A 115,343-nucleotide genomic window follows, 5' to 3' on the forward strand; every position below is an offset into this window, starting at 1 on the left:
ATGACGCTGGCACCTTCCCGGGCGAATTCTCTTGCCATTTCGAATCCGATTCCGCCGGCAGCCCCTGTCACCAAGGCGACTTGTTTTCTCATGTCAAACACCTTCCCATTAAGAATTGAGTACAGACTGGCTTACAGCGAAATCAGCTTCTGTTTTTTCATAAACCTCTTCAATTGTGACACCATCCTGAAGCTCCGTCAGTGTCATGCGGCCGTTCACAAAATCAAATACAGCCAAATCCGTAATCAGCCTGTGCACGACTTTCTGGCCTGTCAGCGGAAGGGAGCATGTTTTTTTCACCTTTGATTCACCATGCTTATTGACGTGCTCCATGATGACAACGATTCGTTTCGCCCCGTTGACGAGATCCATGGCGCCGCCCATCCCTTTTACCATTTTGCCCGGGATCATCCAATTGGCCAAATCCCCCTGCTCCGAAACCTCCATTCCGCCGAGAATAGCCAAATCGATATGCCCGCCTCTTATCATCGCGAATGACTCAGCGCTGTCAAAATAAGAGGCGCCCGTCACTTCAGTGATCGTTTCCTTTCCCGCATTGATCAAATCCGCGTCTTCCGTTCCTTCCAGAGGATAGGGGCCAATTCCGAGCAAGCCGTTTTCCGACTGAAGCATGACGTGAACGCCGTCGGGTATCTCATTTGCGACAAGCGTCGGCATTCCAATCCCGAGATTCACATTCATGCCGTCCTTGATTTCTTGTACAGCCCGTTTGACCATTCGTTTTCTCGCTTCCTTCACTTGGCCTCACCCTTTCCCGATGCTTGCTGAACTGTTCGTTTTTCAATCCGTTTTTCTTGGCTCGCGCCAAGCACGACATGCTGTACGTAAATTCCCGGCGTATGGATGTGATCTGGATCGAGCTCTCCTGCTTCCACGATTTCTTCCGCCTCGGCAATCGTGATCTTGCCTGCCATGGCGGCAATGGGATTGAAATTTCTCGCCGTTTTCCTAAAAACCAAATTGCCCATGGTGTCCGCTTTCCACGCTTTGACGATCGCCACATCGCCGGTAATGCCTCGCTCCAGCACATAAGTCCGGCCGCCGAATGTTTTATGTTCTTTTCCCTCGGCTATGGAGGTGCCGACGCCTGTCGCCGTATAAAATCCCGGTATGCCTGCACCGCCTGCACGAATTCTCTCAGCGAGCGTTCCTTGGGGAACAAGCTCGACCTCAAGCTCTCCGCTTAAAAACTGCCGCTCAAAAATTTTATTTTCACCGACATAGGAAGCGATCATTTTCTTGATTTGCTTGTTAGCCAGAAGCAAACCAAGCCCCCAGTCATCGACTCCACAGTTATTGCTGACAACGGTTAAATCCTTTACTCCCTGATCTCTTATAGACAAAATGAGCTGTTCAGGGATGCCGCACAGCCCAAACCCTCCCGCGATCAGCGTATCCCCATCATGAATCAGTTTCGCAGCTTCCTTGCTTGATGACAGCACTTTTCCCATATTGATGCCCCTTTCGTTTTCTTCTACACTAGACCAGTCAGGCTGTAAATCGCGATTACAGCAAATACGGCAGCAGTTTTAATGAGCGTGATCGCAAAAATATCGCGATAGGATTGCCGGTGGGTCAAACCCGTCACGGCCAGAAGCGTGATAACGGCGCCATTATGCGGCAGTGTATCCATCCCGCCTGATGCCATTGAAATGACCCGATGCATCACCTCTGGCGGAATATTGTAAGCCTGAATCGCCTGTAAGTATTGTTCTGACATCGCGCTTAACGCAATGCCCATTCCTCCTGAAGCCGAGCCGGTGATTCCCGCCAGCGCAGTTGTCGTAACGGCGCCATTTACAAGCGGATCGGTAAAAGTATGTGAAATTCCGCTGCTCAGCTTATGAAACCCCGGCAGCGCGGCGATAATGCCGCCGAACCCGTACTCGGCACCCGTATTCATAGATGCCAGCAAGGCGCCGCCAATTCCTTCATTCAGCCCTTCCTTCAATTGGGCAAACACACTTCTCCAATCAAATAAAATCGTTGTGATGATGCCAATCACTAAAGCAATCTCCACCGACCATATAGCAGCTGCTGAAGAAATATCAAGCCTGCCGAACTCCTTTAATCCTATGGAAGAAAAATCAAATCCATTCGGATACCACTTTGGCAAGTAAATGGTGAAATATTTATTCACTGCACCGACGAGAATAAGCGGGACAAAGGCAAGCGCGTGCCGAATCGGGCTTTTGTCCGGTTCAGCCGCGGACTCAATCGATTCAGGAGCAGGAGCATTCTGCGAATCAAAACCGCCATAGCCTTCGCCAGATGCCTGCGCTTTCTTCCGCCTTGATTCCAAATAGAGCATCCCAGCTGCCAGCACAATCACTGCGCCCATCAAGCCCAGCCAAGGGGCGGCATAAATGTCTGTTTTGAAAAACGACGTCGGGATGACATTTTGGATTTGCGGCGTTCCCGGAAGTGCGTCCATCGTAAACGTAAAAGCCCCTAAAGCAATCGTTCCCGGGATGAGGCGTTTTGGTATGTTTGCTTCTTGGAACATGTTTTTCGCAAAAGGATATACGGCAAATACGACAACAAACAGGCTGACGCCGCTGTACGTCAAGACAGCGCCCATCAGCACAATGGCAAGTATCGCTCTTTTTGCCCCGACAAGCCGGACAATTGTTTTCGCGATTGATGCCGCAAGCCCGGCCATTTCAACGACCTTTCCAAAAATGGCACCGAGCAAAAACACTGGGAAATACAATTTAATAAAACCCGCCATCTTCTCCATAAAAATTGATGAAAAAAAAGGAAGCACATGGCTTGGATCTGTCAGCAGCACCGCGAATAACGCGCAAATCGGCGCAAACAATATGACAGAAAATCCCCGATACGCCGTAAACATCAGCAAACCTAACGCCAATAGAATGATGATCAGTTCCACACACACATCCCCCGTTTCCGCGAACTAGAAAGCGTTTACATAAACCTGTCCGCATCGGCTGTTTCCGTCCCCTTTCCATATGTACGAGAAGCGTGGGCCAACTATTCCGATTAAAAAAGGAAAGCTCCTTTTTTCGGAGCTTTCCTCTGCCATTCATTTCATTCCTACTAGGATATCAACATCAACCGTAATATCGGCTGATTTCATCTCTTTCAGCACGCTGACTCGATCTTTCGGTGCCGACCAGGCAAGCGGCGTCATCTTGAGAAGCCAGTGGATCGCCTGCTGGTCAAGCGTTTTAACATAGCGCAGCCTGACAGGACGGCTGTATGCTGCATTTGCTGTAAAACGCTCAACAGCTGCCGCATTGGAATACGTGCGCCTTGGTGAATCAGCATATAAAAATTGCCTTAATTCTATTAAATAGTCGCTTCGCGGCACTACTTTTACGAGCATGCCATCATTCTTCAGCAGTCTATGAAACTCTGCATAATTGGACGGGGAAAAAATAGACAGCACAACATCAAATTGGCGATCATGAAAAGGAGCACGCGCCACATCGGCAACCGCCCACATCTGATCTTTGAATGCCTTAGAAGCTTTTAAGATCCCATCTTTCGAAAGATCGATGCCGGTTCCTACCGCTGCTTTCCCTGCATAATCAAACCCGCAAAGCGCATTCAAATGAGAACCCTCACCGCAACCGCTGTCCAGGATGGTAAATGCCTCATGACCAGATTTGGGATGACTGATGAGTTCTGCAATCGCATCATGGAGCGGCTCAAAAAAACCACATTCTCCAATCAGCCTACTCCTCGCTTCAAAAAGCTCAGCACCGTAACTGGTTTTGACCGGCTTCGTCAGAAAGTTCACGTAGCCGTGCCGAGATAGATCAAATGTATGTCCTCGTTCTGTACAAATCAAGCATTTCCCTGATGCCGCATCCATAGAAGAATCGCAGAGCGGGCATCGAAACATGCTGAAATCAACTGTTCGCTTCATGATAAAAAACACCCCATTCATTCATTTTTAGATAAATGAAAAAGGCATAGACAAATAAACCTAGGCCTATCTCAAAAATTGGCCAGGTCTGGCAGTTTGTCTACACCTGTCATTATCTATAACGAATGAATTGGATAATCATGAAAAAAACTCCCTTTCTGCTGTATGGGTTTCCCCGTTTCCATCATACAGCAAATATCCAGGAGCTGGAACCTTATAGTGAAGAAAAATCAGTAATGACATGCTGGTATCCCGCCAACATCATATCAGCATAGCAATCCAGCATGTTTTTCCTTTATTTTCTCATTTTAGAATATAAATTTTATTATTGTGAAAATAGTTAAAAAGGTTGATTTTCAAAAAGTGAAAGGATAAAATACTGCTATCATCTTAGAAAAAGACATTCTTGTATATGATCAGTAATATGGTCTGATTGTTTCTACCTAGTAACCGTAAAAAACTAGACTACAAGAAAGTTTGAATAAATTTGAACGAGTTGAAAAGGACAAGTTCTTTTCTGTTTGCTCTTATTTTTCACACTTTCTGCACTTCCAGAATTTGTGAAGGATAAGAGCTTTTTTTGTTTCCATAATAACCCTCATAGGAGTTGCTATCATGTACTTTTTACTAAACCTTGTCGGTCTCATTGTGATTATGGCAGTTGTATTCCTATGTTCTCCGCAGAAAAAGAAAATCAAGTGGCGCCCGATCATGACGTTAATTGTTCTGGAATTGCTGATTACTTGGTTTATGCTGGGAACAAAAGTCGGAAGCTGGGCCATCGGTAAAATCGGTGATTTCTTCACTTGGCTGATTGCTTGCGCCAGTGACGGTATCGCGTTTGCCTTTCCGTCAGTGATGGCGAATGAAACAGTAGACTTTTTCTTTAGTGCGCTTCTTCCAATTATCTTTATCGTCACATTCTTTGATATTTTAACGTATTTCGGCATTTTGCCTTGGCTGATTGATAAAATCGGATGGGTGATTTCAAAGGCTTCCCGCTTGCCGAAATTAGAAAGCTTTTTCTCTATTCAAATGATGTTTCTTGGAAATACCGAAGCACTTGCGGTTATCCGCCAGCAGCTAACGGTTTTAAGCAACAACCGCCTGCTCACATTCGGCTTAATGAGCATGAGCAGCATCAGCGGCTCCATTATCGGATCTTATCTTTCAATGGTGCCTGCGACATACGTGTTTACAGCCATTCCTTTGAACTGCTTAAACGCGCTGATTATCGCAAACCTGCTGAATCCTGTTCACGTGCCGGAGGATGAAGATATCATCTATACACCGCCTAAAGAAGAGAAGAAAGACTTTTTCTCTACGATTTCTAACAGTATGCTTGTCGGCATGAACATGGTGATCGTTATTTTGGCAATGGTGATCGGATATGTCGCATTAACGTCAGCAGTTAATGGCATTCTTGGCGTTTTCGTACACGGCCTGACCATCCAGACGATTTTTGCTTATCTGTTCAGTCCGTTCGCATTCCTGCTTGGATTGCCAGTGCACGATGCGATGTATGTTGCTCAGCTGATGGGCATGAAATTAGCAACGAACGAGTTTGTTGCGATGCTTGACTTGAAAAACAATCTCAAATCCCTCCCGCCTCACACCGTTGCGGTGGCGACAACATTCCTGACGTCCTTTGCAAACTTCAGTACGGTCGGCATGATTTACGGCACGTACAATTCGATCCTTGACGGAGAAAAGTCAACGGTCATCGGGAGAAACGTGTGGAAGCTGCTCGTCAGCGGAATTGCGGTATCTTTATTAAGTGCTGCGATTGTCGGCCTGTTTGTGTGGTAGAAACATTGAGCCATATCCCTTTACGGATATGGCTCTTTTCATTATTGATAAATAGAGGCTGGCACCTGCACATCCCGGATTCCCGCTGCATAAGGCCCCAAGTCATACTGGCCAAAGACGATGGCGATCCCGTTTGCCGTAAAGTAAAACATTGTGTCTTTGTTTAGGGTTATATCCTCTTTCTTAACATCAGGGAAAAACAGCTCATCGTGTTTTTTGATATAGCTATATAGATAATCTCTCGTTTTGCTGACTTTTGTTTTGGTGTTCAAAATCTGATCCAGCGTCACCCGCTTTTGTGCTTTCAAGTCATAGTTGAAGGACTGGACAGACGTTAAACCGTGGGCGCCGCCTGAATAGATATAATTGAGTGTTTGAATGCTGAGCTTGCCTGCCGCATTGTATTTGACGCTGAAGGATGTTTGATATTCCGTTTTAAAGCCTTGCTGTTCGCCTGCTTTTTTGTTTTTCAGGTATTCCTGATACGATTGTTCAATGTAGGCTTCCAGCTCTTGATTGATTTTCTTTTCAAACACGGCATTCCCGATGTGATGCACTTGTGGATACGTTAACTCCTTGATCTTTTTGTACGTATGAGTGCTGACAGTCGGTGTTTTCGTTTGAACTGCTTTTAGAGATGGGGCCGCATATGCAACTACGGAAAAAAGCAAGACTGCAATCCCCGCTGCTTTCAGCATGTTATTCCATTTCATACGATCTCCTCCTTTGATGTCGTTGTTTAACATTCCCTTATTTAAGCAATACACACTTTTATAGACTGATTAAATTGAAAGAAGTTTCTAGGTCTAACAGCATGATTTTTCCAATAAAAAAAGAGACACAGGATGTCTCTTTTTTTACTGTTTGCGCCCAGAAATCGCTTCATGAACGGCCTGTGCCAAATCTGTATTTCCGAACATCTCTAATACCGCAATGACAGTCTGGTCCGGAATGTGCTCTGCTTCGTGTTTTGGCACGACCAGATCGTCCATGGTTTTTTTCAAGCTTTCATTCAGCTTTTGCTGCGGATACGCTTTGGCGTACAGCTCCATCGGATCAAGATCATGGTTCACGCACCATTGGGCAAACACCAAAATCATCATATTTTCATCGCGTTCGTAAGCTTCAGCTAGCTGTTTTTCGTTCATTTGCCATGCTCCTTATGAAAAGTATCTTCCTTAAAGATACAGGAGCCGGTCAAATTCGTCTATCCCAATGGCGATGAGCAGCAATCGCATCGATAAATGCCTTGCTGAAAGCGGTGTAGTCAGGTTCTTCTTCAGCCGTTACGATGCCTGGTCCCTCTGTTGTCCCGACAGAGGATTGAAGAAGGTCAATTCCTTCATTTGCCGCACCGATCGCCTTGTAGTGATTGTAAGCTTCTCTGATAAACGCCATCGCTTGTTTGTTGTCTTTTAACTCCAGCCCTCCTGCGGCATAGACGGCATCATACAGAACAGAATCAACCGTCAGGAACGTGCCGCTGGCCTCAAGCTGCTGTCCGCTGCCGCTTGTCATATACCCCAGATTTTGACTGATGATATCCACTGTGATTCCTTCTTGCTTTAAGGCTTCCAGCACTGTTTGCAGCTCTTTTTCATGAAATCCGTTTCCGGCGAGTACAGCGACTTTTCTTGTTGACGCAGTTTTCACTGTACGGGCTTGGCTTAACGCAGGCGAAGTAAGAATTTCTTTAGATGCTTTACGCTTCGCGGGCGCCGCCACGCCTACTCCTTTGGCGATTTCTTCTGCTAAATCTGCATCGACATTGCTGAAGACATCAACGACCTGCCGCTGTACGTCTTTGCTTTTGACCTTCCCGACCTCGAAGCAGAAAGCAGAAATGATGTGCTGTTTCTCCACAGGAGACATGCTGTTCCAGAAAAGCTTCGCCTGTGAGTAATAATCGTTGAAGCTGTCGCTTCGCTGGCGGATTTTTTTGCCCTCGACTTTTTCCTGATAGTGGACGTAGCCGCCTTCTTCAGCTGTCGCTGGCGACGGATCATTGTTTTGCAAAGAGTTTTTATGATAAGCGACAGGTCCCTTATTGATCGTCATCCGGTGATAGCCGTCGTATTGATTGTTATGGAATGGACATACAGGCCGGTTAATCGGAAGCTCATGGAAGTTCGGACCGCCAAGACGGATGAGCTGTGTGTCTGTATAAGAGAAAAGCCGTCCCTGCAGGAGCGGGTCATTTGTAAAGTCGATGCCCGGCACGACATTTCCCGGGTGGAATGCGACTTGTTCTGTTTCCGCAAACACATTATCCTGGTTGCGGTTCAGCGTCATTTTCCCAATGATCTTCACCGGCACAAGCTCTTCCGGCCACAGCTTAGTCGGATCAAGAATATCAAAATCAAACTTGAATTCATCTTCCTCATCAATCATCTGCACGCCGAGCTCGTATTCAACCTTGCCGCCGTTTTCAATTGTTTCCCACAGGTCACGGCGATGGAAATCCGGATCTTTCCCTGCAATTTTCTGCGCTTCATCCCATACGAGAGAATGCACGCCGAGCACCGGCTTCCAGTGAAATTTCACGAAACGTGCCTTTCCTTGTTCATTGACAAAACGGAACGTGTGCACGCCGAAGCCCTCCATCATTCTGTAGCTGCGGGGGATGCCTCTATCAGACATCGTCCACATCACCATGTGGGCAGACTCAGGGTTATTGGCGACAAAATCCCAAAACGTATCATGGGCAGTCGCGGCCTGAGGCATTTCATTGTGTGGCTCAGGCTTAAACGCGTGAACCAAATCCGGAAATTTGATTGCGTCCTGAATGAAAAACACCGGAATGTTATTTCCCACAAGGTCATAGTTTCCTTCTTCAGTATAAAATTTTGTCGCAAAGCCTCTGGCATCCCGCACCGTGTCTGCGGAGCCTTTAGAACCCGCAACCGTAGAGAAACGGACAAATACCGGTGTCTTCACCGAAGGGTCCTGAAGAAATTTGGCCCGTGTGTACTCGGTCATTGGTTCGTAAACCTGAAAAAAGCCATGCACGCCAAATCCACGCGCATGCACAACGCGCTCCGGAATCCTCTCATGGTCAAAGTGCGTCATTTTCTCCCGAAAGTGAAAATCCTCCATCAGCGTCGGGCCGCGAACCCCGGCTTTTAACGAATGCTCATCCTCTGACACCCGCAAGCCTTGGTTTGTCGTCATTTTCTTCCCGCTGTTATCGGTCCTGTACTGCTCAAGCTGCTCGTCCTTTGAGTGTTCATTTACACGTTTGTTTTGGTCATCACTCATGTCTGTTCCCCCTTTTTAAAACGAAACATTCTACAGCACATTTACCCGTGGCGTTCTTCATATAAACTGCTAATCCGCTCATTAGGATTTTTGGTCTACATATAAATATGCGGTCATACACATTTGAAATAAGCCTTCTTTACAGAAAGAAAGTATGGAAGCGCTTACCAAAAAAGCTGTTGAATAGGGGAGGTCATATCATGCTTGCCATACTCGGTTTTGTGATGATGATTGTCTTTATGTACCTTATTATGTCTAACCGGCTTTCCGCTCTTATTGCTTTGATTGTCGTTCCTATTGTGTTCGCCCTGATCAGCGGATTTGGCAAAGATCTCGGCGAGATGATGATTCAGGGCGTTACAGACCTCGCCCCTACCGGTATCATGCTGTTATTCGCCATCCTGTATTTCGGCATTATGATTGACTCAGGTCTGTTTGATCCTCTCATTGCCAAAATCTTATCGTTTGTCAAAGGAGATCCGTTAAAAATCGCCGTAGGCACAGCGGTTCTGACCATGACCATTTCGCTGGACGGAGATGGGACAACAACCTATATGATTACCATTGCAGCGATGCTGCCTCTTTACAAACGGCTCGGCATGAACCGTTTGGTGTTAGCGGGAATAGCGATGCTCGGTTCGGGGGTTATGAATATTATCCCGTGGGGCGGGCCGACTGCGAGGGTTTTGGCTTCCTTAAAATTGGACACGTCAGAGGTCTTCACGCCCCTGATTCCCGCTATGATCGCCGGCATTCTCTGGGTGATCGCCGTTGCTTATATCCTCGGAAAGAAAGAGCGGAAGCGGCTCGGCGTCATTTCGATTGATCACGCACCGTCTTCCGATCCGGAGGCCGCACCGCTCAAGCGCCCCGCTCTTCAATGGTTTAACCTGCTGCTGACTGTCGCTCTGATGGCCGCACTGATCACCAGCCTGCTGCCGCTCCCTGTTCTTTTTATGACTGCGTTTGCCGTCGGCTTGATGGTCAACTATCCAAATGTCAAAGAGCAGCAGAAACGAATCTCGGCGCATGCGGGTAATGCGTTAAACGTTGTCTCAATGGTGTTTGCTGCGGGCATATTCACAGGCATTCTCTCCGGCACAAAAATGGTCGATGCCATGGCGCATTCTCTCGTTTCACTCATCCCTGATGCCATGGGCCCGCACCTGCCGTTGATCACTGCGATCGTCAGCATGCCATTCACCTTTTTCATGTCGAATGACGCCTTTTACTTCGGTGTCCTTCCCATCATCGCCGAAGCCGCTTCCGCTTACGGAATAGACGCCGCTGAAATCGGAAGGGCCTCCTTGCTGGGGCAGCCTGTGCATCTGCTCAGCCCGCTTGTGCCTTCCACCTATCTATTGGTTGGAATGGCAGGCGTCAGCTTTGGCGACCATCAAAAATTCACTATTAAATGGGCCGTGGGAACAACGATTGTGATGACGATTGCCGCACTTTTGATTGGGATTATTTCTTTCTAAATGTATGAGCTTGATCGTAGCATTGAGTGAGTACGTGATTTACAGAGGGGAGAAGATCAAATAGGATATTATGAGTGAATAGAAGATTCATGCCAACAACTCCTCATTACAATCATAAGAGCCTGCTATATTGCAGCAGGCTCTTTCACATTTGGCATTATTTTTTTGTATAGCGCACCCAGTCATAATGAGCGTATAGCGGATTTACACCATTGTAGGAGCCAAGCCATTCATCGACACCCGTGCCATTCCACAAGTTCATCATGATCTTTCCAGGTGTTGTCGGAATTTGGTTTGTTGCAGTATGTTTTACTTGCCCATCGACATACCATTTAATAGAGTTTGGCTGCCAATCGAATGCATACGTATGATAGGCATTGGCTGCATCAAACCCGAGATCAACAATCTTCTCATGGTTTCCTGCACCATTTGTATAATAGTTAAATTGAACCTTTGTTGTATCTTTTCCTAAAAATTCGATATCAATCTCATCCCAAGGAGTTCCATCTGTTGGACCTGTGTAAGTGAAGAACGATGAAACGATCCCTGTGTTTTTAGCTGGTTTCATTCTGACTTCATAAAGTCCATAGCCATATGTTTGAACAGAACGGTTTTCCCCGCAGTCAAACTTGTTATAAGATGGGCTTGTTAGCGCTAAACGCATTTCACCCAATGACGTCACTGATACGTTATTAGCCCGCCACGTGCAGTTGAACATATTTCCATTCGAATAACCATCAGCTTTTTGCCAAAAACCGGAGTTATAGCCGTTAAAAGGGTCAAAAAACGATCCACCTGTTTGAGCTGAGGCAGTAGAAGTGACTGCAAACAAACTCATAAACAATCCAGTGACAAGAAGCAGCAACACTCGTTTCAGATAAGGCATATTTGCATTCCCCTTTCATTGAAAGCGTTTTCTATGTTGATCTTACATGATTCTTTTAAAAGGGAACATCGGTCAAAATAATGATAATATCGAATCTTACTGACTTGAATCCTGTAACTATCATCATCTTTCCTCTGAAAAAAATAAAAACCTAAATTACCATCAGCACAGACAGAGATGATCCGCACTCATTGTAATTTAGGTTTTGCCTGCTTTATCAGTAACAATCCTACCATTTTCATATGTGAATGTAAGAAAAAGTGAACACAAGGAAACAAAAATGTCAGCGCTCTCATTATGCTTGTTTAACTACCCTTTCTATGTGAATGGTTAAATACAGCAGCTCGTCACTTGTGAGCTTGTGCTCATACTCCCGCTCAATGTAGGTTTGGATTTTCTTCGTGCATTCATACGCGCGATGATACTTTTCTTTCACTGTATCCAGCAAAAAATCGTCCTGGCTTTCCATGTGAGTGCCGTTAAATAGACGCTGCGCGAAAAACTTTAAGTGGGTGACGAACCGATAATAGTGAAGCGATTCTTCGTTGAATTCAATCTTAAAATGGTATTTTACAATACTCAAAATCTCTTGCATGACTTTTGTAATGTTGATAATATTGGGCATCTCTTCATTCAGCTCGGCATTTACAATATGCAGAGCAATAAAGCCTGCTTCATCCTCTGGCAGAGACACACCAGTCTTGTTTTTTACCATAACCAACGCTTCTTTGCCGATCGCAAATTCGTCTTTGTAGAGCCGTTTTGTTTCCCACAGCAAGGCGTTTTTGATATCAAGCCCTTTCTGGTTGCGCTGGATGGCAAAGTTAATATGGTCGGTCAGCGACACATAGATGCTGTCGTTGAGCTTTTTGCCGAGCTGTAATTTTGCGTAGCTGATAATCTCTTCGGATACTTCCATACACTCGATCGGTATATCATACAAAAGGGTTTTGAACTTTTCTGATACATCCTTGTTATCGAGCGTGAACACTTTCTCAATGCGGGCTTCATCGACATCATCGCCGGACTTTTTCTGAAACGCGAGCCCCCTGCCCATGACGACCAATTCTTTCCCCTGTTCATTGACCACGCTGATCACATTATTGTTGATCACCTTCGCAATTTTCATGGCATGTCCCTCCAAATCTACTAAGAACAGACTATATCTTGATTGTACATTCTTTTTGTACTAGGTCAATATCATCAGGGAAAGACGGAAGCTGGTCAGTACAATTCACTCCGTACCTGCTGCCCGGGCTGTTTTTGAAGCAGCGCCTCCAGATGGCGTTCAAATGATGCCTTGTCAGCTTTCTGCTTTTTGACAATGCTGTTCATGATTTTAATGCTTTCAGCACTGTATTGTGTATATTGTTTTTTCAGCTGATCCAGCTGCTGTCTTGTCTTCTTCGCGTTTTTCGGTGTGACTTGGTTGATGAGTTTGATCATACTGTCTGCGGTCTCAAAAAAACCGGCTCTATTTTCTGTCAGCTGCTGAATTTCGATGCGGCTCATATCTTGATTACGCGTTTTTTGAAGCAAGGCAACCGCCTCGCTGTTTTGTTTTTTGAGCGATTTGTTCTCAAGCTTAATCGATTCGAGATTCTCCTTCGCAATGTCTGCTTCTTCTTCAGTCATGCTGATTCGCACGAAGTATTCTGGATTGCCGATTCCATAATCAAATGCTTCGCTCACTTGTATCATGGAACTGAACACAATGGCCAGCTGCCTGTCGCTTGCGAGGGCTTGGAAATCCTGCTTTTTCTTACTGCTCATCGGTTTGGCTGCGGTTTGTTTTACTGTCTTTTGATCACAGTCTGCGAACATCTGAGCCTCACCTTCACTTTCGCATGCGCTCATCACAAGAACTGTGACCAGCAGGCTTATACACAAGCCTATTCGCCTCATGCTCTGTCTCCTCTCTGCTGAATCCCTTCTGGAAAATACCATAAAATATAGTTAAATGGTACCAGATGCACCTAACCCCAGCAATAAATCAAAAGTATGATTTGAAGCGAAAAAACATAAATATTTTGTAAAAATTGACGTGCATTCCATTCTTTTCAGGCCCATTTCTCGTACAATAGAAGTATCGTTACCGGAGAGGGGCTCTGATGATGAAACGTTTTACGAAACAAGAAAACAGCTGGGTGTTATATGACTGGGCAAATTCAGCTTACTCAATTGTCGTGACCACCGCGGTATTTCCGTTATTTTATAAATCAGCAGCTGCGGAAAGCGGTGTCAGCGCCGCTCAATCGACTGCCTATCTGGGCTATACCATTGCGATTTCAACGTTTATTCTTGCGATGCTCGGCCCTATTTTAGGCACAATCGCCGACTATGAAGGGTGCAAGAAAAAGTTCTTCGGTTTCTTTGTGTCAGCCGGTGTCGCCAGCACCGCGATGCTCGCCTTTATCCCTAGTGAACATTGGCTGCTATTGTTGCTGTTTTATACGATATCGGCTATCGGTTTTTCCGGCGCCAATGTGTTTTATGATGCCTTTCTCGTTGACGTCACGACTGAGAAGCGGATGAATCTCGTCTCGGCACGGGGTTTTGGCTTAGGATACATTGGAAGCACGATTCCATTTATCATCAGCATTGCTGTCATCCTGCTCGCACAAGCAGAGACGATTCCGATGTCCGTATCTGCTGCAAGCCAGCTGTCCTTTTTCATAACGGCTGCCTGGTGGGGGCTGTTCACCATCCCAATGATTAAACATGTCCATCAACGCTATTACATCAAAAGAGAACCTCATATTGTCATCAACAGCTTTAAGCGGCTCGGCCAGACGATGAAACGGATCAGGCAATACCGGGCACTTTTCCTCTTTTTGCTCGCTTATTTCTTTTATATCGACGGAGTCGGCACGATTATTACGATGTCGACATCCTATGGATCAGACTTAGGGATCGGTTCCTCAAGCCTCCTGATCATCCTATTTGTCACCCAGGTGGTCGCTGCACCGTTTTCGATTGTATACGGAAAACTGGCAGAACGCTTCACGGGGAAGACCATGCTGTACGTCGGGATCGTCATTTATATGATCGTCTGCGTGTATGCCTATTTTATGAAGACAACGATTGATTTCTGGATACTGGCTATGCTTGTCGCCACCTCGCAGGGCGGTATTCAAGCCCTAAGCCGTTCCTATTTCGCCAAGCTTGTGCCAAAGCGCCACGCTAATGAATTCTTCGGTTTTTACAACATTTTTGGAAAATTCGCCTCAATTATGGGGCCGCTGCTCATTGCCGTTACCGCCCAGCTGACCGGGAAATCCTCGACTGCCGTGTTCAGCCTAATCATTTTGTTTGTGATTGGTATTGTGATTCTTGCCTTTGTTCCTGAGGAAACCAGCACAGATGTCAGCCAGCAGCAAAATGACCTGCCCCTTTAACTGGGAGCAGGTCATTCATCATTTATTCGCTTTATTCACCTTCAGATGTTTCCCTTTGACGGTTGTGTTCTTCATCACTTTGAGAACATGAGGGCCTTTACCATTTAAAATCTCAACGTATGAGGCGTTATCCATAATCGTGATGATGCCAATGTCATCAGCTGACACACCGTCAATTTTGGCAATCGTTCCTACAAAATCAACGGCTCTGATTTTCTTTTTCTTTCCGCCGTTAAAATACAGCTTCATAATGTCTTTATTCAGCTCTTCGCTTTTGTCTTTTTTGCTTTCCGGACGGTCATTCAGTTTAGCTAGAAATTCAGGTTTTTTCCTTGCTACTTCCTCTTGAGAAGGTGCTTCTATTTTTTGAATTTCAAATCCGATATATTCTTCAATGTCGGCTAAAAACCGTTTTTCGAAGGCCGCGACAAACGAAATGGCCTTTCCTTTGTTCCCTGCGCGTCCCGTTCGGCCTGTGCGGTGCACGTAGCTTTCCTTTTCAAGCGGCAGATCATAGTTGATGACAAGGGAGATATTTTCAATATCAATCCCGCGCGCGGCGACATCCGTCGCCACTAAGTAACGGTACTCGCCACGTTTAAATTCATTCATGACGTCGAATCGGTCTTCCTGAATCATTCCGCCGTGAATTTTATCGCATGGATATCCTAAGTCATCCAATTCATCGGTCAGCTGATTGACGTGCTCCTTCGTTCGGCAGAAAATGATGCAGCTGTCGGGATTCTCCGTCATCAGCACATCTTTCAGCAATGAAAACTTATTCTCTTCTCTTACTTGAATCACCGCATGTTCAATATTTCTTGTGGTTAGGCCGGCCGCTTTGACCTCGATATGCTCGGGGTTTTGCATATATTGACGGCTCAGCTTCTCGATATCCTGCGGAAGCGTCGCTGAAAACAGCATCGTCGTGCGCTCAGTCGGCAGATGCTTGATAATCGCCTCCACCTGCTCAATGAAGCCCATATTCAGCATCTCATCCGCTTCATCAATGACCAAATAAGAGAGACGATCCAACGGAAGCGTGCCTTTTTCGATATGATCCAGAACACGTCCCGGCGTGCCGACAACAATGTGGCTTTTTTGTTTAAGCTCAGCTTTTTGTTTATCAAAGGAGGATTTTCCAAATACGGCTGTCGCTTTGATCCGTTTAAATCGTCCGATGTTCGTGATATCTTCCTTTACTTGCACCGCGAGCTCACGGGTTGGAGTTAAAATAAGCGCCTGCGGCTTGTTTTCATCCCAATCCGCCAGCTCACAGAGAGGAATTCCGAACGAAGCCGTTTTCCCGCTTCCCGTCTGTGATTTGACGACAAGATCCTTTCGTTCAAGGGCAGCGGGGATCACGCTCTGCTGCACCTTGGTCGGTTCTCTATATCCCAGTCCTTCCAGTGCTCGTAAAATGTCATGACTGATTTGATAGTTTTTAAAATGACTCATGTATAAACTCCTGTCTCTTGCAGATGTTCTCATTATACTCTAATTGACGAAGGCGTATGTGTTTTGTCGAAAAAATGACGTGTTAAAAGCCATCGATTCCCTGGCGTTTTAGCTCTTGAACAGCCAATCGCGCCAGTGCGTCGGCCCCCGTGCGGTTCGGGTGCAGCGTATCTCCATCCATATAAAGCCCGAGTGTTCTTTCCGGACCGATCGATGTAAAGTATGCCGAGCTGAGGACATTTAAGTCAATGAGGTGTGTTTTTTCCTCTTCGGCCAAAGCTAAAATAGAAGCCCTGTACCATCTATTTACAGACGAATGGATGCCCTCAGAAGTAAAATCGGTCGCCCGGCCCTGGGGTGTTGATAGGATGACGTCCGCTCCTTTCGCTTTCACCTGACGAATCATATCACGCATCATCTCTTTAAATTCCGCTTCAGATTCATTATGCTTCGGATTTGTGTCATTAATGCCAAGCTGCAAGATAAAATAATCCCCCGGCTTGATGTACTTCAGGATCGCCTCAAGCTGTCCATCATTTCTGAACCCTCTCGCGATCTGCCCGCCAGACGCCATGTTTCTCACTTGAAAGGTATGTTTATCGATATAGTGAGGCAGCATCTGCCCCCAGCCCGCCTGCTTGCTGCTGTTGAGCGGATAATAATTGCACACCGTCGAGTCGCCTCCGATATAAATGGTTCGGTTCGTCACCGGCTGATCAGACAATTTCTTTATTTTCAAGGCGCTAAGCGTAAAAGCGGTGCCAGCTTTCCCCTCTGTCACCAGCAGATTCAGCTGCCCGTCGGTGACGGGAATTTGGAACGTATCCTCCGCGCCATCCCCTGTCATATTAATGACCTGAAACACGCCCTCCGCCGCCACACTGGCCCTTGCCGTATTGCCAAGCGTCACCTTCACCTCATAAAGGCCATTCGGGAGATCCACATTAAACGTGTTATTGCTTTTCGTCCCATACGCTAAAAACTGAACCGCATCACTCTTCACACCAGTCCCGGATGCCGCCACATCCCTCATATTCTCCGGTGTTTGAAAACCGTAGCCCTTTGACCGGTCATACCGATCAGACGCCCTGACACCAATATAACCAGGCTCCATCGAACCGCTTCCAAAGTCAAACTGATACACCTTCGGCTCCGCCGCCTTCACATTCTCAATCCCGCCAAAACACAGCATCAGCATCATCACAAAAACCGCTGCCATCCATTTTTTCATCAAGACTCCCCCTCTATGAAAACGCATACATTAATGCATACTCGGTGATTGTTTCTTTATGATGACTGAAGGGAGAAAAAAATGGCGTTGAGGAATAAAAATGAGGGGAGAGTCTCAAGAAGGGGAAAATTAGTGTGACTTCTTGTCACACTTGATCACATCCCAACCTCCGCAATAGAAGCTTATTTGGTTTTCTTCGTCATACACATAATAACGGAGTCTTTCCCATTGATCGTCAGTCGGTACAATCTCCAATGCAACAGAATCGATGGATTCAAGATCATCCAGCTTTGATGCACTAACGTCTTCAAACCGTAAATGAATGTCACAGGTTTGAGCTGATAGTTTTAATTCAAACACAGGAATATGTATATAACGATCATCTTCTTTCATATAGAACGAAAACTCGTTTAATGTAAATGGACCTGTATCCGCATCAGAAAGATGCTTTTTCAATTTCTCGTATTGTGTGATATTCAAACATGGATTCCTCCTCTTTTTAGTTACCGCCAACCATATAAATGTCAACAGCATCATATTCAAACCACATGATCCGTTCGCCTGAGTCTGTTAGGCATTGGAGCTTCCCATCGGAAAAATAGCTTTTATCCGGTTGAGGATCAGTGATCAGAAAAACATCGTCATTAATAGAAGCTAACAGAAAGAGAAAGCCTGCAATGTCCCGGTCTGCTTTCTGTAATACAGATTGAAAATGAAATTCTCGTTTCGCCAGCTTCGTCACCTTGTAAGCATAACCTTCAAAGTACTTGGATAGGTCTTCTATAAATGAACCAGTCGTTATCACCTGTATCATAATTCGCTCATAGGCAAGCCCTTGCCATACACGATAAAACGACTCTGCATCTTCAAGTTCACACGACATAACAATTTGGTCAGGCTTTAGATCGACCATATCTAAATTTCCGATACTGCTTATAGAGGTTATTTCCATAAAATCTTCCCCTTATCAGTTGGATAGCGCAACGCAAATCTCTTGTCTGACTTGTTCATACAAGAGAATGTGCTGATACAGATCTTTATCGTTTTTGATCATACCCGGAAGTATGTCAGGATAAAGCTCAAAAAAGCTTTTCTCCAACGTACGCCGCTGATGCCGGGGCATCCTTTTATTCGCCAGCACATAATCCAAACTGCCATCAACAAGCATAAAAAACTCATAGATTTCCGCTTCAAATTCGTACAGTTCATCAGGGTATGCCTTTTCTTCAAGCTCTTGCTGTCTTTTTCTCAGTTTTTCAAACATGCTGATCCCCTCCCTTCGCAACAATCTCATTTATCTTGAAACAAGATAGGCGGATCATGATCAATCGCCTCCAACAGCTCCTCACCAAACACTGTGATTGTACATTTCCACGGGTCTCCCAAAAGTCCCCAAGAGAAGTCCTGATGAAAGAAGAAATAATAGTCTCCGTTTGGAAATACCGGAACAGGCCATTCACCAAATTCATCCTGAGGCATTGTCTGATGAGGGCTAAAGATATATCCGACATGCTGCCAGTCTAATGCGTACATCACATCGTGTTTTCCAGTACATGATTGAAATGCTTTTAAAATCGAAGTCTCTAAATCATTCAGCACTCTGACCACATCATCATTACTGGCTTTACCGCTCATCCCGCTAGAAATATCAAACACTTGATATGGATCAGACGGGATGATGTGATGACATCTGCTTCCGGGTTTCCATTTTATGATCTTGTTCACTTCTGACCAGATGCGGTCTTGTTTTGTCTGACTTAAAGCGCGCCAATTCATCATAATCTCATCCCTACACCTTATTGGACATCCTGCTTATAAACACCAGATGAGGCCACTGCGTAAACAGCGTTACTTGTCAGTTTCAGCTGTTGAACGTCTAGGGCTTCACCGTTCGAGTCACAGCATGTTATCTCTTCCATCTCTTGACTCACATCGGCAGAAATCAAATAAAGAGACGACTCAAGCTCTTCACTGTAACAATTGAACGTCCCAACCAAAAAACCTTCTTCAGATATCGCAAGCTGATAAAATGCTTCTGAGTTCGGCTCTTTATCCGACAGAATCCATACCCGTCTCACGACCGTGTCGTCAAACGCGGCAATGACTGCATCTCCGTAATACAGCATATAAATCAAGCCGTTTTTTTCTGCAAGTCCATAACAATCATCTACAGCCGGCGCATCCATTTCTTCGAGCTTTCTATCAATGTGTATTTCCTTCTGCTGACCATCTAACGTAAAACACCACACACTATGGCCGTTGGGATTTTCATCATCATAAATGCCTTCATCATTTAAACCGACCCAAAGGTTTTGTTTCTCATCCAAAAGACAGCAGGAAACCCCTGAAGGCAAGTGAAAAGCACTTTTCACCCTTCCCTCTTCTGAAAAAACCTTTACCTTCGGCTCGTACGATTCGTAATAAACGAAGACATAGCCATCTGCACATTGTTGAAAGAGCAGGATATCACTGTATGAAATCTGCTCTTTCACTTTAAAAACCCGAATATCACCGGAAGGATCATAGATTGAGATGGTCACATCACCTTTCACACCTTTTCCAATGTAGACACGCCCCAGTGGATCAGCATGGAAAAAACAATCTTGGGTGTCCATGTTGATAATTTTATTCATTTTTAATTTTTTCATTTGTTATGCTCCTAGGTTTGAAATGGTGAGATAAGTCCTCTTACTCGTTTATTTACTTCATTATTACGATCACCTCTATGTTGAGGCATATATTTCAGTTGAATCAAAGAAAACCCTTTCAGTTTCAACTGCATAGACAGCTTGATTAATTCCAATCAAAACGTTTGCATTCGATTCATAATCTTCAATTAAAGGGTGATATAATGTTCCAATACCCTTCGGATAGTAAGAGAATGAATTCAAAATCCATTTTTCCCCATAAGCAACATCTTTTAAAGACGATTCCTTGCCGGCATAAAAAAATAATGATGATACATTCTTGAATAAAATACGATGCTGCTGCTTCTTTCCCTTCGTATCCATTTCTAAATAAAGAATAAATTCTTTTTTAAAGAACTGAAAATCTGTTTTTAATATGGTGAATTCCGAATCAATCAGATGCTTTTGTATTGGATTATTCACTTAAATCCTGCCTCCTTGAAAAAATTTCTTGATCCCAGCCACTATATTATTTTTTTGTTTTTTTTCAGTTTTTTCATAATCATTAAACGCTTGATATTCTTTAGAATCAAAGGATACACATTTAGATTCTATAGCAAGTAAAGTCCCGTTAATTTCTATAAGAAAATTAGCATTTAAGACTTGATTACCTAATATACCATTTTGTAGTTTTCCAATTCCTTCTTTGAAATAACTGATTTCTTCAAGGTACCAATTAGTATCAATGGGTATAGTTTTATCAAACTTGTTATGAACACTAAAATCGCAATAAATTCCACTTATATCCTTAAATGAAATTTCTTTTAAAGTGGCTTTTTCTTCTTCTTCATATAACTTAAGATAAAGAGTTAATCTATTCTCTAGGTATTCAAAATTAATATCGTACATAAAGCAATTAACATCGTGATTTATATAATCTATCCATTGCTCAATACTGTTCATGTTATAACATTCTCCTCACTTTAATTAAGTAAAATGTTTGTAAATGCAGATGGAAACTTAGACAAGATTCTTAAATAGAATCCACCTGAATAACCATCTGCATCTCTAACTATGTTAATTGCTATTATTAATCCCTAAATGATCTTTACATTTGATTTATAGATTTAATTATATTAATACTATTATCTTCTGTGTGACTTATTGCGCAAGCGTTTATTTATATTTCTATATGATGACCATCTTAACTTTATATGAGTCTCAGCAGGATTATTTGAGAAATGCCCTTTTGCATTTAAAGGACCTTTATTTCTAACTGACATTCTATAGTATGGTTTCTTTCGTTGACCAGAATTTTTCCCCATTAACCTTACTGTATGTTTTTTAGTAGTAACTACCCAACCTTTATTAGTTTTAGCCCTTTTAATCACACCTTTGTTTGCCTTTGCGACTTTTCTAGCATTCCAATACGTTTTAGATAATTTTCCAGCTTTAAATAGAGTACGCCCTACTCTTAGATAGTTTCCTCCGATTGCTCCGCCAGCAGCACCTAAGGCTACAGATCCAACTAATCTCCAACCTCTTGCTCCCTTTGCCTTGGCAGCTTTGTAAGAAGAGACTCCTCCAATTAAAGCACCTGCTACCATCCAAACCCAATGCCCATCCGGATCAACATTCATCACCGGGTTATTATTTCCATAAGCATACCCATTCTGATCCAATGAGTCGCCGTCGCTGCCCGGGTCTGGGTCGAGCGATAGGAACACGCCGTTTCTTGGCTCGTAGTAGCGGGCCATGAGGTAGTACAGGCCGGTTTCTTCGTCGTATTGGTAGCCTGCGTAGCGGTAACGGTTATCTTTCACTTCATCGCTTGCTTCGGTTTTTGTTGGATTTCCCCACGCATCGTATTGATATTTTGCAACCGTTTTTCCGGTGCTGTCTGAGATCGCGATGATGTCGCCGTGAGCGTTGTAGTGATAGAAATATTTCTTACCATTTTCTGTGTAGGATAACAGCTGGCCGCTGTCTCCGTACGTGTATGATTTTGTGACGTTGTTGTCCGCGTCTGTTTCATACAAGACGTTCAAGCTGTCTCCGTCGTAGAAGTAGTTCGTGACTTTTCCGTTGACGGTTTTTTGGATTCTGTTTCCTTTTTCGTCATACTTATATGTTGCGAATGGCTTGTCTTCGCCTTTTTTGGTAACGGCGGTCAGGTTATCTTCTGCATCCCACGTATATGTGAATTTGCCGTCGGATGTGCGGTTGCCGTTTTTATCGTAAGAGATGCTTTCATCATTGACTTTTGTCAGCTGGTTCATGATGTTGAAGGAAGCGTTCACCGTTTTGCTTGAGCCGTCTTTTACAGTTGTAACGGTTTTCCGGTTCCCGAATCCATCATATGTGTATTCAATGACAGTACCGTCTTCATGGGTTTCTTTGACAAGCTGATTCAGCTTCCCATACTCATATTGCACCTTGCCGCTTGCTGAGCTGTTTATCGTTGTGCGATTGCCGTTGGCATCATATTCATAGCTTTCCGTCAGAATGTTTCCGCCGTTTTTGTCACCGATATGCAGCGAGCTTACAAGGTTTCTTTCGTCATATGAAAAACTTGTTCCGCCGCCGTTGCCCGTAATAAAGGTTTGGACGTTGCCATTTTCATCATAATCAAATGAATATGAAGATGTACTGTCTTTCATCTCAATCATTTGATCCAGCTTGTTATACGTAAATTGATTCGTTCCTTTTTGGTCCCCATGGCTCCACGAGAAGGTTTTCAGCTTATCGGAGTCACTAGGATATGTCCAAGTTTGGCTGCCGCCGCGGTCTGTCAATTCGGTTAAACGGTTTTTGTTGTCAAATGTCCGTTTCTTTGTGGTGTTCTGCTCTTTATTGACGACCGACGTTTCATTTCCATTTTTGTCATACGTGAAATTGTACTTTTCTGTACCGTTATACGACTTTGATTTCACCCGGTCTGTTCCATCATAAGAAAGAGACACTTCGTTGCCATTCGGTGAAATGGTTTTGGTCAGGTTGCTGTTGGCATCATATTCGCTTGCTAACACATTGCCCAGAGGATCAGTTGTTTTGACAAGCTTGCCCATCACATCATATTCGTATTTATAGGTTTGATCTGCTCCCGCCCGGATGGTTTTGCTTACCTCATTGCCTTCCTTATCATAGCTGTGAAGGATAGACGTGCCGTTAGAGAGCGTCATGTTTGTCAATTGGTCTGCCTGATCATACGTATAGGTTGTTTTTTCACCTTTTGCATCTGTTTCAGACGTTTTCTTACCAGTTTCATCGTAATCAGTTGAAGTAGAGTATCCTAGTTCATCTTCTTCCTTGGTCACATAGTTACCATTACTGTCATACGTGCTTTTTGTTAGAAGGCTTCCTTCAATCAAACGGATATCATCAAACCAGACTGTGCCTGTCGCACTCTTTTGGAACAGAATACTGATATCGACTTTATTGATCGGCTTTGTTTTAGGGATGACGACAGCTGCTCGGTTCCATTCCTGTGTTCCAGAAGGGAATTTCGCATTGTAGACGCCTGTGCTGCCGTCAGCGTAAGTGACATTCGCCTGCAGAGAATAGTCTTTTTCATCTGTAAATTTGACGCTGCTTGCTTTCGACATTCCTGTCAGTGTGAGATAAACCGGTTTGTCATTTGCGCTTTGCCCTAAGACAACGGTTTGTTTTGTTACTGATCCGGCTTGGGACGCACTGGTCCGGGCAGCTTTTAATGATACATCATCATTAAAGCCTTCTTCAGAATCAACGGATGCCCCGCTTACATTCCAGTTTTCCGTTGCTGATGTGAAGCTGCTGTTTTGAACTGGGTTATAGCTTGATGATACTTCGCCTTTTTCCAGCTGGACTTCATCAAACCATGCTTTTCCTTTGCCATCTTTATCTTTATGATCGACTTCCATATACACAACGGCTTTTCCTGCATTCGCTGGAGTCGTAAAAGTGATTTGCCGTTTTGTCCAGTCATTTTTTCCGGCTAATGCACTGTATTCATTGTGAATCCATTGAATTCGTTTTTGATCTTTGTCTCGCAGATCAATGTTAAAGTAGGCTCTTGATTTCGCTAGATCCGTTTTGATTTTCCCGCTTAATGTATAGGTTGTATTCGGCTCCAGTTCAACTGTTTGAGTCGCTGAGGAATACCCGTGATCGGTTCCTGCAGACGTTGATTGGCTCAAGACTTCCAATGCCTTTGATCCAGAAAGAACTCCGCTTTTATCGGCGATGACTGAAATTTTGCCGCTGTCTTTAGAGGCAGTCAGATTCCAGCCGGATTTTTGCGCTTCAAAGCTTCCATCTTTCAAAATATTAGTTGAAGCTGATAAATCTTTGCTGGATTGAATCTGATTTCCGTATTTATCATAAACGGCTGCTGACGATGATTTTCCGCTCTGATCGGTTTCGGATACAGCATCCAGTCCGTCATAAGCAATATCCGTGACATTGCCCTCGGTATCCTTCATTTTTGTGACATCGTTGTTTTTGTTATATTCGTATGTCTCAGTTCCATATGCGTCTTTAACCGACGTAACGTTGCCATCTTTGTCATATTGATAGCTTTCCGTTGCTTTTCCGGTGCCCACGTCGTTTGGATCGACATCTTCTACGACATTGTTGCCTTCATATTTTGTATTCGTTGTAATTTTTAGCCCTTCAGCATCATCAATGACCTGAATCGGATTTCCCGCTTCATTATAGCCATACTGTACCTTCCGGCCATTTGGCTGTGTCATGAGAAGTGTCTTTTTATCAGCATCATAGCTGTAGACATATGTTTCTTTTTTAGCGTTGATCGCTTTTTCGAGACGGTGTCCGCTATACTGATATTCGGTAAAGACAGGCTTTGCTTCGGTACTGTTGGCTGAATACTGTTTGACAAGGCGTCCTTCGCCATCATAGTCATAGCTTGTAACAGTCCCGTCTGTATCTGTAACCTTCTTCAGCAAATCATTCTCATATGAGTAGGTGACTTTCTTATTCTTAGGTCCTGTGATGGAAGTCACATGGCCGTTTTCATCATAGGTAAATGTAAGCTTGCGGCCTGATGCATCTGTAATGGCGGTCAGTTGATTTTTGTCATTGTAAGTATAGACAGTTGCATTGTTGTGGCCATCCACTACTTTTTGGAGTTTGCCGCCTTTTTTATTGAAATAAGCATTGGTTTGATCCTTTGTTTTTAATATGAACTGATCAGCTGTTTCTGTTAATTCAAGATATACACCGGTCGGCGGCTGATACGTGCCATCGGCTTTTTTCGTGAATCGATGTGTCGTAGCGTCTTCATCGATATACATTGCCCCGCCATCCGTTGAGATGACAGATGTTTCTGCATCAGCATACCAGCCTTGTCCAAATAAGTGATCAGAGCTGTCAAGACTGTTGTAGGTTCTCGATAAGCCAAGTCCCGGACCGCGTCCGTCAATTGACAAATCTTCTTCATTCACAATGACATTGCCTGTCGCACCATTTAACTGGCCGCTTGGGATATCAATGATAGACCAGTATTCTTCTGTCCCAAGGAATTCTGCGCCTTCATGGAACGTTGGGTTAAAGGGCGCCGTTGGAATCGTTTCACCATTCGCATCATAGGCGACAAGCGTGAAAGAATAATTCTTCTTCCCTTTGTAATTCCCATTTGCATTGTTATAGACAGGTGATGGATCGAGGGCTAATTCCCCGCCTTTTCCATCTGTATGAAGCTTATAGCTTCCGGCTTTGATTTCCTCAGAAGTCGGCCAAATGTTTTTATTTTGGGTTGTCCAATGATCCGCGTCACCCACATCAAAGGACTGATATTCCTTACCGTTGTAAATGTTAACTTTATAGCCTTTCGCATTTTGAACCTTTTCCCATATCAAATTCACATAACCCGTTTGACTCGATTTTGTATTTGTATACAAATAGCCAGTTACATTCTTTGGCCTAGCGATATCAGGAAGTGCCGGGTTAGCAGCCGGGGATGCAATGGCTTCGCCGTCTTTGTTGTATGCGATAATTTTAAACGAGTAATTTTTTTTGGCTCCATCTCCCCCGGCGTTTTTATAGGTTGGTCCGGGATTGATCGGCAGCTCTGCTCCGCTTCCGTCCTTTAGGTGAAGAGCATATTTTCCCGCCTTGATTTCTGCACTTGTCGGCCAGATCTTTTTCCCTTTTGTGGTCCAAGACGTCTGATTTCCGAGATCAAGTGTCTCAAAGCCTTTCCCATTGAACACCTGAACCTTATAGCCGGTTGCACCGGATACAGCTTTCCAAGAAAGGTCGAAGTATCCTGTGGCATTCCCATTATTGTAGCCCTTTGCAGACGGTGCTTGTGCTTTTCCTACATTAGGGATAACGGGCTTTGCCGGTGCGGACATCGCTCCTTCACCTTGGTCAAATATCGCACTGACGCCAATCCAATAGTTTTTGCTTGTAGCATAGCTTCCGCCGGAATTCTTATAGACCGGGGATGGATCTAATGCCAATTCAGCTCCATCCTTGCCGTCCAGATGCAGTTTATATCTCTTGGAGGCAATTTCTGCGCTCGTAGGCCAGATTTTTTTACCTTTTGTGCTCCACGACGTGACGTTGCCTGCAGAAATCGCTTGATATTCCTTACCATTGTAAATCCATACTTTATATCCTTTTGCGCCTTCAACCTTTTTCCAGCTGATATCGAAATAACCAGTGGAATCGCCGTTGTGATAGGCTTTGATTGTAGGTGTGTTTCCCTTTGGAATGGTATACGTCACTTCAATATATGGTTTATTGGCGGAGTTCGCTGAAGAAATTAGTTTTTTCCAATATTCCTTGCCGTTTCCGTTTGTATGAAGCTTAAATCCATAGTTGGCCCCGCCGGAGTTCCATGACTTTACAGCAGCGGTCACATCATAACTCGCCCACTGTCCTTTATGGACGTCGGCTTTTCCGATATTTTTAGATGCCGGTTTGGTGTTCCATGTCACTTTTGCATTATCATAATTGCTGTTGACCGTATCCAGCCAAAGCCCGGTTGCCTTTGTTCCATAATAGGAATGGGCTACGTATGTTTTTAATGTCGCTTTAGTGACAGTCATATTTTGAATTGGCTTTAGGTTGTTAAATTTCATGAACGCATAGTTTGTGCCTGTTGTTTTGTCATAATAGCCCGTTTTCAGTACATAGGCCTTTAAATTAGCATCCCATTTTTGTGAGGAGGCCGAATAGTTCGTCGTCGGGTAGGCACTCATGACAAACGTATCCGATGAAACAGATAAAGAAGTTGACGGGTCGATAGATACTGGATATACGCGTTCTGGGTCTTTCAGCCAGTTCTCGTCAGCCGTAAGATGAAGCAAATACCCTTCTTCATTCTTTTCCAGCTTATAGCTGACTTTGTCTGACCGTTCAACCTCGCCGGAAAGCTCATCTAGTTTTGAATCCGTCATAAAAGGCTTAGGCACAGAAAAAACAACTTTTCCTTTTTCATCAGAAAAATCAATGGATCCATCCTCTTGTTCTTTAGCCTGCAAATCGGTTTTTAACTGAAATGTAAATGTGTTGTATCCATTATACTGATGAAGGACTAAATCTTCTTTTATGTTTTCATTGAATGTGAAAGTCTGAAGAGCAATATTCGGAAAAACATCCGGATACACAATCTCATTACTGTCAGTCTTATAATCTGCTGAGGTATCTTTCGGAGTAAGTGAAGTTTTATTCGGGCCTTTCGCTTCTACAAGTGAATATGTAACCTTATGGTCATTATGCTCAAAAGTCGCGTAAAGCCCGTTCTTCATTTGCTTTTGAAAATCTGAATTCAAAATGGCGTTCTCTGTCTCGACTTGTTTGCTTGTCGACTCTTTTAACTCAGGAGAAATGTCTTCCCAGTCGGCATCAGGTGTTTCCTTTGTATGAATAGGATCAAGATATACTTCCTGTTTATAGACACCGTCACCTTCATAATAGAGTTTTGTATTTTCTGTTCTTTCAGAGGTGATCTCACCCTCTTTGTTTATATCTTTTGGATCAAAAGGTACAGCTTCCTCAGTTTGTTCTTTCTGAAGAGTTTCTTCTGGATCATCGGCAGCAATACGATTTCCATTCTCTTCTTCTGTGGTTTTTGCTAGTACATCGGCTGGCACTAATGAAATGATTAAAGCCAACACTAAAAATGCTGCTATGAACCTTTTAAAGTTTCGCCTCTTTCTTTTTTTCATTTTCTCTCTCCTTTTGTAATAAAAGTAATATTCACTCAATAATCTTAACTAGACTGAAATATTATTACAATATTTTTCTAGAAAATTTATCTTATTTTAAGGATTAACGAGAGTCTATTGACCTAAAATAAAAAAAGGCCGCATAGGCCTTTTTACATTTTCCATTATTGCATTTGTTCAATATCCGTACCCTCAGCTGTCACATTCGCCTTCCCCTGCCTCCTGACAAGCGTCAAGGCCATGCCCGCAAAGATCAGCACGATGCCAAGCGTTTGATAGAGGTCAGGGCGGAAGCCTGTGAAGACGGTATCGAGCACGATCGCGACAGCGGGGTCGAGAAATACAATGATTGAAATAAATTTCGTTGATAAAAATCGTAAACTGTCAAAAAACAACAAATATACAATACCCGTATGGATGATGCCGGTAGATACCACCATAATCCAGTTTCCCTGAGATAGGTCAGCAAAAGCGCCAAAGCGAATAAACGGAATCAGGATGATAACCCCTAAACCCGTCTGCAAGAAGGTGGTCGTGTAAGGACTGAGATTGTGAATGCCTTTTCCCAATAAAGTGGTGAACGCATAAAACAGTGCGGCGAGAACTGCCCATATGATCCCTGATCCCATCAGCTGTGTCAATGAAGTGCTGCCGTTAATCCCGGAAATCAGCGCAGTTCCCAGAAAGCAGATGATAATGGAGCTGAAGGAGATCACATTTAATTTCTCTCTGTAGAGGAAGCTCCCCAGAAGAAGAACAAGCACCGGCGCTAGATGATAAACGGAGATGGCAATTGTAACGGACGTTTCTTCAAAAGACTTAAATAAAAACACCCAGTTGAATACAAGAAAGAAACCGCACGCCAATGTTTGCAGCACGTCTCTCTTACTCCATTTTTCAGTTTTATACTGGCCGGACGCCAGCCAGCAAAGGCCTAAAAACAGCGTCGCGCAAAGGCAGCGGACAAAGACCAATTCAAATGACGGCAGATTGGTATGCTCTGAGAAAAAGCCGATGGAGCCGAAAATCACCATAGAGATGACCATTTTGATTACGGCTGTTGATTTTTGTTTTGACGATATGGAAAGATCCTGTTGCATCAAACGTATTCTACCTCCAATACTGCATAGCATAAACTGTTTTTTGTGAATTCAGAAATCTACACATAGAATTCCTCTTTTTTACATGTAGATATTATAACACTTCTATTCTAAATAAAAAAAAGCGCCCTTGGGCGCTTTTTTTACAAATCTATCGAACAATCAAAACCGGGCATGTTGATAATTGAGACACTTTATGGCTGACGCTTCCAAGCATCATTTCTTTCAGGCCGCTGATGCCACGGCTGCCGACTACGATCAGGCTGACGCCTTTCTCTTTTGCGTGATTTAGTATCTCATGCGCCGGCTCGCCATTCGCGTAAATGGTTTCAGCTTGAACGCCTTTTTCGGCTGCTTTTTCTTTTGCATTTTCAAGGATTTTCAGGCCCTCTTTTTTAACCTCGTTCCTGATTTCATCAATAAAGTGTTCAGGCACATAGACAATTCCCGTCAGAGAAGAAGTCGTGACGACGGCTTCTCTCCCCACATGAAGAATGCTTAGTTCCGCTTGCTGCTCTTTTGCCAAATGCACTGCGGCATCAAGCGCTTTTGCACTCATGTCTGATCCGTCAATCGCAACTAACATTTTGTTAAACATGCTCTTCCCGCCTTTCGGACTGTGGGTGGTTCATCTTTCTCTTTTATTGTCCGTCTGCATTTCGTTATTGTCAATTGAAGCGCATGAGTTTTCAAAAATTTGTCAGAGACTCTCTCCGTTTGTGGCGATAACCTGCTGATACCAGTTGAAGCTTTTTTTCTTGATGCGGTTAAATGTTCCATTTCCTTCATTGTCCCTGTCCACATAAATGAAACCGTAGCGTTTTTTCATTTCCGCAGTAGATGCACTGACAAGGTCAATTGGCCCCCATGATGTGTATCCGATTAATTCAACGCCGTCCGCAATGGCTTCGCGCGCTTCAAATAAATGATCACGCAGATAGTTGATTCTGTAATCGTCCTGAATCGTGCCGTCCTCTTCAACCTTGTCTACAGCGCCAAGGCCATTTTCAACAATGAACAGCGGCTTCTGATAACGGTCGTATAAGGTGTTGAGCGTGATGCGCAAGCCTTTCGGATCAATTTGCCAGCCCCATTCTGATGATTTGAGGTAAGGGTTTTTGACGCCGCCCAGCAGGTTGCCCCCTGATTTTGCAAGCTCTTCCGGATCTGTGCTCGCCGCCATCGACATGTAGTAGCTGAATCCAATATAATCCACAGTATGTTCTTTCATGAGCTCTTCATCGCCTTCAGCCATTTCAATTTCAATATTGTTTTCTGCCAGATAGCGTTTCATATATCCCGGGTATGCGCCTCTTGCCTGAACATCTGAGAAGAAAAGTGTTTTGCGCTCATTCTCCATTGCCGCGAAGACATCCTCCGGCTTAGAAGTCATCGGATAGGTTGTCGTTGCCGCTATCATACAGCCGATTTTCGAATCAGGAATGATGTCGTGGCCCGCTTTGACAGCAAGAGCACTGGCCACAAATTGGTGGTGTGCCGCCTGGTACATCGCGTTTAATTTGTTTTCTCCTTCTTCAAAGACAAGACCGCCTCCGGTAAACGGCGCATGGAGCACCACGTTAATTTCATTGAACGTCATCCAATACTTCACTTTGTGTTGATAGCGTTTAAAAACCGTTTTGGCATAGCGTTCATAAAACTCTATGACTTTGCGATTCTTCCAGCCGCCATAATTTTTCACTAAACCGAGCGGCATTTCATAATGAGAGATGGTTACGACAGGCTCAATATGATGCTTTAACAGCTCATCAAACAGATCATCATAAAATCTGAGGCCGTCTTCATTGGGCTCCTCTTCATCGCCATTCGGAAAAATTCTCGTCCACGCAATCGATGTGCGGAACGCCTTAAATCCCATTTCTGCAAATAAGGCGATATCCTCTTTATAACGATGATAAAAGTCAATCCCGTTGTGATACAGATTCAAGGAAGTCATTGATTCATCAAATGGAGACATGATCCCGTTCGGCGATACGTCAGCTGTCGAAAGCCCCTTACCACCCTCGTTATAAGCACCCTCCACTTGGTTGGCAGCAACTGCGCCGCCCCATAAAAATCCTTCTGGAAATCGTTTTGCATTTGAACTCATATTGATCACCCCATCAGTTTTTTAAGATAAAGCAAGCAGCGCTTCTTTTGGCTGCACTTTACCGATCTCTTTCACCGGCGAAAACGAATATTGGTCTGTGTTGGTCACAATCACCGGGGTAATGACGTCATATCCCGCGGCTTTGATTTGCTCCAGATCAAAGGACACGAGCGGATCTCCCGGTGCGACCTTGTCGCCTTCTTTGACGTGAGCCGTGAACCATTGTCCCTCCAGCTTTACCGTGTCCAATCCAATGTGTATGAGTATTTCAGCTCCCTGATCACTCGTAATGCCAATTGCGTGTTTTGTTTTAAAAACGGTGGTAACGCTTCCACGAACAGGCGACACAACTTCTCCTTCTTCAGGCTCAATGGCAAATCCTTTTCCCATGATCCCGGCAGAAAACACTCCGTCTTTGACTTCACTTAAGGCTTTCACTTCTCCCTTAATCGGGCTGTGAATGATCTCTCTGCTGCCCTCATGCACTGCCGGCTGCTGGCTGCCGTCAGAAGGCACATCCTCGAATCCAAGCAAATACGCAGCTGCTGTTCCCGCCGCAAACGCAATCACAAGGCCGATCATCGCGTAAATAAACGTTGGGCCGATAAAGACAGGGATGCTCGGGAGACCTGCATTCCCCCCGACGATATAGGAAGCAACACCCGTCATGCCGTAAAACGCGCCACCGGCTGCACCGCCAATCAAAGCGGCCGCAAACGGCTTTTTCAATCGCATATTCACGCCGTACATCGCAGGTTCTGTAATCCCCATCAGCGCCGTGATGCTTGTGGTAAGCGCAAGTGATTTAAATTTTTTGTTTCTGGAGCGAAGGAAGACGGCAAATGATGCTCCCGCCTGCCCCATATTCGCCAAAAACATAGCCGGCAGTAAATAATCGTGGCCGTTTTGAGCGATGTTGTTGATCATGATCGGCACAAAGGCATAGTGCATGCCCGTCATAATGATTAAAGAGAATGTACCCGCCAGCAAAATCATCGCCACAAGCCCTGCATGATCAAACAAATAATTGACCCCAGAAGACAAGTATTCTCCTAAAATAGCGCCAAGCGGACCGACTGTAATCAATGTCAGCGGCACGACAATCAATAGCGTGAATGTCGGAACCACAATCAATTTGAGAGATGCGTGTGTAAAACGGTCAATCCATTTTTCTACGTACGAAGCAATCCAAATCGCCAGCAAAATCGGGATGACCGTTGACGAATAAGTGGCAGCGGTTACAGGAAGCCCGATAAAGGAAATCGGTTTCCCCGCACCGAGCAGGGCTGTCAAATCCGGATGCAGGATCGCCGCCGCAATGGCAGCCGCGACGTACGGGTTGCTTCCGAATTTTCTCGCCGCACTCATCGCTAGCAGGAGCGGCAGGAAGTAGAACGCGCCGTCACCGACAGCCGTCAAAATGACATGAACCTGGCTCTTCTCCGCCATCCAGCCAAACGTAACTGCCAGCGCAACAAGCCCTTTGATCATCCCCGCTCCCGCAATCGCAGGCAGAATCGGGGTAAACACACCAGAAATCACATCAAAGACCGCACTCAGCACATTCTTTTTCTGAGAGGATGAACCAGCGCTCTTTTCATCACTGAGATTGCTGTGCCGCACAATCGCCTGATACACCTTCGGCACATCGTTTCCGATAATGATTTGAAACTGCTCGCCGCTGATATTGGTGCCCATCACTCCAGGCAACTGCTCCAGCTGACTGCGATCCGCCTTCGCGTTGTCATGAAGATTAAAACGCAGCCTCGTCATGCAGTGGATCACGCGCTGAACGTTGTCTTCACCGCCTACGAGTTGTAATATGTCCTTCGATAATTTATCATAATCCATGTGTATACCTCCTTTTTATGGGGGACTGCTGGATGAAAGGTGGCCGCCTTTCACCAGCTTTTTTTCTATCAAATGCTGCATCACCTCCTAAAAGAGAATAAAAAAAACCTAAATGACACAGATTGCGAGAGTCTCCTCCTGCACCTGCACCATTTAGGTTTTGCCTGCTTTCGCAGTAACAATCCTGACGGGTCGTTTTGTTTGTAGGTATACTTTAGCACTAGATTCGAGGGATGTCAACGCTTTCATTTTTGGGTTTTGACTAAAGGGAATACTTATTGAGGACTGTTTTGTTATAGAGGGAAGCCATTTTGTATATTTTGTTTTATTTTTCCGAAAATACTATCAAATATATCAGCTGACTTAATATAAAAGTAAAAAACCTTGAAAGGCAATTTAGCCCATCAAGGTATATGTTTTATTTTTGACTATCCCTTTTCCATATACTTTCTCCGTCAGTTAAAAAAACTGCACTTGGCGGATCATCATAAAGTGAAATTTCAACTAATGAACCTTTCTTTTGTATTAACCAATTATATAAACTACTTTCTTCACTAGTAGGATGAGCTAAAATATCATTTACTTGAAATGTAACTGCATAATATTCGATAAAATTCACATCATCGTCATCCAACCCATTGTCTGTTTCAAAGAGTGTGTCTGGTTCACCAATAATCTTTAATCCACTATCCCACTCTATTATCAAGTCACTATCTTTATACTCTTTTAACGCTTTTATTAAAGGATCATATTCCATGTATATCCTCCTCTTATTACTTCTTTAATGGTTCTGAAGGCACTATATGCGCTCCGTCTTTTCCGTAATGAATCATTCCTCTAGTAGTTTCAATGTATTCACCAGTATCACGATCATAGTATTTTCCAATTGGTTTACCAAAGTCTACTCTTTCTTTTTTACCGTTTGGTAGTAGTTGACCTTTTCCTGCAAACTTATCAAGCAATTCCTGTGCTGTTTTATTATCACCATAGAAAATACTCTTGTTTTTACCATTTGCTATTTCTTGTTTGTAATTTGGCGTATTAGGAATATGTTTCTCTTGAGCACCTGGCTTTACTTTAACTGGGAATCCATGTACTTCTCTGTAAAGTCCTTTAGGTACTGACTTCTTTCCATAAGAAGGTACACCATTACCCGTATCCTTAGCAACGTTTTTAACTTCCGAGGCCTTCTTAGCCTTTTTCCCATCATTAATAAGTTTATTAATATCTATTAACTTTTCTAACTTAGCTATTTTGGCAAATGGTACTGAGTTTATGGAGGCAACAACACGGTCTTTCCCTGTGACTTTTTCGCCTGATACCGGATCTCTGCCCGTGGCTGCCTTAAAAAGATCATACACGCCGGTAAGTTCTACAGCTGTCTCTAAAATTTTCACATATCCATTCTCATCCACTTTAATGTCCGAAAGCGAGACGACAGGTTCAAGCTTCATGTCATTACCAGATATGTATACATTGTAAAGTGTATCATTATAAACGACTTGCTTAACCTCTGCATTTGAGAAATCAGTTTTTATATGTTCTCTATGTTCACTCGTATTATACACTTTACCATTGATAACGATGATATTTTTACTTACCTTTTTAGAATCACCCGTTTTGACAACTGAATCCACTTTAGACTTTTCATTCTCGGCTAATTTCTTCAGCATCATCTCCATCGGAGAATCATCCGCCTGCTTCATTTGCGGGTTAATCGCGCCGAAGGTTTGGTTGATGTTTTCTTCCTCCTGCGATTTCAGGATGGAGCCGCTTTTGTAGCCTGTGATTTCAATTTTCGGACCGGTGTACATGGTTTCAAGCTGGTCTATATATTTTTTCATCGTTTGAAAATCTGATTTTGCGGTTTCTAGTGCTTGGGTTTGCTGGCCGTCAAATTGAAAGAGCTTATTCAGGGTGTCTGAAATCAGTCGCTCAGCCTGTTCTGTTTTATAAAAAAACTCCAAAGACACTTCTTTGGAGGGGCAAAATTTATTTTCTATTGAGCATTTTATTTGTTACTATATAACCTAACACTAAACAAAAAATTATCATAATTAATCCAATTGCATACATTATTAATTTCTCTTTAATTGAAAATCCCTCTATTAATAAAATAGCAAGAGTCCATGTAAAAAGTAAAAATAGGGAGAAAAAAAACATGATTTTTTTTCTGAATTTCTTCCAGAATTCCTCCATCTATTTTTCCTCCTCTATAATTTCATTTAACTTATCTCTTAACAATTGGTCTTCATTATCAGTATATCCCTCATAAATTACCTTTTCTATCATTTCTTCATCAAAGAACACATTGAAGTTTTCACTAATGTTCCCTTCTGGATATGGGACTGCGACATAATCAAATTCCTTTCCACTGGAAGACTGTATCTGATGTCTACCGAAAACCATTACAAGTTTTTTCATATTTTTTAACTTTACTATAGTTCCTATTGGAAACCAATTTCTAATCCGACTCATTTCTATATACTCCTAAGGATTATTTTTTTTTAACTTTTTAAGCAGTATTTTTTTTCTAAAGATATAAATTCCTAATGGAAACAAAAAGAAAAATACACCATATGTAAAACCGGCAATAACATATAACTCTATATCGTTAACTTGATTTGTATTTGCTAACCAAATTGTCATTATGGTAAGAAATATACCAGCTATAGGGAAAACAATCTGCATTATCAATAATGCTTCATTTATTTTTCTTAATAAAAAGTCTTCATTCATCTTCCTTATCCTCATCCTCTATACCTGCCTTAAATGAAATTCCAACTCCATCAGCTATATAAACTTCAAAACCCTCGTTAGCCGAAGCGCCTAATCCTAAACTTCCTATAGAAAACCCTACACCGATGTACGGATTTTTATTTTCTATTCCAAACCATTCTTCTAAAGGCTCATAACCAAACCAATTTAGAGGGGACGCAGTTACTCCTACTTCAGATACGCTAGCCGATCCTCCTAGACCTCCTCCAGTATTCGAAACATTCGCCTCTACCCCTGCATGAAGTAATTTAAATTCAAGAGCAAGTGGCGATTTTTCATGGTTAATCACTGCATTAATACCATTAAGTTCAGCAGAACCGCCAATCATATCACCAGATAATAAAGTATTAAAAACATTAGAAAATCTCGGAATCGAAAATTCTGCACTTCCTCCCAAAGCAGTAAAATAAGTTTCTGATTTCTTAATTTTTTTAACTTTTTCTTTTTTGTTTTTATCCTTTATAGCCTTATTCGTATCAAAAAGGCTCATATCAATTTTTGTATTAACTAATTGTTCATCACTAATTTCAAAAAGTCCTGAAACATTTCCTGTTCCATAGAAACCAAGGATTCCGTTTCTTTCTTCTTTAATTTTAACACGATAGTCCATAAATTTTTTATATAAATCAAGGATATTTTCATCCCTGTTCCCAGCTATACCTTCGATTTCAGGACTGTTTATCGTTTCGTTATAATCACCTATGTCTCTTTTTGCAGTAAAAATTGTTGTTTGAATGTTGTTTGTGTTGCCTTTGTCTTTTTTTATATGACTAGCTTTGTTGCTAATTTTATCTTTTAGCTTCTCAATCATCATCTCCATCGGAGAATCATCCGCCTGCTTCATTTGCGGGTTAATGGCGCCGAAGGTTTGGTTGATGTTTTCTTCCTCCTGCGATTTCAAGATGGAGCCGCTTTTGTAGCCTGTGATTTCAATTTTCGGACCGGTGTACATGGTTTCAAGCTGGTCTATATATTTTTTCATCGTTTGAAAATCTGATTTTGCGGTTTCTAGTGCTTGGGTTTGCTGGCCGTCAAATTGAAAGAGCTTATTCAGGGTGTCCGAAATCAGTCGCTCAGCCTGTTCTGTTTCCATTCGGAAAAAGGTATCATTGACTGTCGGCAGGCTGACGATGTGATCTATGGCTGATGTCTGGCGATTGACTGCGTCAGTGAGCTGCTCTGTCACTTCTCGTGCATGCTTGACCCCGTGTCTTGCATCGTGTGAGAGAAAAGCCTCTGCAATCATGCCATGGGAGTCAGATTCTACAGAGGAAATCGCATGCTGTGTTTGTTTCAGCACTTTTTTGTATTCGTCGATAAACATGCCAAAGAAAAGGAGAAAAGGCTTGTGGCACTCCTCGTAAAAGGTCCGGATGGCATCTCCGCCTTTTCCTTTCAGCGCATCCTTCATGCCTGCCAGATGCTCAACGCTTTTTTCCAGCTTCTCCAGCTGTTGTTTTTGCTTGTCCAGTTTCTCAATCGTATGCTGAATGCCCTCGTGAAGAGCGTGGACATCTAATGTTTTCAATCCCTTGTCCTCCCGCGCTTTATTTCATGGAAGATGATATGTTTTCGTCCGTTTCCTTCATGGCGTTTACCGCGCTTTCCGTTTGTGCGATATGCTTGGCCAGAACAGACGCATATGCTTCAGTGAGCTCTTTGATGTCCTTATTTAATTGCTCGATGGACTTCACAACATTCAAATGGTTTCTGCCTGAGAGATGGCCGGGCAAGGAGGACTTGAGTTCAGCTGAATTCTTGAGCTGAGAAAGCCCTTGCTTCACTGTGCCATACACCATTTTAATTTCCTGTGCCATTTGTGCTCACCTCACTTTTTATGTTTTTCCTTCTCTATTTCATGCTCTATCCTCGTGATTTGGCGTCTTATAGAATACACATCGCCCTCTAATGAGTGGATTTTTCCTTCTATGCTTTCGATGATTCCGCTGACTTGATCACTTTTGATTTGCTGATATGCTTTGTTCATTCCTTCACGAATATCTTCAAACCGCTGAGCATGTGTTCCTCTCCATGCCTCCCGGTTAAGATGAGGCCGGTGAATGAGATGCTGGGCCTCTGAAAATTCGTGTTTGATTTGCCTGATTTCGTGCAGCACTCGTTTTAATTGATGGATCTGTTCCTGCTTTTCATGTAAGTCGGCTTTTACCGAATGTAACAACATTTCACTATGCATGCCGCAACACCTCGTGTTTCTATCAAACTGTGTCAATTCTTTACAATACAGACTATTTTCATATTACATGATGGGTCATATTGGATAAATAGGTAAAAAGGATTGTCTTGAGAGATGTTTAACTGGTTCTAAAATGCTAAAAATAGATCTCATCACCTTATGAGAGGGAGAAAATAATCATAGGAGGGACTTTTTATTTAAGTCTTTAATCTCTCTTTCATTTTTATTTTTTCTCCCACTTAACCATTTCTTATAGTCAATAAAACTCATAAAAAAACGCCTTCCTACGAAGGCGCTTCTCCATCTTATTTAGATCCCCAAACAGCCTCACCGCTGCTATTCAACACACTAAACGTCATGACGTTCTTCTCTCTCACCGAATCCCACTGGCGTAAAAATACCCCGTTATACGTCTTGCCCGCTAACGTGATGTCGGCTGTATTTTTTCCGGTTTTCTTCCATGTTCCGGTCATTTCCCCGGAAATGGTGTGGTTTTTGTTGAGCTGGATGTTGATGGTTTGTTTGATGTCGGCTGAGATGTCTTTTCCGTGCTGGATAAGTTTGTATGTTCCTGTGATGTCTTTTTGTTTTACTTCTTTCAATGTTTCGCCCGCATAACGATATGGCGCTGCTACCGGCCAGCCGTCTTTGTTCATGAACAATTGGTGGACTCTGACTTCGTGTTCTTCACCCCTGCCCGGGAAGCGGGTGTGGAAGATTAAATAGGAACGCCCGGTTTTTTCGTCATAATATGCGGAGTTGTGGCCTGGTGAGACGTACCCGGTGCCTTTTTCATTTTCTGTTTCAAAAGTGTAACTGCCCATGAGTTTGACGCCGTATGGTTCGATGGAACGGTCGTCGAAGAATGTGCCTTCTTTGCCGCGGACATCAAGCATTGGATTGCCTTCTGCATCATAATAAGGGCCGTCTGGTTTCTTGGAGCGGGCCACACGGATGTTATAGCCGCCTGTTGCATCAAGACCGCCATATGATAGGTATAAGTAGTAGTATTGGGTGTCTGGATTGTAGAGAACATACGGGCCTTCGATTCTGCTATGGTTGCCGCCAAGCAGTTTTTTCCCGTATCCCTGTCCAGGAAGCGGGAAGCCCGTTTTTGGATTCATTTCAAGTATGAAAATGCCGCCTGAGTATGATCCGTACACCATCCACAGCTTGCCGTCTTTATCAAAGAAGGTATGCGGGTCGACGACATTCGGATGTTTGGTTGCGTCATACGGTGTTCCATCACTGCTTGTGCCTTCCATTCCTGATTTCAAAAAGATGCCTTTGTTTTTGTATGGCCCTTCGATGTTGTCAGCGACGGCAACACCCATGGCGGATCTTGGTGAGTCGCCGCGGCAGGCGTTGTAGTACATGTAGTATTTGCCGTCCGCCAGCTGCGTGACGTCAGCCGCCCAAAGAGTGTCGGATTGCGCCCATTCGAAGGTTTCTTTTAATTCTTCATAGACATTCGGAATCAGTGGGTTGTCATTGCTTACGCTGGTGGTCAGCTGCTGCCATTGCATGAGGTCATTTGTTTTTGCTGAAGCGAGATGAGATCCAAAAACATAAAAGGTGCCGTTTGTTTCAATGATGGAAGGGTCATGGACGCTGACTTCTTTAAAAATAGGTTTTTGTGCATTGGCGGAGTTTGGGAGGGTGAAGGCCATGATAAGAGCTGCAAGAAAACATACACGGAACAATCGGTTGAACATCTAAACAATTCGCCTCTCTTTTTTATTGAATTTTAAACGCTTACATTTCTCTATGAAGATACCCCGGCCTATTAAAACAGCCGAATGTTTTCATATTCAAACAGATAGGTGATTTCTCACTGTTCTCTTACATAGTCAGACTGATGTCTGTCTGTTTTGCGCGGAACTGCTGCTTGCATATCCTCTCCTTCATAGTTCAACTCTTTTGCTGTTTCTCCTTCTTGCATCACGTCTGTTTTTCTTTCGCGTACATGTAATAACTGCTTTGTCAGGTTTTGCATCAACTGTGATACAGCCATTTCGTTGTCGGCGTTTTTTAAGATGATGCCTGATTGCCCGTCAACACCAGAGTCATTCGGCTGGCTCTTTATAAAACGCCTTGCGAAAAATACGACTTAGTAAACGCATATTGAGAGTTAGACAGCGGCCGCTTGCCTCCTGTCTGGATATCGTGTCTGCGTCTCGCTATCACAATAGCAATCTAACTTGTTAAAGACTGTAAAAAATCTTTTGACTTCTGCTGCTGAACCAATTAATATAATACTCAGTTAATAGTTATCAGAATTTTTAGGAATTGAGTGATTCATATGACACTGCATAAAGAGCGTCGGATCGGCCGGCTGTCTGTTCTCCTGCTGCTGAATGAGGCGGAAGAAAGTACGCAGGTTGAGGAGCTGGAGCGAGACGGATGGAGGGTCTGTCTTGGCAAGGTAGGATCAATGGACGCGCATAAAGTAGTAGCCGCAATTGAAACCGCTTCCAAAAAGAGCGGTGTCATTCAATCTGAGGGTTATCGGGAGTCACATGCGCTTTATCATGCGACGATGGAGGCTTTGCATGGCGTGACCAGAGGTGAAATGCTGCTGGGATCGCTGCTTCGGACGGTGGGCTTGAGGTTTGCCGTTTTGAGGGGAAATCCTTATGAAAGTGAAGCGGAAGGCGATTGGATTGCTGTCTCGCTTTACGGAACAATCGGGGCGCCGATTAAAGGTCTTGAGCACGAGACATTCGGTGTTGGAATTAATCACATATGAAACAGCCCATAGATCTTAGACGATAGGGGGCTATGCGTGAAAACAGATGTTCACAGCATAGCTCCTTTTTGTATGGGCGCTTTACCAAAGTAAAGAAAAAGGAGTTGGGCTTATGGTGACTTTAGACGGTTCTTCATTGACAACAGCCGACGTCGCTCGTGTGCTGTTTGATTTTGAGGAGGCAGCGGCTTCCGAGGAAAGTATGGAGCGCGTGAAAAAAAGCAGAGCGGCAGTGGAACGGATTGTACGCGACGAAAAGACAATCTACGGCATCAACACCGGATTTGGCAAATTCAGCGATGTCCTGATTCAGAAAGAAGACTCGGCGGCGCTGCAGCTGAATTTAATCCTTTCTCATGCCTGCGGAGTCGGCGACCCTTTTCCTGAGTGCGTTTCTAGGGCAATGCTGCTTTTGCGTGCCAATGCGCTGTTAAAAGGCTTTTCCGGTGTACGCGCTGAGCTGATCGAACAGTTGCTTGCTTTTTTAAATAAACGCGTCCATCCTGTCATCCCCCAGCAGGGATCACTTGGCGCAAGCGGAGATCTGGCGCCGCTTTCCCACCTGGCGCTTGCGCTGATCGGACAAGGAGAGGTCTTTTTTGAGGGGGAAAGAATGCCGGCAATGACAGGCTTGAAAAAAGCAGGTATTCAACCGGTAACGCTGACATCCAAGGAAGGGCTTGCCTTGATTAACGGGACTCAGGCCATGACTGCAATGGGGGTGGTCGCCTACATTGAAGCTGAGAAACTAGCCTATCAAACAGAACGCATTGCCAGCTTAACGATTGAGGGGTTGCGGGGAATTATCGATGCATTTGACGAGGATATTCACTCAGCCCGCGGCTATCAGGAGCAGATCGATGTCGCAGAACGAATTCGCTTTTATCTATCTGACAGCGGCCTGACAACTTCCCAGGGAGAACTGCGGGTCCAGGATGCCTATTCATTGCGCTGTATTCCGCAAGTACACGGTGCGACTTGGCAGACACTAGGCTATGTCAAAGAGAAATTAGAGATTGAAATGAACGCAGCTACAGACAATCCTCTCATTTTCAATGACGGTGACAAAGTGATTTCCGGCGGAAACTTTCACGGACAGCCGATCGCCTTTGCCATGGATTTTCTGAAAATCGCAATATCAGAGCTTGCAAATATCGCAGAGCGCCGGATCGAACGACTTGTGAATCCGCAGCTGAATGACCTGCCGCCGTTCCTGAGCCCTCATCCCGGTCTGCAATCCGGTGCAATGATCATGCAGTACGCCGCGGCCTCACTCGTTTCTGAAAATAAAACACTGGCCCATCCTGCAAGTGTGGATTCCATTCCGTCATCCGCCAACCAAGAGGACCATGTCAGCATGGGAACCATCGCCGCCCGGCATGCTTATCAGGTGATCGCAAATACAAGGAGAGTCATTGCGATCGAAGCCATTTGCGCATTGCAGGCGGTTGAATACAGAGGCATAGAACATGCAGCGTCCTATACGAAACAGCTTTTTCAGGAAATGAGAAAAGTCGTGCCGTCCATTCAGCAGGACCGTGTTTTTTCCTATGACATTGAACGCTTGACTGACTGGCTGAAGAAGGAATCTTTAATACCTGATCATCAGAATAAAGAACTAAGGGGGATGAACATATGACTGATGTAAAAAAATCAATCCGTGCCAACAGAGGAACAGAGCTTGAATGCTTAGGATGGGAGCAAGAGGCAGTGCTTCGGATGCTTCGAAACAACCTTGATCCAGAAGTCGCCGAGAAGCCGGAGGACCTCATCGTATATGGCGGGATTGGCAAAGCCGCACGAGATTGGGACGCTTTTCACGCCATTGAGCATTCCTTGAAAACATTAAAAAATGATGAAACATTGCTCGTGCAATCCGGAAAGCCCGTTGGCATGTTCCGTACACACCCGCATGCCCCGCGCGTGCTCCTAGCAAATTCTGTTCTTGTTCCGAAGTGGGCAGACTGGGAGCATTTCCACGAACTTGAGAAAAAAGGGTTAATGATGTACGGACAGATGACGGCTGGCAGCTGGATTTACATTGGCTCACAAGGCATATTGCAAGGAACCTATGAAACCTTCGCTGAGCTGGCGCGACAGCACTTCGGGGGCAGCTTAAAAGGAACGTTGACGCTGACAGCGGGTCTCGGCGGAATGGGAGGCGCCCAGCCGCTGTCAGTCACGATGAATGAAGGCGTCGTGATTGCCGTCGAGGTTGACGAGAAACGCATCGACAAGCGGATCGAAACAAAATACTGCGATCGAAAAACAGCATCGATTGAGGAAGCCTTAGCTTGGGCTGAAGAGGCAAAGCGGGCAGGAAAACCTTTGTCCATTGCACTTCTCGGAAACGCAGCTGAGGTGCATCACACACTTTTGAACCGAGGCGTCAAAATTGATATTGTGACAGATCAGACATCTGCCCATGACCCTTTAATCGGTTATGTTCCCGAGGGCTATTCCCTTGATGAAGCTGACCGTTTGCGTCAAGACACTCCAGAGCTTTACGTGCGCCTTGCGAAGCAAAGCATGAAAAAACATGTCGAAGCCATGCTGGCCTTTCAGCAAAAGGGCTCTATTGTATTTGACTACGGCAACAATATCCGGCAAGTCGCAAAGGATGAAGGGCTGGAGAATGCCTTCGATTTTCCGGGGTTTGTCCCTGCCTACATCCGCCCCTTATTCTGTGAAGGAAAAGGGCCGTTCCGTTGGGCGGCGCTTTCCGGAGATCCGGCAGATATTTACCGTACGGATGCGTTATTAAAAGAGCTGTTCCCGACAAATAAAGCCCTTCACCGCTGGATTGATATGGCACAGGAAAAAGTCACCTTCCAAGGCTTGCCGTCCCGTATCTGCTGGCTTGGATATGGAGAACGAAAAAAGATGGGCCTCGCCATTAACGAGCTGGTTAGAACCGGGGAGCTAAAAGCGCCTGTCGTTATTGGGAGAGATCATTTGGACTGCGGGTCTGTCGCCTCTCCAAACCGGGAAACAGAAGCGATGAAGGACGGAAGTGACGCTGTCGGTGATTGGGCTGTGCTAAATGCGCTTGTCAACACGGCGGCGGGTGCAAGCTGGGTTTCCTTCCATCATGGCGGCGGCGTCGGAATGGGCTATTCCCTGCATGCAGGCATGGTTGCAGTGGCCGATGGAAGTGAGCTGGCTGACGAGCGGCTCGCGCGGGTCTTAACGAGCGACCCAGGAATGGGCATTATCCGTCATGCGGATGCGGGTTATGAACGTGCCGTTGAAGTAGCGAAGGAACAGGACATTATCGTGCCGATGCAAAAATAAAGGAGTGATGACATGCCAAAGCAAATTGATACGATTCTCATCAACATCGGTCAGCTTTTGACGATGGAAAGCAGCGGTCCGCGGGCAGGCAAAAGCATGCAGGATCTTCATGTGATCGAAGACGCTGTTGTCGGCATCCATGAACAGAAAATTGTGTTCGCCGGACAAAAAGGGGCTGAAGCCGGTTACGAGGCAGACGAAATCATTGACTGTTCGGGACGCCTTGTAACGCCTGGCCTCGTTGATCCGCACACCCATCTTGTATTTGGCGGATCTCGTGAAAAGGAGATGAACCTTAAGCTTCAGGGCATTTCATATTTGGATATTCTGGCGCAGGGCGGCGGGATTCTGTCTACAGTCAAGGATACCAGGGCGGCTTCAGAAGAAGAGCTGCTGCAAAAAGCCCATTTTCATCTGCAAAGAATGCTGTCCTACGGCACAACCACAGCAGAAGTGAAAAGTGGCTACGGCTTGGAAAAAGAGACAGAGCTCAAACAGTTGCGTGTCGCAAAGAAACTGCATGAAAGCCAGCCTGTTGACCTTGTCTCCACATTTATGGGAGCCCATGCGATTCCTCCCGAATATCAAAACGATCCAGATCAATTTCTGGATCAAATGCTTTCCCTTTTGCCGGAAATCAAAGAGCTGGAGCTCGCCAGCTTCGCTGATATCTTTACAGAAACAGGCGTTTTTACAGTCAGCCAATCCCGCCGTTATTTACAAAAAGCAGCTGAGGCAGGCTTCGGATTAAAAATACACGCAGATGAAATCGATCCGCTTGGAGGTGCTGAATTAGCAGGTGAGCTAAAGGCCGTCTCAGCCGACCATTTGGTAGGTGCATCGGACGAAGGCATAAAGAAATTGGCTGAGGCAGGAACGATCGCCGTCCTCTTGCCGGGCACGACATTTTATCTTGGCAAAAGCACATACGCCAGGGCAAGAGCTATGATTGATGAAGGTGTATGTATCAGCTTGGCAACGGATTTTAACCCTGGCAGCTCGCCGACTGAAAATATCCAGCTGATCATGTCGATTGCCGCGCTTCATCTGAAGATGACTGCAGAAGAAATATGGCACGCGGTCACAGTCAATGCCGCATACGCCATAGGGAAAGGAGAAGAAGCCGGTCAGCTCAAAGTCGGCCGCTCAGCTGATCTAGTCATTTGGCAAGCCACGAACTATATGTATATTCCGTATCACTACGGGGTTAATCATGTACATCAAGTCATGAAAAACGGAACAATTGTTGTCAACAGGGAGGGAGCCATTCTTGGATAAGTACCCTTTTCTCAGAGAGGCCGGATCTTCGTTTAAAGACCGGGATGTCACAAAAATGAGCGACCTGATCGCAACATGGGACGGTCAGGACATTAAGGGACCGGCGTTGATGGGTGTCCCCCTATCAAAATCATCCATCAGTCATTCAGGCGCTTCCTTTGCACCCGGAACAATACGCCAGGCTCTGAAACATTCATCAGCCTATTCTGCTGAGCTTGGAGAGCACGTCGTATCAGAGCTTCTATATGATCTGGGGGATATAGATATTCATGTCACTGATATCGTAAAGTCACATCATCACATTTTCCAAACCATGCACGCTCTGCTTTCGGACCATCCGGATTGGGTGCCGCTCATACTTGGGGGAGATAACTCTATCAGCTACTCCACAATAAAAGCGATAGCACAAACAAAAGGAACGACAGCGGTGATTCAATTTGATGCCCATCACGATGTTCGCAATACGGAGGACGGGGGGCCGACAAACGGCACCCCCTTCCGCCGCCTTTTGGATGAAGAGATTATTAAAGGTCAACATTTGATCCAGCTGGGTATCAGAGAATTCAGCAACAGCCAGGCCTATGAAGCATATGCAAAAAAACATAGCGTGAACATTCACACGATGGACATGATCTGGGAAAAAGGACTCATCTCCACGATAAAAGAGGTTTTGCCAGCCGTTCAAAATAGAACAGATTTCATTTTTATATCTGTTGACATGGATGTCTTAGACCAGTCCCATGCACCCGGCTGTCCAGCGATTGGCCCGGGCGGCCTCTATACAGACGAATTGCTTGAAGCAGTCAAGTACATCGCACAACAGCCCAATATTGCCGGGATTGAAATTGTTGAAGTCGATCCTACCCTCGATTTTCGAGATATGACAAGCAGAGCTGCAGCTCATGTTCTGTTACACGCATTAAAAGGAATGAAACTCTCCCCATTCAAGTGATCTTCTGGCAGGTTGTATTTTGGGTATAAGAAACTCATCTGCCTAATGAATGGCAGCTAAAAGGAGGGCGAGACAGTGAATCTTCAGGAGAACAGCAGCCAACAGCTAAAACGCACAATGAAAAGCAGGCACCTATTTATGATCTCATTGGGAGGCGTCATAGGCACAGGACTTTTCCTCAGTACGGGCTATACGCTACATCAAGCCGGACCCGGCGGTACGATACTCGCTTATGTAATCGGCGGGTTGATGATGTACCTCGTCATGCAATGTCTCGGCGAATTGTCGGTTGCCATGCCGGTGACCGGCTCTTTTCAAAAATATGCTACAACATTTATTGGTCCATCTACCGGTTTTATGGTCGGCATCATGTACTGGATCAATTGGGTGGTGACGGTAGGCTCTGAGTTTACCGCATCCGGTATTCTCATGCAGCGCTGGTTCCCTGACAGCAGTGTATGGATGTGGAGTGCGATTTTTGCAGCCCTTCTTTTTATATGCAACGCATTTTCAGTTAAGTTATTTGCGGAAACTGAATTTTGGTTTTCCAGCGTAAAGATTGTCACCATTATTTTATTTATCATTTTAGGAGGAGCCGCCATGTTTGGCCTGATCTCTTTAAACGGAACGGCGGATGCTCCTATGTTGTCAAACTTCACGGACCATGGCGGGCTGTTTCCGAATGGCTTTCTCGCCGTTTTTATCGCGATGATATCTGTGAGCTTCGCCTTTTCCGGTACAGAGTTAATCGGCGTTACAGCAGGAGAATCAGCAAATCCTCAAAAGGATATACCGCGATCCATCCGTAATGTCGCATGGAGAACCGTGATTTTTTTCATTGGCGCTGTCTTCATATTATCCGGATTGATTTCGTGGAAGGACGCAGGCGTGATTGAAAGCCCGTTTGTAGCCGTATTTGCGGAGATCGGAATCCCTTACGCTGCTGATATTATGAATTTCGTGATATTAACAGCCTTGCTGTCTGTCGCCAACTCAGGCTTATATGCCTCGACCCGTATGATGTGGTCGTTAGCAAATGAAAACATGATCAGCTCCCGTTTTAAGAAAGTGACATCTAAAGGCATTCCTTTAAATGCCTTAATGATCAGTATGGCTGTATCTTGTTTATCTCTCGTTTCCAGTATCGTGGCCCCTGGAACTGTCTATGTGGTGATGGTCGCAATTGCTGGATTTGCAGGAGTCGTGGTCTGGATGAGCATTGCCTTGTCCCAACTCTTGTTTCGAAAGAGATTTCTGAAAAAAGGGGGGGATGTAAAAGATCTGACATTTCGCACGCCGCTTTATCCTCTTATGCCTATAGCCGCTCTCTTATTATGTTCTGCTTCTTGTATCGGTCTTGCTTTTGATCCCAATCAAAGAATCGCACTTTTCTGCGGAGTTCCTTGTATCATCCTTTGCTATCTCATCTACCATTTCAAAAGAAATGTTACAAAAGCGAAAAAAATCAGCCAAGAGGAATATCCGGCCGATCACATCCTATAATTAAAAAAGCACACCCCGCTCAGCATGGGATGTGCTTTATTTTTTATTCTGTAATTAACGTATGAATCAGCTTCGGCGCCTTCGCTTCCGCTGCGATGCGGATGTTGTCATAGACTTTCGCGATGACTTCATCGACGTTTTCGCGGTTGGCATAAAGCGTCACGAGCGGTTCGCCTTTTTCTACCTTGTCGCCGACCTTTTTGCGGAGCATGATGCCGACGGCTAAATCGATTTCGTCTTCTTTTGTGGCGCGTCCGGCCCCTAACAGCATCGCTGCGACGCCGATTTCGTCCGCGACGATTTCGGAGACGACACCCGCTTCTTTGGCAGGCACATCAATTTGATATGCAGCTTGCGGAAGCTTAGACGGATCATCAACAATCGAGCTGTCGCCGCCTTGGTTTTTCAGGAAGTCCTTGAATTTCTCAAGCGCTTTGCCGTTTTTCATGACTTCTTCCAGCTTCGCTCTCGCCTCGTCCAAAGTATTGGCTTTTTTCGCAAGTACAACCATCTGGCTGCCGAGCGTTAAGACAAGCTCATGAAGATCCTCAGGTCCCTCGCCTTTGAGTGTGTCGATCGCTTCTTTGACTTCAAGCGCATTTCCGATCGCAAAGCCGAGCGGCTGGGACATGTCTGAAATGACAGCCATTGTTTGACGGCCGACGTTATTTCCGATCCGTACCATCGCTTTGGCAAGTTCAGCAGCGTCTTCTTCTGTTTTCATGAAGGCGCCCGCTCCCGTTTTTACGTCAAGCACGATGGCGTCCGCCCCGGCAGCGATTTTTTTGCTCATAATCGAGCTTGCAATGAGCGGAATGGAATTGACCGTTCCCGTTACATCACGAAGCGCGTACAGTTTTTTATCAGCCGGCGTTAAATTGCCGCTTTGGCCGATGACCGCAACCTTGTCGCGGTTCACAAGTTTAATAAATTCATCCTTCGTCAGTTCCACGTGGAAGCCATCGATTGCCTCTAACTTATCAATCGTGCCGCCCGTATGGCCGAGGCCGCGGCCGGACATCTTAGCAACCGGCACATCAAGAGCCGCAACAAGCGGAGCGAGAACGAGCGTTGTCGTGTCGCCGACGCCGCCGGTGGAGTGTTTATCCACTTTAATTCCTTCAATGGCAGAAAGATCAATCGTTTCACCGGAGTTCACCATAGCCATCGTCAAGTCCGCGCGTTCACGGTCACTCATATCCTGGAAGAAAATCGCCATAGCAAGCGCGCTTGCCTGATAATCAGGAATGCTTCCATCTGTATAGCCGTTCACAAAAAATTGAATTTCTTCAGTGGTGAGTTCTTTTCCGTTTTGTTTTTTGATGATGATATCTACCATTCTCATGTTTGGTCACCGATCCTTTTCGATTAAGTTCAGTAAATCAAGCCCACAATTGCTGCTGATAAAAAGCTGACAAGCGTAGCACCGTATAATAATTTCAAGCCGAAACGAGCGACGACATTTCCTTGCTTTTCATTCAGTCCTTTTACGGCACCGGCAATGATTCCGATTGAGGAGAAGTTCGCAAATGACACAAGGAATACCGATACGATCGCTGTTGTACGGCCGCTGAAATGGAAACCGTTTTGCGTGAGCGACGTCATGGCGACAAATTCATTCGATACCATTTTTGTTGCCATAATGCTTCCCGCATTAACAGCTTCATTCCATGGGATACCCACAAGAAAAGCGAATGGAGCAAACACATATCCAAGAATGCCTTGGAACGAAATACCGAATACTGCATTAAAAATGCCATTGATCAAGGCGATAATCGCGACAAATCCAATCAGCATCGCAGCGACGACAACCGCTACTTTGAAACCGTCAAGGATGTATTCTCCGAGCACTTCGAAGAAGGATTGTTTTTCCTCTTCCTCAACACGAAGCATATCCTCTTCTTTTGCAACCTCGTACGGATTAATAATAGAAGCAATTATGAAACCGCCAAATAAGTTCAAGACCAGTGCTGTTACAACATATTCCGGTTTCAGCATTGTCATATACGCGCCGACAATCGACATTGATACAGTTGACATCGCAGATGCGCAAAGCGTGTACAAGCGCTGCTGATTTAAAAGACCGAGTTCTTTCTTCAAGGAGATAAATACTTCTGACTGCCCTAAAATCGCAGAAGCCACTGCGTTATACGATTCCAATCTTCCCATACCGTTTACCTTGCTGAGGGCAAGGCCGATATATCTAATAATAAACGGGAGGACTTTCCACTTTTGCAGAATCCCGATCAGAGCGGAAATAAACACGATTGGCAAGAGAACATTCATAAAGAATGTCGTTTGGTCCGCATTCACCAAGCCGCCAAACACAAAGTTAATTCCCTCTGCCGCGTATTCAAGCAGGTAACCGAATCCTTTTGCAAATCCTCCCACGAGGAAATTCCCTATTCCGGTATTGAGGAGAATGTAGCCAAGAATAAATTGCAAAATGAGCATAACAACAATTGGGCGGATCTTAATTCTTTTTTTGCCGCTGCTCGCGATCCACGCGAGGCCTAAAAACACGATTAAACCGATAATCCCAATCAAATACTTCATATGTGTTTCTCCTTTATTTGTATTCGCTTACAATTACTGTTTCCTCAGAAAACGGAAAGCAGTCTGCCTTCCGTCAGCTCTTAATAGTTGTCTCCGCCTGATGCATTTTCTCCTTTTACGATAGAAACGCCTGCGCTGGCGCCAATTCGGCTTGCTCCGGCCTCTACCATTGTGTCTACATCTTCTTTCGTTCTGACGCCGCCAGATGCTTTCACGCCGATATCAGGTCCTACTGTTTTGCGCATTAAGGCGATATCTTCCTTCGTTGCGCCGCCTGTAGAAAAGCCTGTTGATGTTTTTACGAAATCCGCTCCCGCAGACACCGCTAAACGGCATGCACGTTCTTTTTCTTCATCAGTCAGAAGGCACGTTTCGATAATGACTTTGACAAGCGCTTTTCCGGCTGCAGCTTCCACTACACCGCGGATATCAGCTTCCACCACATCGTCTTCCTTGTCTTTTAAAGCGGCAATATTAATGACCATATCCACTTCAGTGGCGCCTTTAGAAATGGCGTCTTTTGTCTCGAACGCTTTTGTTTCAGTTGTATTGGCACCGAGCGGGAAGCCGATGACCGTACAAACGTCGACTCCAGTTCCCTTAAGCTCTTTTGCAGCAAGCTCCACCCATGTCGGATTGACACATACTGAAGCAAATTTGTATGTTTTCGCTTCTTCAATTAGTTTTAGAATGTCCGCTTTTTGTGTATGCGGTTTCAAAGCTGTATGATCAATTATGTTGGCTAATGACATCCTTCGCACACTTCCTTTTTTGTTAAGATATTTTTTAGCATAACCGACTTTTGAACATATGTAAATTGGTAATTGAAATTTTGTTCAATGAAAGGTTTGAACGTGTCACAAATCATTAACAAGCGCCCTCGCGGTATGCTGGTCAATGATTAAAACGTTGGCATATTTTCCGGTTAATGCGCCGTGAATGGAAGATACTTTTCTGCTTCCGCCGGCAACTAAAATGGAGCGTTCCTTCAGTCTGAGGTCTTCAAGCTCAACACCGATGGTCCGGTCATTGATGGCGCTGCTGCAAATATTCCCTTTCGCATCAAAAAAGCGTGAACAAATATCCCCCACGGCTTGTTTTTTCAGCAGGGCTTTCTCTTCTTCGTTAAAATATCCGAGTCGGAACAACAGCGCTTCATCACGGACAGTCCCCACCGTGAAGAGAGCGATATTCGCCTGCTTTCCCATCTCGATGATCCGCTCAATATGACGGTCTTTCTCCACCATTCGCTTCACATCCGCATTATCAAACACGACGGGAAGCGGGAGATAGCGCGGCATCGTTTGAAAAGCCTCTGCAAACAGCTGAATCGTTTCAGCCGAATACGTGTTTACCCGGGAATGGCTGATGCCGCCTTTCAGCTGGACGACCTCGACGCCTTTTACCTGCTTCGGCTGCATGTTTTGCGCGATTTGATACATGGTGGTTCCCCAGCTGACGCCGACAATGTCGCCGTCTTTTACCGTTTCATGCATATATTCTGCACCATAGCGGCTTAGGTCATGTGTAATTCCTGCATAATCGGGTGTCGGGGAAAACACAACATGCGCCTCAAGGAGCCCGTATTTCTCTTCAAGTATGGAACCGAGCGCATCCAAATCCTCAAATGGGTCCATGACGCGAATCTGGACATACCCTTTTTCTTTCGCATATTGCAGCAGCCGGGAAACGGTTGGCCTTGAAATGTTGAGCTGCTCAGCAATTTGCTGCTGACTGTAGTCAGACTGATAGTAAAGCCTTGCCGCTTCTATGCTTAATTGTTGTTTTTCCCGATCCATTCTGCACCTCCCTGTGGATCAGTCCTGATAAAACTGCTTTTGATTTGCTTTTATTATACAGGCTGGCGCCGGCTTTCATCCACCTGATTTCTAAGAAACTGAAAAACGCTCTGGGCGCGGACCTGCCCAGAGCTTATTTCTCCCAGGTCATATGCTGATAAATGCCTTTCATAATGGCGTACATTCCATATAGGATCAGGCCTAATGCCAATATAGACAGAATCAATTTGCCATGCGGCTGCTGCGCGAGTTCGGCGAGCGCACCGTCAAAGCCTCTTGTGTCGTCGGGATCAGCGGTCATGGCTGTCTTGATGAGAAAATAGCCGATAGCAGAGAAAATAATGGCCCGGGCGATATTGCCTGCGCGCCCGGTGTTTTTCGTGATGCATATCATCTGTTTGTTCATTTTTGATGTATCGAATTCTTTCATAAAAGCAGCCCGAACGCCTTTCATAAATTGAACAATCGCAAATACGATAAAACCCGCACCCGTAAGCCCTGTGAGCCATTGGCCGAACGGCTGCGCCAATACATAAGCGGACCACGTCTGTTCTGAAGTGCCGCCGTCCCCTTGGCCAAACACAAATCGCAAGGCATTCCAAGCGATGGATGTGTAAACGGCGGCACTGAAAAAGTTTCCTATTCTCCGTGACAGGCCTCGCCTGCTGTTTCCGTGCCCCTCCGTGTCCTTGATCGCACTTAACACCATCCAGATTACATAGCCGATAAGGCCGATGCCTATTAAAAAAAGCAATAGTGACCCATACGGCATGCGTGATAGCGTTTGGAGCGCTCCGCTCGAATCTTTGGCGCGGCCTGCCCCGGCAGCCGTCATAAAAGCCAAAACCCCAAGCAGAATAAAAACGCCGCCGAATGCAAAATAACCAAGCCTCCCGAATCGTTTGATCCAAGGCTTGGTTTCCTGTTTTATTTTTGACATGTACCGGTCTTTCACCGCCATGTGTCCAACCCTCTTTCACAGAAATCTTTACTGTAACATTCCCGATTGGACAAAGTTGAAACAGCTTCTGCCTCAGCTATGGCTGGCTGAGATACGTTTTTGCTGTTTAGCTGATTGTGCAGGTGTCATCCAAGCAGCCGCTGCGGCAGCTGTGACTCCGCCTGCTAATTTCCCAATGATCATGGCCGCCGCCATTTCTTTTTTCATTCCAGCTACAAAACCGAGATGGCTGCCGAGTACAAAGGCGCCGCTGACCGCAAACGCGACATTGATGACCTTTCCTCTCGGCGTCATATTCTTTAATGAAGCCAGCATCGGGATATGATGCGCCAAAGAGGTCACTAATCCTGCTGTTGCTGTCTCATCTAAATGAAGGTGTTTCCCCAGGGCCTGAAGCGGTTTTTTAAAGGTTTTTGTAATAAAAGCCGTCATTGGAAACGCCCCTGCCAAGGCAATGGCGATGGTCCCTGTCGTTTGTATCCCTGTCTCGACATTCTCCATTCCCGGAATCAGCACAATGCCGGTCATCGTTTCAACTGAAACAGCTGCAAGCCCGATAATCGCAACCACACTGACCGCTTTCCCGAAGAGATGAAACAACTGAATCATTCTGTCGGTGTATCGCCATAACCCAAAAGCGATCACAGCAGATAACAGACTCGGGATCAGAAGATTTTTACCTATCATGCCGATGTCAAAGCCTGCGCATAATCCGCCGATTAAGCAACCGATCGGCACTGTGCACAGCCCGATTAATATGCCTTTCGCAAAATACGGATGATCCTCTTTTTCGATGATGCCAAGAGCGACGGGAATCGTGAAGACGATTGCCGGTCCCATCATTGTTCCTAAAAACACCCATGAAAACAGCCCGGCCTGCGGATCTTTCGCCATTTCTCCAGCCAGCGCATATCCTCCCATATCAATCGCCAAAATGGTGTTCGCAAAGGAAGAAGGGTCCGCGCCAATCGCCGTGTAAAACGGAGCAACAATGGGAATCAGGATTGCTGCCAGCACGGGCGCCAGCGACACAATTCCGATCATGGACAGCGCCAGCGGCCCCATAGCCTTAAAGCCGTCCGCAAACCGCTCGCCTAGCCCCCATCTGTTTCCCAAACAATAATCCGCCGCTCCCCATAGTAAAAAGGCAGCCAAAATGAATACAACCGCGTCATTCACCGTCATGGTTTTCTCCTTTTTCAAACGTATGATTGGTTTTATCATATCATCTGAAATCACCGAATAGAGTTGATCTTATTCAATATGAGCTAAAAATTCTTTTATATCGGCTTTTTCAACGGCTGTTATGATTCTCCGCGCTTTTTCTTGCGGGACCGTTAATGTCAATTTTTCTTTTAAGTCTTCTTCAGACAGCTCATTTCCTGGCGCCCCTTTTGGGCAGTCCACACGCGCTTCGCAAATCCGGCCGTCTGATAAATAGGCCCGGACAATCGTGAAACGGCCTTTTGGAACGGCATGAGGAGCCGGCTGAATAGCATTGTCATATACGCGCTGAATTCGCCCCATTGTCGTTTGAACCCCGCTTGGGATCGGCTGGCTGCTGAAATGTTCAACGGTCAGGCCGTGTCCATGCAAAGCAAGAGCAATCACATATTCAACGCTGAAACGGCCTTCCTCTCCAGTTTTTGGAGATCTTTCCGTCAATGCAGCATCTCCGCCTGGCGGAAATATCACTTCAATACGTTCGGTATTGGCAGCAGAAATGGTTTCTTCGGAGATAAGCTGTCGTACCGCATCTGCAGCATGGTGTGCCGCGGAACAAAATGGATAGATTTTAAACCATAGACCCGGCTGCACAATTCTCCACGGTGCCCCCCAATCGTTTAGCAAAGTATGTTGTGCTTTTTCAACGTCACCGTACAGACTGAAGAAACCAGTTTCTCCATCAAGTGCCGTGCGGGACCCGCCAAATTCTGATTGGGCCAGCTTAACGGCCAGCAAGCCAGCCTGAGCCGCCAAACCGGCGTGCAGTGGTTTCATTTCTGTTCCAAATTGCACCCTCATCCCAGCAGATTGTGTAGCCGCAAAACCAATTGCTTTTTCCAGCTCTTCCTGAGTCAGCGCCTCAGCATAACCTACGGCGCAGGCAGCAGCGATGGCACCAAGCGTTCCTGTATTATGCCAGCCCTTTTCATAGTGGCGGCTGCCAATTGATTCTCCCAGCCGTGCCATCACTTCAACACCAACAATATAAGCGCCAAGAAGCCGCTCGTCATGTCCGCGAGCGGCAGATGCAATAAGGGCCGGTACGATGACGGCACTGGGGTGTCCTCTTACATCGGAGTGGACATCATCAAAATCCAATGCATGGGCGATAAATCCATTGAGCATCGCGGATTGTAATGGCGCGGCCTTTTTGCCCTGTCCGATAACAGGAACATGGGGCCGGCCTCCTTCATCCTCTATCAGACGGAGGAGCTTTTGAATTCCTTTATCTTCTCTTCCTGCGAATGAAGCGGCAGTAAAATCAAGTAATCCCTTTTTTGCTTCGTGAATCGCGTCAACTGAATGCTCAGGTTGTGACGTTCTCACAGCCGCTGCAAGACCTGCTGTCAGCCCTTGTTTGCTCATTTGATGGTCTCCAATACAATAACCGCCAGCTCCGCAAAGTATTGAGAGGCAACCGTAAGGGCTTCTTCATCCAGTGTAAAGGCCGGATGATGCCACTCCTCCGTCCCGTTCGTTCCCATCCAGACAAAAAATCCCGGAATCTTCTCTTGATACAGAGCGAAGTCTTCTCCGCCCGGAGACTGCTCAGCGTGAACGGTTTGATAGCCAAGCCGTGCCGCAGCTTCGGATGCCGCATTCAAAAATGTGCCGTCATTCTGAACGGAAGGCAAATAAGGAAACCACTTGAATTCTGCTTGTGCCCCATAGCCCGCTGCAATTCCTTCAGCCACTCGTCTCATATGCTCCGGAACAGCCTGCCTCGCTTCTTTTTGAAAGGTTCGAACCGTCCCCTCCATTTCAGCTTGGTCTGGAATCACGTTCCACGACGTGCCCGCCTGTACTCTTGTGATACTTACGACTGCGTTTTGCAGTGAGCTGATATTGCGGCTGACCACAGATTGCAGTCCGCTGATGATTTGTCCGGCTGCAGCGATTGGATCAATACTGTTATTCGGGATGCCGGCGTGTCCGCCTTTCCCTTTGATGACGATCTCAAACCGGTCAACACTTGCCATGAGCGGACCTTCCTTTACACCAATGGTCCCGACAGGCAGATCCGGCTTATTGTGCATGCCGAAAATCGCGGAAACGTCATTAAGTACGCCAGCTTCTAGAACCTTTCTTGCTCCTGCGGCAATTTCTTCTGCCGGCTGAAAGATAAAGCGGACTGTACCTTTCAGCTCGGCCCTTCTTTGATTCAGCAACATCGCTGTGCCAATAATAGAAGCAGTATGAAAATCGTGTCCGCACGCATGCATTGTGCCATCAACCTTAGATGCAAACGGGAGATTCGTCTGTTCTTGGATCGGGAGCGCGTCAATATCCGCTCGTATTGCTATCACGGGGCCGTCTTCCCGTCCTTTGATTTCTGCAATCACGCCAGTCTTCAATTGAGGAACATCAAGTATTTCGATTTGCTCCTCCTCAAGCCAGCGGCGGATTTTTTTCGTCGTTTCAACCTCTTGAAATGACAGCTCAGGATGTTCATGAAGATCACGCCGCATATTGATTAAACGGGTATGAAACGCTTTGTCGGCCATTGTTCTTCTCCCCTTCTTATATAAGCTCTGCAGGCTCTCCCACCTGCTTGATAAATCGTTTCGTCCGTTCGTTTTTCGGATGGTCAAACAGTTCTTTTGGCGTTCCCTGCTCGATAATATGGCCGTCTGCCATAAAAATCACTTTATCAGCGACCTCTTTTGCAAACGCCATTTCGTGTGTAACAATGATCATCGTTGTTTGCTTTTCCGCAATGGACTTGATGACCTGAAGCACCCCTGTGACGAGCTCAGGGTCAAGCGCTGAAGTTGGTTCATCCAGCAAAATCGCATGCGGATTGACCGCAAGCGCCCGGGCGATGCCGATTCGCTGCTGCTGGCCGCCGGACATTGTGATCGGATAGCTGTCAGCCTTATGCTCCAGACCGACTTGTTTCAGAATCTCCATTCCAATACGTTTCGCTTCGTCGCGTGGTTTATGTTGAGCCACAATTAAAGCTTCTGTAATGTTTTGCAGAGCCGTTTTATTTTTAAACAGATTGTAGTTTTGAAAGACCATGGCCGTTTGCTGGCGAAGCCGATGTGCTTCCTTGCGTGTAAACTTTTCCGCGTTCAGTTTGACTTCTCCGATTTCAATAAGGCCTTGATCCGGACGCTCTAATAGATTTAAGCACCGGAGAAGCGTTGATTTTCCGGAACCGGACGGACCGATGATTGCCACCACTTCTCCGCGTTTCACTTCTAGATCGATTCCGTCGAGCACGACGAGATCTTTAAACGCTTTGCGAATATTTTTTACTGTTATCAACTGATTTCACCTCTAAGTCCGGTATGGCTTGCTCATGGCACGTTCAAACAAGTCCTGCAACATGCTGTAGATCATGGTAAGAACCCAATAGACGATCGCAACCGCCAAGTACGTTTCAAAATATTTGAGGTTTCCTGAAGCGTACATCTTCCCTTGGGCGAACATCTCCATGACCCCTAATGTAAAGGCCAGTGACGTTTCTTTCAGGAGCCCGATAAATGTATTGCCCGTTGCCGGGATCGCATTTCGGATCGCTTGCGGCAAAATAATCCGTCTGTATGCCTGAAATTTTGTCATACCGACAGACAGGCACGCCTCCAGCTGCCCGTCATCAACAGAATTGAGGGCAGCCCGGAAGATTTCTGCCAAATATGCTGCATTTTTCAAGCTTAACCCGATGATAGCGGCTGTGAGAGCTGTCATTTTGCTCATCTCTGGAAACAGCTGCGGCAGCCCGTAATAGATTAAGAACAGCTGTACAAGTGTCGGCACGCCTCGGAAAAAGGATATATACAGCTTTGACAACTGATGAAGCACTGGAATTTTGTTTTTTGTAATGAGTGCGAGAATAAGTCCTCCGATAATGGCAAAGATCATAGCTGCTATGGCCATAAACAACGTGATCGGAAGGGCCTGAATTAAAGTCGGGAACGCTGATATCATGAATTCCCAATCAATCGTGTTCATTCTGGTGATTCACCGCCGTTTCTTAATGCTTCTGTTCTACTGTGATATCTTCATTAAAGTATTTTTCAGAGAGTTTTTTCAGTGTTCCGTCTTTACGCAATTCATCTAGGGCCTTATTGACTTTTTTGCGGAGCTTGTCGTGCGCATCGTCCTTGGCAAATGGGAATGCAACCTGTTCGTAAACAATCGGATCTCCTGCAAGCTTTAATGGCAAACCGGTCTTCTTGATTTGCGCGATCAATACAGTTCGGCTGTTGACATAAGCGTCTACACGGCCGTACGCAACATCCTTCAGCGTACCCTCTTGTGTTTCGTACGTTTTGATATTGATTTTTTTATCAGGATCTTTGCTTTCAAGGTTTTTCGCGTGGTTTGAACCGAGAACGGCTGCGACTGTCTTGCCTTTTAAATCGTCTACTGATTTGATGTCTGTATTGTCTTTTTTGACGACAATCTGTGTTCCCGCATAAGCGTATGGTTTCGTAAAGTTATACGTTTCCTTACGTTCGTCTGTCACAGCTACCTGGTTGGAAATGGTGTCAAGCTTGCCTGTTTGAAGTTCTCCCATCAGCCCGCTGAATTCAAGCAGCTTCCAGTCCAGTTTCATGTCAATTTTCTTAGCGACTGCTTCCATCACTTCCACGTCAAAACCTGTCAGCTTTCCGTTTTCTTTATAAGCAAATGGGTAACTTTGTCCTGTCGCACCGACATGAAGCACATTGTCATCCTCTTTACTGCTGCTGTTTCCATTGCCGCAAGCTGAGAGCACCGCTAATAATGCAGCAACGACCAGCACTGTCCATTTTTTCATCTTCATTTGATTTTCCCGCCTTTTCTATTTTTATAGATCATGTCGCAATTGTTTTTTCATATAGACTGTGATATGCCCTTTTCCAAGGTCTTGTTCACCTGAGCGGACATATCCTTTTCGTTCGTACATCTCAATCAGCCACGGATGCTTATCCGCTGTTCCGAGTGAGACAAACGGAACCTTTAACGTATCGCGAAGGATTGTTTCCTCCAGCCATTGAAGCAGCTTTGTTCCGATTCCTTTTTTTCCGGTGTCGGGGTCCACAGCAAACCACCAGATATGCGGAACGCCATACGGTCCCGGCTGTTTTCCCCAAGGCATTCTCAAGGTGATGGTCGCGATGACCCGCCCGTCTTCTTCCATGACGTAGCAAGCATTTTCCCGAATATTTTTCAGCACCAAATCCAAATCCGCATGAGCGGCAGCAAAACGAATGCCGAGCTTTCGAATCGGTTCATAAGCCCGCAATGTCAGCTCGAGAAGCTGTTCGGCATCACGTTCAACTGCAAGGCGGTATCGTGGCTTCATCTAGCGTTCCTCCTTACTTTGCATAGCGGTTTACCGGCTTTTCCAAACCGAAATGCTCTCGTAATGTTGTGCCTTCATATTCTTTTCTGAACACGCCGCGCTCCTGTAAAATCGGAACCACTTGATCAACAAACACTTCAATTCCTTCTGGAAGAAGCGGAGGCATGATGTTAAACCCGTCACACGCTTTCGTATCCACCCATTCCTGCATCTTGTCGGCGAGCTGCTCCGGCGTGCCGACGAAGATATGGTGGCCTCTGGAGCCTGCAACGTATTTGTAAAGCTCTCGTATCGTCATATTGTCACGTTCAGCCATCTCCTGAACAAGCTTGAAGCGGCTCTTCACCGCATTGGAAGCTTCTGCGTCAAGCTTCGGCAGCGGCCCATCAAGCGGATATGCCGACAAATCAATTCCGCCTAAGTAATTTTGGAGAATTTGCAGACCGACAGATGGGATAATCAGATCTTGAAGCTCCTTGTATTTGGCTTGCGCTGCTTCTTCTGTATCGGCAATGATTGGGAAAATACCCGGCATGATGGCAATTTTTTCTGGATCACGTCCGAATTCCGCAGCCTGTTCTTTAATGGATTGATAAAATTCTTGAGCTGATTCCAGGTGGTTTTGTGCTGTGAAGATCACTTCTGCTGTTCTGGCAGCCAGCGCTTTTCCGTCTCCTGATGATCCTGCCTGGATAATGACCGGCTGGCCCTGCGGCGTTCTTGAAACGTTCAGAGGTCCGCGAACCGAGAAATATTCTCCTTTGTGGTTCAGCTCGTGCATTTTTTCTTTGTCAAAGAATTCACCCGTTTCTTTATTACGGATAAAGGCGTCCTCTTCCCATGAATCCCAAAGCCCCTTTACAACCTCGACAAATTCCTCTGCCCGCTGATAGCGCAAATGGTGTTCAGGGTGCTTTTCACCGCTGAAATTCAGCGCTGTTGATTCAATAGATGAAGTGACGACGTTCCATCCGGCACGGCCATTGGAGAGATGATCCAATGACGCAAACTGTCTGGCAATATGGAATGGCTCGCTGTATGTAGTGGAGGCTGTTGCTGTCAGTCCGATTTTTGATGTGACCTGCGCCAAAGCAGAGAGCAGGGTGAATGGCTCAAACCTTGTTAATACATTTGGATGTGATTTGCTGTCAATAGAAAGGCTGTCCGCTAAAAACAGCATATCCAGCTTGCCCCGCTCCGCTGTTTTCGCAAGCTCTTTAAAATAATCCAAATTCATGCTCGCATCTGACGGCGCGTCCGGGTGCCGCCAAGACGCAACATGATGGCCTGTACCTGCTAAAAATACCCCTAATTTGATTTGTTTCTTTTTGCTTGTCATGACGATACTCCTTTTATCATGTTTTTAGGCTGAATAATCCGAAAAATAAACTCCTATATTCCTAGTCGTTTAATATGAATAAATCAAAATGTACCTTTGTCTTGGACGTTTGTCAATGAGTTAAGATAATTTTTTCTATTCAAGCGAAGAGACCCTTGCGTGACCATGATGGTGGAACGGCATTGATTCATTCAACTAGTGCAACCTCTATATTGGCAAGAAAACTGAGTCTAATGAAGCAAAGACTCAGTTTTCATCCAAGAATTTTATATAAGATTTCGCCATTTCCTTTGCCTTTTCTTCGCTTTTGCAAACCGCCTATCCATTCAGACGCCGTAACGATTGTATAAAAAAACAGCTGACTCCAGATATTCAAACCGGAATCAGCTGATTGATGTGAATTAATTAAGCTCATGAATACTCTCTTCTGCTTTAGCAGAAAACTCTTTAGGCTCAAGGCGGTCTAGGTCTTCATGAAATAAACTCACTTTTTGGATTTGCCGATTGTCATAGTGGTGGAAATAGTAGTTTCCAGTTTCGTTGCACATCACGGAAGTATATTGCGTATAATGAGTTTCGTCTTCTTCCGTTATCACTGCGCCCTTTGGTATCGTCATATTTGCCAAAATGTGAAAAGCGGCTGTTACACCTTTCGTTTCATCGGCCGCCGGCTCTAGGTGTTCTTTCAAATAAACAGCTCTGACAAACCGGGAAGGCGGTGTGTAATCCCCCGGCAGACCAACAGTTCCTAAGCCTTGGCCAAAAGCGGAAAGGGCTAATCCGCCCATCTCTTTGCTCTCTAATTGCTTCGGTCTGATTCCTGTATATTGCTGCAGATTGGTTACATGCCATATAAAGTCGGGGCTGTTCGTCATGACACCAGGTTGATTATCATAGACTTTGAGGCCGTCTGCTCTTGGTTCTATCGTCAGGCTTCGGCCCGTCCGGTCTGACAATATCCAGTGAAGCGGTAAAACTGTATCCAATAGATCTAATTTTTTCTCTACAATCGTTAAAGATTGAATCTTTTCTTTTACGTCTTCCAAAGACTTACAGACTGACAGCACCCATGTCACAAACTCATGCGGGGCAATGTGAACGGTATCTTCCCGTATCGTTTTTTCGTACTCCGCATAGCCAGGAAAATAAAGTGCAGCACACGATAAACCGCTTTCATTAACACCGTCGGCAAATAATATATTTCCAAGTTTTCTCCCCATACCGATAAACGCGTACTGTGTCTGATGGGCCCTTCCGTCAGCTTCACTCTTCCAGCTGTAACGGCGCGGATAGAGAATCACCTCTGTCCCCAGCTGAAATGCAAAATCCATTGTTCTCGCTAATACATGTTTACGGTCAGCAGTTTCCAATGTAAGACTTGTGCACATTTGTTCAGTCCCCTTTTCAATTCAGATTAATATCATACATATTGTGAACGAATTGGTTTTATCAGCATAACGAAAGTCAAATCGGTTCGTCAAAGAATTGACATTACATCAAATAAAACGAAAAAATCCAGCCTTTAGAAGGCTGGATTTTTTATTATTTAGCCAAAACAAGCTCGTGAATCGCATGCGCAACACCATGTTCATTATTGGAGCGTGTTTGAAAGTTTGCGGCTTCCAATACTTCTGGGATGGCGTTTGCCATGGCAACCCCGCAGCCCGCCCATTCGATCATTGTCAGGTCGTTCCCATTGTCGCCTATGCCCATGACTTCCGCCTGTTCAATTCCAAGCAGCTGAGCCAGCTGGCGTACAGCATTTCCTTTGCTGGCTTCCGGGTGCAGAATCTCATAAAAGAAAGGCGCGCTTTTGACCATTGAATATTTTTCTCTCACGTCTTTTGGAATCGATGTAATGACGCGGTTTAAGTTCTCCGGTTTATCAATAAACATCACTTTCGGGATGAGGATATCTTTTGGCACCTCGTCAATCTTGCGGAAATGAAGCGGCACCTGTGTCACATAGGATTCGTATACGGTAAATTCGCTAATATCCCGGTTAGGCGTATACAAATTAGATGAGTCAAAGAAATGCATCGGCGTCTTCAGCTCTAAGCTCAGGTCATATAATGAAGTCAAATCATCATAACCGAGAGACAGCTCCGAGACCACTTCATTTGTATGCGTATTTTGAACAAGCGCTCCATTATACGCAATGACATAGTCGCCTTCTTCAATTAAATTCAGTTCATCTAAATATCTCTGCACACCCCCGATAGGCCGGCCGGTGCAAAGCACAATTTTGACACCTTCCGCTTTTGCCGCGTGAAGGGCGTCGCGGACCTCCTCTGTTACTTCATGATGATCATTTAAAAGTGTTCCATCCATATCAATTGCAATTAGTTTGTACATCCTGCATCTCCTTCATGTCGTTTTCAGGCTATAGTCCCATCATATCGTTTTTTCTTTTTGATATTCAACCGGAAGAGATGGTTTTCTCCGGATTCTGTTTAGACGCCGCCCTTGTCTTCGGATACGCAAGCGCGGTTTCCGCTTTCTTTCTGCCTTGACGCCGTTTTCTGCTTTTTTCTGTTTCATCAGCAGAAAGCCGGCAGCTAGAAAAGGAATGCCGGTTATATTCAAGATGGCAAGCTTCACACCCGCCGCGATGAAAAAGAACCCCCATGAAGATGATGGATTCCGTCTGATCATGACGTAAGCCGCCATTTCCAGAACGATCAGGATGGCATGAAGCACTATGCCATAAATCAGCAATACAAGGGCAAAAAACAAAACATAATTCACGATTGCCCCTGAGTACATCATAGCGCGCATCATTTGTATAAACGATAAGGACTGCATGGAGCCGCTGATTACATTAGGGTTATAGATCGTATAGTCACTAAATAAATGTTTGACTTTGAGAAAAGCCCATAATATAAATATCCATTGAATGATATGTAAAACAAGCCCCGCTGCCACCAGTCTTTCAGCTTTTTGATTTCTCATCTTTCTCCTCCCTGCCGGTCTTTGATTCGATTCTTGTCATCGTTTTTGTCTGGCCATTTTGCTCCCATATCAATGTCCCGTTTTCTCCTCTTTTCAGCGTGCTTTTGAGCGGATAATAGGGGCCGAGGTACTGAATCTCGATAGACCCGTCAGTGCTTTGGGAAATCACCTTGTATGCCATAAAAGGCAGCTGTACCTCTCCTCTTCCTTCCATCACTTCCGTTTCCACAACCTCGTCTTCAGTAAATGTGACTGTTGCTGATTTCACGCCGTCCGTTGGCCCGGGGGCAAGCCCCTCATCCCACGTTCCGTAATAAAACGGCGTCTCTTCTTTTTGCTGCTGGCAGCCCGATACCATGATGCATACAGCAATTAAAAACAAATGCCATATTTGTTTCTCAAGGGGATCACCATCCTTTCCTCCTCTTTTTGGGCGAATGCCGTGCCACTGTGCCAATGACTACATAAGTTATAAGGAATTCACCCACAAGGAGATTGATCATAATGAACCCTTATCAATATTACAGCCCTCAGCTGCCTCAGCAGGAACCTTACTATAGCCACTATGAGTACAATCCTTATCCGCAGCAGGATGTATACGATCCATACCAAATGGACAGACAGCCGGCATTGGAAAGAAGAATCGCAGCACTTGAACGGCAAAATGAACAGCAGTCAAGAGAATTAACCCGTCTGACAAACGAAGACCGCCGTCAAAATCGGGAAATTGCACGGATTGCCGAACAGGTCAATCAGCTAAGCCAGGCTGTTGAACGCCATACACGCCGCTTAAACCGGCTCAATCAGCGCCTCCGTACAGTAGAAAACCGGCTGAATATCCCATTTACTGCAGGGGAAGGCGGTTTCTGAGCGAAACAAAGAAAAAAAGCGGAATACGATTCTCCCATCTCAGGGTTTCGTTTTCCGCCATTCTTATATGTTAAAACGGAACATTTACATAAAAAGGGTTTGTACCCAGTATACAATCTTTACCGTTTTCATTCAAAGACAGAGGGGCTGAGGAAAATAATTGTAGTTCCTCATTTGCAGAATTTCTTTTCATTCAGGTTGCATGATAATACCGACTCACGTCAATCGATACATGGAGGGATCATTCATGCATAATACACAACACGGCTTGCAGCAGCTGAATCAATGCCGCCAGACTGCTCAGCAGCTCATTCAGCAAACACAGCAAAGCAGCCAGCAATATCGCCAAATGCTTCATCAGGAACAGCAAAACATCCAAATGCTGCAGCAGATTCTAAACCACGAACAACAAGCTGCACATACCATTCAGCAAGCACTGCACGGGCATGACATGGCGATTCAAAAGTGCCAGCAGGTTGTCAACATGTGCAACCAAATGCAACAGGAACTTACTGGACAATCCAGCGTCATGAATACGAATGTGTCTACACTTCCATTCGGCCAAAACACGCCATTTCAGCAGCAATCCTATCAGCAGTAACATATAAAAAGCTCAACACAATGCGAGTGTTGAGCTTTTTTTCTTACTGTTCTTTGCGAATATGTATATCCTGAATAGACTGTTTCGGTGCATGAAATCTGCTCTCGGCTTCACTTCTTGCCTCGGCAAAAGCCCGCGCCTCCACATGATCTTTGTAGACATCCAGCTGAATCAAATACAGCGGGCGCACTTTAAATCCATGAATAATGGTCACCGCCCATAACGGGACCACAATAAAAACACCGGGCAGATCGGGCAATACAAAACCAAACGCAAAAATGAAAAAATAAATGATGCCGTACATGATCCACTTTCTATTTCTAACCTTGATGCCAATAAATAAAAAGGCAAAAAAACTGGTAATGGCAAAAGGCATGAAAATAAAAAGCATCCACCAGCTATGCAGCCATTCCCAAGCGGAACCTCTTTTTGTAATTCCCATATTTTTCTCCTCCTATTTACCTATAATAATCGATTAGGCATACCGCGTCACCCATAAACGGGAAAAACTTTCTCCCTTAAAAATAGTGATAGACGGGGAACAGGTTTCTTGCTATATTATTAATTGATAATGATAATCATTACTAATCTATTGAGATACATAGTGGGAGGGTTCTTGATGAAAAAGAACATATTGCTCGTGGGCATGCTTGTGCTGCTTCTCATGTTTGTCAGCGCTTGCAGCGGCACGGCTTCTAAAGGGAGCTCAAGCGATTCTGCTTCCGAAAAAACAGAAATGAGAACATACAAATCACCAAAAGGGAACGTCAACATTCCTGCACATCCGAAACGCATCGTCACTGATTTTTATGCCGGTGAATTGCTGTCTGTCGGGGCCAATGTGGTCGGCTCAGGCTCATGGTCATTTGATAATCCGTTTTTAAAATCAAAGCTGAAAAATGTGAAGGATGTTGGTGATCCAATCAGCGTTGAAAAAGTGATGGAGCTTCAGCCTGACTTAATTGTTGTCATGAATGAAGAGAATGTTGATAAATTAAAGAAAATCGCTCCGACTGTTGTCATACCTTATAACACAGCGAAAAACGTAGAAGACACAGTCAGCATGTTCGGAGAAATCGCCGGAGCGAAAGACAAAGCAAAATCCTTTATGGCTGACTTTAACAAAAAAGCGGAAGCAGCTAAGAAGAAAATTGCCGGCGTCATCGACAAAGATGCGACCTTCGGCATTTATGAAAACACAGACAAGGGCGAATTCTGGGTGTTCAATGACAATGGCGGACGCGGCGGCCAAGCTGTATACAATGCACTTGGGTTAAAAGCGCCTGAAAAAATTGAGCAAGATGTCATCAAAAAAGGAGAGATGAAACAGCTCTCTCAAGAGGTTATTCCTGAGTATGCCGCAGATTATATGTTCATTACGGATTACAACCCGAAAGGCGAAAGCAAAACACTCGACAAGCTGGAGAATTCCTCTATTTGGAAAAATCTTGACGCTGTTAAACATAATCGCGTGTTTATCAATGACTTTGACACGTTCTACCCGTACGACCCGATTTCTGTCAGCAAACAGGTGGATATCATCACCGACATGCTGATCAAACGGGCCGAAGAAAATAAAAAATAAAAAAACGGCACAGTCATGACGCTGTGCCGTTTTTTATGATTCACTTTAATTTTGATTGTACGGAGTCCGGCATATTTTCAAACTTGACTTCTTCCCAAGTCTCGACATACTTTCCTTTCGCCTTCACCTTCAAATACGCGTTCTTCCGAAGCTCTTTGCCGGCGAAAAAGGTCACTTCTTCTTTTTTCCCGGATGCATTATATCCGTCTAATGTATATTCAGTACCGCCCGGACTAAGATGTCTGCCATCTCGATCAATCTGAACATAGACATCTTGCTGGTGAATAAACGGATTAAATCTGTCTGTAACATCGTTATGAAAAAAGAGAAGCCCGCATATTACGGCAGCAGCCGCCAAGACGGCCAGGATTGCCATTGCTTTTTTCATCTTTGCACTCCCCTTACTTGTTCATTTTTTTCAAATAGCTTGACCGCACCGCGAGGAAGAATAGAAGCTGAAAAATGAAAAACCCTCCGATGGTGAGACTGAGCGGCCCCGCGACATCAGAATAGCCTTCCACAGCCAATGTTCTCAAGGCAAACAGTGTATGCATGACGGCAATGACAAATGGAAAGAAGAAAAGAATCGCCAATTGTATTGTCACGCTTTGTGCCATTTCACGCTCACTCAGGCCGATTTTTGCCAGTGAACGGTAGCGCTCCCGGTCTTCATCTAAATCAGTGAACAGCCTGAAATATAAGAAACTTGCTGCCGCGACAAAGAATACAATTGCGATAAACAGGCCGATAAATAAACTCAGGCTCGGCAGCTGCACCGTATCATAGTAAGTCCCGGCTTTTGAAGCAAAATCAGAATGCACGTCGATATAATTGCCGTAAATCTCATTTTGCAAGGATTGGCTGATCTCAAGACTGTCTTTCCAATGATCATAGCTGTAGCCGTATAATGACGCTTTATCACCGAGTGATTTCAGCTGATCAAAGGTTTGATCATTCACCGCGATGATGGCATTCAATGAGATCAGCGGTTTTTTGACTTCTTTTACCGACAGTTTTTGATCAGACAGCTCCCCTTTTTGGTTCAGCAGCTTCAGCTGATCCGGCGCTTCGTTTTTGAAATTGCGGTCATATGTTCCCGGGAAATAGACAGCCTCGTCTTCTTTCAGGCCGTTCACTTTGACATGGAAGTATTTTGCCGCATCCGATTCACTGATCATGTAAACAGGGGGAACAGTTTCTCCTTCCTGATAGCGAACATAGGAAACATCTATTTTGTCTTTCTTATACGTAAAGCCGTGTGTTTTCAGTTCATGGTCAATATCTTTCAAATGAGTCTGTTCTTTTGGATTATTGCTGTAAGATAAATACTCCATTTCATAAGCGGACTCTTCCGCTCCGACGGTCGATTTGTACATTGCGAGCACGCCTGTCGCAGTAAACGCAACCGCGGAAATAATGCTGACAATAAAGAACAGGCGGGCGTTGTCTTTTAGACGATAGACAAGGTCAGAAACCCAAATGATGTTTTTCCCGCGCAGATAAAAGGTTTTCCACTTCTTCAGCGCGCGCAGAATCCATATGCTGCTTTGGCTGAAAAAGAAATATGTTCCGATGACGGTGAGCAGTAAAATGATAAACGGTTCGGCCCCGTGGACATTGCCTTTAAGAACCATGCCGTACCCGCCGCACAGACAGGCGATGCCAAATAAGGACAGAAGCACGGACGGCTTAGGCTCCGGCTTAACCTTGCCAGTGCCCTTTATTAATTTGATAACCGTATTTGATCTGACAAAAAGGATCGTAAACTGCGATAAAAAGAAAAATAAGAGCAGAAATCCGCAGGCCGTAATACCGAGCGCTTTCCAAGGCATATACAAAGGCAGCGCGTCCATTTCTAAAATATAAGCGCCGACCGTAAAGAACGTCTTTGAAAAAATGAATCCTCCGATAATGCCGGCTGCAATTGACATGACGCCGATGATCATATTTTCCGCCGTAATGAGCTTTCTCAGCTGACCCGGCGTGATGCCCTGCATGAGCAGAATGCCGAATTCTTTATTTCTCGATTTCAAAAATGCGTTAACCGAATACAGAACAAATAAGAAAGAAAAAACAAAGATCATCCATTCCGCAGCGGTTAAGCCTTTTTTGGCGATGTTATTCAGGTAGCCTTCCTTTAATGCCGGATGAAACAAGAACATCGCAAAGGTAAAGAAAATCAAAACGGAAAAGGCGCTGCTTAAAAAGAATGCAAGATAGGCCCTTTTGTTTCTCGTGACGTTTTTATAAGCGAACTGAAGAAAGGTCATTTGCGTTTCCCCCCAGCATAGACAGCACATCGAGAATTTGTTCATAAAATACTTGGCGGTTTTCCCCGCGGTAAATCTCATTAAACAGTTCGCCGTCTTTTATAAAGATGACGCGGCGGCAGTAGCTTGCCGCAACAGGATCGTGGGTCACCATCAAAGCCGTGACATGATCATCCTGATTCAGGCTCTGCATCGTTTCCATGACGTCTTTTGACGCTTTGGAATCAAGGTTGCCCGTCGGTTCATCGGCCAGGATGAGTGACGGCTTATGAATGACCGCTCTTGCGATGGCGGCACGCTGGCGCTGTCCTCCGGATACTTCAAACGTCCGTTTGTTGAGCAGGTTTTCGATTCCGAGCTTTGCCGCGATGCCGTGCAGTTTTTCTTCCATGACAGACGGCGCTTCTTTTTCAAGCGTTAACGGCAGCATGATATTTTCACCGATCGTCAGCGTGTCCAGAAGGTTGAAATCCTGAAACACAAATCCGAGCTGCTTGCGGCGGAAATGAGCGAGCTTTGTCCGCTTCAGGCGATGCGGGTTTTCTCCGTGAATCAGGATATCGCCTGAATCTGGACGGTCAATCGTTGAAATGATATTCAAAAGCGTTGTTTTTCCGGACCCGGACGGCCCCATCACCGCCGTGAACTCGCCTTCTTCTATTGAAAATGAAATTTGCTTTAAGGCTTGATAGGATACTTGTCCTTTATAGGTTTTATTTATATGTTTGACTTCAAGCATATTCGCCATGAAAATCCTCCTTATGGTTTTATTCTTGTTGATCTGGGCTGCTTTCATGTAGTGCCGGGACGTTCAACATAAAAATCCCCTTGACATAAATCCATGTTATCAAGGGGAAACAAAGCGGGCTATGTTGTTTTCTTAACGCAGCCTTACATTTTTGTAAGAAATGAAAATCGAACTGACGTCCCTTCACCGGGAGACGAGCTGATGTCCACCGTATGATTGAGCTTATCTGTAATTTCTTTGACGAGATGGAGGCCGATTCCCGTAGATTCTTGGAAACGCCGCCCGTTTTCACCCGTGTAATAAGGGTCAAACACCCGCTTGATGTCTTGCGAGGGAATCCCGACACCGTAATCTTTGACTTCAAGCACCGTCCTGTCTTCATCGCGGAAGACATTCAGCTCAAGTCTGTCACTCTTGCCCGCTGAATACTTGACCGCATTTGTGACCACTTGGCCAATCGCAAATTTGAGCCATTTGGCATCGGTGTAAATCTGATGATCATCGCAAACGTTCATTTTCGGATAAACGCGATATTGAATAAAAAATCGTTTATAGCTTTGAATAACTGATTGGAGAAGCTCGGACAGGGAAACCGCTTCAATTTTAAAATCCCTTTCAAACAGGTCGAGCCTTGAAGAATAAAGAAGCGTCTCCAGCCCGAATTCAATCTGCCGGACTTCTTTTTTGATTTGTTCAAAAACGGGCTCATCCTCTTCTTGAATGATTAAATTAATGACCGACAGCGGCGTCTTTACTTGGTGCACCCATTGATTCATATACGTCACCCGCGCGTCCAGCTTGGCTTCGGTCTCATGGAGCTTCTGGTGCTGCAGCCGGATCAGCTCCATCTGCTTTTCATACAGCTCTGAACAGAACACTGAAGAACCGAGATACGGGATATCCGTCCCTTCCTGCCCCGAGCTGAGCCAATGATACACGCCGCGATCTTTGTACCAGCGATAGGCAAGATAACCCGCCAAAATAAGAAGCTGCACGCCCAATATGTAAAACAAGTGAGAAAAAGAATGAAGACCCGCAAACCAGTAATAAAAGAAGACAAACAGCCCTTGAAGGAGAAAAAGCAGAATCAGCACTGCATGAGACCGGAGAAACAGCTTCATGACTGCGCCCTCAGCTGGTAGCCTTCGCCCCGCACCGCTTCAATAGAAACAGGCGCATTCAGCTCTCGCAGTTTTTTTCTGAGCCGCGTGATATACACGTTAAGTGTATTATCATCGATGAATATGTCGGTGTCCCACGTCTTTTCCATGAGACGGTCCCGACTCGTCACCTTTTCTCCCCGCTCAAGCAGCACTTCCAAAAGCTTGCTTTCTTTTTTAGAAAGCTCGCTTTTTTCATCCTGAAAACGCAGTTCAAACCGTTCCACAAAGAGCTGAACGCCGGCATATTCAACCACTTTCTCTCCCTGCTTTGCGGCGTACTCCCCGTACGCCCTCCGGATCTGGCTTTTGATTTTCGCAAGCACAATATCATAAGAAAACGGTTTTTCGATATAATCGTCTCCCCCATTTTCAATCGCCATCACCTGATCCATTTCCCCGCTTCTGGCAGAAATAAAGATGATCGGGCTTGTGGAGTGCTGGCGGATCTGCCGGCACCAATAATATCCGTCATATGCCGGCAAATTGATATCAAGCAGCACCACATCGGGCTTTTCCCGCAAAAAGACATCAAGAACAGCTGTAAAATCCGCGGCGACCACTGTTTGATATCTGTATTTTTCAAGGTAATTCTGCAATAGTCCGCGAATGTCTTCACTGTCTTCCACAATCATGATTTTATTCAAACTGAACCACTCCCGTTTCTTACACTGCTGCCATCATCATAATCGTTTTGGGCATATTGACGCAACACCGCACAAAAAAACCGCCATCTCGGCGGTTTTTGGTCTCTTTAGCCGACCTGCTGCTTAGCTGCTTTACCGGCTGATCCGAACTCTCTCATTTTGCTTCGCACTGTCTCTTCCACGGCTTCAATGCCGGGTGTCAAATAGCCGCGCGGTTCGTACAGATCGCTGTTTTCCTGGAACATGCGGCGTGTTTCGTCTGTCCACGCTACCATACATTCCGTATTGATATTGATCTTCGCGTGGCCGAGCGTGATGGCTTTTTTGATCTGATCCTGCGGAATCCCGGATGCCCCGTGAAGAACGAGGGGAATATCAGTCATGCGGGAGATAGCCTCCATTTCCTTAAATCCGAGATTCGGCTCACCCTGATATTTGCCGTGTACAGAGCCGAGGGCGGCGGCCAGCGCGTCGATATTGGTTTCTTTGACGATCCGCTCACATTCCGTGATATCGGCATAGCAGACCCCGCCGACCAGTCCGTCTTCCATTCCGCCGACCGTGCCGACTTCGGCTTCTACTGATACGCCGTGTTTTGCGGCATAATCGGTGACTTCTTTTGTCATTGCGATATTCTCGTCAATCGGCTGATGGGAGCCGTCAATCATCACTGAGCTGAATCCGGCATCAATGGCCTGTCTGCAGCGTTCCGCACTACTGCCGTGATCGAGATGAAGCACGACCGGAACGGTAATTGCCATGTCCTCTATTAACGCCCCTACCATGGCGGCAATCGTTTTAAATCCGCCTAAATAGTCGACCAGGCGATCGGAAGCCGCGGCGATGACCGGTGATTGCTCCTTTTGCGCCGCCTGCAAAATCGCCTTCGTCCATTGCAGGCCGTTGATATTAAACTGGCCAATTGCATATTGCTCCCGCTTTGCATCTTCAAGAAGCTCTTTCATCGATACAAAAGCCATGTCCACCCCTCCTTTATCCATTACATGCTGAAGTATTTTGATACGACGTCCACTGTTGTTTTTTTCGCTGTTTGAATGGCTTCCTCAGCAGTCAGCTTATAGTATTCAGGCCGGAAGAGCTCAACCGATACAACATCAGAGAAGCCGATTTCCTTCAGTGCTGATAAGTGGGCATCTAAGTCAATTGCCCCTTGTCCCGGCCATACACGATCCTCATCTGTTAAAAAGCCGATTGGGAAATCTTCTGTATCATCAATATGATAGATGAAGATTTTCTTTCCGTCCGCCTGCTTTAAGCTCTCAATATTTGAACCCATTGCATGGAAGTGAAAACTGTCAAGGACAAGCCCGACATTGTCACGGTTAACTGTGTTTACGATCTCATACGCCTGTTCAAACGTATTGACCGTACATTGCGGATGGCCGACAAATTCAAGTGCGATTTTTACGCCGTACGGCTCCGCGATATCTGACAGCTCAGTCAGCACGTCTACACTGCTCTTTTTGATCTCTTCTTTTACAATCTTCTGCTCTGTCACAAGCGGAACGGCCACCACATATTTCACACCGAGGGTTTTGCATGTTTCCATCATGCCTTTAAATTCAGTGATGATCTCGTTGTGGCCCTTTTCATCACGGTTGTTGAAGAAAACAAGCGCGTTTAAAGCAAGCGGTTTGATGTGATGGGTTTGAAAATATTCCGCAAGATCTGCCAATGAATGATCTTTTAAGTACTCCGGCAGCTTATCCATTGTGCGGATTTCAATATAATCATAGCCGTGCTTTTCGCATAGTTCTAAATCCTGTTTAAGGTTTGAGTTTTCCAATGTTGTCGCTTCATTAAAACAAAGTTTCATGCCAGACTCCCCCATCTGCGTTTTAGATATGAAGGGAGTTCGGCAGGAAGGCTGTCGCCATATCCCGCCGAACTCCATGCTCAGCTTATGCCAGACCTAATTCTTCTTTCATTTTCTTAAGCATAAATCGGCTTGATTCATCCGCTCTTTCATCGACCCAAGCAAATACGGCATTCGTCGCAATTCCGTCGAACTTCATCTCTCTCAGTTTTCTGAAAATCGTATCAAAATCAACCTCGCCTTGACCAATGTCCAAATGCTGGTGAACCGTTACTTTCGCGTCAGGCGGATTGACGATATAGCGAAGACCATGAGCCGCTTTATGATTATAGGTATCTGCAAATAAAACATGTGTGAGGCGGTCGCCGGCTTCGTCAAACATGGTCTCGATGTCGCCTTTGCCGTCATCATAGAAGAACGTATGCGCAGTCGAGTAGACAAGATTGATCCAATCCTTGTCAAGCGCGCGGATCATATCCATCGCACCTTTGTGCGTTTCGATAAAATCGTATGGGTGGGCTTGAAGATTAAGTTTAATACCTTCTTTTTCAAAGACTGGCAGAAGCTCATCCATGGATTTGATAAATTTTTCTTCACTTGTTAAAGGATCATATTTTGAACCGCTGAATTCGCTGTTCATCAAATCCACTTCAAGTTCAACCGCAATTTCGATTGCCCGTTTCCAATTGCGCACCGCTGCCTGCCGGCGGTCTTCATCAGGACCCGCCCAGTGGTAAAGAGGAAGAAGCGATGAAAGCTTAACACCTGTATCTCTTAAAAGGCGCTTTAATTGTTTGATCTTTGCTGAATCAACTTTCGGATATTTATAAAACGGACAAAAATCCTCACGCGGAGACAATTCGATATATTCATAGCCAAGCTCCGCCGTTTTATAGACCGTTTCCTCTAAAGTTAAATCATCACGATACATGGATGGATCCAATGCTAATTTCATATTTTCACTCCTCTGTTTTTTAGTTTTGAACTGTTGTAAAAGATTGATAGAATTCCGGTTTTTCCTTCAATTCAACCTTTTCTTTTTGTCCAGATTCCTGGGCTTTTACACACGCGTCAGTCGTGACAGCAGCAATATAGCCGTCCCATGCCGTCGGTCCGCTGACCTCGCCTTTCTTTTGAATCGAATCAATAAAGTCTTGGATTTCCACATCATACGCAGCGACAAAGCGTCTCTGCCAATCCATCAAAATATCAGTGCTGAATCTGCCTTCTTTTCTCAAGCTGATGCTTGATGGTTCAGGAAGCTTGATGATGCCGTCTTCTCCGACGATTTCACATTGAATGTCATAGCCGTATTTACAGTTCACATAGATTTCAGCATTGATGACGATACCGCCTTTTGTTTCAATCACAACGATTTGCGGATCTTTTAAATGCGGCAGCGCGTTTTTCGATTTTTTCGGGTAGATGACTTGAACGGACTCGTAGTCATCGTTGACGAGCCAGTGCAGTACATCAATTTCATGAACAAGTGTGTCGACTACGGCCATATCGGTTGTGTAGTTATCTCCTACAGTCGGGTTGCGGTGCGCGCAGTGAATCATAAGCGGTTCGCCAATCACATGGTTATCGAGTGCTTCCTTCAGCTGTACGTAACCGCTGTCATAACGGCGCATGAAGCCGACTTGAACAAGGCGTTTGCCCACTTTGATTTCTTCTTCGACAATGCGCATGCATCCTTCAGCCGTTGTCGCGAGCGGTTTTTCACAGAACACATATTTCTGGGCTTTAATGGCTTTCAGCACGCTTGACTCATGCGCAGGCCCCCAGCTTGTCACTAAAACAGCGTCTACATTTTCGTCTGCAAGCAAGCTGTCATCATTCGGATAAACCGTCGCGTTTAATTGGTATTGCTCAACGACCTTTTGTGCAGCTTCTTGATTAACATCCGTTACAGCTACAATTTCCGCGCCGGACAGCTTGTTCGTGATGCGGTTAATATGTTCTTTTCCGATTGCTCCAGTTCCAATTACGCCAATACGTAAACTCATTGACAGCCACTCCTTCTGTTGGTTACATGATTTTGCTTTCTGTTCCTTGCTTTACTTGGCTCTGAGGAGATCCGTAGAGTTCCTCTTGAATTTGTTCAAGCGACTTGCCAGACGTATTCGGCGCAAAGAGCAGCCCGATGATCATACTGGCCGTCACACATCCGAGAAGGATTGCAGCCATCGTTCCAATGCCGAAATTGGTGATAATCATTGGGACAAACAGACTCCAAATCCCTATTGAAATACGGACAAGGAAAAACATCAGTCCTTGTGCGGAAGCACGATATTGCGTAGGAAAGATTTCACTGGCCCATAACTGATAGTTCGCTTGCTGCCCTGCTCCGTTATTGATGCCAATCACGACAATAAACAGGAGCAGAATCGGCAGGCCTTCAACTGGCAGCAGAAACAGTGTCCACCCGATCACCGCCATGAAAGCGGCGATTCCAAATACGGTTTTTCTATATTTGTCGGCAAAGGGCATGAAGATCAAGGCGACCCCCAATCCTGTGAAGATAAACAGCCCCATTTGCAAAAGGTTGGCCATGTTGGCAGATACACCGCCGACCTGCTGATAAATGTATGGCATAAAGAAGCCCATGACCCCGGCGGCTAAGTTCCAAACCAAGTACACACCCATCAAAAACAATATGCTTTTGAGATACATAGGCTTGAGCAAATCAAAATATGATGTCTTATTCAGTACAGCCGGCTTCTCTGCCTGAGCATCCTCCGGCTGATTTTTTGTCTGCCAGGCGTCTGATTCCGGAAGCCTGATTCTCAGGATGTACGTAATCAGCGCAATCACAAGCAGATGGGCAAATACGATTTTATTCCCCAGGAGTCCCAAGTCACCGGCCAGTACGGAGAGGAGCAGTACAACGACAGCGCCCGCGGCCCAAGCGACTTGTGCTACGCCGCAATGCCTGGCCCGATTCTTCTTTGGCGCATTTTCCGCAATAATGGTCCATGACGCGGTTATGTCAGCTCCTACTGATAAACCGATAATGATGTAACCGCTTAACAACATGGGGAAATTAACCCCGAACAAAACCAAACAAATCCCTAGTGCATAAACCAGCATACTATTGGTATAAACAGCCTTCCGTCCGACTTTATCAGCCAGAAACCCGCCAAGCAGCGCGCCGACAGCGGCAGAAATCGCATTTGCGCTCAGCGCGCCGAGCAGCCCGATTTGTGTATCGGATAGCTTAAGGTAACTGACCCATAATGATAAACCGGCGGAGCCTGCCACAATTGAACCGGCATCAATATAGTTGGCCAATGCTGCCGCGATTGTCCGTTTATTGAAGGCTGAATCTCCATTGGTATTGCCCATATGTTCATTCCCCATTAAGCCAGATCCAACAACTGCTGATCAATATAGTTTCTCGCAATCAATGCATACTCCAGCGGGTTTGCAACATCGGGGTCTTGTTCAGCTTCAATGACAATCCATCCGGAATAACTGTGCTTCAACAGCAGCTGATATACTTCTCTAAAGTCAATGCAGCCGTCACCGGGAACCGTAAACATGCCTTTTAAAAATGATTGCCGGAACGATTGTCCTTCGAGCCTGCATTGTTCCATGACATTCAGGCGGGCATCCTTAAAGTGCACATGCTTAATGCGGCCGATATGCTTCTCAAGCATCCCCATGTAATCGCCGTCAGAAATATACGCATGGCCTGTATCATAGAGGAGGTGTACATGCGCAGGGTCTGTTCCTGCCATCAGGCGGTCCACTTCTTCCGCTGTTTGGACACCAGTGCCGAGATGATGATGATAGACAAGCTTCAAGCCATGCTGAGCGGCAATTTCGCCAAGGTGATTCAGCCCTTCGCAAAGCCGCTCCCATTCATCATCCGTAAAGTGCGGCTTCTCTGTGAACACATTTTTCTCCAAGCCTTGCACGCTGTACGTTTGTTCAGAGACAACTGCGACATCCGCGTTTACTTGCTGCAAATACTCACAATGCAGGGTAAATGCCTTTGCCGCTTCACCAAGTCCGTCACGCAAAATAAAACTGCTGAACCATTTTCCTGCAATGCGTAAGTTCCGAAGCTTCAGCTCTTTGTTCAGGATGGCAGGTTCGGGGAAAAAGCCCCCGACCTCCGTGCCTTGAAAACGTGCGACAACGATATCACTTAACAAATGCTGAAGTGTATTTCCCGCTCCAATTTCAGGCATGTCATCATTCCGCCACCCAATGGGAGCGATTCCCCACAGGATTTCATTTTTGCCCATCTATGGTGCCTCCCCTCTAATACTGCTTCGCAGATTCCAGCTTTTTCTCTTTTGCTTCGTATGCCTTCTGAACGCTTTCTTGTTCAGATACCTCTGCCACCCCGACATGCCACCAGCTGTCATAGCCGTCCGTCATTGTTTTAGGCAGCACCTTCATTTCAATTAATGTTGATACATCCTGTTTCTTCGCATCCTCTAACGCCGCTTTTAATTCTTCTACTGTGTTTGCGCGGTAGGTTTTCGCGCCGTATCCCTCAGCGACTTTCGCGTAATCGACATTCAGGATTTGGTTGTCATCTGTGCGGAACTCGCAATAGTAGCTGCCGCTGCCGTGATCCATTTGCAGGTTGTTGATGCATCCGAATCCTGAGTTGTCAAAGAGCAGCACATTGATTTTCTTGTTGTACTGAATCGCCGTGATCAATTCAGAATGAAGCATCAGGAAGCTGCCGTCTCCGACGATTGAATACACTTCTCTGTCAGGGTGGGCCAGTTTAAGACCGAGTGTCCCGGACACTTCATAGCCCATGCAAGAATATCCATACTCCAGGTGATACGTATTCGGAACATTAGAATGCCACAGACGCTGCAAATCTCCTGGGAGTGAGCCTGCTGAACAGATGATGACGCTGTCTTCAGGAATCGTCTCGTTGATTGTCAGCAATGCCGTTGTTTGCGGAAGCTCCGTATTCAACGCGTCAGCATATTCATTCAGGACCTCTTGAGAAAAGTGATTTTTGATTTCCGGATCAAATGCTTCCCGCTTAAACGTCACTTTGCTGAGACGCTCGCGTTCAGCTAGCCATTCGTCCTTCAGCTCCCGGATCGTTGTGCCGAACTCGCTCTCATAGCCTTCAAGCAAGCCGTGCAGTTTGCCAAGCGTCACTTTCGCATCCGCCACCACTTGGAATGCATCAAGTTTATACGCCTGCATTCGGCTGACGTTAATGTTCAAAAACTTCGCTTTATCAAAATCAAAAGCGGTCTTAGAGGATGTCGCAAAATCTGTATACCTTGTGCCGATGCCGATAATCAAATCAGCTTGGCGGGCCGCTTTGTTTGCCGCAAGTGTACCTGTGATGCCCATTCCGCCAAGGTTGTTTGCAAAATCTGCCTCAACAGTAGACTTTCCTGCCTGCGTTTCAACTAACGGAATGTTATAGGCTTCAGAAATGGCAACCAATTCATCGCGCGCACCGGAATATTTTGCGCCTCCGCCGACGAGAATCACAGGTTTTTTGCTGGATTTAATCAGCTCCGCCGCACCTTGAAGCTCGCGCTCGCTCGGCTGCATGCGATCAATATAGTGAACCCGTTTGACGAAGAAACTTTCATCAAAATCGTATGCTTCCCCTTCAACATCCTGAGAAATACAAATCGTTGCCGGACCTGCTTTTGCCGGATCAGTCATGACTTCAAACGCGCGCAGCAAACTGCTCATCAGCTGCTCAGGGCGCGTAATGCGGTCCCAGTATCTCGATACAGGTTTCAATGCATCGTTTGTCGTAATCGCCGCGCTGTATTCTTGCTCCATTTGCTGCAGTACAGGGTCTGGCTGTCTTGTCGCAAATGTGTCTGCCGGTATCAAGAGAACTGGGATATTGTTTGCCAATGCAGTTCCGGCTGCCGCCACCAAGTTAGCCGCTCCCGGTCCGACGGATGTAGACACTGCATATATTTTTCTTCTCAGCATTTGCTTGCTGTACGCCATGGCCGCATGCGCCATTCCTTGTTCATTTTTCCCTTGATAGACTTTCAAATGGCCTGCATCCTGCTCAAGCGCTTGCCCGATCCCTAATACGTTTCCATGACCGAAAATTGTGAAAATCCCTTCGACAAAAGGCTCTTCCTTTCCATCAACATGGATGTACTGCTGGTTTAAGAATTTAATCAGCGCCTGTGCTGTTGTTAAGCGAATTTTCTTACCCACAAACGATCCCACCTTTACTCGATCTTTTTCAATTATGACTGTGCTTCAATAAGCTGTACGATTTCTTCCGCAGTCGGCATCGCTTCTGACGAACTGTGCTTGCTCACCACAATGGAAGCTGAAGCACTGCCGTATTTCAATGCCGTTTCAATGTCTTTTCCGCTGACAAGGCCATAGATAAAGGCTGACGCATAGGAGTCACCAGCTCCAAAGGTTTTCAGCACTTTTGTCTTGTACGCTTGGGCGCGGAATACCTCGCCGGATTTGCTGTATGCGTAAGAGCCTTCGACGCCGTGTTTGATGACAACGAGGTCGGCTGAATGGCCAAATAAATGATTGACGGATTCTTCATTGCTTCCGCCTGTGCGGTTTTCCATCACATCAAATTCATCGCGTGTGCCGATGACGATATCAGACTGCTCGGCAACCAAAGAATAATAAACGGCTGTTTCATCTGATGACTGCCACGTATACGGGCGGTAATCCAGTTCGAACACCACTTTAACCTGATGCTTCTTCGCGTATTGAACAGCTTTTAATACCGCTTCCCGTGACGGGCTTTTGGCGAGCGCTGTCCCGGAAACAAGCAGCATTTTCGCATTTGCGATATAGTCCTCGCTTACCTCTGAAGGCTCAAGATAAAGATCCGCCACATCATCGCGATACATTAAAATGCTGCATTCTTCAGGGCTGAGGATTTCTGTAAATGCAAGGCCTGCTTTGTGTCCATCTTGATCAACAACCATCTGTGTTGTATCAACGCCGGTCTTTCTCATATAGGACTCTATGAATCTTCCATGCTGGTCATCCGGAATTTTGCCGATGAAGCCCGCTTTTAAGCCAAGCTTCGCGCTGCCGATCGCGATATTCGCAGGTGAACCGCCGACGTATTTGGAAAATGTCATCGTCTCTTCCATTGGGCGGTTGTATTCCACTGCGTTCAGGTCAATACATGCCCGGCCGATGGCAATAATGTCAAAAGCCTTCTCTTCATTGAATGTATACTTCATCGTAAACAGCCACTCCTCACTTGTTAGCGTTCTAAAATCCACTCATGCGCCGGGTCGTTATGAAACTTCCATTTTCGCGTCGGCCCTGCCATGACATTTAAATAGTAGGATGTGTATCCGTCCGGAACGCCTACCGGGTGGTATCCCGCAGGAACGATGACAACGTTTTCATTTTCCACAGTCATTGTCTCGTCAATAGAACGGTCATCTGTGTATACGCGCTGAAATACAAAGCCCTGTCCCGGGTCTAACTCATGGTAGTACGTTTCTTCTAAGAAAGATTCTTCCGGCAAGTTGTCTTGATCATGTTTGTGAGGCGGGTAGCTGGACCAGTTGCCGCTGTCTGTATAGACTTCAACTACTAATAGACTGTTAGCTGAAGGGTCTGAATCCGGAAGAATGTTATGAACAGTACGTTTGTTTGAAAATTGCCCGCGATGTTCAATTCCGTTGTCTTCCGCTTTGATCAGCTTTGTCGGAAGCTGCTTTTCCGATGGAGAATAGCAAAGCGCCACTCTTGCGTTGCTGACCGCTGTGATCTCAAATGCACGGTCATTTGATATATAGACGCTGTCTGTCGGTTTTCGTTCAAATACGCTTTCACGCGTGCCGATATTCTCAAAAGTCGACTCATAATCTGTCACTGTAATTTTTCCCGTTACCGCCACAATACAGATTTCTTGTTTTTTCAATTCTTCTGTATAGCTTGAACCTGATGCAAGATCTAACACTTTAAACTCTACATAAGTGAGATCAGAGTTGGATGTCGTTACTTCGTGCACGAGTTTGACCCCATTAGACACTTCATGCGACTGCGGCTTACGCAACAAATAACTCATAGAGAAGCCCTCCTCTTTCTATTGGCAGAATAAGTCCGAACAGCGCACATGGACGCCGTTCGGCTGTTCGTCGTTTAGTTGAAATCAGGTGCAGGATATCTTGCCGTCACCACTTTTTTACGTGTATAGAAGTCGACGCTGTCTTTTCCGTTCGCATGCAGCGTTCCAAAGAATGAAGATTTCCAGCCTGAGAATGGGAAGAACGCCATTGGAGCCGGCACCCCAAGGTTGATTCCTAGCATTCCCGCATCAATGTTTTCACGGAAGTAGCGGATTGCGTTTGAGTTGGATGTGAACAAGCAGGCGCCGTTCGCAAACTCAGACTTATTGGCGATTTCAATCGCTTCTTTCAGGTTTTTCACACGAATGACAGATAAGACCGGAGCGAAAATTTCATCTTTCCAGATCGTCATCTCTGTTGTGACATTGTCAAAGATCGTCGGGCCGACAAAGTAGCCGTCGTCTGACACATTTTCACGTCCGTCACATACGAGTCTGGCACCTTCTTCAAGACCTTTTTCGATATAGCTGAGCGTGCGCTTCTTGTTGTCTTCGCGAATCACCGGTCCTAAGAACACGCCGTCATCAAGGCCATTACCGATTTTAATGTCCGCCACTTTTTCCTGCAGCTTCGCCATAAATTCATCGGCGATTCCTTCTTCAACTGTCACAACCGCACAAGCCATGCAGCGTTCACCGGCAGAACCGAAGGCAGCTCCAACGATGTTTGTGACCGTGTCTTCAAGATTCGCATCGTTCAAGACAATCGTATGGTTTTTCGCGCCAGTCAGAGATTGAACGCGTTTTAAGTTTTCGCTTCCTTTTTTGTAGACGTATTCGCCGACTGGCTTGGAGCCTACAAATGAAATCGCTTTAATTTCGGGATGCTCGAGGATGCCGTTTACAACGTCATGCGCACCGTATACGACGTTGAATACCCCTTTCGGAAGGCCCGCTTTTTCAAAAAGCTCAACCAATTTCTCTGTTAATAGCGGAGTCCGCTCAGACGGCTTTAAAATAAATGTGTTGCCGAGCGCGATCGCCATCGGGAACATCCAGCAAGGAACCATCATCGGGAAGTTGAATGGCGCGATTCCGCCGACAACTCCGATTGGGTAACGGTAGTTCGCCGCTTCAACGTCCGTTGCGATGGAAGCAAGTGAGTCACCCATCATCAGGGAAGGTGCTCCAGCGGCGAACTCTACGTTTTCAATCCCGCGTCCCACTTCACCTAAAGCTTCTTTCGTGTTTTTTCCGTTTTCAATGGTAATTAGATGAGCAAGTTCTTCTTTATGCTGAGACAGCAGCTGCTGGAAGTTAAATAGAATTCTGGCACGGCGCGGAACCGCCACCTTTGACCATGTTTTAAATGCTTCAGCAGCCGTTTGCGCTGCGTAATCAATATCCTCTTGTGTAGAAATCGGCACTTGGCATAGTACTTCTTTCGTCGCCGGATTGACGACATCTTCATATTGATCTGTTTTGCTTTCAACCCATTCACCGTTGATGTAGTTTTTTAATTTTCTGATTTCTGCCATTCTTATTGCCTCCTTCATTAGTAAACACATACACTTGTATGGATGGTTCCGGATAGATTCATATCAATATCCACTTTTCAGCAAGCCAAGAATTAAACGCTTTCAAAAAAACCAAAAAAATAAATGGCGGATGCATATTTACATACAAGCAACCATTTCATGCACAACAGGTTACTTTTTGGTCATTTCTTGGTTATATTCTAATCGCATAATACCCATAAGTCAATCATAAACACTAAATTTTTTCATTATTTTTATTATATTAATCTTTTAATCAAGTAAGAGAGGTAAGAGAAGCCCGCCGAATCTTGAAAAAGATATACACCGATGTTATCATTTTTTAAGCAACTATTGATTAACTTTTGGTTTTTATTATATATTTATGTTACGTAAAGATTCAAGAAGGAGTTTTTAATATGAAACTGATGCGGATTCAGGAAATGGAGGAGTACATTTTATCGCATGGCACTGTTTCCTTAGATGAGCTGTGCCAGGTGTTCAATGTTTCCAAAAACACAGTCAGACGTGATATCAACAAGCTAACAGAAAAGGGTGCGATTGAAAAAGTATACGGCGGCGTAACATCTATTGAAAAAACCGCATTAGTTCCTTTTGAAAATCGCACCATTCAGCACCAGGATGAAAAAACAAAAATCGCCCATTATGCTTCCCGATTTATTGAAGATCACGATTTGGTCTTCATTGATTCAGGAACGACGACAAAGTCTATTCTTGATACGCTTGATCCAGCCAAAAATGTCACCATCTTAACCAACAGTTTAGACATTATCAATGCGGCGTCAGCTTTGAAGAATATCAACTTAATCATTATCGGAAACAACTATAAGAGAAAAACCCGCTCCTTTGTCGGCATGGACGACCCGGCTATGCTTGATAAGTACAATATCAACAAAGCCTTTATGTCCGCTACCGGAACGACGCTGACACACGGATTGACCAACTCGGATCTGCTGGAGTATGAAATTAAAAAGAGGATTTCGGAAAAAGCAAAAGAAGTGTATCTATTGGCTGACCATTCTAAATTCGGAAAATCAACGCTTCTGACATATGCGCCGTTTGACAGGCTGCATTGCATTGTGACCTCTCAGCCATTAGACGACGAGTACACGCAGTACTGCAATGAGCATCAAATCGGCATTCATCTGGCCGAACGTTTACAATAGTGTTGAGAGTCTATCATCCATTTTATTCTAGGAGGCAGATCATGAAAAAAGCGAAGCTCGGAAAATCAGACTTGCAGGTATTCCCTATCGGATTAGGAACAAATGCTGTCGGAGGACATAACCTCTACCCGAACCTAAATGAAGAAACCGGAAAAGAATTGGTGCGCGAGGCGATCCGTAATGGCGTGACAATGTTAGACACCGCTTACATTTACGGGATCGGCCGTTCCGAAGAATTAATTGGTGAAGTGCTGCGTGAATTCAACCGTGAAGATGTTGTCATCGCGACAAAAGCCGCTCACAGAAAACAAGGCAATGACTTTGTCTTTGATAATTCACCAGAATTTCTTAAAAAATCAGTTGATGAAAGCCTGAAGCGCTTGAATACCGATTATATCGATTTGTTCTACATTCACTTCCCTGACGAACATACGCCTAAGGATGAAGCCGTTAACGCGCTGAATGAGATGAAGAAAGCCGGAAAAATCCGCTCCATCGGTGTATCCAACTTCTCTTTAGAGCAATTGAAAGAAGCAAACAAAGACGGTTTGGTAGATGTATTGCAAGGCGAATACAACCTGTTAAACCGTGAAGCGGAAAAAACATTCTTCCCGTATACGAAGGAGCATAATATTTCATTTATCCCTTACTTCCCGCTCGTATCAGGTTTATTGGCAGGAAAGTATACAGAAGATACAACGTTCCCAGAAGGCGACCTGCGAAACGAACAGGAACACTTCAAGGGCGAGCGTTTCAAAGAAAATATCAGAAAGGTCAACAAGCTTGCGCCGATTGCCGAAAAACACAACGTGGATATCCCTCACATCGTATTGGCCTGGTATTTAGCAAGACCGGAAATTGATATTTTAATTCCGGGAGCAAAACGTGCCGATCAGCTGATTGATAACATCAAAACAGCCGACGTGACGCTTTCTCAAGAGGATATTTCATTTATTGATAAGCTGTTCGCATAAGAAGAAAACAGCCTTCTCCAATGGAGAAGGCTGTTTTTTTGTGCGATAAATTCCTAAATAACTGATTTTGAAGCAAAACCTTACAAAATGAGCCATAAATCCGATAAAATAAAGGTAGTTTATCTCAGAAAGAAAGTGATTGAGAAAGCAAAAGTATGAAACGTTCATATCATCTAGCTCATATGAAATAAAGCTGACCCAGCTTCTTTTATTTGCTGGTCAGAATAGCGGACCGTTTCGATGGTCTATGGAGGAAACAGAATGAAACTTAAATATGTAAAAGCCTTAGTTGCAGTAACCGTTGCTTTAGGTGTACTGCTGCCATCAACGATTTCTCATGCAAAGAGCTTTAGCGGCCGCTCATCATCTAGTTACAGCAGCCGAAGTTCAAGCTCGTCATACAGCGGAAGCTATAAATCAAGCCCGAAATCAAGCTACAGCTCAGGATCAAGCTCTTCTAGCAAAAAATCCAAGACGTCTGACGATTCATCATCATCGATTTCGCTTAAAAAGAAGCCTTCGGAAAAGGCAAGTTCATCAAGCTCTAAAAAATCGTCAGGCACCTTTTCCGGCGCTACATCAAAAGTAACCGGAAAGACATACAGCGGAAAAACGTCTAAAGCTTATGTTGGCGGACGTTATGTTTCAGTCAATCATTACTATCACGCAGGTTTCGCGCCATCAGGATGGTTTGGATATTATAGCGGATTTACAATGGGTATGTTCATGATCAGCATGATGCACCCGTGGGGTTACACCTATCATCCAGTCGGAGGCCCAGGTTATGTTTCTTATGGCGCTTCACCCATTGCCTGGATCGTGGATATCATCGCTTTAATTATTATTTTAATCATTGTCATCGCACTGATTCGCGCATTTAAAGCACCAAAGACGTACAGAAGGAGATTTTAGGCAATGAGATTAATATTAAATGAGCAAGAAATTATAGACGGAATTTGCGTGTATATTTCCAATGAAGAAGATATCTACCCTGAAGACGTTGAAGTAAAGGAGCTATCTTATAACAAGCGTACAGGGTTCTTCGCTGAAGCTACATTTGGCCTGCACCACAAGCAGCTTATGTCAGATGACATTTCAGAAGGCATTATTCAGTTCTTAGAGGAATACCACAACTTCAATCCGGACGTTACCGTCGTTGAATTGCAATTTGATAAGAAAAAAGGCTTCTCCGCCTTGGTTTTCGTCAACGAAGCAGAAGAATAAAAATGTCTTAATCAAACCTTACTCCGCGCGGGTAAGGTTTTTTTAATGGTTTCTCTGAGCATAAAGTTATTTCGTTTTTCCTAAACTCAGCGGATCTGTGATCATCTCTTTTGGCTTTAACGTTTCCGTTTTTTCAAAACAAATGTTTCAAATGAGATAGGAAATGGGTACTAATCTATTAACTTTGTTACATATTTTTAGATACTCATTGGCTCAACAACTGAGGAGGAGACATTTGTGAAGAAAGACACAAGGAAATATATGATCTACTTTTTCGGCGCTTTAGGGGGACTGCTATATGGTTACGATACAGGCGTTATCTCCGGAGCACTCCTGTTTATCAATAACGATATTCCTTTAACGACATTGACAGAAGGATTGGTTGTCAGCATGCTGCTCCTTGGCGCGATTTTCGGTTCTGCCTTGAGCGGCACATGCTCAGACCGCTGGGGCAGGAGAAAGGTTGTATTTGTCCTTTCCATCATTTTTATTATCGGTGCGCTCGCTTGCGCATTTTCTCAAACAATCGGCATGCTGATTGCATCTAGGGTGATACTCGGGTTGGCCGTCGGCGGTTCAACGGCACTTGTGCCCGTGTATCTTTCCGAAATGGCACCGACGAAAATTCGCGGGACACTCGGCACAATGAACAACTTAATGATTGTCACCGGGATTTTGCTCGCCTATATCGTTAACTACCTGTTCACACCATTTGAAGCGTGGCGCTGGATGGTCGGTCTGGCCGCAGTGCCTGCCGTGCTTCTATTAATCGGCATCGCGTTCATGCCGGAATCGCCAAGATGGCTCGTGAAGCGCGGCCGTGAAGAAGAAGCGAGACGCATCATGAACATCACTCATGACCCCAAAGACATCGAAATGGAATTGGCAGAGATGAAGCAAGGGGAAGCGGAGAAAAAAGAAACGACACTCGGCGTGCTGAAAGCCAAATGGATTCGCCCCATGCTTCTGATTGGCGTCGGCCTTGCCATTTTCCAGCAGGCGGTCGGCATTAACACGGTCATCTACTACGCGCCAACCATTTTTACGAAGGCCGGTCTTGGCACATCAGCTTCGGCGCTCGGCACAATGGGAATCGGCATCCTCAACGTCATCATGTGTATCACTGCCATGATCTTAATTGACCGTGTCGGCCGCAAAAAACTTCTGATCTGGGGAAGTGTCGGCATCACACTGAGCCTTGCTGCTTTATCAGGCGTGCTCCTAACGCTCGGACTTTCCGCATCAACAGCGTGGATGACAGTAGTCTTTCTAGGTGTCTATATCGTCTTTTACCAGGCGACATGGGGTCCGGTAGTGTGGGTGCTCATGCCTGAGCTCTTCCCATCCAAAGCACGCGGAGCCGCGACAGGGTTCACGACTTTGGTGTTATCGGCGGCTAACCTGATCGTTTCGCTTGTCTTCCCGCTGATGCTAAGCGCAATGGGCATCGCATGGGTCTTTATGGTTTTCTCAGTCATTTGTCTTCTCTCATTTTTCTTCGCTTTCTACATGGTGCCGGAAACCAAAGGGCGAAGCTTGGAGGAAATTGAAGCAAGCCTGAAAAACCGGTTTAAAAAGAAGAAAAGCACCCAAAACCAAATGCTGAATGAGCGTACATTATAAAAAAAGGAATCGTCTCCTTATGGGACGATTCCTTTTTCTGTTTACACCATGACCTTGCAAATATTGTTCGTAAATTCCACAGGGTCCTGAATCGGCAGGCCTTCGATGAGAAGCGCCTGATTGTACAGAAGGTTTGTGTACAGGCTCAGCTTCTCTTTATCTTGTTCAAACGCGTCCTGCAGCGTTTGGAATACCTCGTGATTCGGGTTGATTTCCAGCACTTTTTCCGCCTTCACATTTTGGCTGTCAGGCATCGCGTTTAAGATTTTTTCCATCTCAATTGTCACTTCGCCGTCAGCAGCAAGGCAGACTGGATGTGATTTAAGCCGTTTTGAGATTCTGACGTTTTTCACTTTGTCTGACAGAATGTTTTTCATTTCCTCAAACAGATCCTTATACTTGTTTTCCTCTTCCTCGGACTGCTTTTGATCCTCATCCGTGTCTATGCCAAGGTCTCCGCTTGATACGGACTTGAATTCTTTTTCCTGATAAGAAGCCAGCATTTTAATTGCAAACTCATCAATGTCCTCAGTAAAGTAGAGGATTTCATAGCCTTTGTCCGCCACCATTTCCGTTTGCGGCAGTTTCTCAATGCGGTCGTAAGAATCACCGGTCGCGTAATAAATGTATTTCTGCTCCTCTGGCATTCTGGAAACATACTCGTCTAAGCTGACCAGTTTTTTCTCTTTTGAAGAGTAGAATAATAGGAGCTCCTTCAATTGATCCTTATTCGCGCCAAAATCATTGTACACGCCGAATTTCAGCTGTCTGCCGAACGACTTATAGAACGTCTCGTATTTCTCTCGGTCTTTTTTCAACAGGCTTTGCAGCTCGCTTTTGATTTTCTTGCTGATGTTTTTCGCGATCAGCTTCAGCTGGCGGTCATGCTGCAGCATTTCTCTGGAAATATTCAGCGACAGATCTTCAGAATCGACCATGCCCTTCACAAAGCTGAAGTGGTCCGGTAGCAGGTCTGCGCACTTATTCATGATCAGCACGCCATTGGAATACAGCTCCAAGCCTTTCTCATATTCCTTGGAATAGTAGTCAAACGGCATGTTTTCAGGGACGAATAGAATCGCGTTGTAGCGAACGGCTCCATCCACACTGATATGAACGTGTGTGAGCGGTTTATCAAACCCGTAATGCTTTTCAGCATAGAATTTTTCATAATCCTCATCTGTCAGCTCGCTTTTGTTTTTTCTCCAGATCGGCACCATGCTGTTGACCGTCTGCTCTTCCTGCACCTCTTCAAATTCATTTTCGCTGCCTTCCTTCGGCTTATTAATGGTTGTATCCATTTTGATCGGGTAGCGAATGAAGTCGGAGTACTTCTTGATGATCGCTTTTAAACGATATTCCTCTAAAAACTCGTCATAGCTGTCATCTTCTGTGTTCTCTTTGATTTTCAGGATAATGTCTGTACCGACAGAATCCTTTTCACACGGCTCAATCGTATAGCCGTCTGCACCCGCAGACTCCCATTTATAAGCCTCTTCGCTGCCAAGCGCTTTACTGATGACTGTCACGACATCGGCAACCATAAATGCCGCGTAAAAACCGACACCGAACTGCCCGATAATGTCATGTCCGTCTTTCAGCTCGTTTTCCTTTTTAAACGCGAGGGAACCGCTTTTTGCAATTGTTCCAAGATGCTGTTCAAGCTCATCCTTTGTCATTCCGATCCCCGTATCAGAGATGGTTAATGTTCTCGCATCTTTGTCAGCTGCGACCTTTATGTAGTAACTGTCTTTATCAAACGTAAGCGCATCGTCCGTAAGCGCTTTGTAATAGATTTTGTCAATCGCATCACTCGAATTGGAGATTAACTCGCGCAGGAAAATTTCTTTTTGGGTATAAATGGAGTTAATCATCATATCCAGCAAGCGTTTAGACTCTGCTTTAAACTCTTTTTTCGCCACTCTTGATCGCTCCTTTACCATTATGTAAACCCTTTTCAGCATCTATTTATCACATAAGATGACAATTGTCAATTAGATTGATAGATGCATATATATGTAAATTTAACATTAGTTGGATTTGTTTTCACTCTTTTTCTCACTCATTCTCATAAAAAAGAGAGGCTTCATCATCCTCTCTTTTTTTCTGTGTCATTCCAGTAGCCAAACTCCCGCTTCATCCATATATGCACCGGGTAGAAAAACAAACCGAACGGTATCAAAAACAATAGATTATGCCATGAAGCATTCAGAAATGCGCTTGCAGTCACCGGAAACGTAATCTCTTGCAATAAAAAAGAGATGACAGTCAGCACAACAAATGCAGATGGAATGGTAATGAAGCAATAAAACTTGAGCTCCTTCTTATGCTGTACCTTCACACATACAAACCTCCCAACAATTTCTAATTCATCTTAACATATGCCGGCCTTTCTTTTCTCGCATGTTTATCACTGCACATAGCGGGAAGACAAATAGAAAAAGGAGGTCTCGTAACATGGGAAGACTTGAAAACAAAACAGCAGTGATCACAGGCGCCGCGACAGGCATTGGGCAAGCGACGGCAGAGGTTTTTGCCAATGAAGGCGCGCGTGTGATCATCGGAGATATCAATAAAGATCAAATGGAAGAAACAGTTGACGCAATCAGAAAAAACGGAGGACAGGCCGAATCCTTTCACCTCGATGTGTCAGATGAAAACAGTGTGAAAGCATTTGCTGATCAAATCAAGGATGCATGCGGAACGATTGATATTCTGTTTAATAATGCCGGCGTTGATCAGGAAGGCGGAAAGGTGCACGAATATCCGGTTGACCTGTTTGACCGCATTATCGCCGTCGACCTGCGCGGCACATTCCTTTGCAGCAAATATTTGATTCCGCTCATGCTCGAAAAAGGAGGCTCCATCATCAATACCTCCTCCATGTCAGGCCGTGCCGCGGACCTTGACCGCTCGGGTTACAACGCAGCAAAAGGCGGCATCACCAACCTGACAAAAGCGATGGCGATCGACTACGCACGGAACGGCATCCGCGTCAATTCCATTTCACCGGGTACGATCGAAACCCCGCTGATTGACAAATTAGCAGGCACCAAAGAACAGGAAATGGGTGAAAAATTCCGCGAAGCCAACAAATGGGTCACGCCGCTCGGCCGCCTCGGCCAGCCGAAGGAAATGGCGACAGTGGCCCTGTTCCTCGCGTCAGACGACAGCTCATACGTCACAGGAGAGGACATCACCGCAGACGGCGGCATCATGGCATACACATGGCCAGGGAAAATGCTGATTGATGAGAAATGGAAGAAAGAAACGAAATAAGAGAGGGGATGTCCCTCTCTTTTTGTCTTTCAAAGCAATACAACTTTATACTTTTTCACATCCAAAAACTGCAAAAATTCCCTCGCCAGCACTTCAGGCGGATGCGCCTTTCCTTCATCCAGCCGATACAAAAGCAACCCGATAATCATTGCGGATACATAATGGGCATAAAGCTTTTTCTCTGCGTGAATATCAGTTTGCTGATGCAGATAAAACGATTCCAGCGCTTTGAACATATCAGGTATCACATGAGGAACACCCCATTCCCGATTGAGAAAATGGACAATGGGCATGTTTGACAAAGCAGAAAGCAGACTGGCGAGCGCCTTCTCCGCTTCCTTTAAGGAAAATTCATTCGGGCTGGAGGCAATCGTCAGGTGATCAATGATCTCCGCACATGATCGCTGTATCATGGTTTGGAGCAATTCCTCCTTATTGGCATAGTGATCATAAAAGGTTGCACGGCGGATATTGCTTTTCCGGGTAATATCCGAAATCGTGATGGCTGCGTAGTCTTTTTTCTCCGCCAGCACGTCCAGAAATGCCTTCTGGAGCGCCTCTCTCGTTCGAACCACACGCCTGTCGATTTGCTTGTTCTTCTCTCGCTCTCCTGGCACAGCTTGTCCAAACAGCCAATAAAATCTCTTTTGAGAAACAAGCTCCCATACCTTTTGGCTGATAGCTTCCGGAGTCGCGGCCGCATCCTCATTCAGCCAATACAGGATAATCGCGTACGTGTACAAGGCCCGGTAATGTCCGTAAATTTCCCGTTCGATCGGCGTCAAATTCACATGGACCGGAGTCAGCAGAACATCCTGCTGAAACACATCCCTAAAAAAACGATGGAAATGCCCTCTGTTCATCATCACAGAAAAAAAGGATCGATGCTCATGAACAAAAGACAGCGTCGGATGCACCGTTTGCCGTTTTTTGTTCAAATGAAGGGTATCCATATGACTGAAGGCGTCAAAAAGCGCTTTGCCCAGTCCTTCCTTCATGTCTTCGATCACATCCTCAATGATTGAAAACTTATCCTCATAATAAAGGTAGAGCGATCCGCGGCTCACTTTGGCCTTCTCAGCGATTTCTTTCATTGTGATGTGTTGAATATCTCTATCTTTCAATAAGGCCAGCAACGCCTCTTTCACTTGAGCTTCGGCAGATTCCGGCACAAAAGACACCCCCAATCATTAGACAGATCTTCGATATATGTACGGTAACGTATACATGGTTCACCGTTGTCTTTCTTACAGAAAAGGTACCACCTTATAATAGGTCCGAGAAAAGAAGAAAGCAAATGAGGGGGATTTTACAATGGAACAGCAAGTAAAGAACGACATCCAGCGTGTCTTTCAGCTTCAGAAAAAACAGCAAAAAGCCTTGCGCGCTTCAACAGCGGAACAGCGGAGAGAAAAGCTTCAACGCTTTTTAGATTCCGTCATCGCCCATGAAGAAGAAATCATCGAAGCGATCCGCAAAGACGTCCGCAAACCATATCACGAAGTCAAAAAAGCGGAAATCGAAGGAACAAAAAAAGCGATTAGAGATAATATGAATAACCTGGAACAATGGATGGCGCCTAAAGAAGTCGGTTCATCGTTAAGCCCTGACGCAAACGGAATTCTTATGTACGAGCCTAAAGGCGTCACACTCATCCTCGGCCCGTGGAACTATCCGTTTATGCTGACGATGGCGCCGCTTGCCGCTTCTCTCGCAGCCGGAAACAGCGCGATTGTGAAGCTGTCCGATTTCACGATGAACACGAGCAACATTGCCGCTAAAGTGATAAGAGACGCTTTTGATGAAAAAGAAGTCGCGATTTTTGAAGGAGAGGTTGAGGTGGCAACCGAACTACTTGATCAGCCGTTCGACCATATTTTCTTCACTGGAAGCACAAATGTCGGGAAAATTGTCATGACAGCGGCTGCCAAACACTTGGCATCTGTCACACTTGAGCTTGGCGGCAAGAGCCCGACGATTATCGACAGTGAATACGATCTGATGGACGCAGCGAAAAAGATCGCCGTCGGGAAATTCGTAAACGCCGGCCAAACCTGCATCGCACCTGATTACCTGTTCATTAAAAAAGACGTTCAGGACAGGTTCGCGGGGATTTTACAAACAGTCGTCAACGCTGGATTTATGGAGGATGATCATACCCCAGACCGCAGCAAATTTACGCAGATCGTCAATGACCGCAACTTCAACCGCGTCAAAGATCTGTTCGACGATGCCATCGAAAAAGGGGCGGAAGTGGTGTTCGGCGGCGTATTCGATGCCAGCGACCGCACGATCTCACCAACCGTTTTGAAAAACGTCACGTCTGACATGAAAATCATGCAGGAGGAAATCTTCGCACCGATCCTGCCAATGATGAACTATGAAGACATCGACGAGGTCATCGATTACGTAAATGACCGCGATAAACCGCTTGCACTTTATGTGTTCAGCAAAAACCAAGACCTGATTGACAACGTCCTTCAGCACACGACATCAGGAAATGCCGCCATCAATGATGTCGTCGTCCATTTTAGTGACGTCAACCTGCCATTCGGCGGTGTCAACACAAGCGGAATCGGCTCCTATCATGGGGTATACGGATTCAAAGAGTTTTCTCATGAGAAGGGTGTCTTTATTCAGGCCTCTAAATAATCGTAATGAAGAGAATCTGCATCATCTTGCAGGTTCTTTTTTTATCTTTATATCACCTAAATAAAGAGATTAAAAGTGATAAAATACCATTTTCAAACGAGGCAAAATTCCTCTAGTCTATCTCATTGAAACCCTGCAGCCTCTAACGTATAATATCCCAGAAAACTTCAAAGGGGAGAATATTATACATGGAAAAACCAGCAGGATTTTGGATTCGGGCAGCCGCCTCTATTATTGATGTATTTATTATAGCTATATTCTCTTTCATTATGATTTTATTAACACCTTCATTGTGTTGCCACTCATTGATGCAGCAGGTACACACATGTCAGAAGCCCGATATGAGTTTTTCATGTTGATCATTGGCACAATCCCTGTTTTGGCCATCATATTTATTTTCGCTATTCTTTACTATAGCTTGCTGACTTCCTCAAACATGCAAGCAACATTGGGAAAAAAACTCATGGGCATCATCGTTGTCAATCAGTATAGCGAGCGTATTTCTTTTTGGCACAGCTTCGGCCGTTTCTTCGCTTACACATTATTTAAGATCTTATATATCGGTTTTATCATGGCGGCCTTTCCCTCTAAACTGGCATTACATGATTATATTTGCGGGACAAAGGTTGTCTATAAAAATAAATATCTTGATTGATCAAAAAAACAGGCTGCCGAGTTAACCTCGCCAGCCTGTTTTACTATTTCCCAAAAGCCATCAGCTTCGTATAACTTCCAATATAAAGCGTTCCGTCCTCAGCGAGCTGAGGAGAAGACACGACGTTGCTGTCGGTTTGATAGCTCCATAATTCATTGCCGTTTGCGTCTGCCGCATAAACCTTCATATCATCCGACCCGAAATACACCGTTCCCTTCGCGTCAATCAGCGGCGCCGTTCTGACAGGACCGTCTGTATAGAATGACCAGTTCATATCCCCGTTTTTGCTTATGGAAAACAGCTCGCCGCTTCCTGAGCCGATGTAGATATTGCCATTATGATCAATCGCAGGAGATGAGCTGGAGAACCCGTTTAACGGGAATGTCCATTTCAAACTGCCTGTTGATGTATAGGCATACAGCTGTCCATCTTGGTTGCCGGCATAAATGTTTCCGTCCTTATCAATCACCGGATATCCTTTAAACGCATTTGACGTCGTTCTGGACCATTTCACCTGTCCGGTTCCGGAGTTGATCGCATAAAACACGTAATTATATGTGCCGACATACACGGTGCCGTTTTTGGCAAGCACCGGCACAGAGCTGACGACACCATTTGTTTTCAACTTCCAGCGCTCTGTCCAAGTTGATTTTGACGTCGGTTTGATCGCGTGAACATAATTATCAAGTGTTGAGAAATACAACGTCCCGTCTGAACCGATCACCGTTTCAGAGCTTGGCCCGCCGCTTAACGGAACCGTTGTTAAAATTTCTCCCGTTTCTTTGTCAATAAAATAAATCTTTTTGTCATAGGATGCCAAATAGATAACGCCGTTGGTCCCAAGTACAGGAGATTGCGTATATGTTTTTCCAAGATTGCCAGTCACCCATTTGACTGAGCCGTCTGGATTAAAGGCTTTCATTTCCCCGTCTCTGGAATGAAGATATACTGTGCCGTCTCCGTCAATCACAGCCCCCGCTCCATTTTGCGGAGTCGTTCTGATGTCGTTTTGCCATTTCAGCGTCCCGTCTGTATTTCCGGCGAACCGGCTTTCGCGTGACCAGTTAAACATGGCAGGCGCCATCGCTTGTACATCATATCTTCCTGGCAAAAAGCCAGATGCTCCATTATTTTGAGAAAACACCGTTTCCGCCGCATAAGCAGCTGTCGGCTGAAGCACTTTGGCAGCGGGCACATCAGAAACAGCGCCGGCCAAAACAGCCGCCGCCACCGCAGCTCCCGCAATCAAAGCTTTCATACGAAATGACTTGACCATCATTGAGACCCCCATTATATGTAACTTCTAATTTGTGACCATCATAACATATTCATCCATTTTATAAATCTATTTCACAAAAACATCACAAACTAGAAAACTATGTAAGAGTATTCACGGACGTTTTTTCAGCACCCGGCCGAAATGCAGCCACAAACCAAATGACGTTGACAGCAGCCGCAGCGAGACTAATTCCGAAAACAAAGATCACCTCAGAAAGCAGATGGTCACTAAAGAAACTAAACATCAAGATAAAACCGGCCGAAGACAAATGAATCAAAAGCCCAAAGCCGCAAAGCACCGCCATGACATACCTCATTGCATCGACTCCGAGCGTATAAACGAGAAATGGAATAAAATACAATACAAGGATCATACCGACAGCTGACCACATGCCAACCGAATTAAACTGATTGGCCGCCGCTCCCGTTCCGGCCAGCGGCGAAAGTGAAGCCGCCACAATCACGGCGCAAAAAAGAAACGCAGAAATGGCTGTCATGATCGCCACGCTGTTTTTTCTAGACATCAAACTCCTCCTTAGATAGAAATATTAACCTTTTCATTATAAGAGAGCTGTGTAGAAAATTCATTATTTATTAAAAAATTCCAGAATGCATACACAAATGCTATAATTCTTTCTAGTATATTTATATAGTAAAAAACAAAGGATAAAAGACTCATTTTTCTGTAATATCAGGATTTTATCACCATATCATATTGCATGTACTTATTTTTCAAAGTATACTATTCCAGATTAATTCAGAGGAGAGAGAAAAATACATGGAAAAACCAGCAGGATTTTGGATTCGTTTTTTAGCTTATTTTATTGATGGCATTATTGTATCTGTTCCTAGTTATATTATTCTATTTGTAATCAATTCTGTTTTTGTAGCTGGGGCTGTGGCAACAAACCCTTACATGACGGAAGAAGAGTATTTAGTGAAATACATGACGCTTGCATTTTTGCCTACTATGCTGATCATGATCGTCATCAGTGTGTTATATTACGGGCTGCTCACAGCTTCTAAAATGCAAGGCACACTTGGCAAAAAAATTCTTGGCCTGAAAGTGGTCAATGAACAAGGCGAACGGGTTTCTGCCGGACAGGGAATTGGCCGTTACTTTGCCTATATCTTATCTGGAATCATCTTTTATATCGGGTTTATCATGATCGCCTTTGGAGAGAAAAAAGGCCTGCATGACATCATTTGCAAAACACGTGTCGTGTATAAATAATAGAAAAAAGTCTAGACGCCAATAGGCATCTAGACTTTTGTTTTCTTTACAATAGGCTGCCACGACAGATACGTAGCGCTTCTCCACAGCCACTCAAACGGCCCCATCCGAAAGACACGAAGCCAAAGGTGGCTGAAGACCATTTGAACGGCACAAACAGCAATTGTAATGAGCACGCCCGCAGCAGGGTACACTTTTCCATACAGGCCCAAGCCGTAATGATAAAAAATCCAAGTACACACAATAGACTGCATCAAATAATTGGTAAATGCCATCCTCCCAACAGCGGAGAATGATTGCAACACTGTTCTCACTTTTGTTTTATGATAAAGATAGACAACCGTTGTAACATAGAAAAACATGAGGAAAGGCGCGCCAATCAGCAGAAATAGTTCCTTTTCCGTTACACTGTACAGCACATGGGCGCCGATGCCGATGACAAGCCCAGCCATCCATAATCGTTTTAATCCTTTGCGATGCTTTTCCGGTTCATGCAAATACCGTGATTTTGCTGCCGCAGCTCCCAGCAAAAACATGCTGAAATATGGAATGGATGCAAAGAAAAAGTTGAGCGGATTATACGTAAGCATGCCATTCGAAGACATGTAAACAAGACGATCATGGATCCGTTGTTCTGCAATGTCCCTCAGGCTGCCGCTTCCATAAACATGAATCGCTTGTTTTGCTTGCTGTGTTACCGCTTGTACCCATTCCTGTCCGTTTGATTGATCAAAACTTGTCAACATGAACGGAATGGAAAACAGAAAATACAAAGAGACCGCCCATATCAGCAGTGTTTTCGGCTTTGCTTTTCGAAACAAGAGCAGGACAAAACCGAGCAGGGCATATTCTGTTAAAATATCCCCGTCCCATATCAAAAAGGCATGAATCGTTCCAAACAAGAGAAGCGCCATTAACCTTCTCACATATAACGGAACAAACCGTTTCCCTTTGTTTTCTGCTCTCTCCATCATGACAACCATGCCAAATCCAAATAAAAAGGAAAACAATAAAATACATTTTGTTTGAATGAAGAATTTCAGTATGTCTGCGGCGGCAAAATCAGCTTCAGACCACTTATCCATGAAAAAATTCTCTTTTCCAAGCATAGACAAATACATATCCGGATAACTGAAATGTGCCAGATTGACAAATAAGATGCCGAAAATCGCCATTCCTCTCAGCACATCAAGCACACCGATCCGCTCATTTGTTAAAGTCGGCTGTAATGAAGACATAGCCATCACGCTCCTTTTTTCTGTACCTTAAGGGTATGAAAAAATGAAGCGCGGAAACATCGATTTAGGTGTCAGGCCGGCATGAAAACCTTACAATCTTGTCATCTTTATGGTTTCATCACCTTTAAATCTAATGCTTCGATATTCTGCAAAACGCGATCAAAGTGCAAAGCCTGAGGCTCACATGGGAAGATGTGGCCTTCATACGGGTCGCCTAACGTCCGGAAAAACGGTTCAAATAAACCAGGAACCAATACGCCCACCATCTTTGTATAGTAAGAATCAAGGCGATAGGAGTGAACGGTATTTGCAGGGACATGCAGGAAATCTCCCGGATTCAGCTGAATTTCCTGGCCATCTGCCCACATCGTCATCTGACCTTCAAGGCAATAAAATGTTTCTGTATGATGTTCATGGTAGTGATCAACGATTCGGTCACCTTTAGGGCCTTCAGAGGATACGACGATAAACTGGCCATCTGTATTTTTTTGTGCAGCCACAATGCGGTGAAGCTGATCTCCAGTCAACAGGCGATCTCCTTCTCCAGATTCAAGAACGTATGGAACCGCTCCATCTGGCAGCTCTGTAAGTTCCGCTAATTTGGCCGAACATGCAGGCTTTCCTTCATCTAGAAATACAATGTCCGCTACAGCGGCTGCTTCTGCAAATCGCTCGTTTGAGACTTCTTCGCTTGCGTACGGCGGATGTTCAGCGTGATCATACGGATTCCCAATAACGGAATACAAGTGCGCTACGTTTCCTTTCATCGTGTAAGATACCAGTCTTGTTCTGTGGCTCTGCATCCGGTAGCTGTGCGGTGTTCCCGCCGGAATGTTCGCATAATCACCTGATATTAATAAATAGCGTTCACCATCAAGTGTCAGTTCCAGTTTCCCGTCCAAAACGAGAATTCCTTCATGTGTGTCCTTGTGGACGTGAAGCGGAAAGGCATCTCCTTTTCCCCCGGAAAGAAGCACGATCTCAAACAAATCACCTGTGCTCCTCCCATTCGCCATCACCGTGGCAACCTGTCTGCCGAACAGATAGCGCTCGCCTTCTCCGCTCCGGAGCAAATAAGGCATTTTATCTTTAGGCAATGAATGTGTACATAATGTTTTCATATTATCGCTTCCTCCAATTTAGACCAGTCTATATATTATCATTTATTTGTCTAGACCGTTCTATATAATTGTAGGAGAAAGGATAACAAAATGCTACCCTTTTTTTCTCACCAGCACTGGTATTTGTTCGGCAATGAGAAGAAGAGGCGTTTTGTCTTTATTCGTTAACGAAAGCATGATGCCACCCTCAATCATCGAATTAATCAGCGTTCCAAGCTGATTTGCTTCTTCTTCTGCAAATCCGTTCTCCATTAATTTTCTGGCAAAAACCGCTTCCCAGCTTTTAAACACCTTCATGCAAACCGTCCGCAGCGGTTCACTGATTAACGCTGTCTCACTCGCCAGCAAACCGACTGGAATACCTTTAATGCTTTCTGTGTTATCAAATTGGCTGGCTGTTTTTTTGATAAAAAGCTGAATCGCTTCAACAGGATCAGAGGATTCATCCATGCTTTTCTGTATCAGATGTTCAACGATCTTACCCGTATATGTAACCGCTTCAATTGCTAGTTCTTCTTTGCCCTTCGGAAAAAAGTGATAAAGCGATCCCTTAGGAGCACCGCTTTCTTTTACAATCTGGTTCAAACCTGTCGCGTGATATCCTTGCAGCTGGAACAGACGTGACGCCGTGTGAAGGATTTTTTCACGTGAATCTCCTCTGCTAGTCATTAAAACATTCCCTCCTAGGTATGGTAGAGCGACTTATATAATATAAAAAAGAACCCTGTGATTGTCAAAAGGGGTAAGACCCTTCCGGATGGGGTAATGTACAAAAACAGCGTCTAGGAGGGATCTCTCAATGACAATCGATCATTCAGTCACGAATACAGAACAGCTTGAACGACAAAACCCCGCCATAAAAACAAAGCTCAAACTGAAAAAGCTTAAGGATCAGGTGATCGTCATTACCGGCGCTTCAAGCGGTATCGGACTTGTCACGGCGAGAATGGCAGCTGAAAAAGGCGCAAAGGTCGTGGCAGCAGCGCGAAATGAAGAGGCGCTGAAGGAGCTCACTGATGAACTTAAGGAAAAAGGGCACGACGCCATATGGGTAAAGGCGGATGTCGGAAAAGAAGAGGACGTCAACCGCATCGCAGAAACCGCGATCAGCACATTCGGCCACTTTGACACATGGGTCAACAATGCGGCCGTCTCGACTTTCGGACATGCCATGGACGTCACCGTCGAAGACATGAAGCGCATGTTCGACACAAATTTCTGGGGACCTGTTTACGGAACAAGAGCGGCTGTCAAACACTACACCGGCAGAGGTGTGCCGGGCGCACTCATTAATGTAGGAAGCCTGTTCGGAGACAGGGGAACGGTCATTCAATCCACATATGCGTCTGCCAAATTTGCGCTTCACGGCTGGACGGAAAGCATCCGAATGGAGCTCGAAAAGGAACAGGCGCCCGTCTCGGTAACGCTCATCCACCCGGGCAGAATTGACACACCTTATAACGAGCATGCGCACAGCTACCTCGACAAACAGCCGGCTCATTACCGCTCCATGATCTATCCACCGGAAGCAGTCGCCGAAGCTATCCTGTTTGCCGCCGAACACCCTAAGCGCGACATGTACATCGGCTCACAGGCCAAAGCCATCGCCATGCTGGGCGCGCTTTTCCCTCGTCTGACCGACAGACTGATGGAAAAAATCATGTATCACAGCCAGCATGCCGAAAAACCGTCCAAACCGCGAGAAGAAAGCGCTCTTTATGATGCGGGCTGCGGTATGCATGACAGAGGCACAAATAAAGGATGGATGAGGTCAAGAAGCTACTACACGAAAGCGACGAAGCGCCCCATTGTATCTGCGGCTGTTGTTGCAGGACTAGTGGCTTGGGCTGCCGCCAAACGATGCAGATAATCTCTGACCATAAGAAAAACCCATGCTGTTCCAGCGAACCATGGGTTTTTCAGCTGTTAATCGATAAAAGCCTTGTTCATACGCTGCAGCAGCTCGCCGAACATCTCTTTTTCCTGTGTTGACCATTCTTTCAGCATCTGTTCATAACGTTCAAGGCGCTTTTGCTGATCGGCTTTTAATAGTTGTTTGCCGAGTTTTGTAATGGTAAACAGGCTGACTCTCCCATCAGACGGGTCTGAGAAACGATAGATGAGCTCCTTTGCCTCTAATGCAGCTGCTTGTCTTGAAAGAGTAGAAATATCAAGCTTAAACGATTCAGCCAATTCCTTAACACGAGCAGGCCCAAACTCATCCAATTGTCTCAGTAATAAGTACGAAGATCTCTCCAAATTCCCTGTTCTTTTCTCCGATTGATCCAGATAAACAGCTCTCCTGATAAAAGTCGTCAGCTCATATTCAATTAATTCAACTGGATTTTGATTTTGCAATCGCTCTCGCTCCCTATTCCAATCTCCGGCATTGACAACATCATATATACTTGTATAATACAAATGTACATTAACTGAATAAATACAAGTCGTTATATGACTAAATCAATTATTATACTTGTATAGTACAATCATATAAAAAGAAAGTAAAGCGATTCCTCAGAACCATCCTAGAAGCAAGCACCAGAAAGGAGGAAGCTGTTCTGATTGGAGAGCAGCACTTGATGTGAAAGTCATACGAATTATCTTGCAAGTGTTGATATTATATGTATTTTTTATGATCGGGGAAGCCATTCAGCATCTGTTTCATTTACCCGTGTCAGGAAGCATCGTTGGATTGGTATTGCTTCTGGTCTGCTTGGGCCTCCGTATTGTTCCCGTCTCCCTCATTGAAGACGGAGCAGGGTTTTTATTATCCTTCCTTCCATTGTTGTTCATCCCGGCAATGACAGGAGTGATAAACTATCCGTCTCTCATTTCATTCAATGGTCTGATGCTGCTGATTACAGTCGTTCTGAGCACCATCGTCACGATCATTGCGGCTGGATTCGCCAGCCAGCTATTAGAGAAAAAAGCAAAAAAACGGGAGGAGAAAGAGAAATGCAGCAAGCATGTATCGCGATCATTATAATTCTTTTAACAGTTGCCGCTTATTTAGCGATGGTCAAACTCTATAAGCGATTCCCGCTTCCATTTCTGATCCCCGTTCTGACAACGACCATTTTGATTGTAGCGGTTTTGATGATGTTTCATGTTTCCTATGAAGGCTATATGATCGGGGGGAAATGGATCAATTCTTTGCTTGGGCCGGCTGTCGTGGCACTGGCCTATCCGCTTTATAAACAATGGCATATCATTGTCAAACATTGTGTTCCCATTTTAGGCGGCGTCCTGGTCGGATTATGCATGGGAATGATCAGCGGGCTGATCTTCGCAGAAGCATTCGGGATTGATCATGATCTCTTATTATCCATTCTGCCAAAGTCGATCACAACCCCTGTCGCTATTCAGATCGCCGCCGGTCTTGGCGGCGTCCCTTCCATGACAGTCGTATTTGTCATGATTGCGGGCTTTTCAGGCGTCATCCTCGGGCCTCTTTTCCTAAAATGGCTTCGCATACGCAGTTCCCTTGGACAAGGCATTGCATTAGGCAGCGCCTCCCATGCACTGGGTACCTCCAAAGCGTTGGAATATGGGGAATTGGCCGTATCCATGAGTTCCGTCTCCATGACGCTTTGTGCGGTGCTCGGCTCATTCTTCGGCCCGCTCGTCGTCTGGCTGTTTCATATTTAACAAAGAAAGACTGCCCCGGGGGAGGGCAGTCTTTTTCGTTTAAGAAGCAAAAAAATCAATCAGCGGCTGAAAGTCCTTAGATAAATCAACGTCATTCGGCTCTGCTTGAAGCAGGCGGTCAATCATGCGCTCCAGCTCCTCAACATCATTCTTATCCGTATATTCAATGAAGTTTAAGCTTTCAAGCCAATCCCGATATGAATGTTTGGCTTTGCCATAGCTGTTTCCAAAGACAAGGCAAGGTGTTTTGGTGATAATCGAGAAAATCATCGCGTGAAGGCGGTCGGTAATCACCAATTTACTGGAGCCGATGCGGTCCAGCATCTCCATAAAATGCTTTTCACGATCAGCGTAATCGATGGTGTCTACCGTATCCAGCACCGTATCGGTACGCTCTGTGTAAGTTGTTTTTTCTGCCCATTGCTTCATCTGTGAAATAAAATCTTCGTCAGTCACTTTCTCCTTATCCGCTCTTAAAATAAAGAGAACGCCGTCCCGCTCGAGCTCTCGCGGCACAATATCCAAGGAAAGCACCATGTCCGGTGTAAAGATCACATTGGAGTTGAAGGTCTCTTTCACAACATCCAGTGTTTGCGTCTCACGCGCAGCAATCGTTAAGTTTGTATTTTGATGGTACGCATCCTGTGTTTTTTTCTTTTCCTTCTGTCCTTCCTCTGTATCCTCAAAATAAACGGATTGTGGCAGAGAAATTGATTTGTAGTCTTTAAACGCCGAAAAGACCTTTCTTCTGTCTTCCTCAATATCAAGATAAAGGTTTCCTAAATTCCCTCCGCCTGTAAAGCAGACAATATCGTCTTCACGAATGATCTCCTTCACCAGTTCAATGCCCTCATCCGTCGCATAATCCATAATCTCAATGTATTCATAATACGGAAAATGATTTTTGACAAATTTCTCTTCCGCATACGCAATCGCTTGGTCGCCAATGTTTGTGTAACTAGGGGAACCAAACAAGTATACTTTTCGTTTATCATTTAACAGAGCTTCCGGCTCCACATTTGGCGCAATGCCTTTTACTAGTTTTTTGCCTTTGATTTCTTGTACAGTCATATCTGCGTCCTCCTTCTGGGATGAATTCCTCATTGTGTGTTAACTGTCTCTACCCAAAAAGAAGGATGGCTATGCATTGGCATGTGCATCGGCTATATCAGAAACATCGTTTTCGCCAATTTGATAGACGCTGCAATGTCCCGCGCCGTTCTTTCCATATATTCCGCGGCATGTTCAAACGCATCTTCTAGCGGCACGGCTCCGGGGACGATGCTGAAAAGCGCATCGATCCCGTGTTGATAGACGGCATCACTGTCTCGTGATACTGATCCCGCAATACCGATGACGGGCACATCGTATGATTTAGCCGCCTTGGCTACGCCGATCGGCGTTTTTCCATGAACCGTTTGGCTGTCGATCCGTCCCTCGCCTGTAATCACAAGATCTGCATCCTGAACGATACTTTCAAAATCAATCGCATTAAGGACAATATCAATGCCTCTTTTCAGGTCAGCCTGAAGATAAGTCAGCAGGCTCCATCCAAGACCGCCCGCTGCACCGGCGCCCTCTGTATCTCGGAAGGTTGATCCGAGCTCTTTTTCTGCCATATCAGCGAAATGGCTTACGTTCTGGTCTAGTACATCCAGCATGTCGGCCGTCGCGCCTTTTTGCGGCCCGAAAACAGCCGTAGCACCCTTTGGTCCTGTTAACGGATTGTCCACGTCACAGGCAACTTCCAGTTTGACATTCCGCAATCTGGAATCAAGCCCGCTAACATCTATTGATGCAAGCTGAGATAACGCGCCGCCCCCTGGGCCAATCTCGCGGCCTGAGTTATCAAGAAGCCTTACGCCCAATGCCTGAATCATCCCGGCTCCCCCGTCGTTCGTGGCGCTTCCGCCGATTCCGATAATCAAACGCTCCGCTCCTGCATCAAGAGCCGCTCCGATTAATTCTCCCGTTCCCCTTGTTGTAGTGATGAGCGGATTTCGCTTATGAATAGGCACCAGATGCAGCCCTGAAGCAGCAGCCATTTCAATCACAGCTGTTCTCCCATCTCCCATCATGCCAAAGAAAGCTTTCACCGGTTCCCCCAGCGGCCCTGTGACAACTTGCTCTATGATCCTTCCGTTGGTCGCATCGACTAGAGATTGAACGGTTCCCTCGCCGCCGTCCGCCACCGGCAATTTTCTGTAATCAGCACCCGGAAAGACCGATTTGAAACCTCTTTCTATCGCTTCGGCTGCCTCCAGAGCTGATAAGCTTTCCTTAAAAGAATCAGGTGCAATGATGATTTTCATCCAAATCGCCTCTTTCAAAACATGATTCACTTATGCTAGTTATCTCCAATGTACCATATTCCATTTAGAAATAAATACCATAATGATTGGGAAAAATTTTATTAAAAATTAGAAATGAAAGTGTTTGCATAAAAGAAATATTCACGTTATCATACTTGTATACAAGTATACTCCTTGAGTGAGGAAGGTGAGTGTATGCTAGACTCCAAAGACCTGTTGTATCCCGCAAAATGGCTCTCAAAAGCGTCAACCGGGGTTCGTGTCGCATACGAGCTGAGAATGCGGATCGTTTCAGGCCTGATTGAAAGCGGTACCATTTTATCAGAAAATACAATCGCCGCCGAGTTTTCAGTAAGCCGTTCGCCGGTTCGCGAAGCGCTAAAAATACTCGCATCCGAAAAAATCATCCGCTTAGAACGAATGGGAGCGGTCGTGATTGGTTTAACTGAGAAGAAAATCGCGGAAATTTATGATGTGCGGTTACTATTAGAAACATTTGTCTTTGAACGGCTTGTCAAAATAGACATTGAACCTTTAGTTAAGGATCTCAGCAAAATTCTTGAAATGATGAAAGTCTCAATCAAATATGAGGACGCTGACGAATTTTCATTTCAAGATGTGCTGTTCCATGAAACGATTATCCGAGCGATTGATCATTCATACATTCAGATGATCTGGAACAATCTAAAACCCGTCATGGAAAGCTTTATTCTTTTATCGATGCGGGTACGGTTAAAGGAAAAGTATGAAGACTTCACAAGGATCTTAGATAACCACGAGCTTTATATTCAAGCCATCAAAACAAAGGATAGGGCGCTGATGATTCAGTCTCTTCACCAAAACTTTGATGATGTGCAGGATAAGGTAGAAGACCTATGGCTCTCACAACAAATGCTGGCAAAAGGAGCTGAATACAGCAATGACTAGTTATATGTTAGGAATCGATATCGGCACGACAAGCACAAAAGCTGTGCTGTTCAGTGAAAACGGAGATGTGGTACAGAAAGAAAGCATCGGCTACCCGCTCTATACACCGGACATCTCAACAGCTGAACAAAATCCGGAAGAGATTTTTCAGGCAGTCATCCATACAACAGCGAGAATTACAAAACAGCATCCCGAAAAACGGATCTCTTTCATTTCGTTCAGCAGCGCCATGCACAGCGTCATTGCAATCGACGAAAATGACAAGCCGCTGACGCCATGCATTACATGGGCCGACAACAGAAGTGAAGGCTGGGCGCATAAGATCAAAGAGGAATTGAACGGACATGAGGTGTACAAACGGACGGGAACACCGATTCATCCGATGGCACCGTTAAGTAAAATTGCCTGGATCACGAATGAAAGAAAAGAAATCGCTTCCAAGGCAAAAAAATATATCGGCATCAAAGAATACATTTTTAAACAGCTGTTCAATGAGTATGTCATCGATTACTCCTTGGCATCAGCGACAGGCATGATGAACCTGAAAGGCTTGGATTGGGACGAAGAGGCACTGCGCATCGCAGGCATCACGCCGGATCACTTATCCAAACTCGTGCCAACAACCCAGATCTTTCAGCACTGCAGCCCGGAAATAGCGATCCAAATGGGAATCGATCCGGAAACGCCTTTTGTCATCGGGGCCAGCGACGGCGTGCTGTCCAACCTCGGCGTCAACGCCATTAAAAAGGGCGAAATCGCCGTCACCATCGGTACAAGCGGTGCCATCCGGACGATTATTGACAAGCCGCAAACCGATGAAAAAGGGAGAATTTTTTGCTATGCCTTGACGGACAAGCATTGGGTTATTGGGGGACCTGTGAACAATGGGGGCATCGTCCTTCGCTGGATCAGAGACGAGTTTGCCTCCTCCGAAATCGAAACAGCGACACGGCTGGGCATTGATCCATATGACGTGCTGACGAAAATTGCCCAACGCGTCAGACCCGGTTCTGACGGTCTGCTGTTCCACCCATATCTCGCCGGAGAACGCGCTCCGTTGTGGAATCCGGATGTACGCGGCTCATTTTTTGGCCTGACCATGTCGCATAAGAAAGAGCATATGATACGCGCGGCATTGGAAGGCGTCATTTACAACCTGTACACGGTGTTCTTGGCGTTAACTGAATGCATGGATGGCCCGGTAACCCGCATCCAAGCGACAGGGGGTTTTGCAAGGTCGGAGGTTTGGCGCCAAATGATGTCGGATATCTTCGAATCAGAGGTTGTCGTTCCGGAAAGCTACGAAAGCTCATGTCTCGGCGCCTGCATTTTAGGCCTGTATGCAACAGGAAAAATTGACTCTTTCGACGCCGTGTCCGACATGATCGGCAGCACATACAGACATACGCCGATCGAAGACTCAGCCAAGGAATACAGAACATTAATGCCGATTTTCATCAATCTATCAAGATTATTAGAAAATCAATATACACAAATTGCAGATTATCAGAGGGGCTTAATCACACACAAATAGTACATGACATGAAGGGGAGGGCATTACCATGCCGTTAATCATCGTTGCACTTGGGATCTTAGCATTACTATTTCTGATTATGGGCTTAAAATTAAATACATTTATTTCCCTGCTGGTCGTATCGTTCGGCGTGGCACTGGCACTCGGGATGCCGTTCGATAAAGTTGTCAGCTCCATCGAAGCAGGAATAGGGGGGACTCTTGGCCACATCGCGCTCATCTTTGGACTCGGTGCGATGCTGGGCAAGCTGATCGCGGATTCAGGAGGCGCACAGCGCATTGCGATGACGCTCGTCAACAAATTCGGTGAGAAAAATATTCAATGGGCCGTTGTCATTGCCTCATTCATTATTGGGATTGCGTTATTTTTTGAAGTAGGACTGGTTCTATTAATTCCGATTGTCTTTGCGATTTCAAGAGAATTGAAGATTTCTATTTTATTTCTCGGAATCCCGATGGTCGCGGCACTATCCGTCACACACGGTTTCCTGCCGCCACACCCGGGACCTACGGCGATCGCCGGTGAGTATGGCGCAAACATTGGAGAAGTGCTGCTGTACGGCTTTATCGTTGCTGTTCCGACAGTGCTCATCGCAGGGCCGTTATTTACAAAGTTTGCGAAAAAAATCGTTCCTGCATCATTTGCGAAAAACGGCAATATTGCATCACTCGGCACACAAAAAACGTTTAACCTTGAAGAAACACCCGGCTTTGGAATCAGTGTCTTTACCGCAATGCTCCCGATTATCATCATGTCGGTCGCGACCATTATCGACCTGCTTCAAGAAACAATCGGGTTTGCAGATAACGGAGTTTTGGCTTTTATCAGATTGATTGGAAACGCATCGACTGCTATGATTATTTCGTTATTGGTCGCAGTCTATACAATGGGCATCAAGCGCAACATTCCAGTCAAAACCGTGATGGATTCTTGTTCAACTGCCATTTCACAAATCGGCATGATGCTTTTGATCATCGGAGGAGGCGGCGCCTTCAAACAAGTGCTGATCAACGGCGGTGTCGGCGATTACGTAGCAGACTTATTCAAAGGAACGGCATTATCGCCAATCATTCTGGCATGGCTCATCGCAGCGATCCTGCGCATTTCTCTAGGATCAGCGACTGTTGCCGCACTAAGCACAACAGGTCTGGTCATTCCGTTATTGGGTCATTCTGATGTTAACCTGGCGTTAGTCGTGCTCGCAACAGGCGCCGGAAGTGTCATCGCTTCACACGTCAATGACGCCGGCTTCTGGATGTTCAAGGAATACTTCGGATTAAGCATGAAAGAAACATTTGCCACATGGACATTGCTGGAAACCATTATTTCCGTTGCTGGACTGGGATTCATTTTATTGTTAAGTTTAGTTGTATGAAATTAAGAAGGAGCTGTAACACATGTTCAATACGATTGGTGTCATAGGCTTAGGCGTAATGGGAAGCAATATCGCCTTAAACATGGCAAATAAAGGCGAAAACGTCGCTGTCTATAATTACACCAGAGATTTAACGGACCAGCTTATCCAAAAGCTGGATGGACAATCTCTCAGCCCGTATTACGAGCTTGAGGACTTTGTTCAATCGTTAGAAAAACCAAGAAAAATCTTTTTGATGGTCACAGCGGGAAAACCCGTAGATTCCGTCATCCAATCATTAAAGCCTTTGCTTGAAGAAGGCGACGTCATCATGGACGGAGGAAACTCCCACTATGAAGACACAGAAAGAAGATATGACGAGCTGAAGGAAAAAGGGATCGGCTACCTGGGAGTCGGCATTTCCGGCGGTGAAGTCGGCGCATTAACAGGACCTTCCATCATGCCGGGCGGAGATCGCGACGTCTATGAGAAAGCCGCTCCTATCCTGACAAAAATCGCAGCCCAAGTCGGAGATGACCCTTGCTGTGTCTATATCGGACCAAAAGGGGCAGGGCACTTTACAAAAATGGTGCACAACGGCATTGAATATGCAGACATGCAGCTGATTGCAGAAGCGTATACGTTTCTAAGAGAAACGCTTCGTCTGCCGCTAGATGAAATTGCATCTATTTTTGAAACATGGAATCAAGGTGAGCTGAAAAGCTATTTAATAGAGATTACAGCTGAGATTTTACGCAAAAAAGACGAAAAAACAGGACAGCCTCTGATCGATGTCATCCTTGATAAAACCGGACAAAAAGGCACTGGGAAATGGACGAGCATGCAGGCGATTGATAACGGCATCCCGTCCACGATCATCACAGAGTCCTTGTTCGCCCGCTACTTGTCATCCTTAAAAGAAGAACGGATGGCAGCTCAAGACGTATTAGCAGGCCCGGAATCCGAAGAAAAACACTTGGATAAAGACACCTGGATTGAATACGTCAGACAGGCTCTTTACATGGGGAAAGTATGCGCCTATGCACAAGGCTTTGCCCAATATAAGATGTCATCTGAGCTTTACGGCTGGAATCTGCCGCTCAAAGACATTGCCTTGATTTTCCGAGGCGGCTGCATCATCCGCGCTGATTTCCTTAACGTGATCAGCGAAGCATTCAGTGAGCAGCCAAATCTGGCAAACCTGCTGATCGCGCCTTATTTCACAGATAAGCTCCATGCCTATCAAACAGGCCTGCGAAAAGTCGTTTGCGAGGGAATCAGCACTGGAATCTCCTTCCCATGCTTAACTACCGCGCTCTCTTATTACGACGGCTACCGCACAGGGCGTTCCAATGCGAACCTCTTACAGGCGCAGCGCGATTACTTTGGCGCTCATACGTACGAACGGACTGATATGGACGGCGTCTTCCATACGAATTGGTCTGAATAACCTGTCATCAAAAACACGGTCAGTTTTCAACTGAACCGTGTTTTTTTCTTCTATCCCAAACAACAGAAGACATAAGTTATGTTTTAAATATCATAAACAGTGATACAATAATAGCTAGAAACAATCCCCAAGATCATCATGTGACAGCAGCTTGCTGTTCCGTTCTATTCTGCTTTTGGCCATTGTCCTTTGCCCTTGCCCATGGTGTCATAAAATGTTCAAATGCCAAAACGGCCTGTCATTCTGATTTACAAAAGTCCCTGAAAACCTTGTCTAATTGAGAATCAGGCTCTCATTTGTTATAAAAGAAATGCCTAAATCCTACCTGTCACACCTTTAGTAAGATGAAAAAAAGTAGGTTATGGCTTGACAAAAAATATATATTAATTAATAATTCATATATAATTAGAATTATTATTGAAAGCGAATATGCTTTCTAATACATTTTTAGGAGGAATATACATTATGTCTTTAATCGGTAAAGAAGTACTTCCATTCGAAGCAAAAGCATTCAAAAACGGTGAATTCATCGATGTAACAAACGAAGATTTGAAAGGCCAATGGAGCGTATTCTGCTTCTACCCAGCAGATTTCTCTTTCGTATGCCCAACTGAGCTTGAAGATCTTCAAGAACAATATGCTGCACTTAAAGAATTAGGTGTTGAAGTATACTCTGTTTCTACAGATACTCACTTCGTACACAAAGGCTGGCATGACAGCTCTGAAAAAATCAGCAAAATCACTTACGCAATGATCGGTGACCCATCTCAAACAATCTCTCGCAACTTCGATGTTCTTGACGAAGAAACTGGTCTTGCTGACCGCGGAACATTCATCATCGATCCAGACGGCGTCATCCAAACTGTAGAAATCAATGCAGGCGGTATCGGCCGTGACGCAAGCAACCTTGTAAACAAAGTAAAAGCAGCTCAATACGTTCGTCAAAACCCAGGTGAAGTTTGCCCAGCGAAATGGGAAGAAGGCGGCGAAACTCTTACACCTAGCCTTGATCTAGTAGGTAAAATCTAAGGAGTGCATTCAATTGGTACTTGATGCAAATATCAAAGCACAATTAAATCAATATATGCAGCTAATTGAGAATGACATTGTTCTCAAAGTTAGCGCAGGCGAAGATGACATTTCAAAGGACATGCTGGCTCTCGTTGATGAGCTGGCTTCCATGTCATCGAAAATTTCAGTTGAAAAAGCTGAATTAAACAGAACGCCAAGCTTCAGTGTCAATCGTGTCGGAGAAGACACTGGCGTGACTTTCGCCGGTATCCCTCTGGGCCACGAATTCACATCATTAGTGTTGGCGCTGCTCCAAGTGAGCGGCAGACCGCCTAAGGTGGACCAAAAAGTCATTGATCAGGTGAAGAAGATCAGCGGTGAATACCACTTCGAATCTTATATCAGCCTGACATGCCACAACTGTCCTGATGTTGTACAAGCTTTAAACATGATGAGCGTGCTGAACCCGAACATTACGCACACGATGATTGACGGTGCAGCATACAAAGCAGAAGTTGAAAGCAAAAACATCATGGCAGTGCCGACCGTTTACCTGAATGGCGAATCCTTCGGAAGCGGCCGTATGACGCTTGAAGAAATCCTTGCGAAAATGGGCAGCGGCGCAGATGCATCTGAGTTTGCTGACAAAGAGCCGTTTGACGTTCTTGTTGTCGGAGGCGGACCTGCTGGTGCAAGTGCAGCGATCTACACTGCACGTAAAGGCATCCGCACTGGGGTTGTCGCTGAACGCTTCGGCGGACAGGTTCTCGACACCATGAGCATCGAAAACTTCATCAGCGTCAAAGCGACGGAAGGACCGAAGCTTGCGGCAAGTCTTGAAGAGCATGTGAAGGAATATGATATTGATGTCATGAACCTTCAGCGTGCGAAACGCCTTGAGAAGAAAGATCTGTTCGAACTTGAACTCGAAAACGGCGCTGTTCTGAAAAGTAAAACAGTGATCCTTTCAACAGGTGCACGCTGGCGCAATGTCAACGTACCTGGTGAACAAGAGTTCAAAAACAAAGGTGTCGCATACTGCCCGCACTGTGATGGGCCATTGTTTGAAGGCAAAGACGTAGCGGTTATCGGCGGAGGAAACTCTGGTATCGAAGCAGCAATTGACCTTGCAGGTATTGTCAATCATGTTACTGTGCTAGAGTTCGCACCGGAACTGAAAGCAGACGAAGTCCTGCAAAAACGTCTCTACAGCCTGCCTAACGTTACTGTTGTAAAAAACGCACAAACAAAAGAAATCACAGGCGATCAGAGCGTTAACGGCATCACATACGTAGACCGCGAAACAGGCGAAGAAAAACACGTTGAACTTCAAGGTGTATTCGTCCAAATCGGTCTCGTGCCAAACACAGAATGGTTAGAAGGAACGGTTGAACGCAACCGCATGGGCGAAATTATTGTCGACAAACACGGCGCAACAAGCGTACCAGGCTTATTTGCTGCCGGCGACTGCACAGACAGTGCGTACAACCAAATTATTATTTCTATGGGATCAGGTGCAACTGCCGCCCTCGGCGCGTTTGATTACCTAATCCGTAACTAATATAAGAAATCCGCTATATTGCCAGATTGGCAGGATAGCGGATTTTTCTTTTTCTACAGAAAAAAACCGAACCAGGCACTACGGTAAAAGTGCTCGATTCGAGCGCTTCTTATAGTTCCTCACCGTTCGTTTGAATGACATTTTTATACCACTCAAAGGAGTCTTTCTTATATCGTTTCATGGATCCGTTTCCTTCATTGTCACGATCAACATAGATCATGCCGTAGCGTTTTTTCATTTCGCCAGTTGTGAAGGAGACAATATCAATAATGCCCCACGGCGTGTAGCCAATTAAATCAACACCATCGTACGTGACCGCTTTTTTCAATGCTTCAATATGCGATTTTAAATATTGAATGCGTTCCGGATCATGAACCTTGCCGTCCTCCTCCAGCGTATCCACTGCGCCAAAGCCATTTTCAACGATGAATAACGGGATTTGGTATCGGTCATAAAAACGATTTAACGTATATCTCAACCCGGTTGGATCAATCGCCCATCCCCAGTCACTCGAAGTGATGTACGGATTTTCGACACCATTCGGCAAGCCGCCATTTACAATATCGCCAGTGTTATCATTTTTCACATCGCTTTTCACAGTTGTTGACATGTAATAGCTGAAGCCTAAGTAATCGACGGTTCCGTTTCTTAAAATCTCATCATCGCCGTCTTCGAATGTGATGTTGTAGCCTTCGCGTTCAAATTCCTTCAACGCGTAGCTTGGATAATAACCGCGAACCTGCACATCAGGGAAGAAATAGCGCTGCCTCATTTCTTCTTCAGCCAGCATCACATCTTTAGGATTGGAGGAGAAAGGATAAATCGGCACGTGTGATACCATGGCCCCGATCTGGAACTCTGGATTGATGTCTTTTCCTTTTGCCACTGCTAATGCGCTCGCCACTAATTCGTGGTGCGCCGTTTGATACATGACTTCCTTGGCGTTTTCGTTTTCGCCAACTACAACACCTGAATTCGTCCATAGGAACAGCGGATTGTTCACATCCATTTGGTTGTTGATCTCGTTAAATGTCATCCAGTACTTCACTTTCTCTTTGTAACGGGTAAAGCAAGCCTCTGCAAAGTTGACGAAGAAGTCCACGACTTTCCGGTTTCTGAAGCCGCCATATTCTCTTGCCAGGTGCAGCGGCATTTCAAAGTGAGACAGCGTAATGACCGGCTCGATCCCATGCTTCAGCAATTCATCAAACACATCATCATAAAAGTGCAAACCAGCTTCGTTCGGTTCAGCCTCATCGCCTTTCGGAAAAATCCGGCTCCAGCCGATGGACGTCCGCAGACATTTTAATCCCATTTCTGCAAACAAAGCGATATCTTCCTTGTATCTGTGATAGAAATCAATGGCTTCATGGTTCGGATAAAACTCGTTCTCTTCAATCGTATCCGTGATTTTTCTCGGCACGCCGTGTGCACCCGCTGTCATCACATCGACGACACTCGGCCCTTTACCTCCTTGATTCAATCCGCCTTCAAATTGGTGGGCAGCTAAAGCACCGCCCCATAAAAAATCCTTCGGCATGTTTCCCATGTTTAATTCCTCCTCAGCTTACGACTGTAAATATTTTTTGATGCAATGCACTTTCCTCAAT

The 115,343-nt window shown here is 45.2% G+C and carries 105 protein-coding genes, 8 pseudogenes and 1 riboswitch (2 of these 114 cut by a window edge); of the genes and pseudogenes, 30 read left to right on the forward strand and 83 right to left on the reverse strand.

Features of this window, described 5'->3' with window-relative positions:
* The 5 genes from NYE20_RS21215 to NYE20_RS21235 all read right to left on the reverse strand — a co-directional run.
* Window positions 1-92: the 5' portion of a 3-hydroxybutyrate dehydrogenase gene (locus NYE20_RS21215; protein WP_014481333.1), read on the reverse strand. It extends 682 nt beyond the left edge of the window; the window shows 92 of its 774 coding nt (coding positions 1-92); it begins with the start codon at window positions 90-92; the stop codon falls past the left edge of the window.
* 16 nt (window positions 93-108) lie between these two features.
* The gene (locus NYE20_RS21220; RefSeq protein WP_003243049.1) at window positions 109-759 is read right to left on the reverse strand and encodes a succinyl-CoA--3-ketoacid CoA transferase subunit B; all 651 of its coding nucleotides are present in this window, start codon (window positions 757-759) and stop codon (window positions 109-111) included.
* Window positions 756-1,472 carry a succinyl-CoA--3-ketoacid CoA transferase subunit A gene (locus tag NYE20_RS21225; RefSeq protein WP_014481335.1) on the reverse strand — a complete coding sequence of 239 codons (717 nt, stop codon included), beginning with the start codon at window positions 1,470-1,472 and terminating at the stop codon, window positions 756-758. Before NYE20_RS21225 ends, NYE20_RS21220 begins: the two co-directional genes overlap by 4 nt.
* A gap of 23 nt (window positions 1,473-1,495) precedes the next feature.
* The gene (locus NYE20_RS21230; protein ID WP_003243205.1) at window positions 1,496-2,914 is read right to left on the reverse strand and encodes a GntP family permease; all 1,419 of its coding nucleotides are present in this window, start codon (window positions 2,912-2,914) and stop codon (window positions 1,496-1,498) included.
* Window positions 2,915-3,067: 153 nt separating this feature from the next.
* A complete protein-coding gene (locus tag NYE20_RS21235) occupies window positions 3,068-3,916 on the reverse strand; it encodes a methyltransferase domain-containing protein (protein ID WP_161621112.1) in 849 nt (282 codons plus the stop codon).
* A gap of 386 nt (window positions 3,917-4,302) precedes the next feature.
* A riboswitch (purine riboswitch) is annotated at window positions 4,303-4,404 on the forward strand.
* 127 nt (window positions 4,405-4,531) lie between these two features.
* Here NYE20_RS21235 and NYE20_RS21240 point away from each other — a divergent pair.
* Window positions 4,532-5,725 carry a NupC/NupG family nucleoside CNT transporter gene (locus NYE20_RS21240; protein WP_014478419.1) on the forward strand — a complete coding sequence of 398 codons (1,194 nt, stop codon included), beginning with the start codon at window positions 4,532-4,534 and terminating at the stop codon, window positions 5,723-5,725.
* Between the two features lie 41 nt (window positions 5,726-5,766).
* On the opposite strand, the gene NYE20_RS21245 is transcribed toward NYE20_RS21240, so the two are convergent.
* The 3 genes from NYE20_RS21245 to NYE20_RS21255 form a co-directional block, all read right to left on the reverse strand.
* Window positions 5,767-6,438 (reverse strand): DUF3298 and DUF4163 domain-containing protein, encoded by a 672-nt coding sequence (locus NYE20_RS21245; RefSeq protein WP_087614814.1) that lies wholly within the window; start codon window positions 6,436-6,438, stop codon window positions 5,767-5,769.
* Window positions 6,439-6,582: 144 nt separating this feature from the next.
* Window positions 6,583-6,873 (reverse strand): hypothetical protein, encoded by a 291-nt coding sequence (locus tag NYE20_RS21250; RefSeq protein WP_014478421.1) that lies wholly within the window; start codon window positions 6,871-6,873, stop codon window positions 6,583-6,585.
* A gap of 49 nt (window positions 6,874-6,922) precedes the next feature.
* Entirely contained in the window at window positions 6,923-8,983 is a 2,061-nt protein-coding gene (locus NYE20_RS21255) for a catalase (protein WP_123374282.1), read from the reverse strand.
* A gap of 200 nt (window positions 8,984-9,183) precedes the next feature.
* Here NYE20_RS21255 and citH point away from each other — a divergent pair, with 200 nt between their 5' ends.
* Window positions 9,184-10,464, forward strand: a complete 1,281-nt coding sequence (gene citH / locus NYE20_RS21260; protein ID WP_161621111.1) for a citrate transporter CitH — start codon at window positions 9,184-9,186, stop codon at window positions 10,462-10,464.
* A gap of 157 nt (window positions 10,465-10,621) precedes the next feature.
* Here the strand turns inward: citH and bglS are convergent, their stop codons facing one another.
* From bglS to NYE20_RS21275, 3 genes are all read right to left on the reverse strand, one after another.
* Window positions 10,622-11,350: a beta-glucanase gene (gene bglS / locus NYE20_RS21265; protein WP_161621110.1), complete on the reverse strand. Its 729-nt coding sequence runs from the start codon at window positions 11,348-11,350 to the stop codon at window positions 10,622-10,624.
* A 295-nt stretch (window positions 11,351-11,645) separates the two neighbouring features.
* Window positions 11,646-12,479 (reverse strand): transcriptional antiterminator LicT, encoded by an 834-nt coding sequence (licT, locus tag NYE20_RS21270; protein WP_003242598.1) that lies wholly within the window; start codon window positions 12,477-12,479, stop codon window positions 11,646-11,648.
* A 95-nt stretch (window positions 12,480-12,574) separates the two neighbouring features.
* Complete coding sequence (locus NYE20_RS21275; RefSeq protein ID WP_010886641.1) at window positions 12,575-13,255, reverse strand: hypothetical protein; 681 nt, start codon at window positions 13,253-13,255, stop codon at window positions 12,575-12,577.
* Window positions 13,256-13,461: 206 nt separating this feature from the next.
* On the opposite strand from NYE20_RS21275, the gene NYE20_RS21280 reads away from it, so the two are divergent.
* Window positions 13,462-14,748: an MFS transporter gene (locus NYE20_RS21280; protein ID WP_082090422.1), complete on the forward strand. Its 1,287-nt coding sequence runs from the start codon at window positions 13,462-13,464 to the stop codon at window positions 14,746-14,748.
* 18 nt (window positions 14,749-14,766) lie between these two features.
* Here NYE20_RS21280 and dbpA read toward each other — a convergent pair whose 3' ends face one another.
* From dbpA to NYE20_RS21405, 25 genes and pseudogenes are all read right to left on the reverse strand, one after another.
* Window positions 14,767-16,206 (reverse strand): ATP-dependent RNA helicase DbpA, encoded by a 1,440-nt coding sequence (gene dbpA / locus NYE20_RS21285; RefSeq protein WP_161621109.1) that lies wholly within the window; start codon window positions 16,204-16,206, stop codon window positions 14,767-14,769.
* 82 nt (window positions 16,207-16,288) lie between these two features.
* Window positions 16,289-17,437 (reverse strand): GDSL-type esterase/lipase family protein, encoded by a 1,149-nt coding sequence (locus tag NYE20_RS21290; protein ID WP_095010522.1) that lies wholly within the window; start codon window positions 17,435-17,437, stop codon window positions 16,289-16,291.
* A 351-nt stretch (window positions 17,438-17,788) separates the two neighbouring features.
* Window positions 17,789-17,917, reverse strand: a pseudogene (locus tag NYE20_RS21295) (hypothetical protein); the annotation flags it as partial.
* Between the two features lie 19 nt (window positions 17,918-17,936).
* Window positions 17,937-18,389 carry a hypothetical protein gene (locus NYE20_RS21300; protein WP_014481350.1) on the reverse strand — a complete coding sequence of 151 codons (453 nt, stop codon included), beginning with the start codon at window positions 18,387-18,389 and terminating at the stop codon, window positions 17,937-17,939.
* A gap of 15 nt (window positions 18,390-18,404) precedes the next feature.
* Window positions 18,405-18,701 carry a YxiJ family protein gene (locus NYE20_RS21305; RefSeq protein WP_017697289.1) on the reverse strand — a complete coding sequence of 99 codons (297 nt, stop codon included), beginning with the start codon at window positions 18,699-18,701 and terminating at the stop codon, window positions 18,405-18,407.
* Window positions 18,702-18,727: 26 nt separating this feature from the next.
* The gene (locus NYE20_RS21310; protein ID WP_072175328.1) at window positions 18,728-19,216 is read right to left on the reverse strand and encodes a DUF2716 domain-containing protein; all 489 of its coding nucleotides are present in this window, start codon (window positions 19,214-19,216) and stop codon (window positions 18,728-18,730) included.
* A gap of 17 nt (window positions 19,217-19,233) precedes the next feature.
* Window positions 19,234-19,686 (reverse strand): hypothetical protein, encoded by a 453-nt coding sequence (locus NYE20_RS21315; protein ID WP_072175368.1) that lies wholly within the window; start codon window positions 19,684-19,686, stop codon window positions 19,234-19,236.
* A gap of 72 nt (window positions 19,687-19,758) precedes the next feature.
* Window positions 19,759-20,085 (reverse strand): annotated as a pseudogene (locus tag NYE20_RS21320) (DNA-binding protein); the annotation flags it as partial.
* A gap of 75 nt (window positions 20,086-20,160) precedes the next feature.
* A complete protein-coding gene (locus NYE20_RS21325; protein WP_014481357.1) occupies window positions 20,161-20,547 on the reverse strand; it encodes a hypothetical protein in 387 nt (128 codons plus the stop codon).
* On the reverse strand, window positions 20,548-21,027 hold the full coding sequence (locus NYE20_RS21330; RefSeq protein ID WP_043940235.1) for a hypothetical protein: 480 nt from the start codon (window positions 21,025-21,027) through the stop codon (window positions 20,548-20,550).
* A 182-nt stretch (window positions 21,028-21,209) separates the two neighbouring features.
* Window positions 21,210-28,241, reverse strand: coding sequence for a tRNA nuclease WapA (gene wapA / locus NYE20_RS21335; RefSeq protein WP_339184040.1), 7,032 nt, complete (start codon window positions 28,239-28,241; stop codon window positions 21,210-21,212).
* Window positions 28,242-28,405: 164 nt separating this feature from the next.
* Window positions 28,406-29,341, reverse strand: coding sequence for a DMT family transporter (locus tag NYE20_RS21340; RefSeq protein WP_161621769.1), 936 nt, complete (start codon window positions 29,339-29,341; stop codon window positions 28,406-28,408).
* 151 nt (window positions 29,342-29,492) lie between these two features.
* A complete protein-coding gene (locus NYE20_RS21345) occupies window positions 29,493-29,939 on the reverse strand; it encodes a universal stress protein (RefSeq protein ID WP_003227162.1) in 447 nt (148 codons plus the stop codon).
* Window positions 29,940-30,041: 102 nt separating this feature from the next.
* Window positions 30,042-31,451, reverse strand: coding sequence for an aryl-phospho-beta-d-glucosidase (bglH, locus tag NYE20_RS21350; RefSeq protein WP_064671750.1), 1,410 nt, complete (start codon window positions 31,449-31,451; stop codon window positions 30,042-30,044).
* Window positions 31,452-31,472: 21 nt separating this feature from the next.
* The gene (gene bglP / locus NYE20_RS21355) at window positions 31,473-33,302 is read right to left on the reverse strand and encodes a PTS beta-glucoside transporter subunit IIABC (RefSeq protein WP_064671749.1); all 1,830 of its coding nucleotides are present in this window, start codon (window positions 33,300-33,302) and stop codon (window positions 31,473-31,475) included.
* 418 nt (window positions 33,303-33,720) lie between these two features.
* Window positions 33,721-34,059 (reverse strand): hypothetical protein, encoded by a 339-nt coding sequence (locus tag NYE20_RS21360; RefSeq protein WP_015250873.1) that lies wholly within the window; start codon window positions 34,057-34,059, stop codon window positions 33,721-33,723.
* Window positions 34,060-34,075: 16 nt separating this feature from the next.
* Window positions 34,076-35,254, reverse strand: a pseudogene (locus NYE20_RS21365) (polymorphic toxin type 50 domain-containing protein); the annotation flags it as partial.
* Between the two features lie 40 nt (window positions 35,255-35,294).
* On the reverse strand, window positions 35,295-35,501 hold the full coding sequence (locus NYE20_RS21370) for a hypothetical protein (RefSeq protein WP_041850331.1): 207 nt from the start codon (window positions 35,499-35,501) through the stop codon (window positions 35,295-35,297).
* Window positions 35,502-35,780 (reverse strand): DUF4176 domain-containing protein, encoded by a 279-nt coding sequence (locus NYE20_RS21375; RefSeq protein WP_041850330.1) that lies wholly within the window; start codon window positions 35,778-35,780, stop codon window positions 35,502-35,504. It lies immediately after the preceding gene.
* Between the two features lie 12 nt (window positions 35,781-35,792).
* Window positions 35,793-36,041 carry a hypothetical protein gene (locus tag NYE20_RS21380; protein ID WP_041850329.1) on the reverse strand — a complete coding sequence of 83 codons (249 nt, stop codon included), beginning with the start codon at window positions 36,039-36,041 and terminating at the stop codon, window positions 35,793-35,795.
* 835 nt (window positions 36,042-36,876) lie between these two features.
* Window positions 36,877-37,608 (reverse strand): annotated as a pseudogene (locus NYE20_RS21385) (T7SS effector LXG polymorphic toxin); the annotation flags it as partial.
* A 19-nt stretch (window positions 37,609-37,627) separates the two neighbouring features.
* Window positions 37,628-37,897: a YwqI/YxiC family protein gene (locus tag NYE20_RS21390; RefSeq protein WP_003218942.1), complete on the reverse strand. Its 270-nt coding sequence runs from the start codon at window positions 37,895-37,897 to the stop codon at window positions 37,628-37,630.
* Between the two features lie 11 nt (window positions 37,898-37,908).
* Entirely contained in the window at window positions 37,909-38,274 is a 366-nt protein-coding gene (locus NYE20_RS21395; protein WP_003218945.1) for a DUF5082 family protein, read from the reverse strand.
* 305 nt (window positions 38,275-38,579) lie between these two features.
* On the reverse strand, window positions 38,580-39,989 hold the full coding sequence (gene abnB / locus NYE20_RS21400) for an arabinan endo-1,5-alpha-L-arabinosidase AbnB (protein ID WP_161621107.1): 1,410 nt from the start codon (window positions 39,987-39,989) through the stop codon (window positions 38,580-38,582).
* Window positions 39,990-40,124: 135 nt separating this feature from the next.
* Window positions 40,125-40,288 (reverse strand): annotated as a pseudogene (locus NYE20_RS21405) (hypothetical protein).
* A 288-nt stretch (window positions 40,289-40,576) separates the two neighbouring features.
* Between NYE20_RS21405 and hutP the strand changes: the two are divergent.
* From hutP to NYE20_RS21435, 6 genes are all read left to right on the forward strand, one after another.
* Window positions 40,577-41,023, forward strand: coding sequence for a hut operon transcriptional regulator HutP (gene hutP, locus NYE20_RS21410; protein ID WP_032725058.1), 447 nt, complete (start codon window positions 40,577-40,579; stop codon window positions 41,021-41,023).
* A 112-nt stretch (window positions 41,024-41,135) separates the two neighbouring features.
* Window positions 41,136-42,662, forward strand: coding sequence for a histidine ammonia-lyase (gene hutH, locus NYE20_RS21415; RefSeq protein WP_015385086.1), 1,527 nt, complete (start codon window positions 41,136-41,138; stop codon window positions 42,660-42,662).
* Window positions 42,659-44,317: a urocanate hydratase gene (gene hutU, locus NYE20_RS21420; protein WP_153257133.1), complete on the forward strand. Its 1,659-nt coding sequence runs from the start codon at window positions 42,659-42,661 to the stop codon at window positions 44,315-44,317. Before hutH ends, hutU begins: the two co-directional genes overlap by 4 nt.
* Before the next feature lie 12 nt (window positions 44,318-44,329).
* A complete protein-coding gene (hutI, locus tag NYE20_RS21425) occupies window positions 44,330-45,595 on the forward strand; it encodes an imidazolonepropionase (RefSeq protein WP_101502586.1) in 1,266 nt (421 codons plus the stop codon).
* Window positions 45,588-46,547 (forward strand): formimidoylglutamase, encoded by a 960-nt coding sequence (gene hutG, locus NYE20_RS21430; RefSeq protein ID WP_339184053.1) that lies wholly within the window; start codon window positions 45,588-45,590, stop codon window positions 46,545-46,547. Before hutI ends, hutG begins: the two co-directional genes overlap by 8 nt.
* Before the next feature lie 75 nt (window positions 46,548-46,622).
* Window positions 46,623-48,050: an amino acid permease gene (locus tag NYE20_RS21435; protein WP_003227134.1), complete on the forward strand. Its 1,428-nt coding sequence runs from the start codon at window positions 46,623-46,625 to the stop codon at window positions 48,048-48,050.
* A gap of 43 nt (window positions 48,051-48,093) precedes the next feature.
* On the opposite strand, the gene NYE20_RS21440 is transcribed toward NYE20_RS21435, so the two are convergent.
* From NYE20_RS21440 to NYE20_RS21525, 18 genes and pseudogenes are all read right to left on the reverse strand, one after another.
* The gene (locus NYE20_RS21440; protein WP_060399867.1) at window positions 48,094-49,395 is read right to left on the reverse strand and encodes a pyrimidine-nucleoside phosphorylase; all 1,302 of its coding nucleotides are present in this window, start codon (window positions 49,393-49,395) and stop codon (window positions 48,094-48,096) included.
* A gap of 29 nt (window positions 49,396-49,424) precedes the next feature.
* On the reverse strand, window positions 49,425-50,606 hold the full coding sequence (gene nupC / locus NYE20_RS21445; RefSeq protein ID WP_003244143.1) for a nucleoside permease NupC: 1,182 nt from the start codon (window positions 50,604-50,606) through the stop codon (window positions 49,425-49,427).
* Between the two features lie 80 nt (window positions 50,607-50,686).
* Window positions 50,687-51,358, reverse strand: a complete 672-nt coding sequence (gene deoC / locus NYE20_RS21450; protein ID WP_003227127.1) for a deoxyribose-phosphate aldolase — start codon at window positions 51,356-51,358, stop codon at window positions 50,687-50,689.
* Window positions 51,359-51,463: 105 nt separating this feature from the next.
* A complete protein-coding gene (deoR, locus tag NYE20_RS21455; RefSeq protein WP_014478458.1) occupies window positions 51,464-52,405 on the reverse strand; it encodes a DNA-binding transcriptional repressor DeoR in 942 nt (313 codons plus the stop codon).
* Between the two features lie 133 nt (window positions 52,406-52,538).
* Complete coding sequence (locus NYE20_RS21460; protein ID WP_015385093.1) at window positions 52,539-53,366, reverse strand: DUF1206 domain-containing protein; 828 nt, start codon at window positions 53,364-53,366, stop codon at window positions 52,539-52,541.
* Window positions 53,367-53,438: 72 nt separating this feature from the next.
* Window positions 53,439-54,551, reverse strand: a complete 1,113-nt coding sequence (gene eutH / locus NYE20_RS21465; RefSeq protein WP_029318596.1) for an ethanolamine utilization protein EutH — start codon at window positions 54,549-54,551, stop codon at window positions 53,439-53,441.
* 69 nt (window positions 54,552-54,620) lie between these two features.
* On the reverse strand, window positions 54,621-55,958 hold the full coding sequence (locus tag NYE20_RS21470) for an MmgE/PrpD family protein (protein WP_339184061.1): 1,338 nt from the start codon (window positions 55,956-55,958) through the stop codon (window positions 54,621-54,623).
* Window positions 55,955-57,097, reverse strand: coding sequence for an N-acetyl-sulfur-metabolite deacetylase SndB (gene sndB / locus NYE20_RS21475; protein ID WP_134983158.1), 1,143 nt, complete (start codon window positions 57,095-57,097; stop codon window positions 55,955-55,957). The genes NYE20_RS21470 and sndB overlap by 4 nt, the downstream gene beginning before the upstream one ends.
* Window positions 57,098-57,113: 16 nt before the next feature.
* A complete protein-coding gene (locus tag NYE20_RS21480) occupies window positions 57,114-57,863 on the reverse strand; it encodes an amino acid ABC transporter ATP-binding protein (protein WP_339184063.1) in 750 nt (249 codons plus the stop codon).
* 12 nt (window positions 57,864-57,875) lie between these two features.
* Window positions 57,876-58,550 (reverse strand): amino acid ABC transporter permease, encoded by a 675-nt coding sequence (locus tag NYE20_RS21485; protein ID WP_003227111.1) that lies wholly within the window; start codon window positions 58,548-58,550, stop codon window positions 57,876-57,878.
* A gap of 22 nt (window positions 58,551-58,572) precedes the next feature.
* On the reverse strand, window positions 58,573-59,367 hold the full coding sequence (locus NYE20_RS21490; protein ID WP_003227109.1) for an amino acid ABC transporter substrate-binding protein: 795 nt from the start codon (window positions 59,365-59,367) through the stop codon (window positions 58,573-58,575).
* A gap of 24 nt (window positions 59,368-59,391) precedes the next feature.
* Window positions 59,392-59,889 (reverse strand): sulfur-containing aminoacid acetyltransferase SnaB, encoded by a 498-nt coding sequence (snaB, locus tag NYE20_RS21495; RefSeq protein WP_021481018.1) that lies wholly within the window; start codon window positions 59,887-59,889, stop codon window positions 59,392-59,394.
* A gap of 13 nt (window positions 59,890-59,902) precedes the next feature.
* Window positions 59,903-61,228 carry an LLM class flavin-dependent oxidoreductase gene (locus NYE20_RS21500; protein WP_339184068.1) on the reverse strand — a complete coding sequence of 442 codons (1,326 nt, stop codon included), beginning with the start codon at window positions 61,226-61,228 and terminating at the stop codon, window positions 59,903-59,905.
* 187 nt (window positions 61,229-61,415) lie between these two features.
* Window positions 61,416-61,643 (reverse strand): annotated as a pseudogene (locus tag NYE20_RS21505) (hypothetical protein).
* Window positions 61,630-62,616 carry a penicillin V amidase gene (yxeI, locus tag NYE20_RS21510; protein ID WP_161621104.1) on the reverse strand — a complete coding sequence of 329 codons (987 nt, stop codon included), beginning with the start codon at window positions 62,614-62,616 and terminating at the stop codon, window positions 61,630-61,632. The pseudogene NYE20_RS21505 and the gene yxeI overlap by 14 nt, the downstream one beginning before the upstream one ends.
* Window positions 62,617-62,770: 154 nt before the next feature.
* Entirely contained in the window at window positions 62,771-63,583 is an 813-nt protein-coding gene (yidA, locus tag NYE20_RS21515) for a sugar-phosphatase (protein ID WP_103804021.1), read from the reverse strand.
* A gap of 39 nt (window positions 63,584-63,622) precedes the next feature.
* The gene (locus NYE20_RS21520; RefSeq protein WP_003242636.1) at window positions 63,623-64,180 is read right to left on the reverse strand and encodes a hypothetical protein; all 558 of its coding nucleotides are present in this window, start codon (window positions 64,178-64,180) and stop codon (window positions 63,623-63,625) included.
* Window positions 64,161-64,594, reverse strand: a pseudogene (locus NYE20_RS21525) (DUF3255 family protein). The gene NYE20_RS21520 and the pseudogene NYE20_RS21525 overlap by 20 nt, the downstream one beginning before the upstream one ends.
* Before the next feature lie 90 nt (window positions 64,595-64,684).
* Between NYE20_RS21525 and cotNE the strand changes: the two are divergent.
* Entirely contained in the window at window positions 64,685-65,050 is a 366-nt protein-coding gene (gene cotNE, locus NYE20_RS21530) for an inner spore coat protein CotNE (protein WP_003227093.1), read from the forward strand.
* Window positions 65,051-65,297: 247 nt separating this feature from the next.
* The gene (locus NYE20_RS21535) at window positions 65,298-65,651 is read left to right on the forward strand and encodes a hypothetical protein (RefSeq protein ID WP_003236356.1); all 354 of its coding nucleotides are present in this window, start codon (window positions 65,298-65,300) and stop codon (window positions 65,649-65,651) included.
* Window positions 65,652-65,694: 43 nt separating this feature from the next.
* Here the strand turns inward: NYE20_RS21535 and NYE20_RS21540 are convergent, their stop codons facing one another.
* A complete protein-coding gene (locus NYE20_RS21540) occupies window positions 65,695-66,093 on the reverse strand; it encodes a hypothetical protein (protein WP_003227087.1) in 399 nt (132 codons plus the stop codon).
* Window positions 66,094-66,270: 177 nt separating this feature from the next.
* On the opposite strand from NYE20_RS21540, the gene NYE20_RS21545 reads away from it, so the two are divergent.
* Window positions 66,271-67,236, forward strand: a complete 966-nt coding sequence (locus NYE20_RS21545; RefSeq protein WP_015250857.1) for an iron-hydroxamate ABC transporter substrate-binding protein — start codon at window positions 66,271-66,273, stop codon at window positions 67,234-67,236.
* 40 nt (window positions 67,237-67,276) lie between these two features.
* On the opposite strand, the gene NYE20_RS21550 is transcribed toward NYE20_RS21545, so the two are convergent.
* The 15 genes from NYE20_RS21550 to iolA all read right to left on the reverse strand — a co-directional run bounded on the left by NYE20_RS21550 (window position 67,277) and on the right by iolA (window position 83,471).
* A complete protein-coding gene (locus NYE20_RS21550) occupies window positions 67,277-67,624 on the reverse strand; it encodes a YxeA family protein (RefSeq protein WP_021481023.1) in 348 nt (115 codons plus the stop codon).
* A gap of 13 nt (window positions 67,625-67,637) precedes the next feature.
* Window positions 67,638-69,506: an ABC transporter permease YxdM gene (gene yxdM, locus NYE20_RS21555; RefSeq protein WP_017696088.1), complete on the reverse strand. Its 1,869-nt coding sequence runs from the start codon at window positions 69,504-69,506 to the stop codon at window positions 67,638-67,640.
* Window positions 69,481-70,254 carry an ABC transporter ATP-binding protein YxdL gene (yxdL, locus tag NYE20_RS21560; protein WP_021481025.1) on the reverse strand — a complete coding sequence of 258 codons (774 nt, stop codon included), beginning with the start codon at window positions 70,252-70,254 and terminating at the stop codon, window positions 69,481-69,483. The genes yxdM and yxdL overlap by 26 nt, the downstream gene beginning before the upstream one ends.
* A gap of 143 nt (window positions 70,255-70,397) precedes the next feature.
* Entirely contained in the window at window positions 70,398-71,375 is a 978-nt protein-coding gene (gene yxdK / locus NYE20_RS21565; RefSeq protein ID WP_015385109.1) for a two-component system sensor histidine kinase YxdK, read from the reverse strand.
* Window positions 71,372-72,061, reverse strand: a complete 690-nt coding sequence (gene yxdJ, locus NYE20_RS21570) for a response regulator transcription factor (RefSeq protein ID WP_212082607.1) — start codon at window positions 72,059-72,061, stop codon at window positions 71,372-71,374. Before yxdJ ends, yxdK begins: the two co-directional genes overlap by 4 nt.
* A gap of 107 nt (window positions 72,062-72,168) precedes the next feature.
* Window positions 72,169-73,041, reverse strand: a complete 873-nt coding sequence (iolJ, locus tag NYE20_RS21575; RefSeq protein WP_014478478.1) for a 6-phospho-5-dehydro-2-deoxy-D-gluconate aldolase — start codon at window positions 73,039-73,041, stop codon at window positions 72,169-72,171.
* Between the two features lie 20 nt (window positions 73,042-73,061).
* The gene (gene iolI, locus NYE20_RS21580) at window positions 73,062-73,898 is read right to left on the reverse strand and encodes a 2-keto-myo-inositol isomerase (RefSeq protein WP_015483926.1); all 837 of its coding nucleotides are present in this window, start codon (window positions 73,896-73,898) and stop codon (window positions 73,062-73,064) included.
* An 85-nt stretch (window positions 73,899-73,983) separates the two neighbouring features.
* Window positions 73,984-74,853 carry a sugar phosphate isomerase/epimerase gene (locus NYE20_RS21585; protein WP_015250852.1) on the reverse strand — a complete coding sequence of 290 codons (870 nt, stop codon included), beginning with the start codon at window positions 74,851-74,853 and terminating at the stop codon, window positions 73,984-73,986.
* A gap of 19 nt (window positions 74,854-74,872) precedes the next feature.
* The gene (gene iolG, locus NYE20_RS21590) at window positions 74,873-75,907 is read right to left on the reverse strand and encodes a bifunctional inositol 2-dehydrogenase/D-chiro-inositol 1-dehydrogenase (protein ID WP_003244482.1); all 1,035 of its coding nucleotides are present in this window, start codon (window positions 75,905-75,907) and stop codon (window positions 74,873-74,875) included.
* Between the two features lie 22 nt (window positions 75,908-75,929).
* Window positions 75,930-77,246, reverse strand: coding sequence for a myo-inositol transporter IolF (gene iolF, locus NYE20_RS21595; protein ID WP_032725035.1), 1,317 nt, complete (start codon window positions 77,244-77,246; stop codon window positions 75,930-75,932).
* A gap of 14 nt (window positions 77,247-77,260) precedes the next feature.
* Window positions 77,261-78,154, reverse strand: coding sequence for a myo-inosose-2 dehydratase (iolE, locus tag NYE20_RS21600; RefSeq protein ID WP_064671727.1), 894 nt, complete (start codon window positions 78,152-78,154; stop codon window positions 77,261-77,263).
* A gap of 16 nt (window positions 78,155-78,170) precedes the next feature.
* A complete protein-coding gene (gene iolD / locus NYE20_RS21605) occupies window positions 78,171-80,084 on the reverse strand; it encodes a 3D-(3,5/4)-trihydroxycyclohexane-1,2-dione acylhydrolase (decyclizing) (RefSeq protein ID WP_003242642.1) in 1,914 nt (637 codons plus the stop codon).
* A gap of 32 nt (window positions 80,085-80,116) precedes the next feature.
* Window positions 80,117-81,094, reverse strand: a complete 978-nt coding sequence (gene iolC, locus NYE20_RS21610; RefSeq protein ID WP_014478485.1) for a 5-dehydro-2-deoxygluconokinase — start codon at window positions 81,092-81,094, stop codon at window positions 80,117-80,119.
* 23 nt (window positions 81,095-81,117) lie between these two features.
* Entirely contained in the window at window positions 81,118-81,933 is an 816-nt protein-coding gene (gene iolB, locus NYE20_RS21615; RefSeq protein WP_064671726.1) for a 5-deoxy-glucuronate isomerase, read from the reverse strand.
* Between the two features lie 74 nt (window positions 81,934-82,007).
* Complete coding sequence (gene iolA, locus NYE20_RS21620) at window positions 82,008-83,471, reverse strand: methylmalonate-semialdehyde dehydrogenase (protein ID WP_032725032.1); 1,464 nt, start codon at window positions 83,469-83,471, stop codon at window positions 82,008-82,010.
* A gap of 416 nt (window positions 83,472-83,887) precedes the next feature.
* Between iolA and iolR the strand changes: the two genes are divergently transcribed.
* The 5 genes from iolR (at window position 83,888) to NYE20_RS21645 (ending at window position 88,476) form a co-directional block, all read left to right on the forward strand.
* Window positions 83,888-84,655, forward strand: a complete 768-nt coding sequence (iolR, locus tag NYE20_RS21625; protein ID WP_038828963.1) for a myo-inositol utilization transcriptional regulator IolR — start codon at window positions 83,888-83,890, stop codon at window positions 84,653-84,655.
* A gap of 41 nt (window positions 84,656-84,696) precedes the next feature.
* Window positions 84,697-85,629 carry an aldo/keto reductase gene (locus tag NYE20_RS21630; protein WP_003227049.1) on the forward strand — a complete coding sequence of 311 codons (933 nt, stop codon included), beginning with the start codon at window positions 84,697-84,699 and terminating at the stop codon, window positions 85,627-85,629.
* A 261-nt stretch (window positions 85,630-85,890) separates the two neighbouring features.
* Window positions 85,891-86,541, forward strand: coding sequence for a hypothetical protein (locus tag NYE20_RS21635; protein WP_003244225.1), 651 nt, complete (start codon window positions 85,891-85,893; stop codon window positions 86,539-86,541).
* A gap of 3 nt (window positions 86,542-86,544) precedes the next feature.
* The gene (locus tag NYE20_RS21640) at window positions 86,545-86,853 is read left to right on the forward strand and encodes a YxcD family protein (RefSeq protein WP_128740866.1); all 309 of its coding nucleotides are present in this window, start codon (window positions 86,545-86,547) and stop codon (window positions 86,851-86,853) included.
* A 237-nt stretch (window positions 86,854-87,090) separates the two neighbouring features.
* Complete coding sequence (locus NYE20_RS21645; RefSeq protein WP_049140856.1) at window positions 87,091-88,476, forward strand: sugar porter family MFS transporter; 1,386 nt, start codon at window positions 87,091-87,093, stop codon at window positions 88,474-88,476.
* 41 nt (window positions 88,477-88,517) lie between these two features.
* Here NYE20_RS21645 and htpG read toward each other — a convergent pair whose 3' ends face one another.
* Entirely contained in the window at window positions 88,518-90,398 is a 1,881-nt protein-coding gene (gene htpG / locus NYE20_RS21650) for a molecular chaperone HtpG (RefSeq protein ID WP_049140855.1), read from the reverse strand.
* A gap of 167 nt (window positions 90,399-90,565) precedes the next feature.
* Window positions 90,566-90,817 carry a hypothetical protein gene (locus NYE20_RS21655; RefSeq protein ID WP_161621101.1) on the reverse strand — a complete coding sequence of 84 codons (252 nt, stop codon included), beginning with the start codon at window positions 90,815-90,817 and terminating at the stop codon, window positions 90,566-90,568.
* Between the two features lie 116 nt (window positions 90,818-90,933).
* Between NYE20_RS21655 and NYE20_RS21660 the strand changes: the two genes are divergently transcribed.
* Window positions 90,934-91,755: an SDR family oxidoreductase gene (locus NYE20_RS21660; protein WP_064671723.1), complete on the forward strand. Its 822-nt coding sequence runs from the start codon at window positions 90,934-90,936 to the stop codon at window positions 91,753-91,755.
* Window positions 91,756-91,784: 29 nt separating this feature from the next.
* Here NYE20_RS21660 and NYE20_RS21665 read toward each other — a convergent pair whose 3' ends face one another.
* Complete coding sequence (locus NYE20_RS21665) at window positions 91,785-92,927, reverse strand: TetR/AcrR family transcriptional regulator (protein WP_161621100.1); 1,143 nt, start codon at window positions 92,925-92,927, stop codon at window positions 91,785-91,787.
* Window positions 92,928-93,069: 142 nt separating this feature from the next.
* On the opposite strand from NYE20_RS21665, the gene NYE20_RS21670 reads away from it, so the two are divergent.
* Window positions 93,070-94,407, forward strand: a complete 1,338-nt coding sequence (locus NYE20_RS21670; protein ID WP_161621099.1) for an aldehyde dehydrogenase family protein — start codon at window positions 93,070-93,072, stop codon at window positions 94,405-94,407.
* Window positions 94,408-94,595: 188 nt separating this feature from the next.
* Window positions 94,596-95,062, forward strand: a pseudogene (locus NYE20_RS21675) (RDD family protein).
* 43 nt (window positions 95,063-95,105) lie between these two features.
* On the opposite strand, the gene NYE20_RS21680 reads toward NYE20_RS21675, so the two are convergent.
* Together NYE20_RS21680 and NYE20_RS21685 are read right to left on the reverse strand one after the other, a co-directional pair.
* The gene (locus NYE20_RS21680) at window positions 95,106-96,338 is read right to left on the reverse strand and encodes a PQQ-binding-like beta-propeller repeat protein (protein ID WP_128442109.1); all 1,233 of its coding nucleotides are present in this window, start codon (window positions 96,336-96,338) and stop codon (window positions 95,106-95,108) included.
* 100 nt (window positions 96,339-96,438) lie between these two features.
* Complete coding sequence (locus NYE20_RS21685) at window positions 96,439-96,864, reverse strand: DUF5391 family protein (protein ID WP_128747304.1); 426 nt, start codon at window positions 96,862-96,864, stop codon at window positions 96,439-96,441.
* A gap of 254 nt (window positions 96,865-97,118) precedes the next feature.
* Between NYE20_RS21685 and NYE20_RS21690 the strand changes: the two genes are divergently transcribed.
* Complete coding sequence (locus NYE20_RS21690) at window positions 97,119-97,574, forward strand: RDD family protein (protein WP_032725025.1); 456 nt, start codon at window positions 97,119-97,121, stop codon at window positions 97,572-97,574.
* 29 nt (window positions 97,575-97,603) lie between these two features.
* On the opposite strand, the gene NYE20_RS21695 is transcribed toward NYE20_RS21690, so the two are convergent.
* The 3 genes from NYE20_RS21695 to yxaF form a co-directional block, all read right to left on the reverse strand.
* Entirely contained in the window at window positions 97,604-98,812 is a 1,209-nt protein-coding gene (locus tag NYE20_RS21695; protein WP_161621098.1) for a DUF418 domain-containing protein, read from the reverse strand.
* A 107-nt stretch (window positions 98,813-98,919) separates the two neighbouring features.
* A complete protein-coding gene (gene qdoI / locus NYE20_RS21700) occupies window positions 98,920-99,933 on the reverse strand; it encodes a quercetin 2,3-dioxygenase (protein ID WP_161621097.1) in 1,014 nt (337 codons plus the stop codon).
* A 93-nt stretch (window positions 99,934-100,026) separates the two neighbouring features.
* Window positions 100,027-100,602, reverse strand: a complete 576-nt coding sequence (yxaF, locus tag NYE20_RS21705; protein WP_032725021.1) for a transcriptional regulator YxaF — start codon at window positions 100,600-100,602, stop codon at window positions 100,027-100,029.
* Window positions 100,603-100,732: 130 nt separating this feature from the next.
* Here yxaF and NYE20_RS21710 point away from each other — a divergent pair, with 130 nt between their 5' ends.
* Window positions 100,733-101,803 (forward strand): SDR family oxidoreductase, encoded by a 1,071-nt coding sequence (locus tag NYE20_RS21710; protein ID WP_161621096.1) that lies wholly within the window; start codon window positions 100,733-100,735, stop codon window positions 101,801-101,803.
* Window positions 101,804-101,859: 56 nt separating this feature from the next.
* On the opposite strand, the gene NYE20_RS21715 is transcribed toward NYE20_RS21710, so the two are convergent.
* Window positions 101,860-102,291 (reverse strand): MarR family transcriptional regulator, encoded by a 432-nt coding sequence (locus NYE20_RS21715; protein WP_003243994.1) that lies wholly within the window; start codon window positions 102,289-102,291, stop codon window positions 101,860-101,862.
* A gap of 226 nt (window positions 102,292-102,517) precedes the next feature.
* On the opposite strand from NYE20_RS21715, the gene NYE20_RS21720 reads away from it, so the two are divergent.
* Both NYE20_RS21720 and NYE20_RS21725 read left to right on the forward strand, forming a co-directional pair.
* The gene (locus NYE20_RS21720; protein ID WP_070548265.1) at window positions 102,518-102,922 is read left to right on the forward strand and encodes a CidA/LrgA family holin-like protein; all 405 of its coding nucleotides are present in this window, start codon (window positions 102,518-102,520) and stop codon (window positions 102,920-102,922) included.
* Window positions 102,892-103,584 (forward strand): LrgB family protein, encoded by a 693-nt coding sequence (locus tag NYE20_RS21725; protein WP_014478506.1) that lies wholly within the window; start codon window positions 102,892-102,894, stop codon window positions 103,582-103,584. The genes NYE20_RS21720 and NYE20_RS21725 overlap by 31 nt, the downstream gene beginning before the upstream one ends.
* A gap of 39 nt (window positions 103,585-103,623) precedes the next feature.
* Here NYE20_RS21725 and NYE20_RS21730 read toward each other — a convergent pair whose 3' ends face one another.
* Together NYE20_RS21730 and NYE20_RS21735 are read right to left on the reverse strand one after the other, a co-directional pair.
* The gene (locus NYE20_RS21730) at window positions 103,624-104,655 is read right to left on the reverse strand and encodes a polysaccharide pyruvyl transferase family protein (RefSeq protein WP_161621095.1); all 1,032 of its coding nucleotides are present in this window, start codon (window positions 104,653-104,655) and stop codon (window positions 103,624-103,626) included.
* A 92-nt stretch (window positions 104,656-104,747) separates the two neighbouring features.
* Entirely contained in the window at window positions 104,748-105,896 is a 1,149-nt protein-coding gene (locus tag NYE20_RS21735) for a glycerate kinase (RefSeq protein ID WP_141949333.1), read from the reverse strand.
* 195 nt (window positions 105,897-106,091) lie between these two features.
* On the opposite strand from NYE20_RS21735, the gene gntR reads away from it, so the two are divergent.
* The 6 genes from gntR to ahpF all read left to right on the forward strand — a co-directional run bounded on the left by gntR (window position 106,092) and on the right by ahpF (window position 113,733).
* Window positions 106,092-106,823, forward strand: a complete 732-nt coding sequence (gene gntR, locus NYE20_RS21740) for a gluconate operon transcriptional repressor GntR (protein ID WP_014478509.1) — start codon at window positions 106,092-106,094, stop codon at window positions 106,821-106,823.
* Window positions 106,816-108,357, forward strand: coding sequence for a gluconokinase (gene gntK, locus NYE20_RS21745; RefSeq protein ID WP_069323031.1), 1,542 nt, complete (start codon window positions 106,816-106,818; stop codon window positions 108,355-108,357). Before gntR ends, gntK begins: the two co-directional genes overlap by 8 nt.
* A gap of 28 nt (window positions 108,358-108,385) precedes the next feature.
* The gene (gene gntP, locus NYE20_RS21750) at window positions 108,386-109,732 is read left to right on the forward strand and encodes a gluconate permease GntP (protein ID WP_003243139.1); all 1,347 of its coding nucleotides are present in this window, start codon (window positions 108,386-108,388) and stop codon (window positions 109,730-109,732) included.
* A gap of 22 nt (window positions 109,733-109,754) precedes the next feature.
* A complete protein-coding gene (gnd, locus tag NYE20_RS21755; protein ID WP_029726133.1) occupies window positions 109,755-111,161 on the forward strand; it encodes a decarboxylating NADP(+)-dependent phosphogluconate dehydrogenase in 1,407 nt (468 codons plus the stop codon).
* Between the two features lie 465 nt (window positions 111,162-111,626).
* Window positions 111,627-112,190 (forward strand): alkyl hydroperoxide reductase subunit C, encoded by a 564-nt coding sequence (gene ahpC, locus NYE20_RS21760; protein ID WP_003243686.1) that lies wholly within the window; start codon window positions 111,627-111,629, stop codon window positions 112,188-112,190.
* A gap of 13 nt (window positions 112,191-112,203) precedes the next feature.
* Window positions 112,204-113,733, forward strand: coding sequence for an alkyl hydroperoxide reductase subunit F (gene ahpF / locus NYE20_RS21765; protein WP_017697262.1), 1,530 nt, complete (start codon window positions 112,204-112,206; stop codon window positions 113,731-113,733).
* A gap of 109 nt (window positions 113,734-113,842) precedes the next feature.
* On the opposite strand, the gene bglA is transcribed toward ahpF, so the two are convergent.
* Window positions 113,843-115,282 (reverse strand): 6-phospho-beta-glucosidase BglA, encoded by a 1,440-nt coding sequence (gene bglA, locus NYE20_RS21770; protein ID WP_339184103.1) that lies wholly within the window; start codon window positions 115,280-115,282, stop codon window positions 113,843-113,845.
* 13 nt (window positions 115,283-115,295) lie between these two features.
* Window positions 115,296-115,343 carry the end of a PTS glucose transporter subunit IIA gene (locus NYE20_RS21775; RefSeq protein WP_161621094.1) on the reverse strand. The gene runs 363 nt beyond the window's last position, so only the last 48 of its 411 coding nucleotides appear in the window; its start codon lies beyond the right edge, outside the window; the stop codon is at window positions 115,296-115,298.

It is taken from the genome of Bacillus sp. FSL R5-0416, assembly GCF_037975425.1.
Lineage (GTDB): Bacteria > Bacillota > Bacilli > Bacillales > Bacillaceae > Bacillus > Bacillus subtilis.

Excerpts from the sequence above, each read along its gene's own strand:
- NYE20_RS21225 (WP_014481335.1), bottom strand. The coding sequence starts at position 1,472 with ATGGGAAAAGTGCTGTCATCAAGCAAGGAAGCTGCGAAACTGATTCAT.
- NYE20_RS21235 (WP_161621112.1), bottom strand. The coding sequence starts at position 3,916 with ATGAAGCGAACAGTTGATTTCAGCATGTTTCGATGCCCGCTCTGCGAT.
- NYE20_RS21240 (WP_014478419.1), top strand. The coding sequence starts at position 4,532 with ATGTACTTTTTACTAAACCTTGTCGGTCTCATTGTGATTATGGCAGTT.
- NYE20_RS21245 (WP_087614814.1), bottom strand. The coding sequence starts at position 6,438 with ATGAAATGGAATAACATGCTGAAAGCAGCGGGGATTGCAGTCTTGCTT.
- NYE20_RS21250 (WP_014478421.1), bottom strand. The coding sequence starts at position 6,873 with ATGAACGAAAAACAGCTAGCTGAAGCTTACGAACGCGATGAAAATATG.
- NYE20_RS21255 (WP_123374282.1), bottom strand. The coding sequence starts at position 8,983 with ATGAGTGATGACCAAAACAAACGTGTAAATGAACACTCAAAGGACGAG.
- citH (WP_161621111.1), top strand. The coding sequence starts at position 9,184 with ATGCTTGCCATACTCGGTTTTGTGATGATGATTGTCTTTATGTACCTT.
- bglS (WP_161621110.1), bottom strand. The coding sequence starts at position 11,350 with ATGCCTTATCTGAAACGAGTGTTGCTGCTTCTTGTCACTGGATTGTTT.
- licT (WP_003242598.1), bottom strand. The coding sequence starts at position 12,479 with ATGAAAATTGCGAAGGTGATCAACAATAATGTGATCAGCGTGGTCAAT.
- NYE20_RS21275 (WP_010886641.1), bottom strand. The coding sequence starts at position 13,255 with ATGAGGCGAATAGGCTTGTGTATAAGCCTGCTGGTCACAGTTCTTGTG.
- NYE20_RS21280 (WP_082090422.1), top strand. The coding sequence starts at position 13,462 with ATGATGAAACGTTTTACGAAACAAGAAAACAGCTGGGTGTTATATGAC.
- dbpA (WP_161621109.1), bottom strand. The coding sequence starts at position 16,206 with ATGAGTCATTTTAAAAACTATCAAATCAGTCATGACATTTTACGAGCA.
- NYE20_RS21290 (WP_095010522.1), bottom strand. The coding sequence starts at position 17,437 with ATGAAAAAATGGATGGCAGCGGTTTTTGTGATGATGCTGATGCTGTGT.
- NYE20_RS21300 (WP_014481350.1), bottom strand. The coding sequence starts at position 18,389 with ATGGAAATAACCTCTATAAGCAGTATCGGAAATTTAGATATGGTCGAT.
- NYE20_RS21305 (WP_017697289.1), bottom strand. The coding sequence starts at position 18,701 with ATGTTTGAAAAACTGAGAAAAAGACAGCAAGAGCTTGAAGAAAAGGCA.
- NYE20_RS21310 (WP_072175328.1), bottom strand. The coding sequence starts at position 19,216 with ATGATGAATTGGCGCGCTTTAAGTCAGACAAAACAAGACCGCATCTGG.
- NYE20_RS21330 (WP_043940235.1), bottom strand. The coding sequence starts at position 21,027 with ATGAACAGTATTGAGCAATGGATAGATTATATAAATCACGATGTTAAT.
- wapA (WP_339184040.1), bottom strand. The coding sequence starts at position 28,241 with ATGAAAAAAAGAAAGAGGCGAAACTTTAAAAGGTTCATAGCAGCATTT.
- NYE20_RS21340 (WP_161621769.1), bottom strand. The coding sequence starts at position 29,341 with ATGCAACAGGATCTTTCCATATCGTCAAAACAAAAATCAACAGCCGTA.
- NYE20_RS21345 (WP_003227162.1), bottom strand. The coding sequence starts at position 29,939 with ATGTTTAACAAAATGTTAGTTGCGATTGACGGATCAGACATGAGTGCA.
- bglH (WP_064671750.1), bottom strand. The coding sequence starts at position 31,451 with ATGAGTTCAAATGCAAAACGATTTCCAGAAGGATTTTTATGGGGCGGC.
- bglP (WP_064671749.1), bottom strand. The coding sequence starts at position 33,302 with ATGGATTATGATAAATTATCGAAGGACATATTACAACTCGTAGGCGGT.
- NYE20_RS21360 (WP_015250873.1), bottom strand. The coding sequence starts at position 34,059 with ATGGAATATGATCCTTTAATAAAAGCGTTAAAAGAGTATAAAGATAGT.
- NYE20_RS21370 (WP_041850331.1), bottom strand. The coding sequence starts at position 35,501 with ATGGAGGAATTCTGGAAGAAATTCAGAAAAAAAATCATGTTTTTTTTC.
- NYE20_RS21375 (WP_041850330.1), bottom strand. The coding sequence starts at position 35,780 with ATGAGTCGGATTAGAAATTGGTTTCCAATAGGAACTATAGTAAAGTTA.
- NYE20_RS21380 (WP_041850329.1), bottom strand. The coding sequence starts at position 36,041 with ATGAATGAAGACTTTTTATTAAGAAAAATAAATGAAGCATTATTGATA.
- NYE20_RS21390 (WP_003218942.1), bottom strand. The coding sequence starts at position 37,897 with ATGGCACAGGAAATTAAAATGGTGTATGGCACAGTGAAGCAAGGGCTT.
- NYE20_RS21395 (WP_003218945.1), bottom strand. The coding sequence starts at position 38,274 with ATGCATAGTGAAATGTTGTTACATTCGGTAAAAGCCGACTTACATGAA.
- abnB (WP_161621107.1), bottom strand. The coding sequence starts at position 39,989 with ATGTTCAACCGATTGTTCCGTGTATGTTTTCTTGCAGCTCTTATCATG.
- hutP (WP_032725058.1), top strand. The coding sequence starts at position 40,577 with ATGACACTGCATAAAGAGCGTCGGATCGGCCGGCTGTCTGTTCTCCTG.
- hutH (WP_015385086.1), top strand. The coding sequence starts at position 41,136 with ATGGTGACTTTAGACGGTTCTTCATTGACAACAGCCGACGTCGCTCGT.
- hutU (WP_153257133.1), top strand. The coding sequence starts at position 42,659 with ATGACTGATGTAAAAAAATCAATCCGTGCCAACAGAGGAACAGAGCTT.
- hutI (WP_101502586.1), top strand. The coding sequence starts at position 44,330 with ATGCCAAAGCAAATTGATACGATTCTCATCAACATCGGTCAGCTTTTG.
- NYE20_RS21440 (WP_060399867.1), bottom strand. The coding sequence starts at position 49,395 with ATGAGAATGGTAGATATCATCATCAAAAAACAAAACGGAAAAGAACTC.
- nupC (WP_003244143.1), bottom strand. The coding sequence starts at position 50,606 with ATGAAGTATTTGATTGGGATTATCGGTTTAATCGTGTTTTTAGGCCTC.
- deoC (WP_003227127.1), bottom strand. The coding sequence starts at position 51,358 with ATGTCATTAGCCAACATAATTGATCATACAGCTTTGAAACCGCATACA.
- deoR (WP_014478458.1), bottom strand. The coding sequence starts at position 52,405 with ATGGATCGGGAAAAACAACAATTAAGCATAGAAGCGGCAAGGCTTTAC.
- NYE20_RS21460 (WP_015385093.1), bottom strand. The coding sequence starts at position 53,366 with ATGGCGGTGAAAGACCGGTACATGTCAAAAATAAAACAGGAAACCAAG.
- eutH (WP_029318596.1), bottom strand. The coding sequence starts at position 54,551 with ATGACGGTGAATGACGCGGTTGTATTCATTTTGGCTGCCTTTTTACTA.
- NYE20_RS21470 (WP_339184061.1), bottom strand. The coding sequence starts at position 55,958 with ATGAGCAAACAAGGGCTGACAGCAGGTCTTGCAGCGGCTGTGAGAACG.
- sndB (WP_134983158.1), bottom strand. The coding sequence starts at position 57,097 with ATGGCCGACAAAGCGTTTCATACCCGTTTAATCAATATGCGGCGTGAT.
- NYE20_RS21485 (WP_003227111.1), bottom strand. The coding sequence starts at position 58,550 with ATGAACACGATTGATTGGGAATTCATGATATCAGCGTTCCCGACTTTA.
- NYE20_RS21490 (WP_003227109.1), bottom strand. The coding sequence starts at position 59,367 with ATGAAGATGAAAAAATGGACAGTGCTGGTCGTTGCTGCATTATTAGCG.
- snaB (WP_021481018.1), bottom strand. The coding sequence starts at position 59,889 with ATGAAGCCACGATACCGCCTTGCAGTTGAACGTGATGCCGAACAGCTT.
- NYE20_RS21500 (WP_339184068.1), bottom strand. The coding sequence starts at position 61,228 with ATGACAAGCAAAAAGAAACAAATCAAATTAGGGGTATTTTTAGCAGGT.
- yxeI (WP_161621104.1), bottom strand. The coding sequence starts at position 62,616 with ATGTGCACAAGTCTTACATTGGAAACTGCTGACCGTAAACATGTATTA.
- yidA (WP_103804021.1), bottom strand. The coding sequence starts at position 63,583 with ATGTACAAACTAATTGCAATTGATATGGATGGAACACTTTTAAATGAT.
- NYE20_RS21520 (WP_003242636.1), bottom strand. The coding sequence starts at position 64,180 with ATGAGAAATCAAAAAGCTGAAAGACTGGTGGCAGCGGGGCTTGTTTTA.
- cotNE (WP_003227093.1), top strand. The coding sequence starts at position 64,685 with ATGAACCCTTATCAATATTACAGCCCTCAGCTGCCTCAGCAGGAACCT.
- NYE20_RS21535 (WP_003236356.1), top strand. The coding sequence starts at position 65,298 with ATGCATAATACACAACACGGCTTGCAGCAGCTGAATCAATGCCGCCAG.
- NYE20_RS21540 (WP_003227087.1), bottom strand. The coding sequence starts at position 66,093 with ATGGGAATTACAAAAAGAGGTTCCGCTTGGGAATGGCTGCATAGCTGG.
- NYE20_RS21545 (WP_015250857.1), top strand. The coding sequence starts at position 66,271 with ATGAAAAAGAACATATTGCTCGTGGGCATGCTTGTGCTGCTTCTCATG.
- NYE20_RS21550 (WP_021481023.1), bottom strand. The coding sequence starts at position 67,624 with ATGAAAAAAGCAATGGCAATCCTGGCCGTCTTGGCGGCTGCTGCCGTA.
- yxdM (WP_017696088.1), bottom strand. The coding sequence starts at position 69,506 with ATGACCTTTCTTCAGTTCGCTTATAAAAACGTCACGAGAAACAAAAGG.
- yxdL (WP_021481025.1), bottom strand. The coding sequence starts at position 70,254 with ATGGCGAATATGCTTGAAGTCAAACATATAAATAAAACCTATAAAGGA.
- yxdK (WP_015385109.1), bottom strand. The coding sequence starts at position 71,375 with ATGAAGCTGTTTCTCCGGTCTCATGCAGTGCTGATTCTGCTTTTTCTC.
- iolJ (WP_014478478.1), bottom strand. The coding sequence starts at position 73,041 with ATGGCTTTTGTATCGATGAAAGAGCTTCTTGAAGATGCAAAGCGGGAG.
- iolI (WP_015483926.1), bottom strand. The coding sequence starts at position 73,898 with ATGAAACTTTGTTTTAATGAAGCGACAACATTGGAAAACTCAAACCTT.
- NYE20_RS21585 (WP_015250852.1), bottom strand. The coding sequence starts at position 74,853 with ATGAAATTAGCATTGGATCCATCCATGTATCGTGATGATTTAACTTTA.
- iolG (WP_003244482.1), bottom strand. The coding sequence starts at position 75,907 with ATGAGTTTACGTATTGGCGTAATTGGAACTGGAGCAATCGGAAAAGAA.
- iolF (WP_032725035.1), bottom strand. The coding sequence starts at position 77,246 with ATGGGCAATACCAATGGAGATTCAGCCTTCAATAAACGGACAATCGCG.
- iolE (WP_064671727.1), bottom strand. The coding sequence starts at position 78,154 with ATGGGCAAAAATGAAATCCTGTGGGGAATCGCTCCCATTGGGTGGCGG.
- iolC (WP_014478485.1), bottom strand. The coding sequence starts at position 81,094 with ATGAAGTATACATTCAATGAAGAGAAGGCTTTTGACATTATTGCCATC.
- iolB (WP_064671726.1), bottom strand. The coding sequence starts at position 81,933 with ATGAGTTATTTGTTGCGTAAGCCGCAGTCGCATGAAGTGTCTAATGGG.
- iolA (WP_032725032.1), bottom strand. The coding sequence starts at position 83,471 with ATGGCAGAAATCAGAAAATTAAAAAACTACATCAACGGTGAATGGGTT.
- iolR (WP_038828963.1), top strand. The coding sequence starts at position 83,888 with ATGAAACTGATGCGGATTCAGGAAATGGAGGAGTACATTTTATCGCAT.
- NYE20_RS21630 (WP_003227049.1), top strand. The coding sequence starts at position 84,697 with ATGAAAAAAGCGAAGCTCGGAAAATCAGACTTGCAGGTATTCCCTATC.
- NYE20_RS21635 (WP_003244225.1), top strand. The coding sequence starts at position 85,891 with ATGAAACTTAAATATGTAAAAGCCTTAGTTGCAGTAACCGTTGCTTTA.
- NYE20_RS21640 (WP_128740866.1), top strand. The coding sequence starts at position 86,545 with ATGAGATTAATATTAAATGAGCAAGAAATTATAGACGGAATTTGCGTG.
- NYE20_RS21660 (WP_064671723.1), top strand. The coding sequence starts at position 90,934 with ATGGGAAGACTTGAAAACAAAACAGCAGTGATCACAGGCGCCGCGACA.
- NYE20_RS21670 (WP_161621099.1), top strand. The coding sequence starts at position 93,070 with ATGGAACAGCAAGTAAAGAACGACATCCAGCGTGTCTTTCAGCTTCAG.
- NYE20_RS21680 (WP_128442109.1), bottom strand. The coding sequence starts at position 96,338 with ATGGTCAAGTCATTTCGTATGAAAGCTTTGATTGCGGGAGCTGCGGTG.
- NYE20_RS21685 (WP_128747304.1), bottom strand. The coding sequence starts at position 96,864 with ATGTCTAGAAAAAACAGCGTGGCGATCATGACAGCCATTTCTGCGTTT.
- NYE20_RS21690 (WP_032725025.1), top strand. The coding sequence starts at position 97,119 with ATGGAAAAACCAGCAGGATTTTGGATTCGTTTTTTAGCTTATTTTATT.
- NYE20_RS21695 (WP_161621098.1), bottom strand. The coding sequence starts at position 98,812 with ATGTCTTCATTACAGCCGACTTTAACAAATGAGCGGATCGGTGTGCTT.
- qdoI (WP_161621097.1), bottom strand. The coding sequence starts at position 99,933 with ATGAAAACATTATGTACACATTCATTGCCTAAAGATAAAATGCCTTAT.
- yxaF (WP_032725021.1), bottom strand. The coding sequence starts at position 100,602 with ATGACTAGCAGAGGAGATTCACGTGAAAAAATCCTTCACACGGCGTCA.
- NYE20_RS21710 (WP_161621096.1), top strand. The coding sequence starts at position 100,733 with ATGACAATCGATCATTCAGTCACGAATACAGAACAGCTTGAACGACAA.
- NYE20_RS21725 (WP_014478506.1), top strand. The coding sequence starts at position 102,892 with ATGCAGCAAGCATGTATCGCGATCATTATAATTCTTTTAACAGTTGCC.
- NYE20_RS21730 (WP_161621095.1), bottom strand. The coding sequence starts at position 104,655 with ATGACTGTACAAGAAATCAAAGGCAAAAAACTAGTAAAAGGCATTGCG.
- NYE20_RS21735 (WP_141949333.1), bottom strand. The coding sequence starts at position 105,896 with ATGAAAATCATCATTGCACCTGATTCTTTTAAGGAAAGCTTATCAGCT.
- gntR (WP_014478509.1), top strand. The coding sequence starts at position 106,092 with ATGCTAGACTCCAAAGACCTGTTGTATCCCGCAAAATGGCTCTCAAAA.
- gntK (WP_069323031.1), top strand. The coding sequence starts at position 106,816 with ATGACTAGTTATATGTTAGGAATCGATATCGGCACGACAAGCACAAAA.
- gntP (WP_003243139.1), top strand. The coding sequence starts at position 108,386 with ATGCCGTTAATCATCGTTGCACTTGGGATCTTAGCATTACTATTTCTG.
- gnd (WP_029726133.1), top strand. The coding sequence starts at position 109,755 with ATGTTCAATACGATTGGTGTCATAGGCTTAGGCGTAATGGGAAGCAAT.
- ahpC (WP_003243686.1), top strand. The coding sequence starts at position 111,627 with ATGTCTTTAATCGGTAAAGAAGTACTTCCATTCGAAGCAAAAGCATTC.
- bglA (WP_339184103.1), bottom strand. The coding sequence starts at position 115,282 with ATGGGAAACATGCCGAAGGATTTTTTATGGGGCGGTGCTTTAGCTGCC.